The following is a 112,690-nucleotide window of genomic DNA, read 5'->3' on the forward strand; positions in this document are numbered from 1 at the left end:
ACTGCGTCCAGGACGCGAATGCGCAGATCGTGACTGTAGGCACGGGCCATGGCGATCTCCCTGACGAACCTTCAGGGATCAACGCTCACCTCGCCGCAACGACTCAGGGATCGTGGAAAACGCTCTAGTTTACCACAACTAAGATAATCGGTCTAACTTATGGTTGTTGCTTGGGGCCGACGACGGTCAGACTGGCTTTGCTTGTTTGGCTGTATCGACGTGGTTTTGCGGGGATCGCTCAATATTCACTGCGAACCATGCAGTCGATGCGCCGATTGCTTTCTCGGCAAGTGATTATTTTCTCCTACGATCCGGAGCATATCTCATGGCGACCAAGGTCAAGTCTCTGCACGATGCGTTCTATGAGACGCTGAAAGACGTTTACTACGCCGAGAAGCAGTCGGTTCGAGCCCTCAAGAAGTCGGCGAAAGCGGCTCAGCACGAGGAACTTCGCAGCGCCTTCGAGACGCATGCCGAGGAAAGCGCCGAGCAGGTCGAGCGACTTCAACAGGTCTTCGAGATCATCGGCAAGCCGGCGCGCGCCAAGACCTGCGAAGCGATGCAGGGCATCACCTCGGAGATGGAAGAGGATCTCGAAGATTTCGCCGACAGCCCGGCCGCCGACGCTGTGCTGGCTGCCTGTGCCCAAGCTGTCGAGCACTACGAGATCGCTCGCTACGGGACGCTGAAGACCTGGGCGCGGCAGCTCGGTTACGCGGATGCCGCCAAGCTTCTGGAACAGACTCTCGAGGAGGAGAAGAAGACCGACGCGCTCCTCAGCGAGATCGCCGAGCGGATCAACACGGATGGAAGCGAAGAGGCCGAGGCTGCCGAGGAGGCGCCGCGCGCCAAAGCGAAGACCAAGGGCTGAACGGTCCCTCGAGGACGAGGGGAGAAGCGGGGCGCTGAGTTGGTTGGTGCCCCGCCCTCCGCTAGGCAGGTCAGAATGCTGCCGAGGGGGAGAGCTTGGCAAGTTCGACGGCGGCCCGCAACTCGATATCGGCGATCAGACCGTCGAGACGCGGGTCACCGCTGATCCCGGTCCGGTCGGCCAAGCGGCGCGCGATGGACTGGAGGTCGCGCGTCGAGACCCGTCCCATGATGAGCGACGCCTTGAGGCGGTCCAGCCCATCAAGGAGGTCGCTGCCGCGCTGGGTCGAGCGCCGTCGACGCTCCTCTGGGGTGTCCGCGTTGCTCTGGAGGGTCAGGATCGCATCGAGTCCGGCCAGAGAGGCTGCCGGGGTGGCCGCAGCGCTGGTGGACGCCTTGCCGGGGTCTGAAAGGGTAAAGGACCGCATGGTGTCGTTGCGACGAGCGCCCGCGGCCGCCGGACCGGTGTTCAAGGTGACGAAGCGGGGATCGACGCGCATGGGAAAAGACCAATCGGGGCGGCGGTGCGCCCTGCACCGTGAGAATCCGCCGATGATGGTTAAGCCGGCGTAAAGAGCCCGGCAGAAAATGCCGGGTCGGCATGAAGCAATCAGTCCGACGGATCGAACATTCCTGCCCTCGCAGAAGAAAACCATTCAATTCCAACGGATTGGAGAAACGATTGGCTTGGCATGGTCCTGGCAAGGTATCCGGGACATCCCTGCTGCGAAGAGCCCCATGCCTGACAGTAAGAACGGCCCGTCCCGGCTTCATCGCTTCACCATTGGCTTGCTGGCAGCGATGGCCCTGGTTTTCGGCCATGCGGCTCCTGTCCTCGCCCTGTCGCGGGTCAAGGATCTCGCCAGCGTCGAGGGCGTGCGCCAAAACCAGCTCGTTGGTTACGGCATCGTCGTCGGCCTCAATGGCACCGGCGATACCCTGAACAACATCCCGTTCACCAAGCAATCGTTGCAGGCGATGTTGGAACGGCTCGGGGTCAACACCCGCGGGGCGACCATGCGCACTCAGAATCTGGCGGCCGTAATGGTCACGGCGAGCCTGCCGCCTTTCGCGACCCAGGGGAATCGCATCGACATCACAGTCTCCTCCCTCGGCGACGCAAAGTCTCTCCAGGGCGGTACCCTGCTGGTCACGCCTCTGCTCGGCGCCGACGGCGAAGTCTACGCCCTGGCCCAGGGCTCGGTCGCCATCGCGGGCTTCTCCGCCGAAGGGGACGCCGCCAAGATCACGCGCGGCGTGCCGACCAACGGGCGCGTTCCGAACGGGGCCATGATCGAGCGCGAGATGGCGTTCAAGATGAACGACATGCGGTCGCTTCGTCTCTCCCTGCGCAACCCCGACTTCACGACCTCCAAGCGGATCGCGGCCGCGATCAACGACTTCATGGGGGCGGACACGGCCGAGCCGACGGACCCGGCCACGGTCACTCTGCAGATTCCGGCCCGCTACACCGGCAACATGATCCGGCTCGTGACCGAGGTCGAGCAACTCAAGGTCGAGCCGGACCAGACTGCGCGGGTCATCGTCGACGAGCGCTCCGGCATCATCGTCATGGGGCGTGACGTGCGCGTCTCCACCGTGGCGATCGCGCAGGGGAACCTGACCGTGACGATCACCGAACAGCCGCAGGTCAGCCAGCCCGCTCCCCTCTCCAACGGCGCCACGACGGTGGTGCCGCGTACCGGCGTCAAGGTCGATACCGGCGACGGCAACAAGCTCGCCGTCGTGAAGGAGGGCGTGACCCTGCGGGAACTCGTCGACGGCCTCAACGCCCTCGGTATCGGTCCTCGCGATCTCATCTCGATCCTTCAGGCGATCAAGGCGTCCGGCGCCCTGCAGGCCGACATCGAGGTGATGTGATGCCTGTTCTCTCCATCTCCTCAAACCGACCCGAGAGGTAATCCCATGCTGTTCGCGCCCCTCGCCGCCAGCGCCGCCCTTGGGGTCGGCAAGGCCATCGTCGGAGACATCGCCAAGACCGTCCAAAGTGCGGTCGGCTCGGGCACCGCCACGGCCGCCAAAACCGCCGCTGAGGCCAAGGCGAAGAAAGCTTCGACGGATTTCGAATCGATGTTTCTCGAGCAGTCCCTCGACCGCCTGTCGCAATCCGAAGGCACCGATGGCCCGCTCGGCGAGAACGGCACCGGCGGTGGCGTGTACCGTTCGATGCTGACCAAGGAATATGCCGGCCAGATCGTGAAGAGCGGCGGCGTCGGCATCGCCGATCAGGTGTTCCGTGAGATGATGAAGATGCAGGAGGGTGGCGGTGCAAAGGTCAGCTGAGACACAAACGCCTCGCATCGCAGACCGCGCCGGCGCTCAGGCGCTGGTCACCGGCGTGTTGGCGAGCCTCGAAGCGCTGGAAGCCGTGCTGGCCCGGGAAAGCGATCACATCCGGGTCGGTCGAATGCGTGAGGGACTTGCGGATATGGATCGCAAATCCGCCCTGGCGGCGGCCTACTTCCAGGGGCTCGAGGCGATCAAGGCCAATGCCATCGTGCTCGCCCGTTTCGCACCGGAGGACATCGAAACCCTGAAGGCGGCGCATCTTCGCTTTGCTCAGGCGCTGGAGACCAATCAGGCGGTCCTCGCCACGGCGCGGGGCGTCTCCGAAGGCCTGGTAAAGACCCTGGTGGACGAGATCGACCGGGCTCGAACCCCCACGGTCTACGGTCGCCCCTCGCAGGCGCCCTCCCCCTATGGACGCAGCGGCGGCGCCCGCAGCCAGCCCCTGGTCCTATCGCGCAGCCTCTGACGACGGACCAAGGAACGCGATCGACGGCCGGGTGGCGCGTCAGGGCCGCCCGTGGCCCATCCGCACGAAGGCGCGCACCGGCCCGAACTCGGATTCACTGCGGGTGTCGATCGAGAGCTGCCCCGCGGTGACGGGCGCAGTGCCGTGACTGCCGATATCCAGGGCGCCGACCGCCCGGCCGCTCAGGCGAATGCAGGTCGGCGAGCTCGGAACGCGCACGAAGCCGGAACCCTGCTTCGGGCAGGGCTGGCGGGTCTCCCGCTGCCGCAGGTCCGGATGCGGTTTCGGTCGCTCCCCCGGCTGCGCCGACGCGGCAAGGTCTCCGCCGAAAAGCGCGGCGAGGCCGATCGCCGATGCGGCACGCATCGCAGAGGTCATGCCGGGTCTCCCGTCCTTGAACCGAAATCCGGGATAAGCCATCCCACCTTCCCGGCCAAGTTCGGCGGCCGGAAGCTGCTGCTTCGACAGCCGGAAGCTGCTGCTTCGTCAGCCGAAAGCCGCTGCGCGAGCGCGTCAGCTGAGATAGTTCACGAGGTTCAGTTTCGAAAGCATCGAGGTGACCTGATAGCTCGCCTGAAGTTGCGTCTGGAGTTGCAGCAGCTGGGCGGTCACCTCCTGGGCCGAGATGTTTTCCACGCCGTCGAGCGAGCCCTCCAGGGTGGCGCGATTGGTCCGGTTGTCGGCCTTGGTGTTCGAGAGTGTGTTGGCGGCAAGCCCCATATCGCTCGCAATGCCGGGAACACCGCCCCCTTTGCGCGAGTCTGTGACCAGGAGGGCTCTGGCGCTGTCGGCGAGTGCGCTGAAGCGCTGTGCGTCCGGCGTCCCGCTGACGGCGGTCGTTCCCGGATCAGCCGCGATGATCGCAAGACCCGAGAGCACGGCACGGATCGGCGCTTCGTTGGCCTGGGTGCCGATGTTCAGGATTCGATTGGCGCCGATCTGAGCGGTGGCCGTGGCGCGCGGATCGGGAGACGTATCGTCGCCCTTATACCAGATCACCGTCTTGGTGCTCGCCTGCTCGGTGTAACCTGTGGCCTGACCGTTGGCGAACGTGATGCGCCGTGGAGCGAAGCCCGGCGATTGCGATCCGGCAAAAAAATCCTGCGCCGCCCGCGATGCCGAACTGGCCGCGAGACTGGTCGAGGCAGACCCCTTCAGGGCATTGGTCACGGCGTTCGACAGGCTCTTGGCGATGGTCTCCCGGTCGCCCTCGAGGGAGAACTCCGTCGTGGAGGCGGCATCGGCGGTGGCCCTGGCGGTGAGGGTCAAGGTCTGGGTCGTGCCGTCGCGCAGGCCGACGCTGACGGTCACGGTGTCGCCCGCAAGGGGCGTCCCTATCAGGCCCAGGGTCAGAGACGCGGGCGTGCCCCCGCTATAGGTCGAGGTGATTCCGACCCGATCCGGCCCCTGGATTCCAGCGACGGTGGCTTTGCCAAAATTCTTCTCGCGATCCGCTCCGAACCGCTGGTTCAATACGGCCTCGGCAACATCCGGACGCAGCGCTGTCGGATCATCGTCGGTGGCTGCAGCCTTGATTGCATAATCAACGAAGGTCTGGGTGCCGTCGGGTTGATCCAGGGTCACCCGGATGCGGTCCCCCCCTTGCGGAGCCGCCGCGAACTTGAAACTGACGTTGGACGGTGCGCCGCCACCGGTCGCACTCGGCTCGATCGCGGCCGGGTTGGAACTCGTTGCGCCGAGCAGTCGAAACCCGAAATTGGCGCGCATCTCCATGCCGGCCGCGCCGATGCCGTCTTCCGAGAGGCTGACGGTCGCGCCGTTCGCCGCGGTCGTGATCCGGCCGGAACCCGTTCCGAGATCGGCTGCCTTCTGTTCCGCGATCAGAGTCTTCAGTCCGTCAAGGTTCCGGGCGACATCTCCGTTCAGGATGGTATCGGCAGTGGCCACCGGCGGTGCATCGGTCGCGCGCCCGCCGAACAAGTATTGGCCGCCCATGTCGATGTTCAGGGCATCGATCGCGGCGTCCAGGCTGTTGCGGGCGATCTGCGGCGTGTTGTCGATGGTCGAGCCGTTGCTGGCGGCGAGCGAACGCTGAAGATTGGTACCGAGATTGTTGATCTGGGTGATGCTCAGGTTGGCCAGGGTAACGCGCGTGGTCGCGCCCGTGATGGCTGCATCGTACCCATCAAGGGCGCTCAGGGCCGCATGCGCGCTGAGGCTGGTGGTGCGACCCGTCCCAAGGCCACCATACGTCGTGGCTGTCTTGCCGCTGGCGAGCTGGTTGGTCAGCGTATCGAGGCGACCCTTCAGGCCGACAAGATTGGCCGTGTTGCGGTCGCCGAGATAGGTGCTGGCGTTGAACGGAGCGATGCTCATCGGTTCCTCGGGAGAATGCGTGACCTCGGTCGGGCTTTGCGTTGGGAAGGCCTGAACACCGCGGACTCGTCCTAGATCCGCAGCAGGGTGTCGAGAAGGTCGCGGGCGGCCGTGAGCACGCGCGCGTTGGCACTGTAGGCAGTCTGGAGCTGCACGAGCTTCGACATCTCCTCGTCGATGCTCACCCCCGACACCGATGCGACCCGGGCCTGCGCCGTCGCCAGCGCGATTCCCTGGCCCTCGTCGAGGCTCTGCGCGGAAGCGGCGCCGGCGCCCTGCGTGTCGATGATGCGCTGGGCGAAATCCTGGACGCTGGATGTGTAGGGCGCGTCGACGCCCCCGATGCCGCTCGCCGCCGCGAAGGTCCGGCTCGAGCCGATGAGCGCTCCGTAGAGGTATTGCGGGCGCGTCGCGTCTGACGCCAGGGTGTTGGACGCCGTGTTGACGAGTTGGGCGGTGTTGGTGGCCACGGCCTGGTTGACGGTGATCCGCTGGGCAAAGCCGGTCAGTTGCGATCCGCCCTCGAAGGAGCCGGTATAGAGCGTCCCCTTGCCTCTGCTGTCGAGGAAGAGCGGGATCTGTGGCTTGCCGGTCTGGAAGTCCGTTGGATTCGCGGCCTGAGTTACGCTGGCGCTGATGCCGAGAAGCGTCGGAGCACCGGCGGCCGGGTTGCTGGCGATGCGCAAGCTGCCGGCGGCGGCGCCCGGCTGGTTGCTGACATTGAATTCGGAGCCGAGGGCAGCCTGCAGGGCGGCGCGAAGATCCGTTGTCGGATTGGTCAGCCTGATCATGCTGATCTTGGCGTTCGGATCGCTGAGATCCGCGCGATTGACGCTCGGTGGGGTCGCCGAGCTGTAGGGAATCAGCACACGATTATACGAGACGCCCATCGCGTCCTTGAGGCTGACCGTGATCGCATTTCCCGAGCTGAGGCCGGCGAGATCGATGTCCAGCGCATTCGCCGTTCCATCCAAGGGCACGGTGCCGACGGCGGCTCGGTCGGACATGGAGCGGGACAGCCCGGCGGCGAGTTCATCGAGCTGCCGCTGGGCTTGGGGCAGAATCGAGTCGCGCAACTCGATGGCTGCCGCGAGTGAGCCCGAGCGAATGGCCTGCGAGGCGATGAGGTCGACGCGAGAGCCGCCGGGGGTCGTGGCGGTGATGGTGCCAACGCCTCGCGTCGCCGAATCCTGCGTATAGGCCGAATCCGGATCCAGGGCGCCTCGGCCGTCGAAGCTCAAGGTCGCCGCGGCACCGCGATCGACCAGGGTCATTCCGGACGTGGTGATCACCGTCACCGTGCCGTCGCGCTGATCCACCGTCTGCACATCGAGAAAGGCGGACAATCCGTTGATGGCCTGGTCGCGCTGGTCAAGCAGGCTGGCACGGGCGCCCTCGTCGGAGGCGCTGGTAATCTGCGTGTTGAGGGTCGCGATCGAGGACAGATAATCGTTGGCCTTGGCCGTGTCGCTGCCGAGCTGGCTTTCGGTGGCCGAGCGCAGATCCTGTACGCCCTGCGCGATGGTGCCGATGGTGGAGGCGAGGTTCGCGGCCCTGGAAACCACGGTGGCACGGGCCGGTGCGGAGGTCGGATCGTTGGTCAATGATTGCAGGGACAGCGCGAAGTCGTTGACGACGCCATCGAGCGCGGTCGACGATCCGGGCATCCCGTAGAGCTGGTCGAGGGACGTGCGAACCGTCGAGAGGAAGCCCGTATAGGCGGACCCAGAGGTTTCCATCCGCAACTGTTTGAGGGACGCCGCATCGAAGGCGCGGCCGAGCGTTCCGATGGAGACGCCGGAATTGCCGATGCCCTGCGCCACGGACGTGAGGGTACGCTTGGAGTATCCAACGGTGCCGACGTTCGCGATGTTCTGCGAGACCACGCCAATGGCGGCCTGGGTCGCCTTCAGGCCGGCCGAGGCGGTGTTGATCGCATTAAAGCTCACGAGGCTTCTCCCTTGCCTGTCGGTTCACGTCCGGTCGCGGGTGTCCTCAGCGAATGATGTTGATCAGCGCGGATATCATGTCCTGCGCCGTCGAGATGACCTTCGTGTTGGCAGAGTACGCCTGTTGGGTTACGATCATCTTCGAGAATTCACTCGCAATGTCGGTGTTGGATTGCTCGACATTGCCGCCGATGATCGAGGTGGTACCGAGACCGACGAGCGGCGTGCCGGAGTCGAGGGTCTGCTGATAGGTGCCGTTTGACGTCGCCTTCAGGCCATCCGAATTGATGAACTGCACCACCTTGATGTTCGCCAGAGCGACCGTGTTGCCGTTGCTGTAAGAACCGGCGATCTTGCCGTCCTTGGTGATGCTGAGGTTGTTCAGGGTGCCCGATGTAGAGCCGTTCTGGGTCAGCGCATTCGTGGTGACGGTGCCGCCGGAGGAGGTGTAGCCAGTCAGGCCCCCGGTGCCGTAGGAAAGCTGAATGTTCCCTAGATTAACGCCATCCACCGTGAGGGCGGGGATCGTCACCGAACTGGCCGCGGGCGCAGTCAATTGGCCACTGCTGTTGAACTGGAAAGCCGTCCCGGCGTTCGTCCAAGTACTATTAGTGCTCAGGACCGTGCTCTGATTGGCGTAGAACAGGTTCCAGACATCATTCGTCCCCGCCGCCGCATTGCCGTTCTGAACCTTTGCCCAACGGGTCGTGAGGGTGACGGGGGCTCCCCCCGCAGTGTAGGCGGTGAGGACTGGGCCCGAGATGCTGCCGTTGATGAAACTAGTCGCGTCGGCCGCCGACACGGTTGCGGTGCCGGTCCCGGACAGGATGGCGGGGTTGGCCCCCGAGGCCAGGGTGCCGAGAAGCTCGGTGCCGGGTTGGCTCGCATTGGCCTTGGCGGTCGCGGGCGTCTTCGGCAGGTTGGCCGAATAAGTGATGGTCGAGGTCGGCTGTGCCGGTAGAATCGTGTTCGCGACCTGGATCGGACCCTCGGCGGTCGCCTGCCCGGTGACCGGATCGAGGCTGCTGCCCTTCAGGTAGGAGCCGGCCCCGTTGACGAGATAGCCGTCTTTATCCAGGGCAAAATCCCCGCGCCTTGTATAGGTATCGCCGGTCACGAAGCTGGATTGACCGTTGGCGTCGCCGGATTTGGTCGTGACCGCGAAGAAGCCTTCGCCGTTGAGCGCCATGTTGGTTCCGATGTCGGTGGCGTTCAGGCCGCCCTGCACCGTGGTGGTCTGCCGCGAATTTGCGGAGACGGATCCGGCGACCTGCCGACTCGGGGACTGCTGTTCCGCGACGAGATCGACGAAGCTTGTATCAACCCGCTTGAAGCCGGTGGTCTGCGAGTTCGCGATATTCCCGGAAATGTTCTCCAGCGAGAAGGACTGAGCCTTCAGGCCGGAGACGGCCGTCTGCATCGCGGAGAAGACATCCATGACCGAAAACCTTGTGTGACGATCGCTTCGCCGGCGCAGAGCGGCACGGACCGGATCTCGTCCAGCAATCCACGTGCCAAGCGTAAGGCATTGTCACTAATGGTTTTTCTTCAGGGATGACCCGGCAGGAACGGCCGGGAGACGGCCGGATCGGCAGCTTTTGCCGAGGCGCTTTGGTCGAAGGATCTTGTTTACGCGACGTTATCGCCGATTCCGCTAGTGTCCCGGAATTGAAGGCGGTGGATCGCTATCATGAGAGCCAAACGGTCGACCCTCGTCCATCTGATCTACTTCTCGCGATTGAACCTCGCGGCGGATGCGCCCACGCGGACCCGGCAGATCGGCGAGATCACGCGGCAGGCGCAGAAGAAGAACGAATTCTCGGTGATCACCAGTTTCCTGATCATCGAGCAGAATTTCGCGGCCCAGATCATCGAAGGCGAGCGTACGTCGGTGAGCGATACCTTCGCGCGGATCAGCAGCGATTCCCGCCACCGCGATGTTCAGATCGTCGAATGGCGCGAGATCGTGAAACGGGAATTCGTGAACTCCTTCACCACTGGCATACGGGGTCCGACGAATGACGCGCTGTTTCAGAAGGCCGCCCTTCTCCCCATGTTCCAGCGCGGAACCCCGAAGAGCACCGCAATCCACGCCCTGGCGGCGACCCTGCAGGCTGAGTCAATGACGAAGCAGGGCATCGACCATCTGTTCGTCTAATGCCGACGCGGCTCAGTCCGACATCGGGGTCCTGTCCTCAAACCCGTGATATTCCATGAGCGATACGCCCGCGATCCTCATCGTCGACGATCAGGAGAAGTTGCTTAAGCTGATCATCCTCTTGATGAACCGGCTCGGCTTCCCGGATGTCGAGGGTGTGACCGACGCCGTCACGGCTCTGGAGCGAATGCGTGAGCGTCGCTACTCCCTCGTGATTTCCGACCTCGACATGGAGCCGATGGACGGGCTCTCGTTTCTGCGTGAGATCCGGGCCGACGACGCCCTGATGAACACCCCCTTCCTCCTCACCGAAGCGTCCTTCGATTTCGAGGACATCAACCTCGCGCACCAAGCCGGTGCGGACGCCTTCATCCTCAAGCCCTTCGACATGTCGGTGCTGAAGACCAAGCTCAAGCAGGTCATCAACCGCAAGCCGCGCCGGCGTGAAGCGCCGCTCGCTGCGGAATCGGCTCTGAACATCGATTTCCCGATGCTGGGTAAGTTCTGAATTCGCCCCCGACGGGTACGGATTGCGCCGTCCCCTCAGGCGGGCACCACCCGCCGATAAAGGTGCCATGTCGCGTGCCCGAGGATTGGCATGACCACCGCGAGCCCGGCGAAGAGCGGCAGAGATCCGAGCACCAGAAGACCGGCCACGATGAAGCCCCAGGCTGTCAGGATGCGGGGATTCCTGCGGAAAGCGGCCAGCGAGGTTTCGATCGCCGTCGCAAGATCGATGTTCCGATCGACGAGCATCGGCACCGAAACCACGCTGATCGCCAGCACGACGAGAGAGAAGGCGAACCCGATGAGGTTCCCGACGATGATCAGCGCCCAACCGCGCGGCGTCAGGAAGACATCTCGGGCGAAGTCCAGCAGCGAGGCTGGCTCTGCATCGCCGTACAGCGCCCAGTAGAGTCCCTGGGCCGCCACCAGCCAACTCACGAAAATCGCAGTCAGCAACATGCCCATGCCGGTGAGCGCGCCGGCTGCCGGCCGAGTGAGATTGGCAAACGCCAGGGCCCACTCGGTGGACAGCCCCTGCTCACGTCGGCGGCTTAGTTCGTATAGCCCGATGGCCGCGAAGGGTCCGATCAGGGCGAAGCCTGCGGCCAGGGGGAACACCAGCGGCAGGATCTCCAGCCCGAAGGCGACGGTCGCCAGGACGACCCCCACCAAGGGGTAAATCAACCCGATGAACAGCGCATGGGTGGGCATCGCCAGGAAATCATCGACGCCGCGTCGCAAAGCCATGGACAGATCATGGCCATCGATCGTGTTCACGGCTGGCCGCGCCATAGCATGGCCGAAATCGTCGACAGGAAGAGTCGTCATCGCTCAAGCCCTCTCGCAGGGGTGAAGCTCACGACGTCGAGGCCCAAGCCTTTCCGCGTCTGCTCGTGCGTGAAGGCGCCGAGAGCGAAGATCCGGAAGGGTATCCGATTTGTGAAAACCTGTCTCCACTCAGATCATGCAGGAGAAACAATTTCGCGGCACTTGTCACGGGCCGCGAAAGCTTGGCCTCAGGCCGCCCGCTTCTGATAATCCTTGATGTCGCTGAAGCGAATGTCCGGCGCGCGCTCTTCCTCGTAGCGCAGGGAGAAGGCCGTGGTCGCCATGAAGACGGGAGCGCCGTCGAGATCGCTCGCCATGGCGGACCCGTGGCTGCCGATGAACTTGTCGAGCGTTGGCGCCGTCTCGGCCGTGATCCAGCGGCAGATCGAGAAGCGTGTCGGTTCGTAGTCGATCGGCAGGCCGTACTCGGCCTGGAGCCGCTCCTTCAGCACGTCGAGCTGCAGGGCGCCGACGACCCCGACGATGGCCTGGGAGCCGTCATGCGGTCGGAAGACCTGAACGACGCCCTCCTCGCCCATCTGCTGGAGAGCTTCCTTCAGCTTCTTGGCCTTCATGGCATCGGTCAGCTTGATCCGACGCAGGATCTCCGGTGCGAAGCTCGGCACGCCGCGGAACACGATCTCCTCGCCTTCCGTCAGGGTATCGCCGATTCGCAGCGTTCCGTGGTTGGGGATCCCGACGACATCGCCCGCGAAGGCCTCGTCGGCGATGGCCCGGTCCTGGGCGAAGAAGAATTGCGGGGCGGAGAGCGACATCGGCTTGCCGGTGCGCACCAGCTTCGCCTTCATGCCCCGGTTCAGGCGGCCCGAGCACACGCGCATGAAGGCGATCCGGTCGCGATGGTTCGGATCCATGTTCGCCTGGATCTTGAAGACGAAGCCGGTCATCTTCGGTTCGGTCGGCTCCACGAGGCGCTTGTCGGCATCCTGCCCGCGCGGTGGCGGCGCGAAGCGGGCAAGCCCGTCGATGAGATCGCGTACGCCGAAGTTCCGAAGGGCCGAGCCGAAGAACACCGGCGTCAGATGGCCCTCGCGGAACGCCGCCAGATCGAACCGCTTCAGTCCGGTTTCGGCAAGCTCCGCCTCTTCGCGCCAGGTCGCGGCCTCGCCGTTCTCCGTCAACAGCTGGTCGAACAGCGGATCGTCAACGCCCGTCACCGCCACCGTGCCGGCGTCGTCGGCCGCGTCCAGGCGGCGGACCCGACCGTTGCCCAGGTCGTAGGTGCCGGCGAAGCTGCGTCCGCGGCCGATCGGCCAGGTCACCGGTGCCACGTCGAGCGCCAGCACCTTCTCGATCTCGTCGAGAAGCTCGAACGGATCTCGCGCTTCCCGGTCGAGCTTGTTGATGAAGGTGACGATCGGGATATCGCGCAGCCGGCAGACCTCGAACAGTTTGCGCGTGCGCGCCTCGATGCCCTTCGCGGCGTCGATGACCATCACGGCGGAGTCGACCGCCGTCAGGGTGCGATAGGTGTCCTCCGAGAAGTCCTCGTGGCCCGGAGTGTCGAGGAGATTGAAGACGCAGTCGCCGTACTCGAAGGTCATCACCGAGGTGACCACGGAGATGCCGCGCTCCTTCTCGATACCCATCCAGTCCGAGCGGGTCGACACGCGGTTGCGCTTCGCCTTGACCTCGCCGGCGAGCTGGATCGCGCCGCCGAACAGCAGCAGCTTTTCGGTGAGCGTGGTCTTGCCGGCATCCGGGTGCGAGATGATCGCGAAGGTGCGGCGCCGGGCGACCGGATCGGCCTTCGTCTCCGGAGCTTTGGTCTCGGTCTGCATCAGCATGGCGGGCAATAATTTCCGGGTCCGCGCGCGGCGGCGCTGCGTTCGCGACGTCTAAGCGAAGAAGGGCTGTTCTGTAGGCGTTTCGAGCGCGATGCGCAAAACTCAGCCGCGCCCGAGATAGGGCATGTTGGTGGCGACCACGGTAAGGAACGGGACGTTGGCGGAAAGCGGAAGCCCGGCCATGTATACCACTGCGTCGGCCACGTGCCGGGCATCCATGACCGGCTCTGCGCGAATGCTTCCATCCGCCTGACGTGCACCGAGGGCGATGCCGTCCGTCATCTCCGTCTCGGCATTGCCGATATCGATTTGCCCGCAGGCGATGTCGTAGGGGCGCCCGTCCAGGGCGGTCGCCTTGGTCAGGCCGGTGATCGCATGCTTGGTGGCCGCATAGGGCGCCGAATGGGGGCGCGGCACCTGTGCGGCGATCGAGCCGTTGTTGATGATGCGCCCGCCCCGTGGTGCCTGCGCCTTCATCATCCGGAACGCCGCCTGCGTGCACAGGAAGGCTCCGGTGAGGTTCACGTCCACCGACCGCCGCCAATCGTCGAGGGTGACCGCGTCGATGGCCGCCCCCGGGGTGAACACGCCCGCGTTGTTGAACAGCAGGTCGAGGCGACCGAACCGTTCGGACACCCGCGCAAACAGCTGCGCCACGGAAGCCTCATCAGCCACATCGGTCTCAACAGCCTCGGCGGAGACCCCGCACGTCTCAGCCAAGCCGGCAACCTCCTCCAAGGGGGCGCGGCGGCGGCCGGCCAAGACCAAATGAAACCCGGCTTCCGCGAGGCCCAGGGCCACCACCCGTCCGATTCCCGAGCCGGCTCCCGTCACGATCGCGATCCGCCCGCCCATGCTCCGACCCTCCGCTTATCGACGAACGACCATAAAGCGCCTTCCCTCCCTGTTGCCAGCACCCGGCACTGCGTCTAGACACACCTCCGCCAAGCGCGATGGGGCGTCGCCAAGTGGTAAGGCAGCGGTTTTTGGTACCGCCATTCCCAGGTTCGAATCCTGGCGCCCCAGCCAATGTCTAAGGAAGCGGCTCTGGTCCTCCTCTGAAGCTTGGTCTGCTGGCCCGGGCTCCGGTTGACGGGGCGATCGGCGGCACTGTTCGGATCGGCTCGTTCCCGGCCGCGGCTCGCTGATCGGCGAGGAAGACGCGCTTTGGCGCACTTCGGCGCGGGAAGGATCTTGGTTGCGGACGATCTTGGCCGCGACGGAGCGAAACATCGCGTCTTGCGAGCCATGCCCGCCTTGACGCTCGAACATCATCCCGGGCACGCGTTCCGGCACTCCATGCAAACAGGAGGCTGGCCGCTTCGGTACCGCGGTCCACGATGTCACCGGCATCGAGCGGCTGAACTTCAGCGACGGTACGATCAACGAATCCTCAGGCTCTCCTCTCGTGGATGGCCTGTTCTACTTCGCCATGAAACGCGATGTCTGGCAGGTGCAGGTGGGTCCGGGTCAGCATTACGCCGAGTTCGGCTGGCGCGAAGGGCGCGATCCCAACCCGCTGTATTCGACCTCCGGCTATCTCACCGCGAATCCGGACGTGGCCGCCGCCGGTATCGATCCCCTGGCTCACTTCGATCGGTTCGGTTGGAAAGAGAGGCGCAATCCCTCGGCTTTCTTCAACACGAAGGCCTATCTTGCCGCGAACCCGGATGTGGCGGCAGCGGGAGTCGATCCGCTCGCACAGTATCTCCAATTTGGCATCGCCGAGCATCGCGACCTCGCTTGACGAAGACCGCGGCCGGTACTTGTGTGCCAAGGCGTTCCGATCGCATTCTGCGACCGGCTTTAGGAAACACCGGAAGCCTGACAGGCAACCGCCTGCACGGGCTGCCCAGTTGCAATCGCTCCCCAAGAAGCTGTTTGGGACAGGCGCGGGGTAAACTGTCACCGGTGATTGAGCAGGTCGCGACGATTGATGCCCAGGGCTTTGATGCGGGAGGCGAGCGTTGTCGGGCGCAGACCGAGCATCTCGGCGGCGCCTCCCTGTCCGAAGATCTTGCCACCGGTGAGCACCAGGGCCGCCTCGATCTCGGCCCGGTCACGGGCGCGCCGTTCGGTCTCCGTCGGGACGGCAAGCGCGGGCTCGGCCGGAGCCGGCTCACGATGGCGGGGGGGCGCGTCGATCTCCGGCAGGTCCAGATGCAGGCGCCCGCGGACGGCGAGGATCGCGCCGCGCTCGATGACGTTCTCCAACTCGCGCACGTTGCCCGGCCAGGCGTAGCGGCTGAGCCGGCGCGCGTCGCCTTCCGTCAGGCGCGGCTCCGCGATGTTGAGGCGTCGGGCTGCGCCCTTCAGAAAGTGCTGTGCGATCAGGGGAATGTCCTCCGGTCGTTCGCGTAAGGGGCTTGCCGCGATCGGAAAGACGTTGAGGCGAAAATACAGATCTTCACGAAACCGTCCCCGGCGTACCTCGTCCCGCAAGTCTCGATTGGTGGCGGCGATCAGCCGGACATCGACGGCCCGGGTGCGCTCCTCGCCGATCCGCTCGAACGAGCGCTCTTGCAGGACCCGGAGAAGCTTTCCCTGAAGGTCGATGGGGATTTCGCCGACCTCATCAAGGAAGAGCGTGCCGCCATCCGCTAATTCAAAACGGCCAACCCGGTCGCGGACAGCACCCGTGAAGGCACCTCGGGCATGGCCAAAGAATTCGCTCTCGAACAATTCGCGCGGCACAGCGGCGCAATTAACCCGGATCAGGGGGCGGTCGGAGCGACGGCTGGCTTCGTGGATCGCCCGGGCGATCAATTCTTTGCCTGTGCCGGATTCGCCGGTGACCAGGACGGTTGCGTCGGTGCCGGCCACCACATCGATCTGGCGTAGAGTCGCCTCGATGGCCGGAGATCGCCCGATGATGCCCTGGTGATGGCTTTCGAGCCGGATTTCTTCCTTCAGGTAGGCGTTTTCGAGCTCCAGGCGCTCACGCAGGGAATCGACTTCGGCGAGGGCCTGGCGCAGGCGCTCGTCGGCTTCGCGGCGGGGGCCTATGTCGCGGAAGACGATCACCGCGCCGAGAAGGCGGCCCCGATCGCGGATCGGTGTCGATGTGTATTCCACGGGGAACGCGCGTCCGTCACGGCGCCAGAACACCTCCGTGTCGACCTGGTGCACGGCGCCGTCGCGAAACGCCGCGTAGATCGGGCAATCATGGTGGTGATAATGCGCGCCGTTCGGGTGGGTGTGATGCACCGTGGCATGCATGTCCCGCCCGACGAGGTCGGCGGCGGACCAGCCCAGCATCCGCTCGGCGGCCGGATTGACGAAGGTGGTCACCCCGTCCGCGTTGACGCCGTAGATGCCCTCCCCGGCTGCCCGCAGGATGAGCTGGTTCTCGCGCTCGAGATCGCGGAAGATCCGCTCCATCCGCTGCCATTCGGATAGGCCGGCCCGCATGTGGGCATCCGCCTGGGCGTCCACCTGACGCCGGCGGCGGGCATCGAGATCGGCCAGGGTCACCAGCATCAGCGGCGCGTGGCTGAGAAGAAGCGAACCCGCATATTCGAGCCGCAGGGTTTTGCCCTCGCCGTGGCGCGGAGTCAGCGCGTGGGTCCACCACCGGCCTTTGGCCTGGACCGCCTGGGTGAAGACGATCAGCGTCGGCAGCTGGCCGGGATGAAGGACGCTCGCCGGCATCCCCCGCAGCACGGCAGAATCATAGCCCAGCAGGTCGGCGGCCGCCGGGTTGGCCTCGACGACGCGATCCTGATCCGGGTCGAGCACCAGCATCGGCTCACGGCTTTCGCGGAAGGCGAGGCCGAGATCGAGCGGTGCTTGAACGGAAAGCATGAAGCCTTATCTCACGACGAGATTTCGTTGTAAAACCACGAGATCTCGTAAAACACGAAATCTCGTATGAAGATCGCATCGACCTAAGATTATGTGAAAGCTCAGAGAAAGTTCTTTTCTGATCCTGGCACGGGGGTTGCGGAGCAGGCTGTACTTCTCAGCGGCGAGGCAGCCATGGCCCTGTTCGACAATCCTTTCGACGCCTCCCGGCGGCTTGGCCAGGGCGGCTGCTCGTGTGGTGTGCACCGCTCGCAAGGTGAACACGATGCGGCCCAGCCGGTGGGCGACGCGGCCATCCAGCGTGTCGTCGACGGGACGGTGATGCGGGCGCTGTTTCCGCACGACGCCGAGCGGCGGGCGTTCCTGCGCAGCGTCGGGGCGGCGACCGCCCTGGCGGCTGTCAGCCAGTTCCTGCCGACCCGCCTGATCGCCGAGGCCTTCGCCGAGGGCGCCAAGCCCGAGAAGACGGACCTGAAAATCGGCTTCATCCCGATCACCTGCGCGACGCCGATCATCATGGCGAAGCCCATGGGCTTCTACGAGAAGCAGGGTCTCAACGTCGATGTGGTGAAGACCGCCGGCTGGGCGGTGATCCGCGACAAGACCCTGAACCGCGAATACGACGCCGCTCACATGCTGGCGCCGATGCCGATCGCGATCTCGCTGGGCGTCGGTTCGAATCCGCAGCCCTACACCATGCCGGCGGTGGAGAACGTCAATGGACAGGCCATCACGCTTGCCATGAAGCACAAGGACCGGCGCGACCCGAAGGACTGGAAGGGCTTCAAGCTCGCGGTGCCGTTCGACTACTCGATGCACAACTACCTGCTGCGCTACTACCTCGCGGAAGCCGGCATCGACCCCGACACAGACGTGCAGATCCGCGCCGTACCGCCGCCCGACATGGTCGCGAACCTGCGCGCCGACAACATCGACGGCTTCCTGGCTCCGGACCCGGTCAACCAGCGCGCGGTCTATGACGGCGTCGGCTTCATCCACATCCTGTCGAAGGACATCTGGGATCGGCATCCGTGCTGCGCCTTCGCGGCCTCGCAGGATTTCATCACCCAGACGCCGAACACCTACGCGGCCCTGCTGCGGGCCATCATCGAGGCCACGACCTACGCCTCGAAGCCCGAGAACCGGAAGGAGATCGCCGCCCAGATCGCGCCGGCCAACTACCTGAACCAGCCGGTCACGGTGGTGGAACAGGTCCTCACCGGCACCTTCGCGGACGGCCTCGGCGCCGTGCGCAAGGTGCCCGATCGCGTCGATTTCGATGCCTTCCCGTGGCAGTCCTTCGCGGTCTGGATCATGACCCAGATGCAGCGCTGGGGGCAGATCAAAGGCGAGGTCGATTACCAGGCCGTGGCCGCCAAGGTCTATCTGGCGACTGATGCCGCGAGGCTGATGAAGCAGAACGGCCTGACACCGCCGGAGACCACCACCAAGAGCTTCGTGGTCATGGGCAAGACCTTCGATCCGGCCAAGCCGAAGGAATATCTCGAATCCTTCAAGATCCGGCGAGCGGGCTGAGTCATGGCCCCAAGCCTCTCCGTTCGCGCCGGCCTCGTCTCGCTCGCCCTGCTGCTGGCTTTCCTCCTGACCTGGCAGATAGCGGTCAGCGGCACGGGCAAGACCGAGGCGATGGACCCGGAATACGCCGCCCTGATGGGCGCCAGCGCCACGACCGGCAAATCCGCCATGCCGGGGCCGTTCGATGTCGGGGCGACGATGTGGAAGCACTTGCGGGACCCGTTCTACGACCGGGGGCCGAACGACAAGGGGCTCGGCATCCAGCTCGCCTATTCCATCGGCCGTGTGGCGCTCGGATACGGCCTCGCGGTGATCGTGGCGATCCCGATCGGCTTCCTCATCGGCATGTCGCCCCTGATGGGGCGGGCGCTCGATCCCTTCATCCAACTCCTAAAGCCCGTCTCACCCTTGGCGTGGATGCCGCTCGCTCTCTACACGATCAAGGATTCCGGGCTCTCGGCTATCTTCGTGATCTTCATCTGCTCGCTCTGGCCGATGCTGATCAACACCGCCTTCGGGGTGGCCGGCACGCGCAAGGAATGGCTCAACGTCGCCCGCACCCTGGAGGTCGGGCCGTTCCGCCGGGCCGTCACCGTGATCCTGCCGGCGGCGGCGCCCACCATCCTCACGGGCATGCGTATCTCCATCGGCATCGCCTGGCTCGTCATCGTGGCGGCCGAGATGCTCGTGGGCGGCACCGGCATCGGCTACTTCGTCTGGAACGAGTGGAACAACCTCTCGATCACCAACGTGATCACCTCGATCCTGGTCATCGGCCTCGTCGGCATGATCCTCGACCAGGTGCTGGCGCGGGCGCAACGCCTCGTCACCTTCCCGGAGTGAGCGCCATGGCCACGCTCCTTCGCTTCCGCACTGCACCCAGCCCCGGAGACGCCCGCGTGTCCTCGCAGACCTCGCCGTCTCCCTCGTCAGGGTCCGAAAAGTTCATCTCGATCGAGGGCATCGCCCGGCGCTATCCCGCGCCGGGAGGCAAGAGTACCACGGTGTTCGAGAACCTGTGGCTGCCGATGCGGCGGGGCGAGTTCGTCTGCATGATCGGCCATTCCGGCTGCGGCAAGACCACGGTGCTCAACATCCTGGCCGGCCTGGAAGCGCCGAGCGAGGGCGTCGTCATCGCCGACGGGCAGGCCATCGAGGGCACCAGCCTCGATCGGGCGGTGATCTTCCAGGGCCACGCACTCCTGCCCTGGCGCACGGTCCTGGGCAACGTCGCCTACGCGGTGTCGTCGCGCTGGCGCAAGGCCAGCCGCGCCGAGGTGCGAGCCCGTGCGGAAACCGCCATCGCGACGGTGGGTCTCGCCGGGTCCGAGCACAAGCGCCCGTCCGAATTGTCGGGGGGCATGAAGCAGCGCGTCGGGATCGCCCGGGCGCTCGCCATCGCGCCCAAGATCCTGCTCATGGACGAGCCGTTCTCGGCACTGGATGCGCTCACCCGGGGCACGCTCCAGGACGAGGTCCGTCGCATCTGCACCGAGACCGGCCAGACCGTCTTCATGATCACCCACGATGTCGACGAGGCGATCTATCTCGCCGACCGCATCGTGCTGATGACCAACGGACCCCAGGCCAAGGTGGCGGAGATCGTCGAGAACCCGCTGCCGAAGGTGCGCGATCGGGCCAACCTACACCACGCGCCGGGCTATTACGCCCTGCGCAATCACCTGATGGACTTCCTGGTCACCCGCTCGAAGACCCTGCGGGACGCGATGCCGGCCGGCTACGACCCGCGCCATCCGCCGGTGATCCGCCCCGCGCTCACCGACGCCGATACCGCCGCCCTGTCGGCGGATGCGGCCCCGGCCCTGCGGGCCTGACTTCCCTCTTTCCAAACCGCCACGGAGACGATCCATGAAGCGCGAAGACCTGACCGAGAAGCTCCTCGACATCAAGCGCGAGAAGGGCTGGACCTGGAAGCACATCCAGGACGAGATCGGCGGCATCTCGCCGATCCTGATCACCGCCGCCTGCATGGGCCAGATGAAACTGCCCAAGGCCCAGGCCGCCAAGGCCGCCGCCCTGTTCGGCCTGTCCCAGGCCGAGGAGCGCATGTTGAACGAGGCGCCCTATCGCGGCTCGATTGCCCAGATGCCGCCGACCGATCCGCTGATCTACCGCTTCTACGAACTGGTGATGGTCTACGGCACGACCTGGAAAGAACTGATCCAGGAGGAGTTCGGCGACGGCATCATGTCGGCCATCGACTTCAACATGACCATGGAACGCGAGCCCAACAACAAGGGCGACCGAGTCAAGATGAACCTCTCGGGCAAGTTCCTGCCCTACAAATACTATGGCAACGACGAAGGCGTGCCGGATTACGGCTTCAAGGAAGGTTGAGTCCCGCCTGCGCTCGCCCTTCGGGAAACGTCGGGGGAATGGGCGCCTGCACGCTGACGATTGCGATCCCTCCCTCCCATCCCCGCCCGGACTCAGGCAGCACGCCGTCATCCCGGGGCGACGAAGGCGAGCCCCGGACCCGAAGGGGCGCGCCCGCGGCGTGCAATCCAGAACCGCCGACAGTGGATGGCCTTGCACCCCGTCATCCCGGACTCCGCTGCGCGGCTCCGGGATGACGGGGCGCTGCCGGGAACCTGGGAGGAAGGTCTTCGGCCGGAACGGACATCACCGCCGCGATCAGGCCGTCCGGTCTCACTCCATCGTGGGCGCCAGCTTCTGCACGCTCTCCACGTCCTCGCCGAGCCAAGCCGCGTTCTTGGCCGTGCCGTCGAAGGTCGCGCTGGTCTTGAACAGCTCGTACTTGCCTTGGAGCGCATAGGGCTTGCTGCGTGCCAGGAGTTCGGCGACCGTCGCCCGGTCCATCGGTTTGAAGGTTTTGACCGCCTCGAACGCCTGGTCGAGGTCGCGCTGGCTCTCGATCCCGGTGATGACCACGGCGGTGGGCAGGTTGAGGCAGAAGTGCAGGTATTCGAGCGGCTTGATCGGCGCGTCGCTCTTCAGGATGACCCCGTCGCCGAAGGTCTTCATCCCGAGCGCCGCGATGCCGGCTTGCAAGAGGTAGGGCAGCACGAGGTGCCCGAACGACCGGAAATGGGCGTCCATGACGTTGAGGGGCATCTGCACGGAATCGAAGTGGAAGCCGCGCTCCTCGGCGACTTCGAGCATCTGGAGATGGATGCGCGGGTCCTTGTGGCCGGTGAAGCCGATGTAGCGCAGCTTGCCGGCCTTCTTCGCCTCGACGAAGGCTTCCATGGCGCCGCCCTCGGCGAAGACCCGGTCGGGATCGTCGTAGCGCAGGATCTCGTGATGCTGGACGAGATCGATGCGGTCGGTGCGCAGGCGCTTGAGGGATTCGTCGATCTGGCGCATCGCTTCCTGCTTGGTGCGCCCGTCCATTTTGGACATCAGGAACACCTTGTCGCGGTACCCGCCCTGCGCCAGGGCGACGCCCATGCGCAGTTCCGAGCGGCCGCCGTTGTAGTCCCAGCAATTGTCCATGAAGGTGATGCCGCGATCGATGCCGGCATGGATCAGGCGGGTGGCCTCGTCGTCCGAGACCGCGTTCTTGCCGAGGTGGAAGCCACCCATGCCGATCGCCGAGATCTTCTCGGCGTGGCGCCCGAAGGAGCGGTACAGCATCTCGCCGCGGCGCTCGCCCGGATCGGTGATCAGGGGCAGGTCGGCCGGGTCCTTCGGCCGGGTGTTCGGCAGGCCGGGCGCGGTCACGGCCGCACCGGCGCTGCTGGTGGCGGCGAGGCCGGCGCCGGCAGCGGCGCCCTGTAGGAAACTGCGGCGTTCCATGTTTGCTCTCCGGATCGGGGGATGGCGATAGGGCGGGCGTGAGATGTCATGTCAGGCCTCCGCCGCTTCGGTCGATGATGCGTCGGCCAGCGCGCGGGCCGCCTGGAGCAGACGCAGGGCGGCGCAGGCGGCGCCGTAACCGTTGTCGATATTGACCACCGTGATGCCGGGCGCGCAGCTCGCCAGGATCGCATCGAGAGCCGTGCGCCCGCCCTCGGCGACGCCGTAGCCAACGGAGGTCGGAACCGCGATCAGCGCACTGGCGACGAGGCCGCCGACGACGCTCGGCAGGGCGGCATCCATGCCGGCGGCGACGATCAGGATCGGGTGGGCCCGGATCTCGTCCAGCCTGCGCGTCAGGCGCCACAGGCCAGCCACGCCCACATCGGCGAACAGGGTGGTCGCCTCGCCCTGGTACGCCAGGGTGCGCTCGGCCTCGCGCGCCACCGGAATGTCCGAGGTTCCGGCCGCCACGATGCCGATCCGCGCCGGCCCGGAGAGCGCCCGCTTCCGGCCGAAGATGGCCGTGCGCGAAACGGCGCAGTAGTCGATCCGGGTCCGGTGCTCCTCCGCCAGGGCCGCATGCTTGTCGGCGTCGAGCCGGGTCAGCAGCAGCGAAGCGCCGCGCGCGGCGGCCGCCGCCAGGATGGCGTCGATCTGGGCCGGCGACTTGCCGGCGGCGTAGATCGCTTCCTCCAACCCGATCCGCTCCGGCCGGGCGAAGTCGAGGACGAATTCGTCCAGGATACTGTCGGTGGCGCTCATGGCGTGGCTCCCGTCAGGAAGGCGCTGCCGGTGCGATAGGCGGTGAAGCGGACCGGCGCCTGGGGCAGGCTCGTGGGAGCCTCGGCCTGGATGCGCTCGGCCAGCAGAGTCTGGTGCGGCGTGTCGAGGGCCGCGAGGCTGTCGGGATCGAGTTCGACCACGATGCCGGCGGCGCGGACCCGGCAGCGCACGGCGCGCCGGGCGCCCGATCCGGCCCCGAGCGTGCGCGATACCAGATTCTCGACGGCGTGGATGAAGGCGAGGGTCTCGGGTTCGATGCGGATGCCGGTCTCGACCCGGCTCGACAGGCAGGGCGCGGACGGAAGATCCGCCACGGAGCCGAGGCCGAGGTTCCGGGCCAGGGCCCGCACCGCCGCCTTGTCGAGTCCGGCTTCCACATAGGGATGGCGCACGCCGTGCTCGCGAGCGGCGTCGAGGCCGGGGCGGTACTCGCCGAGATCGTCGAGATTGGCGCCCGACACCATGGTCCGGTCGGTGACTTGGCGGATGGTGCCGTACAGGTTGGTCTTGCAGAAGAAGCAGCGGTTGACCGGGTTGGCCCGGTACTGCGGGTCGGCGAATTCGCCGGCCTCGACCACGCGCAGGAACCAGCCCAGGCGCTCCGCCTCCGACCGCACCCGTCGGGTCGCCTCGGACGGGACGGCCGGCGAGGCGGCATGCACCATCAGCGCCCGGTCCCGGCCGAGGCGGCGATGAGCCGAGGCCGCCAGGGTCAGGCTGTCGACGCCGCCGCTGACCGCGACCGCCAGGGGGCCGATCTCCGCCAGGACGCGGTGCAGGCGGTCTTGCTCCATGCTCATGCGTCGCCTCCCGCTTCCGCATCGTCGCGCAGGGCAGTCTCCTCCGCGGCCCGTCGCAGGCCGGCCCGGACCGAATGGCTCTCATGCGCCACGGCATCGTCGGCTTCGGCCTTGGCGGTGCGCCCGCCCGGGCGATCGACGATCTTCACCCGCACCGGCCTCTCGGCGACCGTCACGGTGCGCATCCGGCGCGGCAGGGCGGCGCCCGAGACGACCCGGTGGCGCAGCCCGATCGTGGTCGTCTCCCGGAAGCAGGCCGTGATCGCCCCGTCGAGGGCGCTGGCGCGCGCGAGCGCCCGGATATGGGTCATCATCCGTCCCTTCTTGCCGAAGACCGGCATCTGGACGACGTCGAAGATGTCGGGGTGATCGCGCAGCCGGTCGAGCCCCATGGCGAGGTCTTCCGCCGACTGGTCGTCGACCTCGAACTCGATCACCCCGAGGTCGCGATGCGGGCTGCCGGCGGGTGTCGTGCGTGTCGCGTAGACCAGCACCCGCAGGCAGTTGCTGAGGCCGGGCAGAACCCTGGTGCCGAAGCCGATGCCGGACCCTTGAAGGGTCCGGGGCATGGTCGCCGAGGCCGGCGCGATGGCCCGCAGATAGGCCAGGATGGCCGCGCCTGTCGGCGTGACGCGCTCACCTGGCACACCGTCGTCGAGGGTCTCGAAACCTTCGAGCAGGAGGCTTGTGGCGGGGGCCGGAACGGGCAGCGGTCCGTGCTGGGTCCGGACCCGGCCCGAGCCGAGCGGCAAGGCGGAGACGCTCCAGGCCTCCGCGCCGAGGGCGGCGATCAGATGAGCGGCCGCCACGATGTCGGCGATGGAATCCCAGGCCCCGACCTCGTGGAAGGCCACGTCCTCGACCGCGATGCCGTGAACCCGCGCCTCGGCCTCGGCCAGGCGGGCGAAGATGCCGACCGCATGTTCGCAGACCATCGGCTCCAGCGCGGAGTCCTGGAGCGCGGCGCGGATCTGCGACCAGTGCCGGTGGCCGTGCGTGGCGGGTTCGGTAGCATGCCAAGAATCGTGCTGGTGATCGTGCTGGTGGTCGTGCTGGTGGTCGTGATCATGCGCCGGATGCCGATGGATCGGTCCGGGCGGCGGCACCGGTTCCGCTCCCTGGCGCGCGACGATGAAGCGGCGACCGGCCAGGATGCCGTCATTGTGGCGGACGAGTTCGCAGGTCACTGCCGGCAGAGCCGCCGCGATGCTGGCCATCACGCCGGCTTGATGGTCGGGAAAAGCATCGAGCAGGGCTGCGGCGAACATGTCGCCCGCGACCCCACCGAGGGCGTCGAGATGAATCTGCATACCGCGCGCTGGTGTCCGGCCCGTCATTGCAACAGGCGAACGCGAGATCGTTCGGAAAGGTCCGGCGCGATCTCGTCCGGTGCGGAGACCGAAGGCCGCAGCGGGCGCTGGGTCAGTCCGCCCGGATCGGGTGCGGTTCGGTGATCTTGGCGCCGAAGGTGCAGGTGTGGGGGAGCGCCCGCCCGGACTCGCCCTTGGCGGGAAGCGCCTCGCAGACGAGCAAATGCCGGAGCATCCCCGCCATCTGGTCGACCTGATAGGGTTTCTGCATCACCGGAACGGCGCCGTAGGCCGGATCGATGCCGGCGGCGCCGTAGCCGGTCGCGAAGATGAAGGGGATGCAGCGGGCGAACAGCACGTCGGCCACCGGATAGCTGACGGTCTCGCCGAGATTCACGTCGAGGATGGCGAGATCGAACGCGGTCGCGCGCGCCATCGCGACCGCTTTTTCCAGGCGCATCGCCACCGCGACCTCGCAGCCGAGGTCGAGCAGCATGTCCTCGCCCAGCATGGCGATGAGGCTCTCATCCTCGACGAGCAGGACTCGACGGCCCTCAAGATCCGTCATCCGGGACGCGCTCATCGGGCTGTCCGCCGGGTCACCAGATCCTGTCCATGCCAGCCGAGCGCCGTCAGCGGAATGCGGATGTGGCAGGTCACGCCACCCGGCGGATAGGCGATCACCGCGCTGCCGTCGAATTCCATCGGCAGTTGCCGCTCGATCAGGCGGCTGCCGAACCCCTTGCGGGTCGGTTCGGCGACGGTGGGGCCACCGGTCTCCGTCCAAACGAGGTCGAGGCGCTCGCTGCCCTCGATGCGCTCCAGCGTCCAGTGGACGCCGACACGGCCCTCCGGCACCGAGAGGGCACCGTACTTGGCGGCATTGGTCATCAACTCGTGCAGCGCCATGGCGAGGGTCACGGCCACCTTGGGATGCAGGCGGGTGTCGGGGCCGACGAGATCGAACCGCGCCGTATCGACTTCGGCGAGCGCGTGCGGAGCCAGGGCGCTCTCGACGACGCTGCGCAGGCTCGCGGCTTCCCAGTTCTGGCTGGTCAGAACGTTGTGGGTGTTCGACAACGCCACCATGCGGGCATCGAACATCTGACGGGCCGCATCGTCGGTCTTGCCCCGGAAGGTCTGGGCGGCGATCGACTGCACGGTGGCGAGCGTGTTCTTGACCCGGTGGTTCAGTTCGTTGGTGAGCAGGCGCTGGCGCTCCGCCGCGGCCTTCTCCTCGGTGATGTCCCGGACCTCGATGATCGTCCCGATGATTTTCGCATCGTCGTCGCGGATCGGGCTCGCGGTGAATCCGACGGGGTAGAAGCGTCCGTCCTTGTGCACGAACACCTCCTCGCCCCGCTCCTGGTTGTTCTCGGGAAAGGCGCGATCGATGGCGCATTCCTCGAGCGGGAAAGGACGTCCGTCCGGGTAGGTGTGATGGACGATGTCGTGCAGCGGGCAGTCGCGGGCCAGCACTTCCGTCAGGCTGAAGCCGGTCAGCAATTCGGCCGCGCGGTTCATGTAGACGCAGTGCTGGCGGTCATCCATCAGGAAGATCGCCACCGAAGCGTTGTTGAGCACCGCATTCAGGCGGCGCTCGGTCTCGTGCAACTGAGACCCGCGCCGCAAGGTCGGGAGGGTCGTCGTAGAGGTGTCGAACGTCTGCATCGGTCCGCAGTTTGGCACGAACGATCGTTTCCCAACAGTGACCGGCGACTTCTGGCACCGGTTCTCGCGACGTCGACGGTGTATGAGCTGTGCACGGTCCACCCGTAATGGCCTGCGGCTGCAGGGCGATCCGGGGTTTCAGACGCAATCCACAGTCCCGACTTTCGTTCCGAGGATGGTTTCGTTCCCGGCCGGAAGCCGGCTTACGGACAGGCCCCTGGTAAAGCGCCCATCACGGTGCGGGTTCCGAAATGCTTGGGGTGAGCGAACCGGCGCGGGCGATCACGCGTTCGAAGGCATCGACGCCCTGCCGGACGTCGGATAGGCAAGCTTCGGATGGCGGGCTTTCGGATGGCGGGCTTCGGATAGGCAACTACCGAGCGCGAAGCGCCTGAGAGGCCGGCAGAGGGCGACGCGGATTCCTGCGCGCGCCCAGCATTTCTTCACGAGCGGGATTTTTCGCCGGGGTGCCCCAGCTCGGGGTAGACCGGTTTGGGGCAGGCCGGTTTGGGACAGAACGGACCGATATGGATGACGCGCTCGAACGCCTTCGCCTGAGAGAACGAGAACTCGAGGCCGAGATCGCCCGGCTCCGGGTCCAACGCGACGCGATGACCCGCAGGCCCGATTCCGGGCAGCGGACCTCGGCCGCCAGTCCGGACCTGCTGTTCACGGCTGCGGAGAAGACCCGCATGCCGATGATCATCACGGACCCCAATCAGCCCGACAATCCGATCGTCTTCGCCAATCGGGCCTTCCAGGATCTGTGCGGCTACGATGCCGACGAACTCCTCGGACGCAATTGTCGCTTCCTCCAGGGCGAGGGGACCGACCGGGCCGAGGTCGCCCGCGTTCGGGACGCCATCGCGGCGCGGCGGGACGTGGTGGTGGAGATCGTCAACTACCATCGCGACGGAAGCGCCTTCCGGAACGAACTCTACGTCAGTCCCGTCTTCGACGCGGACGGCCAACTGGTCTACTTCTTCGCCAGTCAGCTCGACGTCACCCGCTTCCGCACCGAGGAGGGCCGTTTCGCCGAGAGCGAGGCCCGCTACCGGACCCTGTTCGATGCGATCGATGCAGGGTTCTGCATCGTCGAAATGCGGTTCGATTCGGACGGTCGTCCGGTCGACTACCGGTTCCTCGAAGTGAATCCGGCGTTCGAACGCCAAGCCGGGCTCGGCGACGTCATCGGCGAATGGGTCAGCGACGTGATTCCCGGCCTGGAGCCGCGCTGGCTCGAAACCTACGGCGACGTCGCGCTCACGGGGCGGCCGGCGCGGTTCGAGAGCGGTGCCGTCTCACTCGGTCGCTGGTTCGACGTTCACGCCCTGCGCGTCGGCGAACCGGTGCAGCATCGCGTCGCGATCCTGTTCAACGACATCACCGAGCGACGGGAGGCAGAAACGGTCCTGCGCGCCACGGCCCGGGACCGCACGACCGAGCGCGACCTGGTCTGGCGCGCCAGCCGCGATCTCCTGGTGATCTGCGGGTTCGACGGCATCTACCGCTCGGTGAATCCGGCCTGGACCGAGATGCTGGGCTGGCCGGCGGATGCGCTGGTCGGCTCCCGCTTCGATGGGTTCCTTCATCCCGACGATGTTGCGGCGGCCAGTGCGGCGTTCGCGCGCCTGACGGAGGGCGGCATCCTTGACAATCTCGACGTCCGCATGCGGACGGCGGATGGGGATGTGCGTTGGGTGTCTTGGAATGCGATCCCGCAAGGTGATCACTTCTACGCCGCCGGGCGCGACGTCACCGAGCGCAAGATTCTCGAGGATCAGCTGCGACAGTCGCAGAAGCTCGAAGCGGTCGGACAGCTCACCGGCGGTGTCGCCCACGACTTCAACAATCTCCTGACGGTCATCAAGTCCTCCACCGATCTCCTGAAACGACCCGATCTGCCGGAGGAGCGGCGTCAGCGCTACATCGGCGCGATTTCCGATACGGTGTCGCGCGCTGCCAAGCTGACGGGCCAGCTTCTGGCCTTCGCCCGGCGGCAGGCCCTGAGTCCGGAGGTGTTCGACGTCGCCCGCAGCGTCGCCTCCGTCGCGGACATGGTCGGGACGCTGACAGGGGCGCGCATCCAGGTCCAGACCAAGGTCGACCCCGGCCATGCCCCCGACGGAGCGCCGCTCACCTGCCTCGTCGATGCCGATCCGAGCCAGTTCGACACGGCCCTCGTCAACATGGTGGTCAATGCCCGCGACGCCATGGACGGCGAGGGTCGCCTCGGGATCCGGGTCAGCCGTGCCCTCGCGATCCCAGCGGTCCGCGCCCATCCCCGGATACGCGGCGATTACGTGGCGGTCTCGGTGTCCGACACCGGCTCCGGCATTCCACCCGACGTGCTGGAGCGGATCTTCGAGCCGTTCTTCACCACGAAGGGCGTCGGCCAAGGCACCGGGCTCGGCCTGTCCCAGGTGTTCGGATTCGCCAAGCAATCCGGTGGCGAGGTGGTGGTGGAGAGCGAACTCGGCCATGGCACCACCTTCACGCTCTATCTCCCGCGGGTGCGCGGCGCGATGGCGACCCAGGCGGCGCTTCCCGAACCCGCTCCTCTGGCCGATGGTCACGGCACGCGGGTTCTGGTGGTCGAGGACAACCTCGAAGTCGGGGCTTTCGCGACCCAGGCACTCCAGGAACTCGGTTACGCGACCCGCTGGGTGACCGATGCGGAGCAGGCGCTTCAGGCGCTCGGGCAAGCGCCCGCGCCCTTCGACGTGGTGTTCTCCGACGTGGTCATGCCGGGGATGAACGGCATCGATCTCGGCCACGCCATCCGCGCCCGGCACTCCGGCCTGCCGGTGGTGCTCGCGTCCGGCTACAGCCACGTCATCGCCGAACAGGGGACCCACGGCTTCGAGTTGCTGCGCAAGCCCTACTCGGTGGAGGATCTCTCGCGCAGTCTGCGACGGGCGGTGGAGCTGCGCGGGGCGTCCGTTCACGAGGGCTGAGCTGGGCCTGGATCTCCTCCTCGAGTGCGCTCGGCCCGCATCCGCTCGCGGCTACCTGCCCCGGCGCCGCAGCGGTGAACCGCGACGGCGCCTCCGGGTTGATCCCTGGAACCCGGCGGGGGTGCCCATGCCGGGACACAGGATGAGGAATCGAGACATGAGCGACGGCGCGACCGCCAGCGACAGCCCCTTCATCAAGGGCCGCAATGCCCGACTCTACGGCAAGCAGCGGGAAAGCTGCCCCTATGCGGAGGGAAGCCCGGATCGCGAGGCCTGGATGCAGGCCTTCGACGAAGCCTCGGACGACCGTCTGGAAACCGAGACCGGCACCATCGATCCCCAATCCGGGCAGAGGGGCTGAGGCTCCGACCCGCGGGCTTGCCCGCCGTGGCTTCCGCGTCGTTCAGGCGGAAGCCGCCTCAGATGTCGTGGCCGATCTGTCCGATCTGGCCGAGGTTCAGATAGGCCGGATTGAACTCCGCCAAGTCCGTAAGGCGGGTCCAATCGAGGATCGTCAGCCGTTTGCCCGAGAGGGCGATGAGCCGCTGTCGCCGCAAGGCCTGGAGCGAGCGGTTGACGTGCACGTTCGACAGCCCGACCGTCACCGCGATTTCCGATTGCGTCAGGGGCAAATCGCAGGTCATCCCGGTCGTGAGTCCGACGCTCGACAGGCGGAGGTGCAGTTCGCAGAACAGATGTGCGATGCGCTCGATGGCCGAGCGGCACCCGATATTGACGATCCATTCGCGCAGCGTGGCCTCGTCGACTCGATCGCTCCGCTGCAGGGCCTTGCGCAGGGTCGGATGCTGGCGGGTCGCGGCCCGCAAGGCGTCCGCGGGAATTCGAGCGATGCGGCAGGCCGACAACGCACTGACCGTGTGATCCATTCGACTGACGAGATCGGCTTCCAGATGGCAATGATCCCCCGGAACCAGATACGCGGTGATCTGGCGCGCGCCGGTCTGGCGAAACTGATTCCGGCAGGCGAAGCCTTTGAGGACGATAAGGATGCCGTCCGCCGGCTCGCCCTCGCGGAGGATGTCGGCCTGTGCCGGATAATCCCGCCCATTCGCGATCAAGCGGAACAGGGCGCTACGGTCCTCCCCCGACAGGTGCGCGAAGCATTCGAGTTTCCGGATGAACGGGTTGACCGATACGTCCGGCGTGAGGGTGAAGGTCCACTCCCCCGCCGGCTGGCTGCCAAAGTGAGGCGCCATCTCAGGAACTCCCGAACGCGATGTCACCGAGCGTGATGACGACATCTCGGGGAACCGCAGGATTGGTGAGCCAGGGCGCGTCGGTAAAGCCCAGAGCCAGGGGATCGTCGCGACCGCACGAGGCGTGCACGACGAACGGGACGCCGCGCCGGCGGAGTTGCCTCATCGTGTCCGTGCAATCGCCATCCCGCAGGAAGGGCTCGATGATCGCGAGATCGATGGCCTGGTTTGCCAGGAGCGCCTCGGTCTCCGCCACCGTCGCCACCGGCCCGACCACGCGATAGCCCGCCTCCACCAGTGCTTCGCACAGGTCGATCCCGACCAGCGCATTGTTCTCCGTCAGCAGTACCAGCAGCGTTCGATCCGTATCCATCGCGGCGGCCCTCGGTCTCAGAGGTCGTTAGACTCTATTCATCCAGCCGCTGAAATAGAGCCCTAATCGATCTCTTGTGCAAGTGAAGTCGGTCCTATCCATTGGTGTAGTTCCGGGTGGCGGCGAAATGTTTGGAACCCGACAAACATTTGTTGCAGTTATGATGGGCTCGATTTCGGCGCGCTTTTGCGCGTTGGCTGCTTGCCATGTTTGCCATGTCCGGCTTGGGTGGCGGAAACACCGGGCCGCGCACTCAGTGACGCTGCGGATCGCGTTGATCGACCCCAGAACGACGTCGCTGCCGCCCTCCGTCCGGACATCGGCATGTCGATTTTCGGCGACGCGGCAGTCATGGGTGCGATTTCGGTCGTCGGTGCTGGAATTCCGGTCCGACGAGCGGACGACAAAGACGGTTATCAGAACCGTTGCTTAACGATCGCGCGAGGGATCGGTGCAGGACTGGATCATTGAACTTGCCCACCGCTGGTTGCCTCGTAGACCATCACCTTGGTGCACGAAACGCGACAGCGCGGGATGGTATCGATGGAAATTGCGCGCCTGATTCACACCTTCGCCATGCCCGTGATGGCGTTACTCGGTGCTCTGCCGTCTTTCCGAAGGGTCCCGTCGCCGCCGCCCCTGCGCGAGGGGCCGACCCGCTCGACCTATGATTTTCCGGCCGTCCAGCCGGCCGCGACGCCCTATTGGCCGGAGCGCGCCTGCATCCTGTCGGGCAAGCCGCAGCAGACCGCGACCTACATCTACAGGAGCCCGGACGACCTGTTCGCGGCCGGGATCTGGACCTGCGAGCCGGGTAAGTTCCGTATCGACTTCGGCCGGGCCGAGTTCATCCAGCTCATCGAGGGCGTGGTGACGGTGACGGATGCTGACGGGACGGCCCGAACCTATCGGGCGGGCGATGCCTTCGTGACGCCAGCGGGCTTCTCCGGCACCTGGGACGTCATCGAGCCGGTGAAGAAGCACTTCACCTGGTACGGGCCGGAGCCGGTCTGGTAGCGCAGAACCCTGCCCTACTCGGCAGCGTCGACCCGGAACCCCTCGATACCCTGGCGCTCGGGGTTGATCGCAGCCAGCGCGCGTTTGGCCGCTTCCAGCGGGTGCTCGGCCTCGATCCGCACGGATGTGAGGTCGGGGCTCTTGTAGACCGTGACGATGGTGTCCATCACCTCGGTCAGGGTCGTGCGCTTGTCCTCGGGCGCGGCGATCAGGAGTTGCAGGCCCCAGGCCTGATAGAGATCGACCAGCGCCTGGCTGTTGCGCACGTCGAGCTTGGAGAAGGCCTCGTCGAGCAGGCACAGGCCGAGGCCGGGATTCTCGTCGCCAGGCCGGTCGCCGGGATAATAGGCGGAGGCGAGCGAGGCCGCGATGGCCACGTAGAACGGCGCCTGGGCCTCGCCGCCCGAGCCGCGCAGCGCCCGATTCGACATGGTGGTGCGGTTGCCCGCCCGGTCGCGCATGCCAATCTCATAGACGAAGTAATTGCGGTAATCGGCCAGCCGCGTCGCGCTTTCGTCCCCGGCGATCAGGGCCGTGATCTCGTCGATGGCGGTGGAGAGCGGGCCTTCCGGGATGGTGCCGTCCTCGTTGGGCAGGATCGCCTGCGCGGCATCCGGCGAGCGCGCCACCTCGGTCGCCAGGGCGTGGACGGCGGCGTAGCGCCGGTCCACCTCCGCCTCGAAGGCGTAGGTCTGGCCCGTGAAGGTCTGGCTCGACAGGCGCTCGTTCAGGGCGTCGAGGCGCGCGCGCACCCGCTCGAACTTGTCGGCGAGGCGGGTCAGCAGATCCTCGATCATCAGGCGGCGCATCTCGCTCTCCGCCCGCCGCGCCTGGTCGCGGTAGCGCCGTAGCTCGTGGCCCGCGACCTCGTCATGCGCGCGCTTGGCCCAGCCATAGCCGAAGGAGGCGGGGGCATCGCCGGTGCCGAGGGGGTTCTCGACCCGCCACTGCACGCAATATTCGGCGAGATCGCGCTCGGCGGCGCGCCCCTGCGTCCGTGCGGTCTCCGCCGCGTCCCGAGAGCGGGCGCGGGCGGCACTGGCAAGGCTCCCGAGGGCCTTCGAATCGAGTTCGGCCCGCTCGGCCCGGAGGGTGGCCAGCGCGGCCGGGTCGAAGCCCTCGGGCCGGACCAGCCGGATGCGCATCGAATCGCCCCCGGTCCAGCGCTGATACGCGGTCCGACGGGCCTGGAGCGCGGCGCGGGCCGCTTCGCGGCTCGTCGCCACCCTGGCCTTCAGGCCGGCCTCCTCGCCGAGGAGCAGATCGCGTTTCGGCTCCAGCACCTGGACCAGTTCGGTGAGATAGGCCGAACGTTCCTTGGCGAGTTCCGCCAATTCCGCCTCCAGCACGCCGGTCTCGGCCCGCTCGACGCTGTCCCGCTCCGTCGTCAGGCTCCGGCGGCGGCCTTCGAGCGCGTCCGCCTCGGCGCGCAGTTCGGCGAGGTCGAGATTCGTTTCGGACAGGCGACGCGTCAGAGCGGCGGCAATCCGCGCGGCTTCGCGCAGGACGTCGGCCTCCGCCCGGGCCCGGCGGGCCTCGGCAACCGCCTGCTCCCAATCCTGGCGGCTTTCGGCGGTCGGCCCGCGATGGCCACGGGTCATCATCAGCTGGACCGGGCGCACCACCGAGTAGGCCATACCGGAGGTCGATCGCCCGCTTGGCGCGACAGCGCGGCTCATATGGGCGAGGGCCGCATCGTTCGGGGCGAGGTCGTAGCCCCCGAGTCGCGCTCCGAGGAAGGCCTGCGCGTGCGGGTCCGCCGTCTCGATCAGCGCCAGCGGTCCCTCGTCGTCGCGCCCGCCCCGGCGGCGGGCGGTATCCGTGGTCTTCACCAGGAGGCAGCGATAGAACTGGCTCTTGCGCGCTTCGAGAAGGCCGAACGCCTCGTTGAGGCGGTCCGGCTGCACCACCAGGGCCTCGCGGGCGCCGCCCAGGAGGCCTTCGAGGGCTTGCCCCCATTTCGGATCGGTGATCTCGGCCAACTCGCAGACCGGCGTCGCCACGATTCCGAGCCGGCCGAGCTCTTCGCGGAAGGCGGCGACGTCCGACGACAGCCGAGGTGCCGCGCCTCGCCCACCCGCGCTCGGCGCCGGCGCGCGGGTCTGGGCCTCGTTCTCCAGGGCGCGGGCGCGAAGCGCCGCGTCCTCCGCGGACCGTTCCAGCGGCGCCGTGATCTCCGGCATCCCGGCGAGGCCGCCGACGAGGGCGGCCAGCGGCCCGTCCGAGCGCAGCGTCTCCTCCGGGTTCGCCTCCCGGCGCAGGCCGGACCGGGCGCAGGCCTCCACCAGGCGAGCGGCCTCCGGCGAGACCTTCCGGATCTCGCCGATGATCACCGTGAGCTTGCCGGCGTCGAGGACGATCCCGACCAGCTCGCCGACACGGGCAGCGAGGTCGCGCCGGTCGCGCGCCAGCATGGCGAGCCCGGCATTCGAAGCGGCCAGCCGTCCCTCGGCGGCGGTCCCGGCCAGCAGCGCCTTCTTGCCCGCGATCTCGCCATCGATCTCGCGCACGAAGCCCTGGCTGGTGGCGACGCTTTCGCGGGCGATGCGCAGGCGTTCGGCGACATCCTTCAGGGCCGAACGCGCCGTGTCGTGATCGAGGATGCGGCGGCGCAGATCGGCATCGGCGGCCCGCAACTCGCCGAGGGACGCCGCAAGGCTCGCCTCGGCCCAGGTCTCGTAGCGCCCGAGGATGCGGGCGAGGTGCGACAGCCGGCGTTCCAGTTCCTCGATCGTCTCGAGGAGGCGGCGCCAGGTCTCGACCGATTGCCGGATGCGCGCGACGTCCAGGGGCTCGGGTTCGAGCACGAAGGAGCGCACGAAGGCCGAGGAATCGAAGATCGGCTTGAACGCGACGGCGTTGGAGAAGGTGCGCAGGAAATGGCGCGGCTCGGGCACCGCCGCGCCCTCGCGCAGCATCCCGAGCAGTTCGGCGGTGAAGCGCTCGCCGGAGGCCCGGTACTCGTCGAAGGTCTCGCCGCGCGTGCGCAGATCCTTGGCGATCTCGGCCCAGGGCGCCACGAAGCTGCCGCCGGGCGCCTCGCGCACGTAATCCGCGATCTCGAAGCGGTGGCCCACATGGACGAAGCGCGACAGCGTGGTTTCGCGGCTGTCCTCGGCTCGTGCCGCCAGGGCGAGACCGGCCGAGACGACCCGGCCCGTGGTCTCGTTCTCGAACACCAGGACGATCAGCGTCTCGCAGGCTTCCCGCGTCGGGCGGCCGCCCTCGGCCGGATCGCTGATCCAGCCCAGGCAATAGTCCCGCACCGTCCGCGCACTGCGCCCCGAGGCCGAGGCATTGAGGGCGAGGCGGCTGGCGTTGTTGCCGGCCAGCACCGTGCCGACCGCATCGAAGATCGTCGACTTGCCGGCGCCCGTCGGACCCACCAGCGCAGCCGCGCCCCGGATCCGGATCTGCTCGCGGCGGATCAGGTACCAGTTCGAGAGGACGATGTCGGTGAGGCGATACACGGCCGGTGCAGGTTGTCCCAGGGCTGAAATGAGTGTCCCGGCATGGACGCATGCCGCCCCGGATGCAAGCCGGTGCCGGCCCCGGCCTGGGGATGCGCGGTCGTCTGCGGGCCTCGCCGCCGCGTCGTCCCTCCGGCCGCGTGACGCCGCGGCTCCGGGTCGAAGCGCATCCGGAGCTGTTCCGCAAGTCCTGTTCGGTCAGTCCTGTTCGGTCAGTCTTGCGCCGGTCCGCCCTCGTCGTCGCCCCGCGCGGCACCCCAGGCGCGAACCTGGTCCATCCAGGCGTCGGGTGACAGAACGGCAATGCCGGGCAGGACCATCAGGGGGGTGATCTTCTCGATCTTGTCGCGCTCGCCCAGCCGCAGCGCACCCTTGCGCGCGAAGAGGCGCAGGATCTCGGTCAGGCGAGCCTCCTCGGGCGGGTCGCTGCGCGTGGCGGTGCGGATCGATTCGACGATGTCGTCGGTGGTGCACTCGACCACCCCGTCGGTCGTGACCCGGTGCGCGCGAAGGCCCTCCTCGTAAGCGAGGCGCAGGGCGAGCAGCACGAGGGTCTCGTCCTTGCGCAGGCGCTCGGCCTGCGCATCGTGGCGGATGCCCTCGGGCGGCACCCGCAGGCAAACCATCTGGTCGCGATGCATCACCTCGAAGCCGTAGCCGAGGCAGGCGAAATAGGCTTGGAAGAAGGGCGCGTAGTGGCGGGCCAGTTCGTAGGAGCGGCCGATGCCGGGCGTGCCGGCATAGACGCACTGGCTCTTCAGCAGCACCTGCAGCGCGCGCGTCAGCTCCTCATCGGAGGGCGCACGGGCGCCGGGCGGCGGAGGGTCCTCGCCATCCAGGATGGCGCGAAAGGGTTCGAGCATGGCGGGTCTCGGGCGCGCGGGTCGGACCGGCGCGGCCGCGGAAAGGCGCCCCACGCCGGACGCAGTCTCTACCGTCTCCCCGGCCCGTCCGCCATGGGTACGCGGGTCGGGGCTGGCGAGCCCGTCAGGCGGCGACGGCCGGCGTCGCCCGGAAGAGCGAGAGGCAGGCCGTGTCGCGATGCATGCTGAGGATGGACGCGCGGTCGAGGGACGGGTTGGCCGCCAGCACCCGCTGCACCTCGGCCACGATAGCCTCGTAACGGGCCGGATCGTAGTTCGGCTCCAGCGGGCTGACCGCGATGTAGGTCTCGACCACGAGAACCCGTTCGCAACGCTCGCGCCCGACTTCGGCGGCGATCCAGGCGGATTTGATCAGGCATTTGGCGGTGGTCATGGGCGATCGCTCCCGCAATCTTTCATCTTCTGCGCTTCGCGTCTTGGTTTCGCGTCTTGGGCACGAAATCGACGGGAGCATGAACCCGACCCAGAATTTTGCCAAGGGCCGGGATTAAACATCCAGTGCTAACGAGCCGGAATGTAACGCGATGAACAATCGACACGTTTTCGAAGACCGCGAAGATTGATCGAATTCAGCAGAGGTCCGACCCGGGGCCGGACCTGATCTGATCACCGTCGCAACGCCGGCGCGCGTTCGAGCAGGAAATCCGGGCAGTCGAGCCAGCCATTCGAGACGCGGCCCTCGACGCGGGACAACCGGTAGCGGCCCCGCAGCGTGCCGTCGAACAGGACGTCGATCTCGCGCAGGCGCTGGAACACCACGAAATCGTCCACGTCCGCGATCCGGATCTGCGAGCCCCGAATGGCGCGTTCGGGGCCGAGCCGTCCCTCGATGAACGCCACCACCCGTTCCGGGGTGACTGCGACGCGCTCGCGAAAGGCGTCTTTGGCGGCGATGAAGGCTTCGACGACGGGGTCGATCTCGATCTCCGGCAGGGGCTCGGATTCGATGGGTGCCCGGCGCAGGCGTGGGGCGTAGCAATGCGGCTCCCCGATCGGCGGACGAAAGAGCGAGACCTGCGGGTCAGGCAGTCCGGTGAGGACGTCGTCGCTCCCGGCGACCGCCCGCAGGGCGGCGGCGGTCCGCTCGATGCGGTCGGAATCGCGATGATCGAGGTAGCGGAGGGTCGCGGCGATGCGGCGTTCGAGCCGGGCCACGATATCGCCGACGGCATCGAGATGCCGGTCGAGCCCTTCGAAGATCGCCAGGATTTCGGCGAGGTCGCTGCGGACCGCCCGCTCGGCGCTGTCCCGGTCGGGTGCCCGCCCCTCGCGCAGGCCCGCATCCGTCAGCGCCCGCAGGGTCAGTGGATCGCGCAGGGCGCGGCCCGCCTCGCGCACGATTCCGGACCGGAAGCGGAACGGATTGAAACGGGTGTACAGCGTCCGGTAATCGCTGACGAGGTGGCGTGCCACGAACTCCTCGAAGTAGAGCCGCAGGGCGGTGCCCTGGTCCGCCTCGCGCAGGATGCGTTCCTCGCTCTTGCGCATCGACCCGGCGAGGTTGCGCAGGTGGCTGAGGAACGTGCGAGCCGATTTCGCCGCGTTGACCAGGGCCTCGGAACGCTCGGCCGGGTTGGCAATGGCGCTTTCCAAGCTCCCCAGAACGTCGAGCACGGCGCCGCCGTAGGAGCGCCGCTCGCCCCGGTCGAGGCGCGCGAGTTCGTCGATCACCATCCGGGCCTCGGGGTCGAATTCGACCACCGGAACGTAGCGCTCGCGCCGCTCGACCAGCCATCCGGCATCGAGGAGCCGCCGGTAGACCACGGAGCGGCGTTCATTCGGCTCGACCGGCGTCACGGCCTCGTCGTCGATCTCCCGGTCGACGAAATCCGCCGCGAAGTCGCCGATCGCGCCCAGGAGTTCGCTCTTGCGCAGGGGCTCGGCGGTGTCGCCGAAGACGCGGGCGTGCAGGTGCAGCAGCAGGGCCGCGTTGAAGGCCCGGCTCGGCGAGGCAAGCGGCTTGAACAGGTCGTCGGAAAGGTGCGTGAACAGCATGGGAGGCCGGGACAGATCAGCCCTGACCGGCGCGGAGAGTCAATTCCCGGACGCGGTGCGGCTCGCGGTCCCTGAACTCCCGTCCGCGCCGCCGCGTTGTCAATCGGTCGTCCGCGTTCCTGCGAGGCCACCTGCTTTCGTGGAGTCTGCGATGCCTACCCAACGCCGGAGCGCCCTGCTCCTCGCCCTGTCCCTGCTGGCGATCCCGGCACTGTCCGGGAGCGGCGCGCATGCACAGCCGGCCGCGGAGGGCGCGGGGGCCGCGCAGCCTCGGCCGGGCGGCCTGCGCGGCTCCAAGATCATCGGGCTTCCGGTGGTCGGGATGGATCACGTCCGCGTCGGCTCGATCGACGACGTCCTCATCGGCGACGGGGGTCGGGTCGAAGCAGTCATCATCGGGGTCGGGGGCTTCCTCGGCATCGGCGAGAAGCTCGTGGCGGTGCCTTTCGATAAGGTTGGCTGGAACATGAAGGATGTGCCGCTCACCTCCGGGCCGACCTCGGTGACGACCCCCGAGACGGCCCCGAGCGCCGCGGCTGCGGCCAAGGTCCAGCCCGAGACCATGCCGGGGGCCGACACCACTCGCGAAGTGCTCGGATCGGTCCAGAACAAGCACACCGATCAGGTCAACCCCGCCACCGGGACCATCGACGAGACCAAGAAGCCGACCGCGGGTCGGGCCACCGTCCTGGCCGGCGGCGTCCCGATCGAGGCGGAGGTCCGCATGACCAAGGCCGAACTCACCGCTGCGCCGGCGTACCAGTACGGCGCCGGCCGCACGGCCGAGAAGTAGCAGGACGCGAGGAGACCGCGATGACCCAGATCCGCACCCTGACGACGACCGTGGCCCTGTGGACGGCCACTCTCGGTGGCGCACTCGCCCAGCAGACCAACCCGGCGCCGCCGATCCCGGAAAACGGGCCCGCCGGCTCGAACTCCACGGCCGCCAATGCGGCGGCCACGGATTTCAACTGGATCTGGCTGAGCCTGGTGATCGCGGTCATCGCCCTCGGCATCTGGTACGTCGCCCGGCGCCGCCAATCCGGCAACATCCGCTGACCGGGTCCGTCGCGCGCGGCGTCACCGCCGCGTGCTACGGCCCGGCATTCGGGAAGAACAGCGGCTTGCCGTCGATCTTGTAGCTGGCGATGGCCGCCTGTCCGTCCTGCGAGACGAGCCAGTCGATGAAGGCCTGACCCTCCTTCGCCTTGACGCCCGGGTGCTTGGCCGAATTGACCAGCATGACGCCGTAGGGGTTGAACAGGTGCTTGTCGCCCTCGACCAGGATGGTGAGGTCGCCCCGGTTCTTGAACGAGAGCCAGGTTCCGCGATCGGCCAGAAGGTAGGCATTGAGGGCCGAGGCGGTGTTCAGGGCCGGACCCATGCCCTGGCCGATGTCGCGGTACCAGTCGCCCTTGACCGCCGGGAGATCGATTCCCGCATCCTTCCAGGTCCGCAGCTCGGCGCTGTGGGTGCCGGAACGGTCGCCCCGCGAGACGAAGGGCGCCTTCGCGGTCGCGAGCTTGCCGAAGGCCGCCACGACATCGCCGCCGCGCACGCCCGCCGGATCGGACTTCGGCCCGATCAGGACGAAATCGTTGTACATCACGTCCCAGCGCCGGGTGGCGAACCCCTCCGCCAGAAACTTTTCCTCGGCAGGCCGGTCGTGGACCAGCACCACATCGGCATCGCCGCGCCGGGCCGCGTCGAGGGCCTGGCCGGTGCCGAGGGCGACCACCTTCACGGCGATGCCGGACTTGGCCTCGAACAGCGGCAGCAGGTGCTTGAACAGGCCGGACTGCTCGGTGGAGGTGGTGGAGGCGACGACGATCGAGGCCGGCTCGGCCCGAACGCCGGAGGCGGCGCCGAGGGCGAACAGGAGGCCGAAGGTTACGAGGCCGCGGCGAAGGATGTCCAAGGGAGTTCTCCGGTGATGTAGGCCCGCGTTTCGGGGGCCTGGGGTGATGTGAGGAGTGCGCGGGTCGGGCCTTGCTCGACGGCACGGCCGCGCGCGAGCACCACGACGTCGGCGGCGAGCCGCATGACCTGCCCGAGGTTGTGGGACACGAGCACCACTTTGGCGCCCTGCCGCGCCATGTCGGCGATCAGCCCTTCCACCAGCTCCGTGGCCCCGGGGTCGAGATTGGCGGTGGGCTCGTCGGCGAGCAGCAGGTCGGGCGTGACCGCCCAGGCACGGGCGAGGGCCAGCCGCTGCTGCTCGCCGCCGGACAGGCGCGTCGCCGGCGCGTCGGCCCGGTGGCCGAGCCCGACCCGGACCAGGGCGGCGTGGGCGCGGGCCGCACGCTCGGTCCGGGACAGGCCGAGGGGGACCAACGCCAGAGCGACGTTGGCCCGCGCGCTCGCCCGCAGCAGGGCCGGCCGCTGGAACAGGTGCGCGCGGCGGACCGGCCCCTGGCTTACGATCAACACCGACCCGGCATCGGGACGCAGCAGGCCGTCGATGACCCGCAGGGTAGCGCTCTTGCCGGCGCCGTTCGGGCCGATCAGCGCGGTGATGCCGGCAGCCGGAATGCGGGCATCGAGGCCGTCCAGGATGCGGGTGCCGTTGCGGGTCAGCACGAGGCCGTCGAGGTCAAGGGCGGGCATCGGCTCAACCATAGGCCCGGAGCGCGTAGCCGCGCAGGATCGCCGCCACGGCGTTGACCAGGACGACGAGGGCGATCAGCACCAGCCCGAGGGCGAGCGCGAGGCTGAGATCGCCCTTCTGGGTCTCCAGCGAAATCGCCGTGGTCATCGTCCGGGTGTGCCCGTCGATGTTGCCGCCCACCACCAGAACCGCGCCGATCTCCGAGATCGCCCGCCCGAAGGCGGCCAGCGCCGTCGTCACGAGGGAGAAGCGGGTGTCGTGGATGAGCGCGAGGGCGCGGCGCGGTGCCGACAGCCCGAGGGAGCGGAGCTGGTCGCCGAGATGCGCTTCGGCATCGGCCACGACCTGCCGGGTGAGCGCCGCGACCAGGGGCGTCGCCAGAACGGCCTGCGCCGCCACCATGGCGCCCGGGGTGAACAGCAGCCCGAAACTTCCCAGAGGCCCCGAACGCGACAGGACGAGGTAGAGCACCAGGCCGACGATCACCGGCGGCAAACCCATGAAGGCGTTCAGGAGCCCGACTAGGATCGACCGACCTGGAAAGCTGGACACTGCCAGGACCGCCCCGAGGGGAATGCCGACGCAGAGCCCAATGGCCACCGCCGTGAGACTGACGCGCAGGGACAGCCAGGCGATCGCGAAGACGTCGCGATCGAGGGTCGTCAGACGCGAGATCGTCTCCTGAAGAGTCTGAAACATCGGGACCGGGCTGCAGGGAAGGTTCGGGGATGATACGGAGAGGACCGAAAGATCAATAGGAAAGACCTTGCCGATGCGGATCGATCTGGAGGCCGATGGGACGTGGCGTAACCTTGCGCTCCGATCGACCTTCGCGCTCCTGGACGCTCTGGCGGGATCGGCGTCGCTGCTGAGCGCGGCGCGAACGCTCGGGATTTCCTACCGCTCGGCCTGGAGCCGGGTGGCCGCCATCGAGGCGGCTCTGGGCAAACCTATCGCGGTCAAGACCAAAGGGCACGGCACTACGCTGACACCCTATGGCCGCGCCCTGCACGCCGCCCTGTCGGCAACCTATGCGCGGCTCGAGCCTGTGCTTGACGCCGAGTCACAGCGGCTGGAGCAGGCACTTCAAGCGATCGAGACGCCAAAGCCCGTCACGCTCCGGCTGGCCGCGAGCCACGATCCGCTGCTGCTCGGGATCATCGCGGAACGGTCCGACGTCACGCTCGCGGTCGCCGGAAGCCTCGACGCCCTGGCGCATCTGCGGTCCGGAACGGCGGATGCGGTCGGCTTCCATTACGGCTCCGAGGGGCCGGCACCGGCGCCGTTCGACGCGCTGTTCCGGGATTCAGAATTGACTGTCTGGCCGCTGTTCCGGCGCGAGCAGGGCCTGATGCTTCCGCCCGGCAATCCGCACGCGGTCGCGTCCGTGAGCGACATCGCCCGACTGCGCCTGCGCTTCGTCAACCGCCAGCGCGGCGCGGGGACCCGGATCTGGTTCGAGCGGCTCTGCGCCGAGTCCGGGTTGGAACCCGGCGCGATCCTCGGTGCGGAGACGGAAGAGTTCACCCATCAGGCGGTGGCTGCGCTGATCGCCACGGGCGCGGCCGATGGCGGCATGGGCACGCCGGCGATCGCCGCGCGCTTCGGCCTCGCGTTCCGGTCGGTTGGCTGGGAGACCTACTACCTCGCGGCCCGCATCACCGGCGACGCCGCGGCGCTGTCCAGCCTGCACGCGGAAGCGGCACGGGCGGCTGGGACCACCCTCGGCTACCAGAGCGTGGCGTGTGGATAGAAGGTCAGAATGTCGCCCGGCGCGACGGCGGTGACCGCGTCGGCCAGTTCGACCAGCCCGTCGCTTTCGGTCAGGGAGGAGAGGACGCCCGCCCCATCGCGTGGGTACTTGGCCGCCTCCAGCACGGCGTCGGGCGCCAGCGCCACGCTGACGCGCACGAATTCCCGCCGACCGGCCTTCTTCTTATAGCTGAAGGCCGCCCGGACGGGCTGGCCGATCGGCGGCGGATCGACGGCGCCCCCCAGCCGGGCGAGGAGCGGGCGCACCACGAAGAGCAGGGTCACGTAGACCGCGCCGGGATTGCCCGGCAGCCCGACGAACGGGGTACCGTCCACGACGCCCATCGCCACCGGCCGGCCGGGCTTGATGGCGAGGCGCCAGAACATCAGCGAACCGACGGCCTCGACCGCTGCCTTGACATGGTCCTCCTCCCCCGTGGAGACGCCGCCGGAGGTCAGGATCAGGTGATGATCCCGCGCTGCCTGGCGGAGCCGGGAGGCCAGCACCGCGGGTTCGTCGCGCAGGATGCCGAGATCCGCCACCTCCGCGCCGAGGCGGGTGAGCAGGGTCGCGAGCATCACCCGATTGGAATCGTGGATCGCTCCGGGCGGCAGCGGCCGTCCCGGCTCGGTGAGTTCGTCGCCGGTTGAAAACAGGGCCACGCGCAGGCGCGTCCGCACGGCGATCCTGTCGTGACCGGAGGCTGCCGCCAGGGCCAGGTCCTGCGGACGCAGGCGCCGTCCGGCCGGAACCGCGCAGGTCCCCTGGGCGATATCCTCGCCCGCCGCGCGGGCATTGGCTCCGCGCTTCAGGCCGGCGGGCAGGATCACGGCATCGCCCTCGCGCTGGACGTCCTCCTGCATGAACACCGTGTCGGCCCCGGGCGGCATCGGCGCGCCGGTGAAGATCCGGATCGCGCCGCCTTCGGGCGCGACGGCCTCGGGCGAGGCCCCGGCCGGAAGCCGCCCCCGCACCGGAAGCCGCGTCGCGCCTTCGGGGCTCAGGTCGGCATGCCGCACCGCATAGCCGTCCACGGCCGAGTTCGGAAAGGGCGGCACATCGTGCAGGGCGGTGACGTCCTCGGCCGCGACTCGCCCATCCGCCTGCCCCAGGGGCAGCCATTCGGTACCGGCCAGCACCGGGAGGCGCTCGCCGATCAGCGCCACGGCGTCCTCGATGCGCATCAGCGCGCCACCGAAGGCGAAGCAGTCGTCGGTCAGCTGGGCCATGACTCCTCCAGGCGCGCCAGCGCCGCCGGCATCGGTTCGGCCAAGGCCAGGACCAGATCGGCGATCCGATCGATCGCGTCGAGGTCGACCACCGGGATGGACGCCTCGGGAAATGCCCGATCGCTCGCCACGGCGAGGATGCGGGGATCGTGCGGGTGCATCGGCGGCTGGCCGTTGGCCACGCGGTGGACCTCGAGCTTGGCGTGGGCCTCGCGCTTGAAACCTTCAACGATGACGAAATTGCAGGGTGAGAGCCGGCGCAGCAAGTCGGAGAGCCGCGCTTCTGCCGCTTCCCCGATCTCATGCATCTGGACCCAGCGCCGCGCCGAGGACACGATGACCTCCGAGGCTCCGGCCTCGCGGTGAACGTAGGAATCCTTGCCAGGCCGGTCCACGTCGAAGGCGTGATGCGCGTGCTTGATGGTGGCGACCTTGATCCCACGCGCGACCACAACCGGGATCAGGCGGGACAGCAGCGTGGTCTTGCCCGCGCCGCTCCACCCGGCGAGACCGATGACCCGGGCGGGCGTCACGCGGGTTCCGCGGGCGAGAACCCGGCCTCGCTGAGGAGGGCCCGCGTCTCAGGCTCGCGGAGACAGGCCAGGAAGGCGGCCAAGGCCGGCCGGGCGGCGTGCTCGGCCCGGTAGGCAAAATCATAGCGCTCGTCGGCCAGCGGCAGGAAACCGAGGCCGTAGGCCCGGGCGACCGTCGTGATGGCGACGCCCCAATCGGCTCGTCCCTGCGCCACCGCCGCCGCGACGGCGTTGTGTGAGCGCGGCTGGTTCCAGAAGCCCGGTGGCCGGGCGCCCGCCAGAAGTCCCTCGACCAGGGCCCGCGTCCCGGACCCCGTGTTGCGGTTGACCATGACCATCTCGGGCTCGGCCAGCGCCGCCGCCACGGCCTCGGCGGCCGAGCGGTCCGCGAACAGGGGATGACCGGGCCGGAAGACCACGCCCTGCAGGCGCCCCCAGCCCTCGGCCAGGATCATGCCCGGCCCCAGGAAGGGCCGGTTGTAGGTGCCGGACTCGGGGTCGAGGAGGTGCATCGCCGCGAGGTCGCATTCGCCCCGGCCGAGGGCGGCGAGACCACCGGCGGAGCCGACCCACAGGGTACGAGCCCGATAGCCGCCCGCGGCGAGCCGGCCGACGACCCGGTCGAGGCCGACGCAATGGCTGCCGATGATGGTGAGGTCGGGCGGGCGGATGCCGGCGCCGAGACGCGTGATTGTGACGGCCTCGCCGGCTTCCAGGCCGGAGCGGGCGGCGGGAATGGCGAAGAATCCGTCCGCCTGGGAGAAGGCTGTCACCGAGCCGGACCCCTTCGGCAGCGGCAGGGCGCGCAGGCCGGCCTCGGTTTCGGACAACGCGGTCATGACGAATTCGGTGCGTCCGCGCTCGGAGGCGACGCGCTGGGGCAGGATTGCCGCCACGCTGGCCTCTTCGCGCGGGGGCAGCCCCGCCATGGCACGCACCAGCGGCACCACGAAGTCGTGGAAGGTGAACATCGCCGAAGTCGGGAAGCCCGGAAGCACCACGATCGGGGTGCCCTCCGCCACCGCGAGGCAGAGCGGCTTGCCGGGCTTCAGCGCCACCCCATGGACGAGGATGCCGGGTTCGCCGAGACGCTGGAGGATGCGGTGCGAGACGTCGCCGGCGCCCTTGGAGGTGCCACCCGACAGGACCACGACGTCGCAGTCCGCCATGGCGGTGCGCAGCGCCGCTTCCAGAGCGACCTCGTCGTCGCGGACGATTCCGAGCGGGCGCACCACTCCGCCGTTCTCGATGATTGTCGCGACGACGATCGGCCCGTTGGAATCGTAGATCGCGCCCGGCGGCAGGGGCTGGCCGGGGGGAACCAATTCGTCGCCGGTGGAGAGCACCGCCACGCGCGGCCGCCGAACCACGTCGATCGATGCCAGGCCGCAGGCGGCCAGCATCCCGATCTCGCGTGCCGTCACCGTCAGACCTCGGCGCAGGACGGTCTCGCCCGAGGCCATGTCGGCCCCGGCATAGCCGATGAACTGGCCGGGCCGCGCCGCAAAGGCGAGGTCGATCGCGAGGCTGTCGGGCTGGAACTCGGTCTGCTCCACCATGACGACGGCGTCGGCGCCGCGGGGAACAACGCCGCCGGTGGCGATCGGCGTGGCCGTGCCGGGCGCCACCGCCAGGGCCGGCGCCACGCCGCAAGCCAGGATCTCGCGATTGAGGGACAGGCGGCGCGGATGGGCTTCGCCGGCCCCTTCGGTGTCGGAGGCCCGCACGGCGAAGCCGTCGACCAAGGCGCGATCGAAGGGGGGCACGTCGATGGGCGAGGCGATGTCGGCGGCCAGGACGCGCCCGACGGCCTCCCCCAGCGCGACGGTCTCGGACCCGAGCGGGGCATGCGGTACGGCAGCCCGGAATCGCTCCAAGGCCTCTTCGCGGCTGACCACGGTGAGGAATTGTTCCTGACGTGCGGCCCTGGCCAGCCTGTCGAGAAACGCCTCGTTGGACGCCGCCCGCATCATAGGGCGAGCCCCGTGAGGGATTGGCCGGCCGGAACGCCTTCGGATTCGGGTCCGACAAGAATTGCCGCATCGGCCTGGATCAGGCTGTGGAGCGGCAGGTCGCTGCTGCCCAGCGGCAGGAAGCCGTCGGGCCTGCGTCGGGCATAGACGACCTCGCTGAGACCGATGGTCGAAGCGATCTTGCGGAGGGTCGGAAGGACAGCCGGCGTGTCCGGCGATGCCCCGGACAGAGCTTCGATCAGCGGCCGGGCAAGCGCCAGGAAGGCGGCGAGTGCCGCGTCGGGCCGCCCGGGCAGAAGCAGGACCGGCCGGTCGCCGACCGTGCCGAATCCGGCCGTCTCCCCAGGCTTCAGGGCGATGCCGTGGGCCTGGACCTTCCCCGCGCGGGACAGGCCGGCCGCGCTGTGATCCTGGCGGCCGAAGCCGGTGCCGCCGAGAACCAGGATGGCATCGCCGGTCTGCTGACGCAGCGCATCGGCGATGGCCTCCGGCGTGTCGGCTGCGATTACGGCGTCGATGCTGGCACCCGCCCGGTCGGCCAGGGTTGCGAGCAGCGGCGACAGGGAGTCGGCTTCGGCAGACCGGACAACGATCAGGCTCAGGCGGGGCCGGCGCAGGGCTACGCTCGCGAATCCGGCCGCCTGCAGCGCGAGCCGGTTCAGGGCCGTGATCCGGTCTCCGACGGAAAGGAGACGCGCACCCGATGCGATCTCCTCACCCGCCCGGCGGACACCTGCACCGGCCGGGGCATCCGCCACCACGACGTCGCCCTCAATCGCTTCGGGCGACAGGATCGTGTCGAGGCCCTCTGGCATCCCGGCGCCGGCCTCGACCCAGATCAGGGGGTGGGGAGCGAGAATCGGCGCGTACGGAGAGGCGCCGACGATCGCCTCGGCGCGCACAGCCCATCCGTCGCGGAGCGCGGTCGGTTGGGCGGGATAAGCTCGCGGCGCTTCGAGGTCGGCCGCGCTGATGCCGCCAAGGGACTCGCCGAGCGGGACCGCCTCGGGCGGGATCGGGACTAGGTTCGCCGTCAGCTGCTGCACGGCCTCGTCAAGCGGCATCAGGGCCGCGGAGGCGGCCCGGTGCGGGGGCGACCCGTGATCCGATGCGGCCGGATCGACCTCCGTCTCGATGGCGCTGCGGGCGTGAGCGATCATGTCCCGAGCGATGCGCTATCGCCGGGCGATGATCAAGCACCTCGCAGGCCTGCCGCGTCACCGGGTCCCGCCCGGGCGCCGCGACATCCTGCGGGCGGATCGTCTAGGCTTGCTGCCTGCACCGCACATCCGGTCTGTGACGAGAGGAATGCCTTGCGGCGTATCGGCCAAGTTTTGGAGCCTGTCGGCAAAGCCACGGCGGGAACCGCTTCGACTTTTCGGACACTCGCCTTCTGCTTGGCGACAACCCTGGCGGTCGGCTTCCCCGCCGAGGCGCAGATGCGCGGGCATGGCGGCCCCGTCCGCGCGCTCGCGGTGGCGCCGGGTGGCGGCCTCGCGATCTCCGGCGGCTTCGATCAGGCCGCCATCCTGTGGGCGATCGACACCGGCACGGCCCTCACCGTGCTACGCTTCCACGATGGGGCGGTGAACGCGGTCGCCGCCCTCCCCGATGGTAGCTTCGTCACGGCGTCGGAGGATGGCCGCATCGCTGTGTGGCGCGCCGGGCAGCCCGAGCCGGAGCGTGTCTTTTCCGAGCATGCCGGACCGGTCGCGGCGCTCGCGCTCTCACCCGACGGCAGCCAACTGGCCTCGGCCTCGTGGGACGGCACGGTCCGCATCCGCCCCCTGACCGGCGGCCCGGCGCGCGTGCTCGCAGGCCATCAGGGCAACGTCAACGCGGTCGGTTTCCTGGCCGATGGACGAACGGTGTCGGCCGGCTACGACACCACGCTGCGGATCTGGCCCCGGGCCGACGACCCGCGGGGCGTGCCGATCGTGCTCACTCTGCCGAGCATCCTGAACGCCCTCGCGGTGACGCCGGACGGGGAGATCGCGGTTGCGGGCGGGGACGCCGTCGTGCGCCTGCTGCGGCCGGATGGGCGCACGCGCGCGGCCGTCGATGTCGGCCCGAACCCGGTGATCGCCCTGGCGCCCTCCCCCGACGGGAGCCGAATCGCCGCCGCCACGGCCGGCGGTGCCGTCGCGGTGATCGACCGGAGCCGGGGCACGATCCTGCATCGCCTCGTTGGACCGGGACTTCCGGTCTGGTCCCTCGCCTGGCGGCCGGACGGACGGGAACTCCTCACCGGCGGCGGCGATCGCCTGATCCGGCGCTGGAACGCCGAGACCGGCGCGCCGATCGGGCCCCTGGCGATGCCGCGTCCGGCCGACGCGCTCGCGGCCTATCACGACGACCGCGGGGCGGAGGTGTTTCGCGCCTGTGTCGCTTGCCACACCCTGACGCCCGAGGACGGCCCGCGCGCCGGGCCGACCCTCGCCGGTATCATGGGGCGCCGGATCGCGACGGCGCCGGGCTACCGCTACTCGGAGGCGCTGAAGGGTATGGATATCGTCTGGGATGCCCGGACCATCGGCCGGCTCTTCGAGGTCGGCCCCGCAAGCTACACGCCGGGCACGCGCATGCCGGAGCAGACGATCACCCGGGCCGAAGACCGGGAGGCCCTGGTGAAATTCCTGGAGAGCGCCACCGCCATCCGGTGAGCCGGCGTCACAGGTCCTTGACCATGTAGCGGGCCTCCGCGCCGTAATCCGCGAGCTTGGCGGCGGAGGCGTCCCCAGGCGCCCGGACCGCGAAGCCGAGGGCCTCCCAGAACCGCACCGACCGGTTCACCGCCACCAGGGCGAGGCGGGCGTATCCCCGTGCGCGAGCCCGCTCGCCCACCATCGCCGCGCCCGTCCGGGCGTGACCGTGCCCCGCCGCGGCGGGCGCGATGCCGAGATCATGCAGGTAGACGCTGTTCGGTTTGTCCAGGGTCGGGAGCGGCCGGTTGAGAGCCGGAATCGACCCGAGCGGCCAGGGATAGGCAATCGCGTAGCCGGCGATTCCCGTTTCGGGATCGCACAAGGACAGGCACAAATCGGTGCCCCGGGCGAGCCGTTCGCCGAAATGCACGGCGTCCTCGGGATGGTCGGGAAACAACCGGTCGGCCAGGGCCACCACCGGCGCGAGGTCGCCCGTGTCCATGCTCCGCCAGCGCCGTTCCTGCATCCGAAGACGGGCCTAGATCGCCTCACCCCGGGCGGCGCGCTCGCGCAGGTAGTCCTCGGTGGTGCGCGGACGGTCGCGTTCCGGTCCGGCATGCGGATCGAAGCCCTGGTTGACCGCGACCTCGACGCGACAATCCTCGCACATCATCAGCGCCTGGACGCGTGCCTCGCCGGCTTCGCCCCGGAACATCCAGTGGCGGTCGCGCAGCTTCTCCACCACCCGCTCGATGGTGCTGCGGGTCCCGAACGGCTTGGCGCAAGTGATGCAGGCGAAGGGCTCCTCCTCCTTGACCAACCGGCGCGGAGCCTTCCAAGCCTCGAAATCGACGCCCGGCCGGAGATCGATCACGTTTTCCGGGCAGGTGTTGGCGCATAAGCCGCACTGGACGCACAGGCTCTCCTCGAATCCGAGGAACGGGCGGTCGGCGCTGTCGGACAGGGCGTGGGTGGGACAGGCGCCGACGCAGGCGAGGCAGAGGGTGCAATCGTCGGTGCGGAAATGCAGGCCGCCGAACGGCGCGCCCGCGGCCAGATCGATCCGCGCCACCGGCGCGGGAGCCGCTGCATGCATTTCGTTGAAAGCGAAGCGCAGCACCTCGCGCTTTCCGCCCAAAGGCATGAAGCGTGAGGGCGCCTGCGCCGACACGCCTGCAATCTGAACCGCCAGGGCCTCACCCAGGGCGTCGGGGTCGTCAGTCTCGATCAGCGAGACGACGGGGTCTCCGCCCTCGCCGCCATAGCCGAGGCCGCGAGCCAGGGTGTCGCCGAGGGCGACCGCGCGGCGCAAGCTGTCGAGATCGTGCTTGGGGCGGGCACGGGCGAGGATGCGCACCCCGGCGGCGCCATAGGCGAAGAGGGCGGCGAACGCCTCGGGACCGAGCTGGGTGATTTCGTTGACCCGGACCGGGAGGATCGCGGCCGGCAGTCCATTGCCGTGGCGCGCGAGCGCATCGATCAGCGGTTCACCGTGCTCGCCGTCGTGGAACAGGACCACCGCGTCGCGACCGCCCGCGGCCCTGTAGGCCCCCATCAGGGTGCGCAGACGGCGCATGAGCGCGTCGGCCGGCGGCAGCGCATAGGCGGCCGCTCCCGTCGGACACACGGAGGCGCAGTTGCCGCAGCCGGCGCAGATGTAGGGGTCAATCGCGACCGTATCACCCGCCGGCGAGATCGCGCCGGTCGGACACACCTCGAGGCAGCGGGTGCAGCCGGTGATGCGCGAGCGCGAATGGGCGCAGAGCTCGGCATGGAAATCCACGAACCGCGTCTTGTCGAAGGTGCCGACGAGATGCGACGCCTCGGCGATCACCCGCTCGACCGCCGCCGGATCGCGCGGGTCGGCCCGCAGGTAGCCGAGGCGGACCTCATGGGCCGGAAACAGAGCCGTGCCGCCGCCGACATCGACGACGACGTCGCAGGTGGAGTTCGCTCCATGACGGCCGGGTCCGAACACGAGGTGCGAACGTGAGGACGGAGCCGGCTGCGCATAGTCGTCGATGCGCAGATCGAAGGCACCGAGACGTCCCTTCGCGCCCACGATGGTACCCTTCACCACCGGGAAGTCGTTGCGCTGTGGCGGTTCGACGTCCTCCGGCCGGGTCAACAGAACCGTGACGTCGAGATGCTCGGCGAGCCGCCGCCCGACCTCGATCGCGGTGGCATCACGCCCATAGATCAGGGCGACGCCCTGGCTCTCGATCGGCACCGTGGCGGCATCCGGCACGGGCTCGGCGCAGGCGGCGAGGAGGGCCGCCATTTTCGGGCCGGCCTGATCGGCCTCGGTGGACCAGCCCGCATTCTCGCGGATCTTGGCGTAGGAGACCCGATCGTCGGCACCCAGTTCGGAGGCGACCTCGTCGAACAGCGGCGATTGCAGGGTGCACGAGACCGTCACCGGTCGCCCGGATTGCAGGGCGGAGCGGAACCGGTCGAGTTCACGGCCGCAGAGCTGGTCGGCGGTCTTCACCTCGCCTGAACAGCCCCGCCCGATCGTGCCGGCATCGAGCGGCATCGTCTTTTCGCAGGAGCAGGCGAACACGATACGATCGGACAAGAACAGACCCTGAATTCAAGTGCTCGGGAACGGGCGGGAGCGGATCGGACCGATACCGGGCGGCATCGCTGCCCCTTCGCGTCCGGCTCCATATCTTATATACTCAAACGGTTCAAAACTACGATCCGACACACGGGCGCAGGGACCTTGCGTCCCGCGCTGATCTTCCGGGCCGCGCTCGCGCCATTCTCTCCGTCTTGTTGCCCGGCCGCCGACAGCACATGTGGTGACCGAAGTTCGACATCCATTCCGGCCCGAACGCGGGATCGGCTCCACCTCCTGGATCGACCCGTCAGGTCTCACGTTCATGATCGCTTCTCCGACGGCCTCACCCCTCAAGTTCCGGCCGGCGACGGATCTCGTTCTGCCTCCGTCCCTAACGGCGCGCGTGGTGCCGGCCTCCCGCCATGCTTTTGCCGAAGCGTGCGCGATTGCGCGCCGGGAGGGCGCGGAGGCGGCCGGGATTCTGGTTCTCGCCGAGCGGTCGGATGTTCTCGACGTCGCCGTGGTGCTGGTGCCCGAAGAGCCGCTGGCCTCGGCGCGGCGCGCCTTCCTCGCGGGCATGATGGCCCTGGCCGACGCGGTCGGCGCGCACGGCCCACCGGAAATGCCGCTGACCTTCGGCTGGCCCGATGTGCTGATCTTCGACGGGGCCCGTCTCGGCGGCGGTCGCCTCGGTTGGCCGGAGGCCTGCTCGGAGGAGGTCGTGCCCGACTGGCTGGTCTTCTCCGCCATGCTGATCCTGAGCAAGGCAGGCGCCGGCGATCCGGGCTTGACGCCGGGATCGACCGCCCTCGACGAGGAGGGGTTCCCACCCGATAGCCGCAACGCGCTGGTGGAGAGCTTCGCCCGGAACCTGATCCGGACCTTCTCGCTCTGGGAGGAGGATGGGTTCTCCGGGATTGCGGCGCGTTATCTCAGCCACCTGCCGACCCCTGCCGGGATGCCCGTGCGGATCGACCGGACCGGCGATGTCATCCTGGGCGGCGAAACGGGAGGAGCCGGGGCGGGAAAGGCTGGGACGGCTGAGACTGAATGCTGGCCGCTCGCCTCTCTCCTGCGCGCGCCGGGCTGGCAGGATCCGGCGACCGGGACAATCCGTCTGTGAGTTCGCTCCGGCTTCCGCGTACCCTGCGGCTCGATGTGTCCGACACTTTCGTGTTCACCCACGCCGCCGAACCGGGCGAGTGGGCCGTGACGGGCTCGTTCCTGTTCTGGGATCAGGACCTTCCGAACCTGGAGGGGAAGGCGCGCGCCGCGTTCCGCTCCGGTTTCGTCGGCGTCTCCTCGCTGGGGTTCTCCACCCTCGTGGTGGTCAGCGAGGCCACCGAAGCCGAGCGCGACGCGGCGGTCGAGGATCTGGCCCGGCACATCCACGAGCGCCTTGGCGCTCCGGATCGGGCCATGGCCCGCGCGGCTGCGCTCGAGGAGATCGATTTCGCCGCCACCCTGTGCGGGGTCCCGGTGGGGAGCGTGGTGGCGATGCACCGGACGCAGGTCGACGGAGCGATCTCGGAAGCCTTCCGCACGCTCCATCAGCGCGATGCGGGGACCCCCGGGGCCGATCGCCTGCATGCCCATGCCCGGGCCTTTCGCTTCGTCGAGACCGATGACGAGGAGCCCGAGGAGCGGGCCGATCTGATCGGTCTCGCCCGAGATCGGCCGGGGACGGGATCCTGATCGATGGCCTGCTCGCAACCACCTTGTTCGTCGCCCTTTCCGCCGTCAGGAGCCGCCCCCCAATGACCGAATTCTGGGTGTCCAGCGGCCACCACCTGACGCAGCGCACCGAGGGGGGCGGCCTGGCCGTCACCGACGAACTGATCCTCGCCTACCTCGCGCGGCCCGAGCTCGCGCCGCCCGAGGAGGCCTGCCGGGCGGAGCGGAGCCTCTACGCCGATCTGCTGGCGGACCCGCGGCGGACCGTGCCGCCTGAAATGGTCGCCGCGATCGCCGATGCGGATGCGCGGGAGAACTGGACGGTGCTGCTGGCCTTCCGCGACCGCCTGCTCGCATCGCGCTCGATCGAGGCCGCCTATCTCGGGCTGGTGCGGCAGGGATTGCAGGGCACGCCCGCCTTGTTCCTGAATCAGCTCGTGCACCTGATCCTGCGCAATGCGCTCGACGGCTGCGATGACCCGTTCGTCCTGCGGGCCGCCGAACTCATGTTCCGGCCGCAGCGGGTCAGTCGCCTCGACGGAGCCGTCCTGCTTGCCGATGCCGAGGTGATCGAGGCGCGCGAGGGCAGCGCGCCGCTGTCGCCTCTGGTGGCCATGCTGGGCAAGGAGGCGGCGAATGAGCTCGACATCCTGAACGCGGAGAATGCCTGGACCTACTGGAGCCGGTCCGACGCCTTCTCGATGGCCCTGAACCTCGGATCGAGCGCCCGGAGCCGCGACGGACTGGCTCGCGTGATCGAGGCCTTCCTCCGGCATCTCCTTCATGTGGACGTGCGCGTCACGCCGCTCGACCGCCTCGACGATTCCGATTGGCGCTGGTTCGTCGGGCTCGATGCCGAGGCGACCCGGATCGGCAACGCCCTGTGGCGGGGGGAGGCCGCCTCGGCGGCCGACCAGGAGCGGGTGGTCGCCCTCTTCAGCCTGACCTTCGAGGATCGGATGCGGGTCGATTCCTCTGTCGGCGACAGGCCCGTCTACCTGCTGCTGGCCGCGACGCCTGCCAATCTCGTGACGATGAAGCCGCAGAACCTGATCGTGGGCCTGCCCCTGAACGACGCCATCGGAGCCAGCTGATGCCGAACGACGGCGACCGTGTTGACCCTCCGGGTGAAGGACCGATCCCGGTCGCGCCCGCGCAGGCAATCGTGTCCGAGCAGGAACGGGTCAGGCCCGACAACCATTTCGAGGTCGGCATCCTGGTGGCGCGACGGCGCCTGCGAGGCCCCTGGGCGACCCATGCCTGGCTGCCCGTCGCCGCTCTTCCGGCGGCTCCCCCGGTGGCGGCCTGGACCCGGCTCTCGGAGACCGAGGAGGAGGCGGTATTTTATGCCGGTGCCTACGACGTGCTGCTCCATCCGGCCGAGACCTCGCATTACCGCGACAACCTCGTCTCCGGTCGCCCGGCCCTCTGGGTCGCCCTGCGCAAGCTCGGCGAGGATGCCTATGAGATCGCCGCCGTGACAGCCGATCCCTACGAGGGCGAAGCGATGGCCGAGGGGATCGGCGAGATCGTGGAGGCGGTGCCGATGCCGACGGAATCGCAAGGGATCCTGCTGGCGTTCTTCGAGGCGTTCCACGTCGAGCGCAAATTCGAGAAGCGCAAGCGCGATCGGGCCGATCCGGAGGCGCTGGCGCGGGGCGGCCGGGGGCGCGGCGAATGAGCGACGGTATTCTCTCGCGCTGGGCGAGGCGCAAGCAGGCCGTCCGACAGCAGGAGCGCGCGCGAGCCGTTCCGAAAGCGGACGAGGCGAGTGGCGCCGTCGAGGCCGATAGCGAGGCCAGGGCACTTTCGGATATCGAGGCGAATCCCCAGGCGGATGAGGAACTGGCCGAAGCCATCGCACGCCTGCCGAAGCTCGAAGATCTGACAGCCGAGACCGACCTCGCGCCCTTCCTCCGGGCGGGCATCCCCTCCGCCCTGCGAAACGCCGCTCTGCGCCGGATGTGGTCGGTCGATCCCGGCATCCGCGACTTCGTCAGCGAAGCGCGGGAATACGCTTATGACTGGAACACGCCGGGCGGAGTCCCGGGCCTCGGGCCGATGCTGCCGACGGACGACATCAAGGCCATGGTCGAGCGGATCATGACGGGCGCCGGTCCGAAACCCGCGCCGACACCGCTCGAACCCGGGGACACGCGCGAGCCGGACGCGGACCCGGACACCCAACGGACCGCCGAGGACCAGGATGTGGTCGAACTCGCCGAGACGCTGCCCGCGCCCGCTGTTTCCGACGCCCATCGCCCGCACGTTGCAGCGCCGGAGCCGCTTCCGATCACGGTTGCGGGGGAAGAGTTTCAATCGCCCACAATCGTTTCGCGCATGCGACGCCATGGCGGCGCGATGCCCAGCTAATTCGTACAAACGCGATTGCGGTGGCGGCAAACGCTTTTTATTATCAATACAAACTGGGCTGCACGACGAAGTCGAGTGACCGGGTACCTGTTGGATTGAGGCGGCGCGTGCGTTCCGGCGCGACGCTTTCGGAGCTGTCAGCGGAGATGGGTGTCGGTATCGGGGATTCGATCATCACGGCCGACGCGCGCGAACTCGTCATCGACGAGGTCGATCAACTTCGCGCCCAGCAATACGATCTTCTGGCCGTCCTGCTTGGCCGCCCGCCGAACGGCGCTCTGCTCGATGCCCTGAAGGGCCTCAAGGGGGGCGACAGCGTGCTCGGCCGGGAGGTCGGCATTCTGGGCGAGGCCGCCGCTGCAACGTCCGAGGCGGCGGCGAAGCGGGAATATTTCGCGCTGTTCGTCGGCGTCGGGCGCGGGGAGCTTCTGCCCTATGCGTCCTACTATCTGACCGGGTTCCTCAATGAGCGACCCCTGGCCCGGGTCCGTGAGGATCTCACGGCTTTGGGGATCGAGCGGGATCCGTCGATGACCGAACCGGAGGATCACATCGCGATTCTCTTCGATGTGATGGGGGGGCTGACGTCCGGCCGGTTCACGGCAGGGCCGGATGCCGCGCGCGACCTCTTCCTCCGGCACATCGCGCCGTGGGGGATGCGGTTCTTCACCGATCTGGAGCGCGCCAGGGCAGCGCGCTTCTATCGTTCGGTCGGGGCATTGGGACGGGCCTTCCTCGAGATCGAGGCGGCCGCTTTCGCGATGGATGCCTGAGGCATCCATTCCAGTGGGATTGGGGCGTCGGACCTGAACAGGTCGGAGCCCGTCAGGGAGTTTGGGCGATGGGACAGGATCAGAAGGACCAGCTCGGCCGTCGCCAGTTCTTTCGCGCCCTCGGTGGCGGCACGGTGGCGGCCGCGGTCGGCGTTTCCACCGCGCCGCTGACCGCGACGGAAGCCCAGGCCTACGACCCGGGCACGGACGAGACCCGGTCGCGCTATCGCCTCAGCGACGAGGTGAAGGCGTTCTACCGGACCAACGGCTACGAGACTCTCCAGAACAGCACGAACGCCGGAAAGAAGTGAGCCTGCGATGCTGACCAAGCGCAAGAGCGGCGAGGCGAGCCGCACCAAGCACCAGGCCGTTGCGGCCGGCCTCGCGGCCGGCGTGCTGGATCGCCGTGGATTCCTGAAGAAGTCCGGCCTGACTGCAGGCGCTCTGGCTGCGGCCGGAACGATCCAGCTCGGGTCCGTGCGTCAGGCGCGGGCTGCGGGCGCATCGGCCGTCGGCCCGGACGTTCAGATCAGGAAGAACGTCTGCACCCACTGCTCGGTGGGCTGCACGGTGACGGCTGAGGTGGTCAACGGCGTCTGGGTCGGCCAGGAGCCGTCCTATGCCAGCCCGATCAATCGCGGCACGCACTGCGCCAAGGGCGCGGCGATCCGTGAGCTCGTCTCGTCCGACCGACGCCTGAAGTACCCGATGAAGCTCGTCGGCGGGCAATGGCAGCGCGTGTCCTGGGAGCAGGCGATCGAGGAGATCGGCGACAAGCTGGGTGCCATCCGCGAGAAGAACGGCGCGGATTCGGTGTATTGGCTCGGCTCGGCCAAATTCACGAACGAGGCCGCCTACCTGATGCGCAAGTTCGGGGCCTTCTGGGGCACCAATTCCGTCGACCATCAGGCGCGTATCTGCCACTCGACCACGGTGGCGGGCGTCGCCAACACCTGGGGCTACGGCGCCCAGACCAATTCCTACAACGACATCCGCAACGCCAAGACGATGATCATCCTCGGCGGCAATCCCGCCGAGGCGCACCCGATCTCCATGCAGCACGTGCTGTCGGGCAAGGAAATCAACCGCGCAAACATGATCGTCATCGATCCGCGTTTCACCCGGACGGCGGCCCACGCCACCGAGTATGTCCGCATCCGCTCCGGCACCGACATTCCGGTGGTGTGGGGCATCCTCTGGCACGTGTTCCAGAATGGCTGGGAGGACAAGGAGTTCATCGCCCAGCGCGTCTACGCCATGGACGATGTCCGCAAGGAAGTCGCCAAGTGGACGCCGGAAGAGGTCGAGCGCGTCTCGGGCGTGCCCGGCGAGCAGCTGCGCCGCGTCGCGGAGAAATTCGCCAAGGAGAAGCCCGCCACCCTGATCTGGTGCATGGGCGCGACCCAGCACACGGTGGGTACCGCCAACGTGCGCGCGCTCTGCATCCTGTGTCTCGCCACGGGCAATGTCGGCAAGCCCGGCACCGGCGCCAACATCTTCCGCGGCCACACCAACGTGCAGGGCGCCACGGATCTGGGCCTCGATGTGACCTCGCTGCCGCTCTATTACGGTCTGGTCGAGGGCGGCTGGCGCCACTGGGCTCGCGTCTGGGACGTGCCCTACGAGTGGCTGCAATCCCGCTTCGACGAGGTTCCGGCCGCGGCCGGGCGGAAGGCCCGCTCGCGCAAGGAGAACATGGAGGCGCCCGGCATCACCTCGACGCGCTGGTTCGATGCCGTGAACCTGCCGCCCGAGCAGATCGACCAGCGCAGTCCGATCAAGGCTTTCATGGTCTTCGGCCATGGCGGTAACACCGTGACCCGCCTGCCCGAGGCGATCGAGGGCATGAACAAGCTCGAACTGCTCGTCGTCGCCGATCCGCATCCGACGACCTTCGCGGCCCTCGATGCCCGGCAGGACAACACGTACCTGCTGCCGATCTGCACGTCGCTGGAGATGGACGGCTCGCGCACGGCCTCGAACCGCTCGCTGCAATGGGGCGAGCAGATCGTGAAGCCGGCCTTCGAGTCGAAGAACGACTACGAGGTGCTCTACCTCCTAGCCAAGAAGCTCGGCTTCGCCGAGACGCTGTTCAAGAACATCAAGGTCGAGAACAACGTCCCGTCGGCCGAAGATCTGCTGCGGGAGATCAACCGCGGTGGCTGGTCGACTGGCTATTGCGGCCAGAGCCCGGAACGGCTGAAGGCGCACATGCGCAATCAGCACAAGTTCGACCTGATCACCCTGCGGGCGCCGAAGGACGATCCGGAAGTCGGCGGCGACTATTATGGCCTGCCCTGGCCGTGCTGGGGCAAGCCCGAGCTGCGCCACCCGGGTTCCGCCATCCTGTACAACACCTCTCTGCACGTGAAGGACGGCGGCAGTACGTTCCGGGCCCGTTTCGGCACCGAGCGCAACGGCCAGACGTTGCTGGCCGAGGACAGCTTCACCAAGGATTCCGATCTCACCGACGGCTATCCGGAATTCACCTTCGGGGTGTTCAAGAAGCTCGGTTGGGACAAGGACCTGACTGCGGACGAACTCGCCACCATCCTCAAGATCGGCGGCGACAAGCCCGACACCGTGAGCTGGGCCACCGACCTGTCGGGTGGCATCCAGCGCGTCTGCCTCGATCACGGCGTGATTCCGTTCGGCAACGGCAAGGCGCGGGCCAATGCCTGGAATCTGCCCGACCCGGTGCCGGTGCACCGCGAGCCGGTCTATTCGCCCCGTCCCGATCTGGTGGCGAAGTACCCGACCCGGCCCGACGAGCGGCAGTTCCGCATGCCTAATATCGGCTTCTCGGTGCAGAAGGCGGCGGTCGAGCGCAACGTGGCGCGCGACTTCCCCATCATCCTGACCTCGGGTCGTCTCGTCGAGTACGAGGGCGGCGGCGAGGAGACCCGGTCGAACCCGTGGCTCGCCGAGCTTCAGCAGGACATGTTCGTCGAGATCAACACCGGCGATGCCGCCGAGCGCGGCATCAAGGACGGCGGCTGGGTCTGGGTCACGGGCGCCGAGAACAGCTCCAAGGCCAAGATGAAGGCGCTCGTCACGGACCGTGTCGGCAAGGGCGTGGCCTTCATGCCCTTCCACTTCTCGGGTTGGTACGAGGGCAAGGACATGCGCGACTACTACCCGAAGGGCACCGACCCGGTGGTGCTCGGCGAGAGCGTCAACTCGGTGACCACCTACGGCTTCGACCCTGTGACGGGCATGCAGGAGACGAAGTGTACCCTATGCCAGATCAAGGCCGCGTGAGAGGAGCGCATCCACCATGGCCCGTATGAAGTTCCTCTGTGACGCAGACCGTTGCATCGAGTGCAACGCCTGCGTGACCGCGTGCAAGAACGAGCACGAGGTGCCCTGGGGCATCAACCGTCGTCGCGTCGTCACTCTCAACGACGGAAAGCCCGGCGAGCGCTCGGTCTCGATGGCGTGCATGCACTGCACCGACGCGCCCTGCGCCGCCGTGTGCCCGGTCAATTGCTTCTACACCACCGCCGACGCGGTGGTGCTGCACTCCAAGGATATCTGCATCGGTTGCGGCTACTGCTTCTACGCCTGCCCGTTCGGAGCGCCGCAATATCCGCGCGTCGGCAATTTCGGCTCGCGCGGCAAGATGGACAAGTGCACCTACTGCTCGGGTGGTCCGGAACCGGACCTCTCGGTCGCGGAGTACGAGAAGTACGGCTCGAACCGGCTCGCCGAGGGCAAGCTGCCGCTCTGCGCCGAGATGTGCTCGACCAAGGCCCTGCTCGCCGGCGACGGCGAGATGATCGCCGAGATCTACAAGCAGCGCGTGATCAAGCGTGGCTACGGCTCCGGCGCCTGGGGCTGGAAGACCGCCTACCGCGAGACCGTGGCGATCTGATCGCCGCGGAAACGACCTCGGGACCTCGGTTTAGGCGGAGGTCCCGCATCACGCCATCGAAAGGAACGCCGATGCGGCGGGCAGTCACGCTCCTTAGCACCCTCGTCGTCGCAACGACGCTCCTGGCCGCGCCGGCGGCGTTCGAACCGGCTCGGGCACAGAACCCGATCACCCGGGACGGGCAGAACCCGATGGGCGCCAGGCCCACGGCGGATTCCGTCAACGAGGAATTCTACTTCAAGAACGCCGACAAGATCACGGGGCGCATCAGCATTCCGGATCAGAAGGCGGCGAACCTCATCCAGCCGCAGGGTCGCGAGTACCAGTCGTTCCGCGAGCGCTACCTGCCCTGGATCGGCGCGGCCTTCATCCTCGGCATGATCGCGGCCCTCGGCGTGTTCTTCCTTTGGCGCGGACGCATCCTGACCGAACACAGCCAGGAATCCGGCAAGAAGATCCTTCGGTTCAACACGTTCGAGCGTTTCACTCACTGGATGACGGCCGTGTGCTTCATCATCCTGTCGCTCTCCGGCCTGAACTACATCTTCGGCAAGCGCCTGCTCATGCCGCTGATCGGCCCCGAGGCCTTCGGCGCCCTGGCTCAATGGGCCAAGTACAGCCACGTCTACCTCGCCTGGCCGTTCATGTTCGGCGTGGTGATGATGTTCGTCGTCTGGATCAAGGACAACATCCCGAACCGCCTCGACTGGGCTTGGATCAAGGCCGGCGGCGGCTTCATCGGCAAGAAGCACCCGCATGCCGCCCGCTTCAATGCGGGCCAGAAGGGCGTGTTCTGGATGGTCGCCGGCTTCGGCGTCGCCATGAGCGTGACGGGCCTGATGATGCTGTTCCCGTTCGCGCTGCTCGACATCAACGGCATGCAGGTCATGCAGGTGATCCACTCGCTGATCGGCATCGCCTTCATCGCCGGCATCCTCGCCCACATCTACATCGGTACGCTCGGCATGAAGGGCGCCTACGACGCGATGGGCAGCGGCAAGGTCGATCTCGCCTGGGCGCGTGCCCACCACGATCTCTGGGTCGAGCAGGAGCAGGCCAAGACCGCAAGCGGTCCGCAACTCTCCGGACGCCACCCCGCCCCGGCCGAATAATCGAAGCCCCAGCCTGACGATGCCCAAGCGGCGAGGACCGAGACCATGAAAGCCTTCATTCTTGCCGTGATCGCGGCCATCGGGCTCGGCGTCCTCGCCATGTACGCGCTGACGAGCAATCAGAAATTCGCCTACCAGGCCTTCGCGACGTCGGGGGCGCGCGTCTCGGAGCCGGGAACCAATCTCGTCGGCGAGAAGTGGAACGGCGACCCGAACACCAACGACACCGGTGAGTCGGCCCACGGCAAGGCCACCGGCGAGCCCTCGCATCCCAAGCGGTCCTGAACCGGCAGCCCATCGCCGAACGTTTCCAGCGCCCAAGATTCCAGCGGCCGAGATTCCAGCGGCCGAGATTTCAGGGACCCGAGCATGACCCGACGCCTGCCTTTCGCCGCGCTTCTTCTGTCAGGCTGCCTCGTGGCACCGGCCGCCTTCGCCCAGGATGCGGCGTCCGCGCCGTCGAAGGGGCCGGCCAACCTGTGCCAGGAGCTGGTCGCCTTCGTGAAGCAGCCGGAAGAGAAGAAGCAGGAGGCTGCGACGCCGGCAAAGCAGGCCACTGCCGTCTCCAACGCGTCGGGCAAGAGCGATAGCCAGCCCTCCCCGTCCGGCGGAGAGCCGCAGCAAAAATCGGGGCTCAGCGGACCGGCAAATCCCGAGACCAAGGCACCGACCAGCGATACGCGCGCGCCGGTCAGCGACGGCAAGACGGTGCTGTCCCAGGCCAATGCGAGCGCGAAATCTCCGCCGGCGCCCGGCGCCCCTGCCCCGAGCCCGAAGCCCGATCCAGCCTTGGTTGCCAAGATCGAGGCAGCTGCCGGATCGAACGATCAGCCGGCCTGTCGTGCGGCCGCTCGGTCCATGCGCGTCGCGGGCGTGATCATGCCGCCGCCGCTTCTGGCCCTGGCGGCCCTCGATCCGAAATTCTTCTCGACGCCACAGCCTTAAGTCGCCCACCCGGCCCCGCATCAGCGCGGGGCTTGGCCTGACGCTCGTCGTCCCTTCGAACGATCGTTCAGGCGACGATCGAGGATTGCTGCACGCCTGAGGGCGTGTGCAGGCCGATGCGCCCATCGTTGCCGCGCGCACGGGCGTCACGGGTGAAGAAAGCCTCCAACACCTGTTCCAACTGACGGTTCGGCTTCTTCATGCCGGTGATGAAGCGCGATATCCGGGGCTGATTGACCCCGAGTTCCCAGGCCAACCGCGCCTGGCTCCATCCCGAGCGATCCAGAAATTGACAGACGTCTGACGGTCGGACCGGCATCGCTCCACCTTTCGCGATCGGCTGTGCGATCCCACCCCAGGTTAGGGAACGCAAATGACGCGTTCCAGGGTCGGCCACGGCTTAATCCCGACGGTGGTTATCAAATATACGTGATGAGGCGGATCGTTCGGATACCTTTGCGAGAGCGGGGGTTAGGTATGGCTGGTCAGGAAATCGATCCGAGAGGAAACCCCCCAAATGCGGTCTATGATGATCGGTGCCGTATTCGCCGCTTTGCTGCCGGTGGCGGCCCATGCGGAAGGTGATGCGGCCGCGGGCGAGAAGGCCTTCGCACCGTGCAAAGCCTGCCATGCCTTCGGCAAGAACGGGGTCGGGCCGAACCTGACCGGCGTCGTCGGCCGCAAGGCCGCATCCGAGGAAGGCTACAACTATTCCGCCGCGCTCAAGGGCTCCGGGATCACCTGGGATGAGGCCAACCTGCACGAGTGGCTGAAGAACCCGAAGACCAAGGTTCCGGGCACCAAGATGGTGTTCGCCGGCTACCCGGACGACAAGAAGATCGACGACGTCATCGCCTACCTCGCCTCGAAGAAGTAGGCTCGAACGGGGTGTCGCCGCGTCCCCTTTGGTAGGCGGCGGCCCGTTCACGAGACCAGTTAGAAGAAAGAGCCGCCGGCATCGCGCCGGCGGCTTTCTTCGTTTGAACCCCGTGCCCGGATTATTGCGGAGCCGGAGCCGTCTCAGGCGGGACGGCCGGGGCCGTAGGCATGGGAGTCGCCGGGTTGGCCGCGACCGTGTCCGTCGCCCGGGCGAGTTCCGGGTAGGCCTCGATCACGTGGGCGCCGTTGAGTGGCTTGCTGACCCCGTTGTGGCAGGTGGTGCAGTTCACCTTCGGCACGTCGCCGAGCACGCCCAGCCGGTTCTTTGGAAAGGTCGAGAGCAGCGGCTCGAGATAGTTGCCGTTGATGTCTCGCACCATCCGGATGCCGTGCCAGGCGGTGACCCGCTGGGGTGTGCTCTGCGACCAGTCCGAGATCGCACGCGTGTTGTGGCAGAAGGTGCAGTTCACCCCGAGGCCCTCCGACATGTGGATCATCAGGGCGTAGGTCTTCTCCGCATCCTGGATAGGCTTGCCCTTGGTGGTCGGCAGCGCCGTCGTGGCGTTCACCCGGATCGCGTTGTTGTCGATGGTCTTGTCGGCGAGATACTCGGTGAGGGTGTCGTAGGGTAGCGAAGCCAGCCCGACCGAGGGAGCGGCGAGGTTCTGCCCGTTGTTGCGGGCGATGAAGCCGCCGGGCCGGTTCGGGCCCGGATCGGTGAACCAGACGTTGCTCGGCACCGGCTGGCCGCGGTGGCAGGTATAGCAGGTGACGCCGGCCCCACCCGTATGGCTGTCCTTCCAGTCGGTGTTGAGAGCTTGCGTCATCTGCAGCATCCGACGCGCGACCTTCTTCTGGTAGAGGCTGTCGTCGGCCATGTTCTCGGTGTTGTGGCAGTAGGTGCAGCCCTGCTCCGGGCTGACCCATTCGGTCATCGAGGCCATCAGGCGATTGAACTCGTTGACGCTGACGTTCTTGAGGACCTGCACGTTCTCGTAGGTCGTGCCCGCCAATTCTTCGCCGGGCTCGGCGGGATCGGCGGGAGCCGGGGCGAGGTTGGCCGCCTTGGTCTCCGCGGCGCCGGCTCGGGTGTGGATCTGCGCCATCGCGGTCCCGCGAAAGCCGCTCTGCTGAACCGCCAGCGGCGGTCGGTCCCAATCGGTCAATCCGAACATCGCCACCGTGAGAAAGAACGCGATGGAGGCCCCGAGGACGATGAAGAAGGTCTTCATGGGGCTCCCCCCGTGAGGCTGCTGGGCGAGACGGCGAGCGGATCGACGACGGGCGGATAGACCTGCGGGTAGGAGGGGGCGACCCCGTGCTTGACCGCCCACAGGTACCAGTTGTCGACCACCGTGCCGGTGAGCAGGATGCCGATGCCCCCCGTCAGGGTGGTGAGGACCGCGAACCACCAGGCCCAGCGGTGGACCGATTCCATGGTGGCGTTGAAGCCCATGGTCCAGCGCCAGAACAGGGCGGCGCGCTCGGTGGCGGTGCCGCGATCGACGATCTGGTCGATCTCACGCTCACCGCCGAAGCGGCTCACCGCCAGGATGGTCCCGCCATGCATCGCGAACAGCAGCGTCGACCCATACAGGAAGACGATCGAGAGCATGTGGAACGGGTTGTAGAAGAGGTTGCCGTAGCGCAGCGAGAAGGCGGCGGTCCAGTCGAGGTGCGGGAAGATGCCGAACGGCACCGCCTCGCTCCAAGACCCCATCAGGACCGGGCGGATGAAACCCAGCACCAGGAACAGCCAGATCGCGGAAGCGAAGGCCCAGGGCACGTGATAGCCGAGGCCCAGCGCCTTCGCCCTGCGGAACAGGCGCAGCCACCAGAGCAGCACCGAAGCGGTCAGGAAGAAGCCGGCGATGAGCCACCATCCGCCCTCGGCGAGCGGCGGCAGCACCTTCAGGCCGTATTGCGGGCGTGGCGGTTCGAGCGCGAGCCAGGGCAGTTGCCGGACGAACTGGACCGGGTCCCAGTTCACGGAGGCCCACATGTTGAGGCCGATGATCTCGAACGCGATCAGCCCGCAGACGAAGGAGAGACCCCCGAGATAGCCGATATAGATCGGCCCGACCTGGGCGTTGCCGATCAGGCCGAACAGGTAGGAGTTGAACGGCGTGCCCCAGCGCTTGTCGACATCCACGGGGATGCCGTGTTCGGGCTGAATCGGACGGACCTGCACTTCGGAAAAGATGTTCTGGTAATAGGCCATGGCGTCACGCGCCCCCCTGTCCCGAGATCAGTTTCGTGCCAGCTCAGCGCCAGACGGGCAGGTTGAGCCACCAGCCCCACCATTCGGGCCAGCCGCGGGTCCAGATCGGTCCGCTGATCACGATGCAGACGGCACTCCAGAACCCCGCAGACAGGGCCAGGAACAGGCCGAGGCGGTGGATGCCGAGCGTCCCGATCGAGTAGCCGATGGTATCGCGGAAGAAGGTGTCCTCGTGCTCGGGCGTCTTCACCACCTCGCCCTTCCCGGGATTGGTGGAGGACAGGATCAGCGAGCCGTGGAGCGAGAGCGCCAGCGTCGTGGTGAAGAAGAACGTCACCGCCAGCATGTGCGCCGGATTGTAGTGGAAGTGCAGGTATTGGTAGCCGGTGTTCGACACCCAATCGAGGTGCGAGAGGATGCCGTAGGGGAAACCGTGCCCCCAGGCGCCCATCAGGAGCGGGCGGACCACCACCAGGGTGACGTAGGCCAGGATCGCCACCGAGAAGGCGAAGGGCACGTGGTAGCCGATGCCGAGTTTGCGGCAGATCTCGACCTCGCGCAGGGCCCAGGACGAGAAGGCCCCGACCGCGCAGAAGGTGATGATCTGCCAGAGGCCGCCCTCCTGCAGGGGCGCCAGGGCGAGGCCGTATTTGAGGTCGGGGGGCGCGATGTTGATCTGCCAGACGTTCCACGTCGGCCCGAGCGCCGCGCCGTAGATGATCAGGGCCGTGCCCAGCACCGAGAAGAACAGCGTCGTGACGCCGAAGAACCCGACGTAGAACGGCCCGACCCAGAAATCGAACAGGTCGCCGCCCATCAGGGTGCCGCCGCGAATGCGGTATTTTCGTTCGAAACTCAGCATCGCCATCGCGACCTCCCCCGCTCCACCACATCTCTCCGGCGATGGTCGACGGGGGGCTTGCAGGCCGCCCGCCGATCATCCGTGCTCGAGGTGCGCGCCGGTCAGGCGGGCATCGTGGGCAGAACCAGCGTCTGCGCATTGGCGGCGCGCGGCGCCTTGGGGCCTTCCAGCCAGTTGAACCGGTCGGTGCTGAGCAAGATGAAGTGGATCAGCAGCGCCAGAATGAACAGGAAGGTGAAGAGCGCCACGAGCGTGCGGCGCGGATCGAAGAGAAGCCAGACCTTGTGCATGATGAGGGTCCTTCTCAGGAGAGCAGGGAGACGACGCCGTGGGCGGCCGTCTCGAGGGCGGCGTAGCCCTTCGGTCCGGGCAGCCACGGGCGCCACAGCCACACGAGGATGTGGGCGACCACGGCGATCGCCGTGAAGATGATGAAGCTGGTCAAGAAGATCGCGTGGAACTCCTTGGCTTCCGGTTCCGTCAGCCCGGACAGGCTGCTCGGTTTTTCGACAATGCCATTGGCCATCGGTTCAAACCTCCGCTGTGACTGGTCGCGCCCGCAGGTTCGGGCACGGGGGGTGACGCCGGACCGCGCGGAGCGGCCTCGACGGTCCTTCCCGCCTGTTGGGACGGGAGGTCGATCGGGGGCGGGCGAAGCGCCTCGACCCGAAGGCGAACTCAGCCCATGAACACGAACGGGATGGCCGAGACCGCCATGGTGCGTGCCTCGGCGAAGACCGAACGGCGCTGTTGCGGAAGCGCGGTCTCGGCTTGCGGGATCACGCGCTGCACCAGGGCTGCGGCCAGAAAGAACGGGTAGGTGGTGGCCAGGAGGATCCGGGCCTGGACCTCGTCCTGATGCAGGCGCGACACCGAATTCAGCGAACGTTGCATGGGATGATCTCCTCGTGGCGCTCCGCGGCGGGACGCGTCCGGTTCGGGACGCGCGGGGTCGGTATCGACCGGCCGGACGGCGCCGCGCCGCTCCAGCCGGAAAGGGAATGGGGGGTGAGACCGGGACGCGCGCTCATGCGGTGGCCCCGAGGCTCGCCTCGGGGCGGGCGCGCTCGACATGGTCCGGGTCGACGCGGACCGCGCCGGATTGCCGGGCCACCCGCTCCGCGGCATCGCGCAGGCGTTTGGCCGCCGAGATTCGCACCAGCACCGGATGGGCCTCCACCAGCGCGTCGAGACGCGCCCGGGCCGCCTCGTCCCAGGGCAATTCGCGGTGCAGGCGCGCGGGCGTCGGCTCGACCTTGTCCATGTCCCGGGCCAGCGGCAGGATGTGGAAGAGCATGTCGAAGAGCGCGTTGCAGACCTCCTGAACCAGGTAGGTCGCGCCCGAAAACCCCATGAAGGGCGTGCCGGTGTGCCGCCGGATGATCGCGCCCGGGAACGAGGCCGGCACGAAGACCGCGCGGGCGCCGGCTTCCGCCATGTACATCCGCTCGTTGAACGAGCCGAACAGCACCAGCGGCGGGTTTGTCGCGATCAGGTCGCGGATCTCGGCGTTATCGGTCTTCTGTCCGGCCTTGCGGGACACGGCGAAATGGCAGGGCAGGCCCATCTCGTCTTCGAGGAAGTGACGGACGCCGCGAGCGTAGGTGTCGGACGCGACGATCCCGAAACTGGCGGTCCCGAAGAAATCCTGGGTCACCGAGCGCCACAGGTCCCAGACCGGCTTGATCGTGGTGTGCTTCTCGCGCTCGATGAACGGCTCCGGGTCGAGGCCGAGTGCTTCGCCGAGCGCGCGCAGGAACCGCGTCGTCGAGTGGATGCCGATGGGCGCCTGGAAGTACGGACGCTCCAGGGCCTCGCACAGCAGGCGGCCGAACTCACGGTAGAGGCAGATGTTGGCATCCGCGTTCACCAGGGCGGGGACGTCGGCGAGATGCGAGCCGAGCGGGAACACCAGGTTCACCTCGGCGCCGATGCCTTCGACGAGGCGACGGATCTCGGCCAGATCCGAGGGCATGTTGAAGGTGCCGTAGGCCGGGCCGATGAGATTGACCCGCGGCTTGACGCCCTCTTGGCGGGCGGGCCGGACCGGGATGCCCTTCTTGGCAAAGCGCTTGGCGCCGTACTCGTTCCAGAGCCAAGCCATGGCCCGGTCGGCCGCCTGCCACTGGTCCTCGTCGATGGTACGGGGCAGGAAGCGCTGGAGGTTGGTGCCTTCCGGCGTCACCCCCCCGCCGATCATCTCGGCGATCGAGCCGGTGACGACGACGCTCGGCTGGGCCGGATCGAGGGTGGCGTGAGCCCGCTTCATCGCGGCCTCGGTGCCGTGGCGGCCGAGTTCTTCCTCTGCCAGCCCCGTGACCACGATCGGTAGTTCGTGCGGCGGCAGGGCATCGGTGTAGTGCAGCACCGAGGTGACGGGCAGGTTCTCGCAGCCGACCGGTCCGTCGATGACGACCTGCAGGCCCTTGATGGCGGTGAAGACGTAGACGGCGCCCCAGTAGCCGCCGGCCCGATCGTGATCGAGGACAAGCATCAGGCCATCTCCCCGATCGGCGAATGGTCGAACTTTCCTGGAGCGGGCTTGGCGCGCACGGCCGAGGCGACGTTCTGGCGGAGCTTGGGCACATCCTCCCAGATGCCGGCGGCGTGACCTTCGCCGACCCCATCGAAGAAGGCCCGCATCGTATCGAAGCGACCGCGATTGCCGAGCGCCGCGTTGATCACCTTGGCCAGCGATCCGGCGCCCGCCACGCCCATCAGCGGGCGGGCCGAGATCAGGTTGGTGAAGTAGAGGGCGGGTATCCCCAATGCCTTGGCCTTCTGCACCACGGGCGTGGTGCCGATGGCGAGATCGGGCCGCGCATCCATCATGGCGCCAAGATCGTCCTCCAGGGAGGCGCGGTAGCGCACGGTGACGCCGCGCGCCTCGAGCCAGGCCTGGTCGGCCTCCGAATAGGGCGTGCGCGGACAGGCGGTGCCGACATAGGCCAGATCCGCACCGCTTTCGACGAGGAGACGCCCGACCAGGAGTTCGGAGCCTTCGTAGCCCGACAGGGTGATCCGGCCCCGGATCGGGCTGGCGGCGAGCGCGCCCTTGATCATCGGCAGCAGCCGGTTCTTGGCGGCCTCGACGGTGGCGCGGGGGACCGCACAGGCCTCGCCGATCCGGTCGAGCCAGTCGGCGGTGCCGTCATGGCCGACCGGAGCCGAGCCCACGATGGGGCGCCCGGCGGCGGCGAATTCCCGGATTGAGGCTGTGTAGAACGGGTGGATCGCGGCGACCGCCGTGCAGTCGAGGGCGGCGTAGAGTTCGCGCCATTCCCGCGTCGGCACCACAGGTCCGGCCGCGAGGCCGAGCGGCTCCAGCAGGCCGCCGATGACGACCGGGTCGGCCGGGAACATCTCGCCGAGCAGCGCCACGGTCGGGCGCTCGGACCGACCGGCGCGGGGCGCCTGGACGGGGCCTTGCTCGGCCTCCGTCCGGGCGAATTTCAGCATCGCCCCAGCAAGGACGTCCTTGGCCTCGGCATGGGTCGGCACCCCGAAGCCCGGCACGTCGATGCCGATGATGCGGACCCCGTCGATCTCCTTCGGGAGAAGCCGCAGGGGCACGCCCGAGGCGGTCGGCACGCAGAGATTGATGATGACGACGGCGTCGTAATCGGCGGGCTTGGCAACCTGGAACACCGCCTCGCGGATGTCCTCGAACAGCTTGCCGGTTACCAGCGTCTCGGAGTTGAAGGGCACGTAGCCGACGCTGCGCTTGGCCCCGTAGAAGTGCGACGTGAAGGTCAGCCCGTAGACGCAGCAGGCCGAGCCCGAGAGGATCGTCGCGGTGCGCCGCATGCGCAGGCCGACCCGGAGCGAGCCGAAGGCGGGGCACATGCTCTGGGGCTGGTCGTGGGGACCCGCCGGGTAGTTCTTGCGGAGCTGCTCCAGGGTGTCGGACAGGCCGGCCGCCTCGGCCGCTGCCCGCATCGTCGCCTTGCCGGAGTGACACCCGAGACCATCGGCCTTCGTGGCGGCGATGTTTACCACCTCGGCCGGGGCCACGATGGGCACCAGGGTCGAGGCCGGGCGCTCCTTGCGAGCGCGAAGATCGGCGATGTCGAGGGTGACGGCCATGCGCGTCAGACCTCGTCGTACACGACTTCGAGGGACGGCTTCACGACCTGGGTCGTGCCGCACATGTCCTCGAAGGTGGCGGGCACCAGGGTGACGCCCCGGCCGACCGCTTCGCCCTTGAACAGGCCGAGCAGGCCGTCCTGGCTCAGGGGCGTCGGGTGGTTGGCCGCAGCGTCGTGAACGTTCTGGGCGAGATCGGCGAAGAGCGAGCCCCAGGGGCTCTCGGGCCGGCCGATGATCTCGTAGTTCGCACTCTTCTTCCGGATGTCGTCATGCGCCGGGATCGAGGCCAGAACCGGGATGCCGACCGCCTCGGCGAAGGCCTGCGCCTCACCGGTGCCGTCGTCCTTGTTGATGACGAGGCCGCCGACGCCGACATTGCCGCCGAGCTTGCGGAAGTATTCCACCGCCGAGCAGACGTTGTTGGCCACATAGAGCGACTGCAGGTCGTTCGAGCCGACGACGATGACTTTCTGGCACATGTCCCGGGCGATCGGCAGGCCGAAACCACCGCAGACCACATCGCCGAGGAAGTCGAGCAGGACGTAGTCGAAGCCCCACTCGTGGAAGCCGAGTTTCTCCAGCAATTCGAAGCCGTGGATGATGCCGCGCCCACCGCAGCCGCGCCCGACCTCGGGGCCGCCGAGTTCCATGGCGTAGACGCCGTCGCGCTTGAAGCAGACATCGCCGATGGCGACCTGCTCGCCGGCGAGCTTCTTCCTCGTCGAAGTTTCGATGATCGTCGGGCAGGCGCGGCCACCGAACAGAAGCGAGGTCGTGTCGCTCTTGGGGTCGCAGCCGATGAGCAGGACCTTCTTGCCCTGCTGGGCCATCATGTAGCTGAGGTTTGCCAGGGTGAACGACTTGCCGATCCCGCCCTTGCCGTAGATCGCGATGATCTGTGTTTCCTTGGTCGCCGTCACCGGAACGGGGTCCGGCTCGATGCCGGCCTCGGCCCGCAGCGCTTCGGAGACCCCGTTCAGCTGCAGATTCGTCAGCTGGATGTTCATGCGGCTCTCCAATCCAGGATCATCTTCAGGCATTCGGGCTCGCCGAAAGCCGTGCGGTAAGCGTCCGGAGCGTCCGAGGCCGGGCGCCGATGGGTGATGAGGCCGTCGAGGGAGAGACGGTCGCGTTCGACCAGGGACAAGGTCGCGGCGAGGTCTTCGGGCCGCCACTGCGCGGCGACGCGGATGCGGGCTTCGCGCAGGAAGGCGGGCGCGAAATCGAAGCCGAGGCGGCGCTCGTAGAACCCGGCGAGCACGATCTCGCCGCCGGGGGCGAGACGCGCGATCCCGCTATCGAGGATCCTCGCGTCGCCGCTGACATCGAGGATCGTGGCGTAGTCGTGTCTGGCATCCGCCTCGGGGGTGCTCACAGCGTAGGCGTCGGCGCCCGCGTGGCGGGTCGGATCGATCTCCCAGACCTGCGGCGCGCCGCCGAGGGTCCTGGCGAGGCGGGCGACCAGTCGCCCGAGCACGCCGTGCCCCACGACCAGGAGCGGCCGGGTCAGGTCGATGCCCGCGAGGGCGTGGTGGGCGGTCGCCGCGAGTGCGATCAGGGTTCCGCGCTCGCCCCAGGCCCGATCGATGGGGACGAGGCGGTCGCCGGCACTGACCAGATGGGAGGCTGCGCCACCGAAGAGGCCGCGAACGGGTCCGAAGCAGCGGGCTCCGGGCACGAACACTGTCTGTCCGACCCGGATACCGGAATCCGCGCCGGCCTCGACCACTTCGCCGACCGACTCGTAGCCGGGCACCAGCGGATACCCCATGCCGGGAAAGGCCGGCATCGTCCCGGACCAGAGCAGGCGCTCGGTACCGGTGCTGATTCCGCTCCACCGGATCGCCACCACCGCGTCAGCGGCCGTCGGCGTATCGAGGTCGAGAGTTTCGAGGTCGAGCCGGCGGGGGGCATGAAGAAGCACGGCGTTCGTCTGCATCGAGCCTGCCCTCCCCTCATCCGACGATTCGGTCCGTTTGGCTTCGAACTCGATGTGTCATCCTAGATAGACACTTTCGAACGTCAAGCAGAACTTACGTTATTCGGTGTCTTAACGGGTGGACACCAGCATGCGGGTCAGGAGCGGGCGCCGGGTCGCGACCTCGCGGATACGCTGGAACCCCGCTTCGGCCAGCAGCGCGGTCAGTTCCGCAACGGTGCGGCAGTGACCGCTCCCCATCGCCAGCAGGTAGAAGCCGAAATACGCATCGGTGATCGGCTCGGCCCCGGCGGTGCCGCTCATCGGCTCGGCCAGCACCAGGCGCCCGCCGGGCGGCAGCGCCGTCCAGGCCGCTCGCAACAGCCCACGCACCGTCGCGTCGTCGTGGTCGTGCACGACGCGGATCAGGCTGAGTGCGTCGGCACCCTTGGGCAGTGGATCGATCAGAAAACTGCCGCCGACGGCTTGAGCCCGGTCGGCGAGGCCCGAGCGGGCGAAGTGCGCCGCGGCGCGCCGTGCCACTTCGGGCAGATCGAACAGCCTGAGCGCGAGGTCGGGCGCTGCGGCGGCGGCGGCCGACAGGAAGGCGCCTTCGCCGCCGCCGACATCCAGCAGGCAACGATGCCGCCGAAACGGATAGGCCTCGACGATGTCCTCGGCGATCAGCGCCTGCGAGGCCGACATCAGCGCGCTGTAGGGGGTCACGGCCTCCGTCGACAGCTCGGCTCCATCGCCTCGTGCGTACGGCCAGTAGCCCGCGAGCCGGGTCGGCCCGCTCTCGCCGCGCAGCAGTGCGACCGGATCGGACAGATCCGCGTAGAGCAGGGCGTGATGCTCGATCATGCGGCCGATCGAGGGGTTCCCGATCAGCGCCGCCCCGAGATCGGCCAGGACGAAACATCCATCCGGCAGACGCCGGATGAGATCGAGCGAAACGGCCGCCTTGAGGAGGCGTGCCGACGCCTCAAGGGACAGATCCATCCGGGCTGCCAGGAGATCGGCGGGAACCGGGCCCTCGGCGAGCAGCGCGAAGAGATCGAGCTTCAGACAGGCAAACAGCGTCTGCGAGTAGGTGAAGCCCGCGCACAGATCGAACAGCGCCCGGGTGTTCGACCGCGCGATGCGTCGGGTCAGCGGAAAGCCGGCGGCCCAGCGCTGGAATCGCGGATCGGCGATGATGCGGGCTCTGAGCGTGTACCAGCGGGACCGCCCGCCGCGGGGGCGGAGCGTGGGCGGCGCCCCGGCCGTCGCACTGCCGGCCACGTCAGGCGAGTTCCCGCGCCAGGCTTGCCGGCAGGAACAACCGCGTCTGCGCCACGATCTCCGCCCGCAGGATGTCGGCACCGGGGCAATCCGGTATGACGTCGACGGCCTCGCGGACGAGGCGCTTCAACCGGGCCAGCGCGCCGCTCATGCCGAGCAGCGCTGCTGCATTCGGCCGACCGAGGGTCGAATCACGCCCCACCGGCTTGCCGACCTCCTCCTGGCGGCAGGCGACGTCGCGCAGGTCGTCGGCAACCTGATAGGCCTCGCCGAGGCATTCTCCGAGGAGCCGCCACGGCAGGGATGCCGCACCGGCGGCGGCGGCGCCCGTCACGGTCGCGGCCGCGAACAGGGCTCCGGTCTTGGCCTGCTGATATTCCGTGAGCGCCACGTTCGGTTCCGATTCCCAGGCCTGTCCGGCGGCGATGCCGGCGGGGGAGCCGGCGGCGCGGGCGACGAGCCCGACCAGGGCCGCCAGGCGCTTCGGACTGCGCGCCGCGCCGCGAGCCAGCGTCTCGAAGGCGGAGACGATGAGGGCGTCGCCGGTCAGTACCGCCAGGGGCTCGCCGAAGGCTGCGTGCACCGAGGCCTGCCCGCGCCGCAGGGGCGCGTCGTCGAAGCAGGGCAGATCGTCATGCACCAGGGATGCGCAGTGCAAGAGTTCGATCGCCGCCGCCGCCGCGTCCGAAGCCGCCGGATCGTCGTCGCCACAGGCACGGGCCACCGAGAGGCACAGGCGCGGACGAATGCGGTGCCCGCCCGGGAAGACCGCATAACGGATCGATTCGGCCAGGCGCGGCGGGGCGCCGGGCGCTTCCAGATGGGCGACGGCGGCGTCGAGGGCCTGCTCGATGCGACGGTTGGCGTCCATGACCCGTCTCTCCCTGTCACTTGTTCTTGCTAAAACAAAGTGTCAGGATTTATTGACACTCGTCAAGGTCGATTGGTGTGACGGGAGAGGCGCACGTGAAGGTCGTGATCATCGGAGCCGGCATCGGAGGTTTGGTGGCGGCCCTGCGGCTGGCCCATGCCGGGCTCGACGTGACGGTGATCGAGCAGGCCGTTCATCCCGGCGGCAAGATGCGGCGGGTCCCGGTCGGGGGAACGGCCGTCGATGCCGGCCCTACGGTCTTCACCATGCGGTGGGTGTTCGAGGAGATCTTCGCCGAATGCGGTGCGGATCTCGCCGCTTATGTGCGTCTGGAACCGGCCGGGATCCTGGCGCGACACGCCTGGGGGCCGGACGAGCAGCTCGACCTCCATGCCGATTCCGAGGCCTCCGAGGCGGCGATCGCCACCTTCGCCGGGGCGCGGGAGCGGGACGGGTATCGCCGCTTCCGCACCCGGGCCGCCGAGGTCTACGCCACCTTGGAGCGACCGTTCATCCGGGGCGAGCGCCCGAGCCCGATCGACCTGACGCGACAGGCCGGGCTCTCGGGCCTCGGCGACCTCTGGCGCATCCAACCCTTCACCACCCTGTGGAGCGCGCTCGGCGACTACTTCGCCGATCCGCGCCTGCGGCAGCTGTTCGGGCGCTACGCGACCTATTGCGGCTCGTCGCCCTTCGCGGCGCCCGCCACCCTGATGCTGGTGGCGCATGTGGAAAGCCAGGGGGTCTGGCACGTCGGCGGCGGCCTCAGCCGGCTGGCCGCCGTGGTCGCGGATCTCGCCGCCGACCGGGGCACGCGCTTCCGCTACGAAACCTCGGTGCGCTCAATCGCCGTCCAGGGCGGTCGCGTGGTCGGGGTCGACCTCGATGACGGCGAGCGGCTGGCGGCGGATGCGGTGGTCTGCAACGCCGACGTCGCGGCCCTGGCCGACGGGCTTCTCGGGCGCGAGGCCGCCCGCGCCGCCGACGCGGTACCGGCCGGCGATCGTTCGCTCTCGGCGGTCACCCTGTGCCTCCAGGCGCGGACCAGCGGTTTCCCGCTCGCCCGGCACACGGTGTTCTTCTCCGGCGATTACGCGGCCGAGTTCGCCCGCATCCGCGCCGGGCACCTGCCGGACGACCCCACCGTCTATGTCTGCGCGCAGGATCGATCCGACCGCGCCGCTCCGTCCGACCGGCCCGAGCGCCTCCTCTGCCTCGTCAATGCCCCTGCCCGGCCCATCGGCCCCTCGGAGATCGAGACATGCGTGACCACGATGCGGCGGCGCCTCGGCGCGAGCGGCCTGACCCTCGCGGAAACGGCGGAGCCGGTGACGACGGGACCGGCGGATTTCGCGTGGCTGTTTCCGGGGACGGCGGGGGCTCTCTACGGCCGAGCCTCCCACGGCTGGATGGCGTCGTTCAAGCGGCCTGGAGCACGCACCCGGATCCCGGGCCTGTACCTCGCCGGGGGGAGCATCCACCCGGGGCCGGGGGTGCCGATGGCGGCGCAATCCGGGCGGATCGCGGCGGACAGCCTGCTGCGGGACCGGACTGGCGCCCGCGCTTCGATACGCGGGTGGATCGCGACGGCTACATCTGGTGGTACGTCGACGCCCTGAGCGCGGACGGGCGACAAGGTTTGACCATCATCGCCTTCATCGGCAGCGTGTTCTCGCCCTACTACGCCTGGGACCCGACGCGCGATCCCTTCGACCACTGCGCCGTCAACGTGGTGCTCTACGGCGAACGAGCCAACCGCTTCTGCATGACCGAGCGGGGGCGCGCCAGCCTCACGCGCGATGCCGACCACATCGCGATCGGCCCGAGCGGGCTGTCGTGGGATGGCACGACGCTGACCATCCGGATGGACGAGGTGACGGCGCCGATCCCCAAGCGGGTGCGCGGCACCGTGCGGCTGCGACCCGGCGGCATCACGCCCGGGCCGCATCACCTCGACGCCGCGGGCCAGCACCGCTGGTGGCCGATGGCGCCGTCCTCCCCGGTCGAGGTCGCCCTCACCGAGCCTGATCTGAACTGGCGCGGCACGGCCTATTTCGACACGAACCACGGCGATACGTCCCTGGAAGCGGCGTTTCGCGATTGGACCTGGTGCCGGGCGGACCTGAAGGACGGGGCGGCGATCCTGTACGACGTGCATCGCCGTGACGGCTCGCGCCAGGACCTGACCCTGTGCTTTGCCGCCGATGGGACACCCCGGGACATCGATCCGCCCCCGCGCGCCGCGCTTCCGGCGACGCGGGTCTGGCGCATGCCGCGGCAGACCCGCAGCGACGACGGCCGCGCCGACATCGTGCGGACCTTCGAGGACACGCCGTTCTATGCCCGCTCGCAGCTCAGCACGACTCTACGCGGCGAGGCGGTCCGGCCGATGCACGAGAGCCTGTCCCTCAGGCGATACGCGAATCCGCTGGTTCGCCTGATGCTGCCGTTCCGGATGCCGCGCCGGGTGGGGTGATCGTCGGTCAGCCCGAACCCTCTCCAGACCGCTCGGACGCCTCCGCCTTCTCCAGGGCGGCGGCACGGTCGCGCCGAATGCTGCGCTTCAGGACCACGAGCTGCCAGATCGCCAGCCCGAGGGCGAGGGCGAAGACCAGCCCGATATCGAAGACGGCAAAGAGCGGATCGCTCACGGGCCGACCGGCACCGCGCCCTCGCGCTCCCGCAGGGTCTCGATCAGATCGAGGACTCGGGCGACCTGACCGGGCACGTTCCACCAGGCCGGCGGCACCGGCACGGGCTGGGCCGCGACGGCCTCCACCAGGAAGGCGGTTTCGGCGAGTGGCGGAGCCGTGGGATCGGGGATGGACGCCAGCGGCAGCAGGGCGCGGGCCATCAGGACGGCCTTGCGCCGGCCGGGCACCCGGGCGCGGATGGCGACGGGGTCGAGGTCGCCCCTTTCCAGGTCTCGGCCGATCTCGGCGTAGATCAGGCGGGCGGCGCGAATGGCGGGCCGGCAACCGGCGGGCAATCCGGGGATGCCGGCCTCGGCCCGGGCGTAGAGCGCATCCGCGACGGCGAGCAGGCGGGCGACCAGGGCCTGGAGTGCGGGGCTCGCGACCGGGTCGGCGAGGAACGCGTCCGAGTCGAGGCCGACCTCCCGCATCCAGGAGAGCGGCAGGTAGAGCCGTCCCGCCCGGGCATCCTCGCCGATGTCCCGGGCAATGTTGGTGAACTGCATGGCGACGCCGAGGTCGCAGGCCCGCGCGAGCACGGCGGCGTCGCGCACGCCCATCAGCACGGTCATCATCGCGCCGACGCTGCCGGCGACCCGCGCCGCGTAGGCGGTCAGGTCCGACAGGGTCTCGTATCGACGCCCCTGCGCATCCCACGCCAATCCTTCGATCAGCGCGCCGGGCAAGGCCTGCGGCAGATGATGGGCCGCGACCAGATCGGCCATCGCCCGGTCGGCCGGAGCGTCGCTGGGGGCTTCGTCGTAGATGCGGGCGAGGCGCGCGGCGAGGCGGGCCAGGGCCGCCGGCCGGTCGCGAGCCTGTGCGTCGTCGACGGCATCGTCGGAGAGGCGGCAGAAGGCGTAGAGCCCGTAGGCCGGGCGGCGCACCCGGGCCGGCAGCAGGGCGGAGGCGGCGAAGAAGCTGCGAGAGCCTGTTCGGATCGCGGCCCGGCAGGCGGCATGATCGGCCGCATCCGCGTGCGGAATCGCCCAGAGCGGCGCCCGCACCGGGGCGTACCGAACGGCTTCAAGCGTAGAGACGCGCATCCGGCACCACCGTGTCGAGGACTTTGGCCGAGGACAGGACGCCGGGCAGCCCGGCGCCCGGATGAGTGCCCGCCCCGACGAGATAGAGGTTCTTGAAGGCCGACGAGGCGTTGTGTGGCCGAAACCATGCAGATTGCGTCAGCACCGGTTCGAGGCCGAAGCCGGACCCACGGAAGCTCAGAAAATCGCTGGCGAAATCCGCTGGTGTCGTGACCCGGGAGGTGACGATCGATCCGGACAGCCCCGGCATCACGGTGGCGTCGAGGCTGTCCGCGATGGCCTGCCGGTAGGGCTCGGCACGCTGCGACCAGTCCTGCCCGCCGGCGAGGTTCGGCACCGGCGACAGCACGTAGAAGGCGTCGCAGCCGGGCGGTGCCAGGAGCGGATCGGTGGCGGTGGGGCGATGCAGGTAGAGGCTGAAATCCGGCGCCAGGACCTTGCGGACGAAGATGTCGGCGATGAGCTCGCGATAGCGCGGCCCCATCAGGATGGTGTGATGCGCGAGGTCGGGGAATTTGCGGTTCGTCCCGAAGTACCAGACGAACAGCCCCATCGAGGAGGACGAGGCCTTGAGCTTCGCCCGGTGCCAGGATCGCCCTGCCCCGCCGAGCAGGGTCAGGTAGGTCGCGGCCGAGTCGGCGTTCGAGACCACGATGTCGGCGGGAATGGCGGTCCCGTCGGTCAGCGTCACCCCCGTGGCGCAGCCCGCCGCCACGTCAATGCGGGCCACCTCGGCCCGGTAGCGGATCGTCCCGCCCTGCCCCTCGATCAAGCCCACGAGGCCGTCGACCAGCCGTCCGGTCCCCCCCATGGCGAAGTGCACGCCCCAGCGGCGCTCGAGGTGGGCGATGAGGCAATAGATGGCGCTGGCCCGAAAGGGAGAACCCCCGATCAGGAGCGGATGGAAGCTGAAGATGGTGCGCAGGCGCTCGTCCCGGATATAGCGCGCCACCAGATCATAGACCGAGCGATGGCCGCCGAGGCGCAGCAGGGACGGGGTGATCCGCAGCATGTCGCGGACGGAGGAGAAGGCCACGTGCCCGAGATCTTCGAAGCCGACCCGGCAGATCGCGGCGCTGCGCTCCATGAACCGTTCGTAGCCGTCGACGTCCTCGGGCGAGAACCGCGCGACCTCGGCCCGCATCGCTTCCGGATCGCCGCTGTAATCGAAGGTGGCGCCGTCCGGGAAGCGGATGCGGTAGAACGGCAGCATCGGCGCCAGGGTGACATCGTCGGCCATGCGCCGCCCGCACAGGGTCCACAATTCCTCGAACAGGAACGGCGCGGTCACGATGGTCGGCCCGGCATCGAAGGTGAAGCCGTCCTGTCGATGGACGCGAGCCCGGCCACCGGCCTGCTCCAGCCGCTCCAGCACCGTCACCCGGTAGCCCCGCGCACCGAGGCGCACCGCCGCCGCCAACCCGCCAAAGCCGCTCCCGATCACCACCGCGTGCGAGCGCGGAGACCGGGTCGTCGCGAGGCTCGGTGAGTCTGCAAGTGTCAACATAGAGTGACACTATTCGCGGGAACGCGTCCGTTGCAAGCGCTGATTTGGCCAAACCGTCCTGTCGGTTCGGATGCCGGTTCGCCCATCATACCGATCCGGGCGGATCGGACGCTACGGTTGGAGAACACCAGGTTCGTCGCGAAATCCCTCGGAGGAATGCAGGCCGCCAGGGCCAGGCCAAAGGTCCACTCGGATCGCGCGCAGCGTTTCACGCGCAAGGTTCGAACCGTTGCCTGATGGAAGTGGATCACCCCTTTGTTTGAGAGGATCGGTGAGGGATCAGCGGTCGTCGCGGTGCGAGCGCCCGTTCGCGGCACGGTTCCTCACGTGAGTCCTGCCCCTGTCGAGACCGGATCCGGGTGGTGCGTGATCGACGCGATGCACCCGGATTCTCTACCACTTCGTCGAGATAATTGTACGTTACAGTACAGAAGACATACGGACCGATATTGCAGAATTGTATCACGTTAGCGTAAGACTGCGTAAAAATCCTAGGTATATAAATCTATCGTAAGTTTTTCCCATGAGTTCACAGCCCAAATCGGTTGAAGCTCAACTTTCAGCTGTCTGCGTGAGCGCGCGGAAGGGGCGCCGATCCGAAATTATAGCCGCAACGCAGCAGAGCTTAACCATGAATTTTCGAAGCTGAATAAAGAATTTTGTGCAAGGCAACATTGGGTTTTCGAGGAAATTCAGAAAAAATTGGGTTTTCGGTAGGTCAGGAATAATTTCTGTACAGGCAAGACGGGTAGTCATCAAAACGAATCCTGCCTTGTTGCTATTCATCAAACGGTGTTCCAAGAACAATCCAGCGCATACGCTTCGCCTCCGGTCAGGCATCTGATCGCAAATCGGTTGATGTGTCTTGGGTTTTCTCAGTTTCGTAGCGATTTTGGGCGGAGGATTAACGGTCGCAGTGACATGGCCGGTCATAGGGCTGTGGTCTTTGCTTGCCGCGCCGTTCGGTGCCAGCTTCTTCACCCTGGGTGCGGTTCTGGTGATCGAGCGTCCTGCGGATGCCGCGTCACGGCAGAAAGCCCAAGCGGGTGAGACGGAAGCTGGTCTCGGCAAGCCTTCGGACGCGCGTGGATCGCGAGAGATCATGTCTGCCGACACGAAGGGATCGTCGCGGTAACGGGGACAGCTGGGACTTCGGTCTGGCCCTGATCGCCTCCGCGCGATCCGGACCACCCTTGCGGGAATTGCAGGTCGTTTCCCTCAGCGTCGGGCTTCGCTGGCCATCCGCACCGCGAGGGCGGCCAGCACCGTTCCCATCACCCAGCGCTGGACCATCGCGAAGGACGGCCGGCGCGTCAGGAACGTTGCCATCGCACCGGCGGAGACGGCGATCGCGGCATTGACCGAGAGGCTGAGGACGATCTGTACCGTGCCGAGCACCAGCGCCTGGACGAGGACGCTGCCTTTCGTCGGATCGATGAATTGCGGCAGCAGCGACAGGTACATCACGGCGATCTTCGGATTGAGCAGGTTGGTCAGCAATCCCATGACGAACAGCCGGCGCGGGCTGTCCTCGGGCAGTGTCCGGATCTCGAACGGCGAACGCCCGCCCGGTCGCACCGCCTGCCATGCGAGCCATAACAGGTAGACCGCCCCGGCCATCCGGATGGTGTCGTAGGCGAAGGGAACGGCCAGCAGCAGAGCCGTGATGCCGAACGCCGCGCACAGCATGTAGACGACGAACCCGAGGGCCACGCCGCCGAGCGAGATCAGGCCGGCGGTCCTGCCTTGGCAGATCGACCGCGAGATCAGGTAGACCATGTTCGGCCCCGGTGTGAGGGCCATCCCCAGGGCGATGGCGGCGAAGGCCAACAGGCTGCTCAAATCAGGCATCGGAAGCTCTTTCGCTGCATCGGTTTCAGGCTGGTGATCAGGGTCTGTCCCGGGCCGAGCCGATATTCCGCTCGGGCCGCACGGTACCATCACGTGCCGCAGGGAATCCGGTATCGTCGATCGGCGGCCTTGCAAATTCCGCACCTTCGCCAAGCCGGCGGCCAGGGCGGCAGCCTGGGGCGGTTGGCGCGGCCCTTGCGTCGGCCCACGGGCAGCGCAGAGCCTTTGGCTCTCATGGGTTGGCGTGCCCATCCGAGGAAGCCCGTCCCGGACGGTGCTGCCCGCTCCGACTGCATCATGCCTTCTCCCGATGCAGTCCTGCGTCCGGCAGACCCGAGGGTTCGCGGCCTCTTCGCATTCTGCGAATGTCGGAGAGCATCATGTGCGAACGTGACGGCCTGTTCTTCCAACGCTTTTCCCGGCGCGGCCTCCTTCGCGGGATGGGAACCGCCGGCGCCGCCATCGCGCTGCCTGCCCACTTGGCGGCCCTGATGGCGCCGGCCGCTGCCGCGGGCGCCATGACCACCGTCAAGGCCACCCACGGCTCCGGCTTCTGCAACCTCGGCATGTTCCTCGCCCACGAGCGCAAGCTGACGGAGGCCGATGGAGTTGCGCTGGACTTCGTGGTGACGCCCTCCAATGCCGAGATCACCACGATGTTCGGGGCCGGGCTCGTCGACATGTCGATGATCCCCTACTCGAATTTCATGACCCTCTTCGACGCCGGTGCGCCGGTGAAGATCGTCGCCGGCGGCGGCGTCCAGGGCTGCATGATCGTGGCGCGGGAGGGCATCCGTTCCGCTGCCGACCTGAAGGGCAAGACCCTCGGAACCTTCCAGGCCGACACGCTTGAGGTGCTGCCGTTCGATTACCTGAAGAAGGCCGGCCTGACCTTCCAGGACCTCGACGTGCGCTATCTCGATACCTCGCCGGAGCTGGCCCAGGCCTTCATCGCCGGTGCGGTCGATGCGATCTGCCACATCGAGCCCTATGCGACCCAGTGCCTCCAGTCGCGCAAGGGCGCCACGCTCCTGTCGGATGGAACCGACGTCTACGGCGCCGGCTATTCCGACTGTGTTCTGGCAGCCCGGACGCCGTTCATCGAAGCAAATCCGGCTGCCGTACGGGCCGTGATCAAGGCGCTGTTCACCGCGCAGGCCCAGATCGAGTCCGATCGCGATGCGGCCCTGAAGGACACCGTCGGCAGCTACTACAAGACCACCATGGCGGCTGCAGTCGATGCTTCCGCCAAGCAGCCGGTCTGCACCGACCAGCGCAATCAGACCGACTTCATCATCGCGCGCGGCCAGTCGATGAAGGAGATGGGCTACGTCAAGACGGCGCCGGGCCGCGAGGCCTTCGACTGGCGCCTCATGGAGCAGGTCATCGCCGAGAACCGGCCCCTCTACGATGGGCTCAAGCTGAAATCGGCCTGACGCACCTTGCGGTCACCCGACCGGATGCCGGACCCGATTCCCGATCTCCCGAAAGGCAGCCTCATGGCAGCAACGGATGCCTCCCTCGGCGCGGTGGCGCCGGTTCCCGTGCGCGTGGCCCAAACGGCCCCCACATCGGTGCCCTCCCCGGCGCCAGCGCGATACCCCCAACTCCGCTCCGCTCTGGCGACGCTCGGCTGGAGCATCGCCTCCCTCGGCCTGTTCGCCGGCCTGTGGGAGACGCTGTGGGCGCTCGGCTTCCTCAATCCGCTGCTCCTGCCGCCGCCACACCTGTTCCTGTCCGACCTGCCCGGGACCCTGACCTATTTCGACCGGGCCAATCGCATCGGCAGTCGGGGCGGCGGCGGGGGCGTGATGCCGCTGCTGGCCACCATCGGGTGGACGACGATGCGGGTGACGGTGGGCCTCGTGCTCGGCTTCGTCGGCGGCGTGCTGGTGGGGGCGCTCCTCCACTACATCCGGCTGTTCCGCAATCTCGTCTTGCCCACGGTCCTGCTGCTGGCGCCGATCTCGCCCGTGGCCTGGCTGCCGGTGGCGATCTTCGTCTTCGGGATCGGCGACGTGCCGGCGATCTTCCTCGTCTTCATCACGCTGTTCTTCGCCATCGCGCTCACGACGAGCGCGCAGATCGCGGCCGTGCCGGTCACCTACCTCAACGTCGCCCGCATCATGGGGGCGGATTCCCGGCAGACCTTCTTCCGCGTGGTCCTGCCGGCGATCCTGCCTGGCCTGTTCATGACCCTGCGTCTCAACCTGTTCGCGGCCTGGATGGTGGTGCTGATCGCCGAGGCGGTGGGCGTCGGAAGCGGCCTCGGGCAAATCGTGTCGCTGGCGCGCTCGACCTTCAACGCGCGGCTGAGCTTCTTCACCATGGCGATCATCGGCCTTCTCGGCTTCAGCTTCGACTGGGCCCTGCGACAGATCCAGGCCCGCATGTTGTGGTGGATCGCCCCCCAGGGAGGTGGCCGATGAACACTCCGGTTCCACGTGCCGCGCCGCGCCGCCCGGCCGTGCGCCTGTCCGGCGTCGGCAAGACCTGGACGCCCGCCGGTCGATCTCCGGTCCAGGCCCTGCGCGACATCGAGCTCGACATCCTCCCGGGCGAATTCGTGGTCTTCCTCGGGCCGTCCGGCTGCGGGAAGTCGACCCTGCTCTACATGATCGCCGGGTTGGAACCGGCGAGCGCCGGCACCATGGCGGCGGATGGCCTGCCGATCACGGGACCGTCGGCCGAGCGCGGCCTGATCTTCCAGGACGCCTCGCTGTTCCCCTGGCTGACCATTCTCGACAACGTCGCCTTCGGCTTGGCCATCGGGGCCGTGCAGAAGCTCAAGCGCCGGGAGATCGCCGCCGAGATGCTGCGGCGGGTCGGCCTCGCCGACATGATGGACAAGAAGCCGGACGAACTCTCCGGTGGCATGCGCCAGCGCGCGGCCTGCGCCCGGGCGCTCGCCATGCGGCCGAAGGTTCTCATGATGGATGAGCCCTTCGCCGCCCTCGACGTCCAGACCCGGGCGAAGATGCAGGATTTCCTGCTGCAGATCTGGCGCGACAGCGGCGCGTCGATCGTCCTCGTCACGCATTCCATCGACGAGGCGATCGCGCTGGCCGACCGCGTGGTGGTGTTCACCGCCCGTCCCGGTCGCGTGAAGACCATCGTGCCGGTGGACCTGCCCCGGCCGCGCAATCCCCGCGATCCGCGCTTCCACGACCTGCGCGACCGCTTCGGCGAACTCCTCGCCGACGAGGTCGACCGCGCCTTCGCGGAGCAGGAGGCGCGCTGAGCGCCGTCCACGTCCGCGACCTCCACCCTCATTCGTCCGAAGGATCAGCATGACCGAGATCATCGTCGAGGCCCGCACCGTCATCACCGGCGTTCAGGACCGCCATACCCCCATCCAGCACGACAACGCCGCCGTGCTGGTGCGGGATGGCGTCATCGTCGAGGTCGGCCCTCCGGAGTCGCTGCGCGCCAAGGCGCCGGACGCGGTCACGCATCGTTATCCGCGCCACGTGATGCTGCCGGGCTTCGTCAACAGCCACCACCATGTCGGGCTGACCCCCCTGCAGCTCGGCTCGCCCGACCACGCCCTGGAGTTGTGGTTCGCCACCCGGATCGCCGCCAAGCGCGTCGATCACGGGCTCGACACGCTCTATTCGGCCTTCGAGATGCTCGCCTCCGGCGTCACCACCGTGCAGCACATTCACGGCTGGATGGCGGGTGGTTACGAGCAGGTCCACGGTGCGGCGTCCCAGGTGCTCGGCGCCTATCGCCAGATCGGGATGCGCGCCTCCTACTGCTACGCCGTGCGCGAGCAGAACCGCCTCGTCTACGAGGCCGACGAGGCCTTCTGCGAGCGCCTGCCCCAGCCCATCGCCGGGCAATTGATGGCGCATCTCAAGGCGCAGTCGATGCCCTTCGGCGATTTCATGACCCTGTTCGAGACGTTGAAGGCCGAGAACGAGGGCGAGCGCCTGACCCGGATTCAGCTGGCCCCCGCCAACCTGCACTGGTGCAGCGACGAGGCCCTGCAGACCCTCGATGCGGCGGCCCGCAAGCACGGGGTGCCGATGCATATGCACCTGCTCGAGACCGCCTATCAGAAGGAATACGCCCGGCGCCGGACGGGCAAGACGGCCGTGCGCCACCTCCACGACCTCGGCGTGCTCGGGCCGCACCTGACCCTCGGGCACGGTGTCTGGCTGACGGCGGAGGATGCCGACATCGCCGCCGATTCCGGCACCTGCATCTGCCACAATTGCTCGTCGAATTTCCGCCTGCGCTCCGGCGTGGCGCCCCTCAACCTCTACGAGGCCAAGGGCATGACCGTCGGGATGGGCCTCGACGAGGCCGGGATCAACGAAGATCGCGACATGCTCCAGGAACTGCGCCTCGTCCTGCGGGCCCACCGCACCCCCGGCATGGACGACGACGTGCCGACCTGCCCGCAGGTCCTGCGGATGGCGACCGAGCACGGCGCCAAGACCACCGCCTTCGGCCAAAGCATTGGCCGGCTCGATCCGGGCCGCTTCTTCGACGCAGTGCTGATCGATTACGACCGGGCGACCTATCCCTACCAGGACACCGACATTCCCCTCCTCGACGCGCTGATGCAGCGGGCCAAGACCGGCGCCGTCGATGCGGTCTTCGTCGACGGGAAGATCGTCTACGCCGATGGCCGGTTCACCCAGGTCGATCGCGACGCGGTCCTGGCCGAGATCGCCGAGACGTTGGGCAGGCCGCGCACGCCCGAGGAGGTGGCCCGGCGCGAACTCGGGCGCGCGGTCACGCCCTACGTCAAGGCTTTCTACGACGGCTACCTGCCGGATGCTCCGCGCCAGCCCTTCTACGCCCCGTCCTCGCGCAACTGACGAGGGGCCGATGATCCGCCGCAACACCACGGGGTGCAAAACGATGACGCGTCGAAACCGGGCGGCGCTGGCCGCCATGGCGCTCGGGTCGTTCGGGGCGTTCGCCTCTCCTGCCCAGGCCGAGAGCCTGTTGCGCATCGCCATGACGGCGACCGACATCCCGACCACGACCGGCATGCCGAACAACGGCTTCGAGGGCCTGCGCTTCCTCGGCTACCCGATCTTCGAGGGGCTGGTCTCCTGGGATCTGACCCGGGCCGACCGCCCGGCCACCCTCCGGCCGGGGCTGGCGGACCATTGGGAGCAGGCCGCCGACGACAAGCGGACTTGGCTCTTCCACCTGCGCGACGGGGTCGCGTTCCACGACGGAACGCCGTTCGACGCCGATGCGGTGGTGTGGAACCTCGATCGCTACTTCAAGGCCGATGCACCCCAGTACGAGGTGGCGGCAGCCGGCATCACCCGGACGCGGGTGCCGATCATCGATCGCTACCGCAAGGTCGATGACCGCACCGTCGCGATCACCACCACGATCCCGGCATCGTACTTTCCCTACATGATGGTCTACCCGCTGATGACCGCGCCCTCCTCGTTCGAGAAGGGCGGCCGTACCTGGGCCGGCACCGCGATGCTGCCGGCTGCCGGCACGGGGCCATTCCGGATCACCCGGGTCAGCCCCCGCGAGGCGGTCGATCTCGCGCGCTTCGACGGTTACTGGGATGCGGGTCGCCGCGCGAAGCTCGATCGCATCCGGCTGATGCCGATCCCCGAGGCGAATGCCCGGATCGCGGCCCTGCGGTCGGGACAAGTCGACTGGATCGAGGTTCCGGCCGCCGATGCGATCCCGTCACTGAAATCCGCGGGCTTCACCGTTACCACCGGGTCGTATCCGCATGTCTGGCCGTGGTTCTACAACATCGGCGCCAAGGACAGCCCGTTTCGCGATGTCCGGGTTCGGCAGGCGCTGAACTACTGCGTCGACCGCGATTCCATCGTGAGCTTCCTCAACGGCACCGCCGAGCCCGCAATCGGCTGGCTGAAGCCGGACGATCCGGGCTTCGGCGCGCCCGCAAACCGCTACGGCTTCGATCCGGAGAAGGGCCGATCGCTCCTGGCCGCGGCGGGCTACGGACCGAAGAAGCCGCTCGCCTTCCCGGTCATGATCTCCACCTCGGGGTCGGGCCAGATGCTGCCCCTGCCGATGAATGAGTTCCTCCAGGAAAATCTCAAGCAATCCTGCGGCGTCGAGGTCAGCTTCAACGTGGTCGAGTGGCAGGTGCTCCTCAACGCCACCCGCGCCCTGCCGGATGCTCCAAGTCTGTCCGGGGCGATGGCGCTGAACGTCAGCTCGCCCACCTCGGATGCCGGGGTGATGGCTCGCTACTTCTCCTCCGACCGCTTTCCGCCGAGCGGCTTCAATTTTCCCAACTGGCGGGACGAGACCTTCGACGCCGCGCTCCAGCGCCTGTCCGAATCGACTGATCCCGCCGTCATCGCGGAGGCCACCCGCACCGCGCACGCGCGCCTCGTGGACGATCCACCCTGGCTCTACGTGGTGCACGACCGCAACCCGCGCGCGATGTCGCCCCGCGTGAAGGGCTTCGTCTCCGCCCAGTCCTGGTTCCTCGATCTGTCCCTCGTCAGCGTTCCATAGGCGTCTCATGTCAGACCCCACCGATCTCACCGCCCTGGCGCTTGCCGAGGCCATCGCGGCCCGTCGCCTTTCGCCCGTCGAGGCGGTCGAGGCCCATCTCGCCCGGATCGCCGCGCACGAGCCCAAGCTCCAGGCCTTCACGGACGTCTATGCCGCCGACGCGCGCCTCGCGGCCGAGGGGGCCGACCGGGCGATCCGCTCCGGCCATGCCGTCGGCCCCCTGCACGGGGTGCCGGTGGTCCTGAAAGATCTGATCGATCTCGCCGGGCGGATCACCATGGGCGGCTCGGCCGCTCACCGGGGCCGACGCGCGCAAACCACCGCCACCATCGCCCAGCGGCTGATCGCCCAGGGCATGATCGTGCTGGGCAAGACCCACACGGTCGAGTTCGCCTATGGCGGTTGGGGCACCAACCAGCACCTCGGCACGCCCTGGAATCCCTGGGACCTCGCGGTGGCCCACACACCCGGCGGATCGAGCAGCGGGACCGGCGTGGCCGTGGCCGCCCGCCTGGCGCCCTGGGGGATCGGCACCGACACGGGCGGATCGGTGCGCCTGCCTGCCGCGTTCTGCGGGTTGACCGGCCTCAAGGTCACGGTCGGTCGCGTCAGCACGTATGGAATCGTGCCGCTCAGCACCACTCTGGATACCCCCGGCCCCCTCGGGCGCTCGGTCGCCGACGTGGCGGTGCTGTACCGGGCGATCGCGGGCGCCGACCCGCTCGATCCGTCGACCCGCGGCGTGGCGCCTGCCGACCCGATGCCGGATCTCGGCCGGGGCGTACGCGGCCTGCGCCTCGCGCGGATGCCCGAGGCCGAGCGCACGGGCGTCGCGCCTGCCATGCTCGCCGCCTATGACGACGCCCTCGCGACCTTCGAACGCCTCGGCGCCGAGGTGGTGGAGATCGCCCTGCCCTTCCGCTTGTCCGACCTCGTGACCGCGCAGGCCAGCGCCATCACCAATGCGGAGGCCTACTTCGTCAACGGGGCGCTCGCCGAAGACCCGGACGCACCGCTCGGAGACGCCGTCCGGGCTCGCATCCTGGCGGGCGCCAGCGTTACGGCGCAGGACTACCTCGGCGCCCAGCATCGGCGACGCGATCTCCAGCGGCAGTTTTTGACGGCGATGGATGGGTTCGACGCCCTTCTGACTCCCACCACCGAGACCCCGGCGATCCCTCTCGCCAGCGTCGACGAAGGGCATCTGCCCTCGCGCTTCACCCGATTCGGCAACCTCCTCGACCTATGCGCCCTGGCGCTCCCGAACGGGTTCACCGCGGACGGGCTACCGCTGTCGCTGCAGATCGCCTGCCGGGGCTACGACGAGGCGATGGCCCTGCGCATCGGGCAGGCCTACCAGTCGGCGACCACGTGGCACCGGCGCGCTCCCGTCGGTCTGGCTTAGGTCAGCCCGTCCGGGTCTCGCCCGCGAAGGCCGTCAGGATCGCCTCGGCGATGCGGTCCGGCGCCTCCTCATGGGCAAGGTGGCCGAGGTTGCGGATCAACTGGACGCGGGCGTTCGGCAGCCGGTCCTTGAGGGCGAAGGCCGTCTCCGGGGCGATCGCCTTGTCGTCTCCGCCGACCAGCAGCAGGGTCGGCACGCTCAAGCGGGTGATCTCCCGGTCGAGGCTCGCGAGGTCCCAGTTCGCCATCATGCCCAGCGCTCCGGCCACGTGGCCGGGCCGGCGGAACAGGCGCCGGTAGAGGTCGAGGCTACGCGCGTCGAGCCGTGAGCCGGTGCCTCGGATCAGGCGTTCCACCGCCGGGCGGTCGGCGGTCCAGGCAAAGACCCGCGGGGTGATGGGGTTGAGAAAGAGCATCCGGGCAAGACCGGGAAACAGCACCGAGGCCAGACCGGGAAACGGCGTCAGCGCGCCGTTCAGGGCCACCAGCAGGCGCGGGGCCAAGCCGTCGAGGCAGAGCCGCACCAGGATCGCCGCTCCGGCGGAATGCCCGACCACCAGGTCCGGCGTGACGTCGAGGGTCGTCAGCAGGTCGCGGATCGCCTTCGCCATGCCGGGCAGAGACAAACGTCCGGCCGGCAGCGGATCGGTGAAGCCGTGGCCCGGCAGGTCCGGGGCGACGATCCGGAAGTGATCGGCAAGTCGCGGCGCGAGGCCGGCCCAGGAATGGGTGGCCGCCCCGGTGCCGTGCAGGAGCAGGAGAACCGGCGCATCGGATCGACCGAATTCCTGCACGTGCCAGGTGAGGTCCGAAGCGCGGACGAACCGGCTCGCGTCCCGATTCGGCCAATCCGCGCCGTCGCGCTCCCAATCGGGCCGGTCGCTCGGCGCGGGCATCGCATGTCCTTCAACGGGCCGAGCGGATCGCATGGCTCATGGCCGTGGCATCGGCGTAGGGCAGCGGGAGATAGCGCGCGCCCATGGCGTCCGCCAGATGGCGGGCGGTGTCCTGCGGTCGCGCCGCCGTGTCGATCAGGATCGTGCGGATGTCGGCCGCCCGCAGCAGGGCCGCCGCGTTGAGGGCATCGGCATTCGCGGCAGCCCGGCCGGGCACCCCGGAGCGGGCGACGTTGGCCCGCCCGTCGGTGAGCACCACCACCACCGGCGTGCCGCCGCTTCGCCGGACGGAACGGGCGAGTTCGGCGGCGGCATCGAGGCCGGCCGCCAGAGGCGTGCCGCCGCCGCCCGGTAGCGCCCCGAGGCCGCGCCGCGCCCGGGCCAGGGCGCGGGTGGGGGGCAGCACGACCTCTGCGCCCGTCCCCCGGAAGGCCACGAGGGCGACCTTGTCGCGGCGGACATAGGCTTCCGCCAGGAGCAGTTCGACCGCGCCTTTGGCCTCGGCCAGCCGCTCCAGGGCCGACGAGCCGGAAGCGTCGACCGCGAAGATCGTGGTGGTTTCGCTGCGCTGGCGGAACCGGGTGATGCGGAAATCCGCGCTGCGGACCTGGATCGGCATCAGGGCGTCGCTTGGTGCATTCCTTGGCACGGCCTTTCGCGCGGCGCGCAGGCGCTGCCAGGGCGCGGCCGCCCGCAGGGTCGGCAGCAGGGCGAGGCGGCCGACGCGGAGGGAGCCGGGCCGCGTACCGGCTGGCCGCCCGGTGCGCGGCGCCTGCATCGCCGCGCCGACTCGGCCCGCCTTCGGTGCCGGGGGCGCATGAGCGGCCTGCGTCAGGCGGGCGAGGAGGTCGGGGGGGATCGCCGCGCGGGTGGCCTCGACGAGGCTGTCGGCACCCGCCTCGAGGGTCGCGTCAGGGTCGGGTGATCCGTCCGGCGGCGAAGCATCCGGCCGCTCGGCGGATGCGGCCTGCGGTTCCTCGGCGTCGGGCGGCAGGCGCGTCGCGCGCGGGGCGAGGACGAGGCAGGCGGCTGCGCGCACGTCCGCGTTGGTTACATCCGCGCCGCCCGCCAGCAGGCGAGCGACCCGCATCGCCATCAGCGGTGCGCGCAGTGAGGCGATGCCGAGATGGGCGGCCGCCCGGCACAGGTCCGCAATGGCCGTATCGACGCCGTCGGGATCGCCGAGGTGCGGGCGCACCTCGTCCGGCGCCGCCCCGGAGGTGTCGCCCCAGGCGATGCCGGTCAGGTCGAGGCGGAAGGCGAGGCGGTCCGCCAGGGTCTCGGGAACCCGCGCGTCGTCGCCCTCGCCCTCGTCGAGGAGGATGAGGCCGATCCGGGCCGGTGCCCGGGCCGCCATTCCGTCGCGCTCGGCCCGGACCGCGCCGGCATCCAGCGTCGCGGCGAGGCGGGCGGCGGTTCCGGAAGACAGGCGCTCGGCCATCGGCACGACGACGATGCCGCCATCGGCCTCGGCCAGGAGGCCCGATTGGGCGATCGGCCGCCCGGCCGCGAGGGTGGCGGCAAGGTCGAGCCCCCCCAGCAGCCGGTCGTCGGCGATCCCCACCGGTAGGCGGCGCGTCGGACGGGACCCGAGATCCGAGGCCAGGTGATCGAGCCAGAGATCGCGGACCGGCCCGGCACCGGCCCGGACCAGGACGCCGCCGCAGCCATGCGGATCGAGGGCGGCGAGCCGCGCCACCCGCAGGGCATTGGCCCAGGCCGGACTCATCGGCTCAGGATCTCCGCGACGGCCCGGGTGACCCGCGCGGTGGAACCGGACTCGTCGAGGGGGTTGCGGCGCAGGCGGTGGCGCAGGGCCGAAGGGGCGATGCGGGCGAGATGGTCGAGACTCACGGTGTCGGCCCCCTCGTAGGCGGCCAGCGCCCTTGCGGTACGCATCAGGGTCAGCTCGCCGCGCAGGCCGTCGGTGCCGAGCGCGAGGCAGAGCCGCGCTGCGGCTTCCAGGGTGGCATCGGGCACATGCAGCCCGGGAAGCCGCGCGCGGGCGGCGGTGAGCGACTTGCGGATGGCGCGATCGGTCTTGGCGTAGTGGGCGCAGAAGGCGGCCGGATCGCGCTCATAGGCGTCGCGGCGGCGCACCACGTCGATGCGGACGGCCAGATCGGTCGGCGTCGTCACCTCGACGGCAAGTCCGAAACGGTCGAGGAGCTGGGGCCGCAACTCGCCCTCCTCCGGGTTGCCGCTGCCGACGAGCACGAACCGGGCAGGATGGCGGATGCTCAGCCCCTCGCGTTCCACCGTGTTGACGCCGGACGCCGCCACGTCGAGCAATAAGTCGACGAGGTGATCCTCCAGGAGGTTGACCTCGTCGATGTAGAGGAAGCCGCGATTGGCCCGTGCCAGCAGGCCCGGTTCGAACGCCTTCTCGCCCCGGGTGAGCGCCCGTTCCAGGTCGAGGGCGCCGACCACCCGGTCCTCCGTGGCGCCGAGCGGCAGGTCCACCACCGGGACCGGGACGGACTCGGCCCGCAGCACCGCCTGCTCGCGGCAGCGATGGCATAGCTCGGCCGGCCGGCCGGGATCGCAGGCATAGGGACACCCCGCCACCGCCGCCATCGGTGGCAGCAGGGCGGCGAGCCCCCGGATCGCCGTCGACTTGCCGGTGCCGCGATCGCCGAAGACCAGGACCCCGCCGACGGACGGGTCGACGGCCGCGATGAGGAGCGCCCGGCGCATCTCGTCCTGGCCGACGATGGCGGAGAACGGGAAGGTGGGGGCCGCAGTGTCGGGCCTCGCCTCGGGGGGCGTCGACTCGCGGGGCGTCGTCCTGGGACGACGTCCTGTCTCGGCTTGCAGGGGCTTCACGATCGCGGAGGTGGCGGGCACCTTTTCACCCGCCCTCGCGTGGGTCGATCCGTTGACGATCATGGGCTTCAACTTCCCTGTCTCGATCTTTTCAGGCCCGATCGTCTCTGGCCCGGTGACACCGACCGGCCCCTTCGCCGCGCAGGTTCCACCCTCCCGGCAGGGAGGGGCCGGGGATGCTCCTGCCCCTCACTCCGCGGCCGCGCGCCGGACGCCCATCCGTGCCCAGATCGCGCTGAGCGCGCCGACCAGATGGTCGATGTCGGCATCCGAATGCAGGGGCGAGGGGGTGATCCGCAGACGCTCGGTCCCACGCGGGACCGTCGGATAGTTGATCGGCTGGACGTAGATGCCGAACTCATCGAGCAGGGTGTCGCTGATCGCCTTGCACAGCACCGGGTCGCAAACCATCACCGGCACGATGTGACTGTCGTTGGGCAGGGTCGGGATGCCGGCGGCATCGAGGCGGGCCCGCACCGTGGCGGCCCGCTCCTGGTGCCGGGCGCGCTCGCCTGCGCTGACCTTCAGGTGGCGGATGCTGGCGGCAGCGCCCGCCGCTACGGCCGGCGGCAGCGACGTGGTGAAGATGAAGCCCGAGGCGAAGCTGCGCACGAAGTCGCAGAGCTTGGCCGAACCCGTGATGTAGCCGCCATGGACCCCGAAGGCCTTGCCGAGCGTCCCCTCGATGACGTCGAGGCGGTGGGCGATGCCGTCGCGCTCCGAGATGCCGCCGCCATGGTCCCCGTAGAGCCCGACGGCGTGGACCTCGTCGAGATAGGTGAGCGCGCCGTGCGCCTCGGCGACGTCGCAGATCTCCGCGATCGGTGCGATGTCGCCGTCCATCGAGTAGATCGACTCGAAGGCCACGATCTTTGGCCGGGCCGGGTCGACGAGGCGCAGCTTGCGGTCGAGATCCTCGGGGTCGTTGTGGCGGAAGATGTGGCGTTCGGCGCGGGACGCCTTGATCCCCTCGATCATCGAGGCGTGGTTGCCGGCATCGGAGAAGATCGCACAGCCCGGCATCTGCGACCCGAGGGTGCCCAGAGCCGCCCAGTTCGAGACGTAGCCGGAGGTGAACAGCAGCGCCGCCTCCTTGGCGTGGAGGTCGGCGAGTTCGCGCTCCAGCAGCACGTGGTAGTGGTTGGTGCCCGAGATGTTGCGGGTGCCGCCGGCCCCGGCGCCGCAGCGGTCCAGGGCCTCGTGCATGGCGTCGAGAACGGCCGGGTTCTGGCCCATGCCGAGATAGTCGTTGGAGCACCACACCGTCACGGGCCGCGTGCCGGCCGGCGTGTGGTGGGTGGCATGCGGGAAGCGGCCCGCCTGCCGTTCGAGGTCGGTGAAGACGCGGTAGCGTCCCTCACGGTGCAGGCCGGCCAAAGCAGAGCCGAAGATCGCTTCGTAGTCGATCCCTTCGTGTGTCATGCCTGTCCCCTTCCCTCGGTGTGCGGCGGGTTCTTCCAGCCCGCTCAAGTGTCCTGCCGCATTGGCGGCGTCGACGAATCCGACCCCAGGAGGCGGGGCGGACAATCAGTGTCCCTCGATGTCGCTGCGGGTCGCCGGGATCGGCGAGGCCAGCGGGCGCGGGGGCGACAGCTTCGGCAGGCTCCACTGCCAGAGTGCGGCCGAGGGCAGCGGCAGCATCAGGAATCCGTGCTCCAGGGTGGCCAGGGCCATCAGGGTCGCCAGAATGCTGAGACCCGCGACGTCGTGGGCGGTCAGGCCTTCGCCCAAAGCCGCCAGCACCAGGGCGCCGGTGGCGAGCCCCGCCGCCATCACCGAGACCGGGAAAAGCGGGTTCATGGCGCGCACCCGCAGGTAGCTGCCGAGATAGGCGAGGTGCTCGGGCAGGAACTCGGCGTTGAGGTTGCGCACCCCGAGGAAGAGGTTGAGGCGGGCCGAGAGGTTCATCCCCCACAAGACGAGGTAGGTCCACAGGGCGAACAGGTTCGGCTGGCGCCAGGTCAGGGCCAGGATGGCGAGGCCGCCGGCGACGATGGCCGCCTCGTGCCACAGGCTGGTGGCGGCTGCCGCGCGGAAGCGCGCGAAGCCCCGGGCGCCCGGCGGACAGCCGAGGGTGCGCGGGCCGGAGACGAAGCCCATGTAGTAGCTCATCTCCTGCCAGCCCCAGACCAGGAGCGCCGCCGTGAAGGCGGTGTAGGCGCCGCCCGCGCTGGCATCCCCGGCCGAGGCGCCAATGGCCCAGAGCGCCAGGGCGAGGACGGCCGTGCCCGCCACCATGCTGGCCGCGTGCGTGGCGCGCGGGCGATGGTCGAGGAGCAGGATCAGCCCGGTGGAGAACCACCAGACCAGCACCGCGTAGAGGGCGGGGAGCGCATAGGCCGCCATGCTACCAGACCGGCTCGAGGCGGATCTCCGCCGGCATCGGATTGTCGAGAGTCGGGAGGGCGTAGAGCCGGGCGAAGTTCACCGCCGAGGCGGCGATCCAGGCGCCGTGCCGGAGCTTGCCCAGAAGTCCGCCCTGGGCCTTGGCGTCGGCGATCTTCTCCGAACAGACCAGCAGCCGGTCCAGCGCCTGCTTGAAGCGCGGATTGTCGAGGTCGAGGGTGAGCGGGAAGGTCTGCTTCGAGATCTCGGAGGTGATCCGAAACACCTGGAAGTCGTAGTCGGTCGGGTCGACCCCCAGGGCCTCGTGGAAGGCCGGGCGGCAATGGTCGCGGACATACATGGTCGCGAAGACCGCCAGGAGGAAGAACTTGATCCAGTAGCGGTTCACGCCCGAGGTCAGCTTCGGGTTTGCGCGCATCAGCAGGGCGAAGGCCTCGCCGTGGCGGAACTCGTCGTTGCACCACTTCTCGAACCACTTGAAGATCGGGTGGAAGCGACGCTCCGGATTGCGCTCCAGTTCGCGGAAGATGGTGATGTAGCGGGCGTAGCCGATCTTCTCGGAGAGGTAGGTGGCGTAGAAGATGAATTTCGGCCGGAAGAAGGTGTACTTCTTCGACTTCGTCAGGAAGCCGAGATCCACGCCGATGCCGAAATCCTTCAGCACGTCGTTGATGAACCCGGCATGGCGCGCCTCGTCGCGGCTCATGAAGCCGAACAGTTCGCGGATGTCGGGATTCTTGGCGCGCTTGCGCATCTCCGCATAGAGCACGCAGCCCGAGAACTCGGCGGTGATCGAGGAGACCAGGAAGTCCATGAATTCCTTGCACAGGGCCGGGTCGAGCCCGGACATGTCGCAATCGAATTCGTCGTTGCGGGTAAAGTGGCGCTTGTTCGGGTCGGCGCGCAGCTCGGCGATGAGCTTGTTCCACTCCGCCCGCACGGGCTCGACGTCGGTGCGGTCGAGCTCCTCGAAATTGGTGGTGTAGAAGCGCGGGCTCAGGAACGTGGTCTCCTGCGCCGCCTTGGTCCCCTCGTTCATGGGGAGCTTCGGCGAGAACTTCGGCGAAGCGGTCGGGGTGGGCTGCTGGATCGCTGCGGTCACAGGCGCCTCCTCTCGGAAAAGCTGACTTCGTAGAGTTCGGTGAGTTCGAGGTGGCCCGCGAGCTTGGTCCAGAGCCGCTCGATGCGGCCGGCGCGGGTCACGGTGGCGGTCCGCTGCACCACGAGGCGCTCGCCGTAGGGCACCGAGGTGGGGGCGTCGTGCACCTGCACGGCGTCGCCCGGCTCGATCTCGAAGGCGGCGTCCAGCACCACGTGGGCGTGCAGGCTCTCGGCCGTCTGCTCGATCTCGACGGTGCAGGGGACGTCGACGGTTCGGCGTCCGTTCAGCCAGGCCATCATCGTACGGCTCCATGGTCGGGCATCAGGCGGGCGAAGGCGGCGTAGTTCGAGGGGCCGAACGCGCCGAAATCGACGCTGCGCCCGGTGAGCGCGTCGTCGAGGCGCAGCGCTCCGTCGTCGAAGCGGGTCAGGCGGAACGGCACTTCGCGGGAGAGACCGGCCCGGAGGCGCCCCTGCGCGAAGCCCCGCAAGGTGGCGCGGATGAAGTTGTCCGCGCCGGGCCGGACCGTGGCGATGAGAGTGCCGCGCTCGGCATCCCGCAGGGTGATCGAGCCGTCCGCCACATCGTCGACCCGGAGGGCGAGGCTCTGAACGGGGCGCGCCGGCTCCATACGGGTCAGGCCGACGCTCTCGACCCGGCCGATGGTGACGGCCGCGATGACGAAGCCGAGGAGGAGGCCGGCCCCGACGACAAGCGTGCGGGAGGTGCGGCCGGCGCTGCGCGCGAGGGGGTGCGGGCGGGTCATCGCGTCAGCTCGCGGCGGCGAGGCGGGGCCGCGGCGCCGTGCGGGGCCGCAGCATCACCGGTCCGGCCGCCTCCTCTGGCGCCGCCCGGTGCGCCGCCAGCGCACGGCCCAGGATCTGCGCCACGTCTTGGCCCTGCGCCACCGTGCGCAGCATCGGCTCGGGCCGGTTGACGCGCCAGGGGCGGGCATGGGGCCAGAGGTGGAGGTAGGCGACGCGGTTGCCCGGGCGCAGGCGCAAGGGCAGATCGGCGCTGCCGTCCCGGTAGAGCCGGCACTCGGCCGCGTCCACCAGGGCGAAGGGCAGGTTCAGGGTCATCGGCAGGGCGATACCGATCCGCATCACCACCCGGCGGTTGGTGATGGTGTAGGTGGTGGTGCGGGCCGAAAGCCAGCCGAGCAGCGCGAGCAGCAGGACTGCCCCGGTCCCGACCGCCAGGGTCGGCAGTGCCAGGGTCGCGGCCTCGCGCCAGACCCCCGACAGGAGTGGTGGCAGGGCGGCCCAGAAGGCGAGCGCTCCGAACCACAGGCCGACAAGGCCGAGATGCAGGGCCCGGAAGGCGATGCCGAAGCCGCAGGGCCGGCCCTGCCACAGGATGTGCTCGCCGGCCGGCAGCGGGGCCGGCAGGCCGCGCGGCGCGTCGAAGGCGTTGGCGGGAAGGGAATGGGTCGCGCTCACAGGATCGCCTCCTGGCGAGTCGGCGTCGCGTAGAGCGTGCCGCCGCCGTAGAACGCCATGATCCGCTCCTCCTCGTTGAGGGTGACCGAATCCGGGTCCTTGGTGGTGGGAACATCGGCGAACTGGTGCGCCAGCAGGGCCTCGCAGGTCACCGTCTGGGAAAAGCGCCCGGTCCGGCAGAAGGTCGCGGGCATCAGCACCCGGCGACCGCCGGCTCCCAACTCGACCTCGTAGTAGCGCACCATCGATTCACCCCGGTCGACCCAGAGGTCGCTCACCGTCCCGGCCACCTGGCGGTCGGCGCCGAAGACCGACATGCCGATGGGGTTGGGGCCGAGCTCGTGGACCACGAAGTGGTCGGCGACCCGCAGGGGGACGATGCGCTTCTCGCGGTCCCAGGTCTCGTCGTGGCTGTCCTCGCGGTTGGCGTAGGAGCCCGGGCCGATGGCGTCGTGCAGGCCGTCGGTGTCGGGTTCGAGCGGCGCGCCCGGCCAGACCTCGAACTTGTGGCCGCGGTAGTTCCAGGGGGTGCGCTCGCCCGTCTGGGGCGCGTATTTCACGTGCCCGTTCGACAGCAGGAACTGTTTCGGCGATGGGATCAGGAACGGGTCCGGCGGCATCGCCCGGCCGCGGGCGGCCTCGGATTCCAGCGGGTAGCCCTCACGGCGGTCCTCGCGGCGGAGATAGAAGACGAGGCCGGCGAAGAAGATCCAGAAGGCGTAGAGGACCACCTGCGCGACGTCGACGTAGCCCGTGATTTCACCTCTCGGCATGGCCGGTCTCCTTCAGGCTGAGCGGGGCAGGGATTGAGGCAGGGCGCGCGACCGGGGCGTGCGGTTCTCGGCCCGGACGAGGGGGCCGATGGCCAGCAGCGTCGCGAACAGCAGCGCGATCTCAAGGTGGTAGACGATGAGGTATCCGGTCGAGGGCAGGTTCATCGCCTCGCCGAGCGCACCGGATTCGGCGAGATGGGCGCCGAGATCCCGCAGAATGCCGCTGGCCGCGATGGCGAGGCCGGCCGCGCTGGCCTGGACCGCGCCCCAGGCGCCAAGCGCCAGCCCGGTCTCCTCCGGCCCGGCCTTGGCCATCGAGGCCGTCAGGGTGCCGTGGGCGAACAGGCCGCCGCCGAGACCGATCAGGCTGACGCCGACCGCGAACAGCCGAGCCGAATCGAGCGGTGCGGCGAAGATCACCGCCGAGAAGGCCGCGATGCCCACCCCGGCGCCGGAGGCGGCGACCCGGAAGGCGTCGCCGCCCCGGTCGAGCCAGCGCGCGGCGATCAGCAACCCGATGCCGCCGCCGGCCGCGAGCAGAGCGGTCAGCGCCGTGGTGGCGGCCACCGGCAGGTGCAGGATCTGGCCGCCATAGGGTTCCAGTAGGATGTCCTGCATCGAGAAGGCGGCCGTGCCGAGCCCCGTGGCGACGAGACGGCGGCGCGCCCGGCCCTTGCCGGCATAGAGCGCCCAGGATTCCGAGAAGGCGGGGCGTGGCAGGTCCCGGGCCGTGCGGCTCGGGGCGCGGGGTTCCTGCTTCCACAGGGCGATGCCGTTGAGCACCACCGTGAGCAGCGCTGCGCCCTGGATGACCTTGATCAGGCGAAGCGCCGAAAAGTCTGCGAGGAGCAGCCCGAACGCGACGGCGCTCACCACCATGCCGGCGAGCAGCATGACGCAGAGGAGCGCGACGACCCGGGGTCTGGCATGGGCCGGAGCGAGGTCGGTGGCGAGTGCCAGGCCCACGGTCTGTGTGGTGTGGAGCCCCGCGCCGACCATGACGAAGGCCAGGGCCGCCGCCACGTGGCCGGGCCAGACCGGGCCGGTGGTGTCGCCCGACAGGATCAGCAGGGCGAACGGCATGATGGCAAGCCCACCGAACTGCAGCAGCGTGCCGAACCAGATGTAGGGCACCCGGCGCCAGCCGAGCACGGAGCGGTGCGTGTCCGAGCGGAAGCCGACCAGCGCCCGGAACGGTGCGAAGATCAGCGGCAGCGACAGCATCACGGCGACGATCCAGGCCGGCACCGCCAGCTCGACGATCATCACCCGGTTGAGGGTGCCGATCAGCAGCACGGCCGCCATCCCGACCGTGACCTGGAACAGGGCGAGACGCAGCAGGCGCCCCATGGGCAGCTCCACCGTCGCCGCGTCGGCGAAGGGGAGGAAGCCCGGGCCGACGCGCTGCAGGGCGCGGGCCATGGAGGCGCCGAGGCGCGTCATGCTGACCGCCGGAGTTCGAAGGCCTGGGACAGGTAGAACCCGCTGTTCACCCGATGCGCGCGGCCGATGCGGACGCCCGACAGAGCCGGCTCGGCCGCCACCCGGCGGCGCAGGTCCGCCTCGCCGACGGGCACGATGGCCGGGGCGCGGTCGCCGCGGGGAAAAACCCGCCCGGCCATGTGCATCAGGGTCAGGAGCGGCGTGCGCGGCGCCACCGTGAACAGGATGGCGGCATCGGTGCGCGCCGCCAGCGTCGCCAGGGCCTGGACGATATCGGGCGTGGCGTAGTGGATCAGCGAATCCATCGCGACCACGTAGTCGAAGCGGCCGAGGCCGGGATCGAGCATGTCGCCGACCCGGAAGTCGATGCGACCCGAGGCCGAGAAAGCCGTGCGCTCCCGCCCTAGGGCGATCAGGGTCGGCGAGACGTCGATGGCGACCACGTCCGCGCCCCGGCGGGCCGCTTCCAGACTGAGTGCCCCGGTGCCGCAGCCGGCGTCGAGCAGGCGCGTGCCGCTCAGGTCGGCCGGCAGCCAGGACAACAGGGTGCCCCGCATGGCATCGCGCCCGGCCCGTACCGTGGCGCGGATCTTCGAGACCGGTGCGTCCGACGTCAGCCGCGCCCAGGCGTCGACGGCGGTGCGGTCGAAATAGGTGGTGAGTTGCGAGCGGCGGGCGGCGTAGCTGTGCGAGGTCATGATGCGGCTCCGGCTCAATCGAAGCCGAGGAATTCGAACAGGTCGCGGTCCTTCATGGGAATCGCGTTCAGCGGCTTGCCGCCGGCCCAGAGATGGGCCGCCAGCCGCATGTATTCGGTGGTGACGGCGACCAGCTCCGGCGTCGGTTCCATCTCGAACAGGGTCGACTTCTTGAGGCGCGAGCGCCGGACCACGTCGAGGTCGGGAAAATGGGCGATGCGCTCCAGGCCGACGGCGGCGTTGAAACGGTCGATCTCGTCGGTCTTGGCCGAACGGTTGGCGATGACGCCGCCGAGGCGCACCGGATAGTTCTTCGCCTTGGCGTGGATCGCCGCCACGATGCGGTTCATGGCGAAGATCGAGTCGAAGTCGTTGGCGGTGACGATGAGGGCCTGGTCGGCGTGCTGGAGCGGCGAGGCGAAACCGCCGCAGACCACGTCGCCGAGGACATCGAAGATCACCACGTCGGTGTCTTCGAGCAGATGATGCTCCTTCAGGAGCTTCACCGTCTGTCCGACGACGTAGCCGCCGCAGCCGGTGCCGGCCGGCGGGCCGCCGGCCTCGACGCACATGACGCCATTATAGCCTTCCGCCACGAAATCCTCGATGCGCAGCTCCTCGGAGTGGAACTGCACGGCCTCCAGGGCATCGATCACCGTGGGGGCCAAGCGCTTGGTCAGCGTGAAGGTCGAATCGTGCTTTGGGTCGCACCCGATCTGCAGCACGCGCTTGCCGAGCTTGGAGAACGCCACCGACAGGTTCGACGAAGTGGTCGACTTGCCGATGCCGCCCTTGCCGTAGACGGCGAACACCTTGGCGGTGCCGATCTTCAGGTTCGGGTCGAGTTCGACCTGAACGCTTCCCTCGGGCTGCCGGGCGGCGACCGGATTGCGGATGGCGATGTTCATGCGGCGACCCCTGCGGTGATGCCTTCGACGCGGTCCTCCAGTTCCTCCTCGGCGCGGTCGAGCGCGTCGCGCGTCGCCGCGTCGGGGGTCCAGAAGCCGCGCTGGTGCGCCTCGATCAGCCGGTGTGCGACCTTGGCCGAAGCGGTCGGGTTGAGGGCCGCCATGCGTTCGCGCATGGCGGGGTCGAGGACGTAGGTTTCGGTGATGCGCTGGTAGACCCAGGGGGCGACGCCGTTGGTGGTGGCCGACCAGCCCAGGGTGTTGGTGAGGTGCGCCTCGATCTGGCGCACGCCCTCGTAGCCGTGGCCGAGCATGCCCTCGGTCCATTTCGGATTGAGCATCCGGGTCCGGGTCTCGAGGGACACCTGTTCGGTCAGCGAGCGCACCACGCCCTCGCCCCGGGTCTGGTCGCTGATGAAGATCGGCACGGCCTCGCCGCGGGCCTTGGCGACCGCCCGGCCCATACCGCCGAGGCCGTCGAAATAATGGTCCACCGAGGTGACGCCGACTTCGACGGAATCGAGGTTCTGGTAGGCGAGATCGACCGTGGCGAGCACGGCTCCCATCAGGGCGCGCTGGGCCGTCGGCACGCCGGTGCGGCCGTAGGCGAAGGATTTGCGCCGCGCGAAGGTCTCGGAGATCTCGTCGGCATCCTCCCAGCGGCCGGATTCGACCAGCTGGTTGACGTTGGCGCCGTAGGTGCCTTCGGCGTTGGAGAACACCCGGAGCGCCGCCGTCTCGAGATCGATGCCGTGTTCGACCTGAAGCGCCAGGGCGTGCTTGCGCACGAAGTTCTGTTCGGACGGCTCGTCGGCGGTTGCGGCCAGATACGAGGCCTCCGCCAGGAGCTTCGTCTGCAGCGGCAGCAGATCGCGGAAGATGCCCGAGAGCGTGACCACCACGTCGATGCGCGGGCGACCCAGGGTTTCGAGCGGGATCAGGGTCGCGCTACTGAGCCGTCCATAGCCGTCGAATCGCGGAGCCGCGCCGATCAGCGCCAGGGCCTGGGCGATGGGTCCACCCTCGCTCTTCAGGTTGTCGGTGCCCCACAGGACGAGAGCGATGCTCTCGGGCAGCGCAGCCCCTTCGTCGCGGTAGCGGGCGAGAAGCCGCGCCGCCTGCCGGGCGCCATCGGCCAGCGCGAAGGCGGAGGGCAGACGGTAGGGGTCGAAGCCGTGCAGGTTGCGGCCGGTGGGCAGAATGTCCGGGTTGCGCAGGAGGTCGCCGCCGGCGACGGGCGCGATGAACCGGCCGTCCAACGCCCGAAGCAGGCCCTGGATCTCGTGATCCTGTGACAACAGGCCATCGGTCTCGCGCAGGGCCGCGAAGGCGGCGCGGTTCGGTTCGGTGAGGGCGAGGCCACCCTGTCCCAGCGCGATGTCGATGGTCTCCCCCGCCACCAGGGCCTCGAGGCCGGCCCGTGCGGACACGAGACCGTGGCTGGCCTCGGCGAGCGCGAGCAGGATGTCGGCCCGCTCCTCCGGCGGAGTCCCCTGCCCCACAACGTGGAGCCCGTGCGGGATCAGGGTGTGCTCCAGCTCGTGCAGCGCTGCGCCGAGGCGGTGGACGTGGCCCGCGAGGTCATCCGTCCAGGCCGGTTCGGCGGCGGTGAGGTCGAGGGCGGACCCTTGCGCCTGGATCAGCTCGGCGAGATCGCGGCGCTCGCCAACGGCTTCCGGCTCCAGGGCGCGCCAGCGCTCGATCGAGGCTTTCAGATCGATGAGCCCGCGATAGAGTCCGGCCTGGGCGAGGCTCGGCGTCAGGTAGCTTACCAGGGTCGCGGCGGAGCGGCGCTTGGCCAGCAGGCCCTCGGACGGATTGTTGGCGGCATAGAGATAGACGTGGGGAAGCGCGCCGATCAGCCGCTCGGGCCAGCAGGCGCCGGAGAGGCCGGTCTGCTTGCCGGGCATGAATTCCAGAGCCCCGTGAGTGCCGAAATGCAGCACGGCGTCGGCGCGGAAATCCTCGCGCAGGTAGCGGTAGAAGGCCGAGAAGGCGTGGGTCGGAGCGAAGCCGCGCTCGAACAGCAGCCGCATCGGGTCGCCCTCGTAGCCGAAGCCCGGTTGAACGCCGACGAAGACGTTGCCGAACTGGGCACCGAGTACGAAGATCTGCGAACCGTTGCTGTTCTGGCGCCCCGGGGCGGGCCCCCACTGCGTCTCGATCTCGGCCAGGTGTCGCTCGCGCCGGACGTGATCGTCGGCCGGGATGCGGTGGTGGACGTTGGCGGGGGTGCCGAACCGGCTCGCATTGCCGTCGATCAGAGCCGCGCGCAGAGCGTCGACGCTCGACGGCAACGCGACCGCGTAGCCCTCGTCCTTCATCGCCGCGAGGGTGTTGTGGAGGGAATGATAGACCGACAGGAAGGCGGCGGTGCCGATGCTGCCGGCGTTGGGCGGAAAGCCGAACAGCACCACGGCGACCCGTCGCTCGGCCCGCGCCTTGCGCCGCAGGACGACGAGGCGCTCGATGCGGGCGGCGAGCATGTCGGCGCGCTCGGGGTGCACGACCATGTCGCGGGCGCTGGCGCCGAGCGAGCGGCTGGAGCGGCCGCCGAACACCATCGGGGCGGTGGCGCCGTCGAGTTCGGGGATCGCCACCATCATGGTGGCCTCCACCGGCGACAGGCCCCGATCGGAGGCCTCCCATTGTTCCAGAGTCTGGAACTCGAGGGCGTGGGCCGCCAGATAGGGCACGTCGAGGTCGGCGAGCAGCGCCTGCGCCCCGGCGGCGTCGTTGTAGGCCGGGCCACCGACGAGGGAGAAGCCGGTGAGCGAGACCAGCGCGTCGATGGTCGAGCGCCCGCCGTGCCGGAAGAAGGCGTCGACGGCCGGGCGGTTGTCGAGGCCGCTGGCGAAGGCCGGTACGACGGCGAGGCCGCGCGCCTCCAAGGCGGCGATGACGCCGTCATAATGGGCGGTGTTCCCGGCCAGCACGTAGGAGCGCATGACGAGGAGGCCGACGCGACCCTTCAGGGGGCCTGCGGGCGTGGGCACCCTCGCCCCATCCTCGCCGATCCGGCCGGCCATGCGCGGATGATAAAGGCCGGTCTCGGGGTAGCTGAGCGGCGCCGGTGCGGCCGCGATCCGGCGCCAGCCCTCCCGCGGGCCGGCGGCGTAGCGACCGACCAGGAAGCGCACCAGGTTGGCGATGTTCTCGTCGGACCCCGAGAGCCAGTATTGCAGGGTGAGGAAGTAAGCCCGCACGTCCTGGGCCGAGCCCGGGATGAAGCGCAGGATCTTGGGCAGTTTCCGGATCATCGCCATCTGGCGGGCGCCGTTGCCCTGGGCGCCGGGCTTGCCGCGCAGCTTTTTCAGAAAATCGAGGGCGCCGCGCTTGGTGCCGTCCATGTCGAAGCGGTTGAGGCGGGTCGTCTTTACCACTTCGCTGGCCGACAGGCAGCCGATCATCGCGTCGCAATGCGGCCGCCGCGCCAGCAGCGACGGCAGGATCGCCCGGACGTGTTCGTCCATGAACAGCATGGTCGAGAGGATGATGTCGGCGCGGGCGATGTCGGCCTTGCAGGCCTCCAGGGCGGTGGGGTCGGTGTCCCAGGCGGCGGCCGCGTGGAAATCGAGCGTTAGGCCCGGCAGGTCGCGGGCGAGTCGCTGACGGGCGCGCTCCAGCGCGCTCGCCACGTGATTGTCCATCGTCACGAGGACGACCCGGAGCGCCGGGCGCTCAGCGTCCGAAATGCGCTTTGGCATCGTATAAGGTCTCGACGGTGATGAGCGGCAGGGCACGGTCCCGTGCGAAGCGCTCGGTGTTCGCGCGGGCCTTGCCCCGCACGAAGAATGGGATCTTCTTCAGTTCCTTCTCGGCATCGCTCGCCCAGGTCAGGAGGATCGGATCGGTCGGTGCCATGGTCGCCGAGGGCGCCTCGGCTTCGGGTGGCGCCACATCGACGCCGTGCCTCGGCAGGTGCGAGGGCGCGGCGGCGCCGTGGAATTCGGAATCCTCGCGGAACATGCCGAGTAGGTGTTCTTCCAGGCCCATCATCAGCGGGTGGACCCAGGTGTCGAACAGGACGTTGGCGCCTTCGAACCCCATCTGGGGCGAGTGGCGTGCGGGAAAATCTTGGACGTGGATCGGCGCCGAGATCACCGCGCAGGGCAGCCCCAGGCGCTTGGCGATGTGGCGCTCCATCTGGGTGCCGAGCACGAGTTCCGGCCCGGCGGCCTGGATCGCGGCCTCGACGTCGAGGTAGTCGTCGGTGATCGTGGCTTCGATTCCGTGAAGCGCCGCCTCGGCGCGGACCTCGCGGGCGAATTCGCGGGTGTAGGTGCCGAGACCCACCACCTTGAAGCCGAGTTCGGTGGCGGCGATGCGGGCGGCGGCGAGTGCGTGGGTGGCATCGCCGAAGATGAAGACCCGCTTGTCGGTGAGGTAGGTCGAGTCGACCGAACGCGAGTACCAGGGCAGTCGCGAGGGCGCGCCGCCGAGCACCGGCGCCGGATCGACATGTGCCGCGGCCGCGACTTCCTCGACGAAGCGGATCGTGGCCTGGACACCGATCGGCACGGTCTCGATCATCGGCTGGCCGAAGATCTTCTGCAGGTGTGCTCCGGCGGCGCGGGCGATCTCGGGATAGAGCACGATATTGAAGTCGGCCGCCCCGAGGCGCCCGAGATCGGCGGGCGTCGCGCCGAGCGGCGCCACCAGGTTCACGTCGATGCCGAGGGCGGCGACGATCTTCGTGATTTCCACGAGGTCGTCGCGATGGCGGAAGCCGAGCGCCGTGGGGCCGAGGATGTTGCAGAGCGGGCGGCGCCCGTCGCGCGGGCTCGGCGTACCACCGGCCAGGGCCCGGACGAGGCGATAGAGGGTTTCCGAAGCGCCCCAGTTCTCCTTCTTCTGGTAGGCCGGGAGTTCGAGGGGAATGACCGGGATCGGCAGGTCGAGGGCGCGGGCAAGGCCACCCGGATCGTCCTGGATCAGCTCGGCGGTGCACGAGGCGCCGACGATCATCGCCTCCGGCTGGAAGCGCGCATAGGCTTCCGCCACGGCATCCTGGAAGATCGCGGCCGTGTCGGCGCCGAGATCGCGGGCCTGGAAAGTGGTGTAGGTCACCGGCGGGCGCGCGTCGCGCCGCTCGATCATGGTGAAGAGCAGGTCGGCGTAGGTGTCGCCCTGGGGGGCGTGCAGCACGTAGTGCAGGCCCCGCATCGCGGTGGCGACGCGCATGGCGCCGATATGGGGCGGTCCCTCGTAGGTCCAGAGCGTGAGCTGCATCGCCTCAGACCTCCAGCCGCGCGCGGCGCTTGAGTGGCCGCGCGAACAATTCGGCGAGGTCGCCGGCTTGGTCGTAGCCCTGGATCGGCGTGAACAGCAGTTCGATCGACCACTTGGTCGCCAGGCCCTCCGCCTCCAGCGGATTGGCGAGACCGAGGCCGCAGATTGTCAGGTCGGGCTTTGCGGCCCGGCAGCGATCCATCTGCGCATCGAGGTTCTGGCCCTCCACCACCTGCGTGCCGGCCGGCAGCAGGGCCAGTTCGGGCGCGTGGTGCTGGCGGTGCAGGTAGGGCGTGCCGACCTCGATCAGCTCGGCGCCCATCTCGCGCGACAGGAAGCGGGCGAGCGGCAGTTCGAGCTGCGAGTCGGGGAAGAAGAACACCCGCTTGGCCGAAAGCCGTTCGCGGTAGAGGTCGAGGGCGATGGCGGCCCGCGCTCGTCCGGGTGCGGTGACGCGCGCGACGGTCTCGCGATCGATGCCGAAGGCCCCGGCGGCGGCGGCGAGCCAGCTGGTGGTGCCCTCCGACCCCAGGGGGAACGGGGCGGCGATCCGCAGGGCGCCACGCGCTTCCAGGGCCCGGGCGGTCTCGGCCAGGAAGGGCTGGGCGAGGAGGTAGCGGGTGTTCGCGCCGAGCACCGGCAGATCGCCGGCCCGGCGCGCCGGCAGGAAGGCCACGTCGGCGATGCCGAGATCGGCGAAGAGGCGGGCGAACTGGTCCTCGACCACGTCGGCCAGGGCGCCGACCACGAGGAGCGAGGGCGCGGCGGTCTCGTCTGCCCGCGGCATCTCGGGCACCAGGGCGGCGAGACAGGCATCTTCGCCCTGCGTAAAGGTCGTCTCGATGCCGCTGCCCGAGTAGCTCAGCACGCGGACGCCGGGATGGAAGCTGCGGGTGAGGCGCTGGGCCGCCCGCGAGAGATCGAGCTTGATCACCTCCGAAGGGCACGAGCCCACGAGGAACAGCAGCCGGATGTCGGGGCGGCGCTCGATCAGGCGCCCGACGACCCGGTCGAGTTCCTCGTTGGCATCGACGAGGCCGGCAAGGTCGCGCTCGTCGAGGATCGCGGTGGCGAAGCGCGGCTCGGCGAAGATCATCACGCCGGCGGCCGACTGGATCAGGTGGGCGCAGGTGCGCGAGCCGACCACCAGGAAGAAGGCATCCTGGATCTTGCGGTGCAGCCAGACGATGCCGGTCAAGCCGCAGAACACGGCGCGCTGGCCCCGCTCCTGGCGGATGTCGCAGCCGGTCTGCGGGGCCGGCCCGATGGGACGTGTCTGGAGCGGCGCGTGGGCGTTCATCGGGCGGCCCCCGCGACGAGGCGGCTGGGCGTGGCCTGGAGCCGGGCGGCTCGGAGCTTGAGCACGAACTGCGCGGCGTTGACGGCGTAGGAGGCGTAGGCGGCGAGCGCCAGAACCATCAGGCCCGCGGTGTCGAGGGCGCCGGTGGCGAGGGCCGCCAGGTAGGCGGTGTGCAGGGCCAGCACCAGCATGCTGACCATGTCCTCCCAGTAGAAGGCGGGGGCGAACAGGTAGCGCCCGAAGACCGCCTTCTCCCAGATCGAGCCGGTGATCATGATGGCGTAGAGGACGAGGGTCTTCACCACGACGGAGAGGTTGGCGGCGAAGGCGCCCTCCCCGGTCGACAGGGTCCTGAGAACGAGCCCGAGGCTGATCGCGAACACCAGGAATTGGAGGGGAGCGAGAATGCCTTGGACCAAGGTCCAGGGCGTGGCATCGCGCCGGGCGCGCTCATCGGCGTCGTAGAGGGGTCGCCTGGGCCTGTCCGCTTTCCGGATCATGCTGATCGCCCCCTTTCTGAGCACCTTGCGACCGGGTCGCCGGGGCTCGTTGAAGGGAGGTTAGGAAGGGTATCCCCGAGTGTCAAGCCAGCTTTACGTCAAAATGCGATGACAGATTGAATGCAGAATAGTTATAAAACGGATATTGAAAAAGCAGTTCGAGCAGGTATCGTGTCGCTCGATCGCAAGTGCTGGGACACCAGCCCTCCCGACGCCGGAGTATCGAGGCGGATCTTTCGAAATTCCGGAATTCGACGCGCAAGATCGAACCGAATTTTACCCCGTCAGCGACATTGGGAGGGACCAATGGATGATGTGAGGCAGTTCGGCGATTGTTTGCGCTACGAACCGACCGGTCGTGATGTCAGCGACCTGTACGATGCCGGAATCGGCGCGCAGCTAGCGGTCTTCGGTCAGGCGATGCGCCTGCAGCGGGACTTGGCGCGCGTGGTCGAGACGGAGATCATTCCGCGCCTGATGCTGGCGCATCAGATCGAGCCACCGCTGCAAACCAGCAATATTTTGCCGGATGCCGTGCAGATTGCGGCGTTCACGGCGCTGATGCTGGCCCCGGCCGGCGACGACCTCGAGTCCCGCCTGACCGAGCTGCTGGCGACCGGTCTCGGTCCCGAAAGCCTGCTCCTCGACCTTCTGGCGCCGACGGCGCGCCACCTCGGCACGCTGTGGGAAGACGATCTCTGCGACTTCGTGGAGGTGACGCGCGCCATGGGTCGCCTGCAGCGAATCATGCGCGAGATGATCAGCCGCTTCGGCGGCGAGCCGACGGTCGTCCGGAGTCATCGCAGGATCCTCCTGCTGCCCTGCCCCGGAGATTCCCACAGGTTCGGCCTCACGGTCGTCGAACGATTTTTCCGGGAGGCCGGGTGGTCCGTCACCTGCACCGCCGCCGAGCCGGACGACGTCAGCCTGCGGCGGATTCGCGAGGGCTGGTTCGACATCGTCGGTCTCTCGCTCGCCTGCGAGACGCTGTTCCCCCGGATGACCGAGACCGTCGCAGCCCTGCGCCGTCACTCCCGCAACGCGGCCGTCCGGGTGATGGTCGGCGGCCCCGCCTTCGCGACCGATCCCGAGAGCTTCCGGTGCGTCGGCGCCGACGCGAGCGCCGGCGACGCGCGACACGCCGTGTCCGTGGCGGAATGCTTGCTTGATCTGTCGCCCATACCCTGCTGAAAGACGTATCCGATCGATCGCATCGATCACAAGATCTCGATCCGACCCATCCGACCACATCCCGACGTGGTGATCCGTGACCAGCCTGGCGCTTCCTGCCGCGAGCCATGCGCTCGCGGCGCTTCAAAAATCCCTCGGTCCTCTCGACGCTCAGGCGGCCGGGCTGCTGGTGGCTGCCGCGACGGATCTCTCCCTGGTGATCGACGCTGAGGGGGTCATCCGGGAAGCGACCTTCGGCAGCGCCGATCTCGCGGATGAGGGGTGCGAGGCCTGGCTCGGCCGGCCCTGGGTCGAGACGGTCACGGTCGAGAGTCGCCCGAAGATCGCCGCCCTTTTGAAGGATGCGGCTCCCGGTGCGGTCACGCGCTGGCGCCAGGTCAACCACATTTCGCCGACCGGCACAGACCTGCCCGTGCGTTACGCCGCCATGCGACTCGCCAAGGACGGGCAGATCCTTGTCCTCGGGCGCAACCTGCGGGCCATGGCTTCGCTGCAACGGACCCTGGCCGAGACGCAGCAGGCCCTGGAGCGCGACTACCTGCGCATGCGCGGGGCCGAGACCCGCTACCGCCTGCTGTTCCAACTCGGGTCGGAGCCGGTGCTGGTGGTGGATGCGGCGACCCGGCGCGTCACCGACGTCAATCCTGCCGCCTCGCGGCTGATCGGCCGGGCGGAGAAGCGCATCGTCGGGCAGGATGCGGTCGACCTGTTCGACGGCGCCAGCCTGCGGGACCTCGAATCGCTGTTCGCCGGGCTGCGGGTGACCGGTCAGGCCGCCGACCTCGATGCAGCGCTCAGCCAGGGTCGCGGCTCGGTCCGTGTCGCCGCCTCGCTGTTCCGGCAGGAGAACGCCACCAGCGTGCTGCTCCGGCTCGCCGCGCCCGACACGGTGGCGCTGGAGGCGGGCGCGGCGCGCGCGGGCATCGGCGCGCTGGATGTCCTGCGCAACCTGCCCGAGGGGTTCGTCGTGACCGATCCGGCCCGGCGCGTGCTCTCCGCCAATCCGGCCTTCCTCGATCTGGTGCAACTCGCCACCGAGGAGCAAGTGCGGGGCCAGCCCCTGGAGACCTGGCTGGGCCGCGAAGAATCGGAGGCCTCCGCCCTGTTCGCGACGCTGGCCCAGCACGGCTTGGTCCGGCACTTCCCGACCCATATCCGCGGCGCCTATGGCGGCGTCGAGGATGTCGAGGTCGCGGCCGTTTCCGTCATCGGCGGAAGCCATCCCTGCCTCGGCTTCACCCTGCGGGCTACGCCGCGCCGGGCCGCGCCGGTCTCCGGCGGGCGTGAACTGCCGCGCTCCGTCGAGCAGATGACGGAGCTGGTCGGCCGCGTCTCCATGAAGAACCTGGTGCGCGAATCGACCGATCTGATCGAGCGCCTGTGCATCGAGGCTGCCTTGCGCATCACCCGCGACAATCGCGCTTCGGCCGCCGAGATGCTCGGGCTGAGCCGGCAGGGCCTCTACGCCAAGATGCATCGCTACGGCATCGGCGATCTCGATGGCCGGGACGTCGCCGACGACGCCTGATGGGCGGGGGCGACTGCGCGCCTCTGGGGCCAACCCGTCGCGCCGCGTCTGATCGCCGTCGCTCCCTCCGCGACCGGCGTGGTCGACGTCGCGACATTGTTGTAAATCAAACTTGACACTCGTGGGTGTAAATATCTAGCGTCGTCTCCATGGCAACGCCAGCACCCAGCGCCCTCATCGAGCTTCTGAAGCCGATCACTTGGTTCGCGCCGATGTGGGCCTTCACCTGCGGCGTGGTTTCCTCGGGCGCCTCGCCCTCCGGGCAATGGCCGGTGATCGCCGCCGGCGTGATCCTGGCCGGACCCCTGGTCTGCGCCACCTCACAGGCGGTCAACGACTGGTACGACCGGCACGTCGACGCCATCAACGAACCCAACCGGCCGATTCCCTCCGGGCGGATGCCCGGGCGCTGGGGCCTCTACGTTGCGGCCGGATGGACCGTCCTGTCGCTCCTGGTCGCGGCGGCGCTCGGTCCCTGGATTCTCGGTGCCGCCCTGGTCGGCCTCGTC

At 68.5% G+C, this 112,690-nt stretch carries 107 protein-coding genes and 1 tRNA gene (1 of these 108 cut by a window edge); 44 read left to right on the plus strand and 64 right to left on the minus strand.

The window, feature by feature from the left end:
- Positions 1-325: 325 nt before the first annotated feature.
- Complete coding sequence (locus tag J7U37_RS08065) at positions 326-871, plus strand: ferritin-like domain-containing protein (RefSeq protein WP_056479641.1); 546 nt, start codon at positions 326-328, stop codon at positions 869-871.
- A 70-nt stretch (positions 872-941) separates the two neighbouring features.
- Here the strand turns inward: J7U37_RS08065 and J7U37_RS08070 are convergent, their stop codons facing one another.
- On the minus strand, positions 942-1,370 hold the full coding sequence (locus J7U37_RS08070) for a flagellar assembly protein FliX (protein ID WP_056186256.1): 429 nt from the start codon (positions 1,368-1,370) through the stop codon (positions 942-944).
- A gap of 301 nt (positions 1,371-1,671) precedes the next feature.
- Here J7U37_RS08070 and J7U37_RS08075 point away from each other — a divergent pair, with 301 nt between their 5' ends.
- From J7U37_RS08075 to J7U37_RS08085, 3 genes are read left to right on the plus strand one after another with little or no spacing between them, the layout of a single operon-like run.
- Positions 1,672-2,751 carry a flagellar basal body P-ring protein FlgI gene (locus J7U37_RS08075; protein WP_056186607.1) on the plus strand — a complete coding sequence of 360 codons (1,080 nt, stop codon included), beginning with the start codon at positions 1,672-1,674 and terminating at the stop codon, positions 2,749-2,751.
- A gap of 45 nt (positions 2,752-2,796) precedes the next feature.
- Entirely contained in the window at positions 2,797-3,174 is a 378-nt protein-coding gene (locus J7U37_RS08080; RefSeq protein ID WP_056186259.1) for a rod-binding protein, read from the plus strand.
- Positions 3,158-3,646: a hypothetical protein gene (locus J7U37_RS08085; RefSeq protein WP_056186609.1), complete on the plus strand. Its 489-nt coding sequence runs from the start codon at positions 3,158-3,160 to the stop codon at positions 3,644-3,646. Before J7U37_RS08080 ends, J7U37_RS08085 begins: the two co-directional genes overlap by 17 nt.
- Before the next feature lie 39 nt (positions 3,647-3,685).
- Here the strand turns inward: J7U37_RS08085 and J7U37_RS08090 are convergent, their stop codons facing one another.
- The 4 genes from J7U37_RS08090 to J7U37_RS08105 all read right to left on the minus strand — a co-directional run bounded on the left by J7U37_RS08090 (position 3,686) and on the right by J7U37_RS08105 (position 9,370).
- Complete coding sequence (locus tag J7U37_RS08090) at positions 3,686-4,024, minus strand: porin (RefSeq protein ID WP_247635380.1); 339 nt, start codon at positions 4,022-4,024, stop codon at positions 3,686-3,688.
- A 135-nt stretch (positions 4,025-4,159) separates the two neighbouring features.
- A complete protein-coding gene (locus J7U37_RS08095; RefSeq protein WP_247635381.1) occupies positions 4,160-5,983 on the minus strand; it encodes a hypothetical protein in 1,824 nt (607 codons plus the stop codon).
- 71 nt (positions 5,984-6,054) lie between these two features.
- The gene (gene flgK, locus J7U37_RS08100; RefSeq protein WP_247635382.1) at positions 6,055-7,932 is read right to left on the minus strand and encodes a flagellar hook-associated protein FlgK; all 1,878 of its coding nucleotides are present in this window, start codon (positions 7,930-7,932) and stop codon (positions 6,055-6,057) included.
- A 46-nt stretch (positions 7,933-7,978) separates the two neighbouring features.
- Positions 7,979-9,370 carry a flagellar hook-basal body complex protein gene (locus J7U37_RS08105; protein ID WP_247635383.1) on the minus strand — a complete coding sequence of 464 codons (1,392 nt, stop codon included), beginning with the start codon at positions 9,368-9,370 and terminating at the stop codon, positions 7,979-7,981.
- A gap of 252 nt (positions 9,371-9,622) precedes the next feature.
- Here J7U37_RS08105 and J7U37_RS08110 point away from each other — a divergent pair, with 252 nt between their 5' ends.
- Together J7U37_RS08110 and J7U37_RS08115 are read left to right on the plus strand one after the other, a co-directional pair.
- The gene (locus J7U37_RS08110) at positions 9,623-10,090 is read left to right on the plus strand and encodes a BLUF domain-containing protein (RefSeq protein ID WP_056186274.1); all 468 of its coding nucleotides are present in this window, start codon (positions 9,623-9,625) and stop codon (positions 10,088-10,090) included.
- A gap of 55 nt (positions 10,091-10,145) precedes the next feature.
- Positions 10,146-10,598 carry a response regulator gene (locus tag J7U37_RS08115; RefSeq protein ID WP_056186277.1) on the plus strand — a complete coding sequence of 151 codons (453 nt, stop codon included), beginning with the start codon at positions 10,146-10,148 and terminating at the stop codon, positions 10,596-10,598.
- A 35-nt stretch (positions 10,599-10,633) separates the two neighbouring features.
- Here the strand turns inward: J7U37_RS08115 and J7U37_RS08120 are convergent, their stop codons facing one another.
- The 3 genes from J7U37_RS08120 to J7U37_RS08130 all read right to left on the minus strand — a co-directional run bounded on the left by J7U37_RS08120 (position 10,634) and on the right by J7U37_RS08130 (position 14,088).
- Positions 10,634-11,374, minus strand: a complete 741-nt coding sequence (locus tag J7U37_RS08120; protein WP_247635384.1) for a DUF2189 domain-containing protein — start codon at positions 11,372-11,374, stop codon at positions 10,634-10,636.
- 239 nt (positions 11,375-11,613) lie between these two features.
- On the minus strand, positions 11,614-13,233 hold the full coding sequence (locus J7U37_RS08125; RefSeq protein ID WP_247635385.1) for a peptide chain release factor 3: 1,620 nt from the start codon (positions 13,231-13,233) through the stop codon (positions 11,614-11,616).
- 102 nt (positions 13,234-13,335) lie between these two features.
- Positions 13,336-14,088, minus strand: coding sequence for an SDR family oxidoreductase (locus tag J7U37_RS08130; protein ID WP_247635386.1), 753 nt, complete (start codon positions 14,086-14,088; stop codon positions 13,336-13,338).
- A gap of 99 nt (positions 14,089-14,187) precedes the next feature.
- On the opposite strand from J7U37_RS08130, the gene J7U37_RS08135 reads away from it, so the two are divergent.
- A tRNA-Gln gene (locus J7U37_RS08135) sits at positions 14,188-14,262 on the plus strand.
- 379 nt (positions 14,263-14,641) lie between these two features.
- On the plus strand, positions 14,642-14,980 hold the full coding sequence (locus J7U37_RS08140; protein WP_056186288.1) for a hypothetical protein: 339 nt from the start codon (positions 14,642-14,644) through the stop codon (positions 14,978-14,980).
- A 158-nt stretch (positions 14,981-15,138) separates the two neighbouring features.
- Here J7U37_RS08140 and J7U37_RS08145 read toward each other — a convergent pair whose 3' ends face one another.
- A complete protein-coding gene (locus J7U37_RS08145; protein WP_247635387.1) occupies positions 15,139-17,037 on the minus strand; it encodes a sigma 54-interacting transcriptional regulator in 1,899 nt (632 codons plus the stop codon).
- 174 nt (positions 17,038-17,211) lie between these two features.
- Between J7U37_RS08145 and J7U37_RS08150 the strand changes: the two genes are divergently transcribed.
- From J7U37_RS08150 to cynS, 4 genes are read left to right on the plus strand one after another with little or no spacing between them, the layout of a single operon-like run.
- Positions 17,212-18,573: a CmpA/NrtA family ABC transporter substrate-binding protein gene (locus J7U37_RS08150; RefSeq protein WP_247635388.1), complete on the plus strand. Its 1,362-nt coding sequence runs from the start codon at positions 17,212-17,214 to the stop codon at positions 18,571-18,573.
- A gap of 3 nt (positions 18,574-18,576) precedes the next feature.
- Positions 18,577-19,416, plus strand: coding sequence for a nitrate ABC transporter permease (gene ntrB, locus J7U37_RS08155; RefSeq protein ID WP_247635389.1), 840 nt, complete (start codon positions 18,577-18,579; stop codon positions 19,414-19,416).
- 5 nt (positions 19,417-19,421) lie between these two features.
- Positions 19,422-20,408, plus strand: coding sequence for an ABC transporter ATP-binding protein (locus J7U37_RS08160; RefSeq protein ID WP_247635390.1), 987 nt, complete (start codon positions 19,422-19,424; stop codon positions 20,406-20,408).
- A gap of 34 nt (positions 20,409-20,442) precedes the next feature.
- Positions 20,443-20,931: a cyanase gene (cynS, locus tag J7U37_RS08165; RefSeq protein WP_056186303.1), complete on the plus strand. Its 489-nt coding sequence runs from the start codon at positions 20,443-20,445 to the stop codon at positions 20,929-20,931.
- 312 nt (positions 20,932-21,243) lie between these two features.
- On the opposite strand, the gene J7U37_RS08170 is transcribed toward cynS, so the two are convergent.
- The 6 genes from J7U37_RS08170 to J7U37_RS08195 all read right to left on the minus strand — a co-directional run bounded on the left by J7U37_RS08170 (position 21,244) and on the right by J7U37_RS08195 (position 26,920).
- A complete protein-coding gene (locus tag J7U37_RS08170) occupies positions 21,244-22,353 on the minus strand; it encodes an aldo/keto reductase (RefSeq protein ID WP_247635391.1) in 1,110 nt (369 codons plus the stop codon).
- Between the two features lie 51 nt (positions 22,354-22,404).
- The gene (gene larB / locus J7U37_RS08175; protein ID WP_200940978.1) at positions 22,405-23,118 is read right to left on the minus strand and encodes a nickel pincer cofactor biosynthesis protein LarB; all 714 of its coding nucleotides are present in this window, start codon (positions 23,116-23,118) and stop codon (positions 22,405-22,407) included.
- Positions 23,115-23,933 carry an adenine nucleotide alpha hydrolase gene (locus tag J7U37_RS08180; RefSeq protein WP_247635469.1) on the minus strand — a complete coding sequence of 273 codons (819 nt, stop codon included), beginning with the start codon at positions 23,931-23,933 and terminating at the stop codon, positions 23,115-23,117. Before J7U37_RS08180 ends, larB begins: the two co-directional genes overlap by 4 nt.
- A gap of 2 nt (positions 23,934-23,935) precedes the next feature.
- Positions 23,936-25,249 carry a LarC family nickel insertion protein gene (locus J7U37_RS08185; protein ID WP_247635392.1) on the minus strand — a complete coding sequence of 438 codons (1,314 nt, stop codon included), beginning with the start codon at positions 25,247-25,249 and terminating at the stop codon, positions 23,936-23,938.
- Between the two features lie 112 nt (positions 25,250-25,361).
- Positions 25,362-25,832, minus strand: coding sequence for a response regulator (locus J7U37_RS08190; protein ID WP_247635393.1), 471 nt, complete (start codon positions 25,830-25,832; stop codon positions 25,362-25,364).
- A complete protein-coding gene (locus tag J7U37_RS08195; RefSeq protein WP_247635394.1) occupies positions 25,829-26,920 on the minus strand; it encodes an HWE histidine kinase domain-containing protein in 1,092 nt (363 codons plus the stop codon). The genes J7U37_RS08190 and J7U37_RS08195 overlap by 4 nt, the downstream gene beginning before the upstream one ends.
- Positions 26,921-27,447: 527 nt before the next feature.
- Between J7U37_RS08195 and J7U37_RS08200 the strand changes: the two genes are divergently transcribed.
- Both J7U37_RS08200 and J7U37_RS08205 read left to right on the plus strand, forming a co-directional pair.
- Positions 27,448-29,877, plus strand: a complete 2,430-nt coding sequence (locus tag J7U37_RS08200; RefSeq protein ID WP_247635395.1) for a PAS domain S-box protein — start codon at positions 27,448-27,450, stop codon at positions 29,875-29,877.
- Between the two features lie 157 nt (positions 29,878-30,034).
- Positions 30,035-30,238 carry an Rmf/CrpP family protein gene (locus J7U37_RS08205; protein ID WP_056186324.1) on the plus strand — a complete coding sequence of 68 codons (204 nt, stop codon included), beginning with the start codon at positions 30,035-30,037 and terminating at the stop codon, positions 30,236-30,238.
- Positions 30,239-30,296: 58 nt separating this feature from the next.
- Here J7U37_RS08205 and J7U37_RS08210 read toward each other — a convergent pair whose 3' ends face one another.
- Positions 30,297-31,094 carry a Crp/Fnr family transcriptional regulator gene (locus J7U37_RS08210; protein WP_247635396.1) on the minus strand — a complete coding sequence of 266 codons (798 nt, stop codon included), beginning with the start codon at positions 31,092-31,094 and terminating at the stop codon, positions 30,297-30,299.
- Position 31,095: 1 nt separating this feature from the next.
- Positions 31,096-31,467 (minus strand): response regulator, encoded by a 372-nt coding sequence (locus tag J7U37_RS08215; protein WP_056186327.1) that lies wholly within the window; start codon positions 31,465-31,467, stop codon positions 31,096-31,098.
- A gap of 324 nt (positions 31,468-31,791) precedes the next feature.
- Between J7U37_RS08215 and J7U37_RS08220 the strand changes: the two genes are divergently transcribed.
- Together J7U37_RS08220 and J7U37_RS08225 are read left to right on the plus strand one after the other, a co-directional pair.
- Positions 31,792-31,938 (plus strand): hypothetical protein, encoded by a 147-nt coding sequence (locus J7U37_RS08220; RefSeq protein ID WP_247635397.1) that lies wholly within the window; start codon positions 31,792-31,794, stop codon positions 31,936-31,938.
- A 72-nt stretch (positions 31,939-32,010) separates the two neighbouring features.
- Positions 32,011-32,484 (plus strand): cupin domain-containing protein, encoded by a 474-nt coding sequence (locus J7U37_RS08225; protein WP_247635398.1) that lies wholly within the window; start codon positions 32,011-32,013, stop codon positions 32,482-32,484.
- A 14-nt stretch (positions 32,485-32,498) separates the two neighbouring features.
- Here the strand turns inward: J7U37_RS08225 and J7U37_RS08230 are convergent, their stop codons facing one another.
- The 4 genes from J7U37_RS08230 to J7U37_RS08245 form a co-directional block, all read right to left on the minus strand.
- Entirely contained in the window at positions 32,499-35,954 is a 3,456-nt protein-coding gene (locus J7U37_RS08230) for an SbcC/MukB-like Walker B domain-containing protein (RefSeq protein WP_247635399.1), read from the minus strand.
- A gap of 212 nt (positions 35,955-36,166) precedes the next feature.
- Positions 36,167-36,817, minus strand: coding sequence for a DUF4194 domain-containing protein (locus J7U37_RS08235; protein ID WP_056479582.1), 651 nt, complete (start codon positions 36,815-36,817; stop codon positions 36,167-36,169).
- A 124-nt stretch (positions 36,818-36,941) separates the two neighbouring features.
- Positions 36,942-37,211 carry a hypothetical protein gene (locus J7U37_RS08240; RefSeq protein WP_056186340.1) on the minus strand — a complete coding sequence of 90 codons (270 nt, stop codon included), beginning with the start codon at positions 37,209-37,211 and terminating at the stop codon, positions 36,942-36,944.
- Between the two features lie 233 nt (positions 37,212-37,444).
- Entirely contained in the window at positions 37,445-38,833 is a 1,389-nt protein-coding gene (locus J7U37_RS08245) for a Wadjet anti-phage system protein JetA family protein (RefSeq protein ID WP_247635400.1), read from the minus strand.
- 151 nt (positions 38,834-38,984) lie between these two features.
- On the opposite strand from J7U37_RS08245, the gene J7U37_RS08250 reads away from it, so the two are divergent.
- Positions 38,985-39,626, plus strand: coding sequence for a PRC-barrel domain-containing protein (locus tag J7U37_RS08250; protein ID WP_247635401.1), 642 nt, complete (start codon positions 38,985-38,987; stop codon positions 39,624-39,626).
- A 20-nt stretch (positions 39,627-39,646) separates the two neighbouring features.
- Entirely contained in the window at positions 39,647-39,892 is a 246-nt protein-coding gene (locus J7U37_RS08255; protein ID WP_056479573.1) for a hypothetical protein, read from the plus strand.
- Between the two features lie 34 nt (positions 39,893-39,926).
- Here J7U37_RS08255 and J7U37_RS08260 read toward each other — a convergent pair whose 3' ends face one another.
- The 3 genes from J7U37_RS08260 to J7U37_RS08270 are packed head-to-tail and all read right to left on the minus strand — an operon-like array spanning position 39,927 to position 42,140.
- On the minus strand, positions 39,927-40,751 hold the full coding sequence (locus tag J7U37_RS08260; protein WP_247635402.1) for a substrate-binding domain-containing protein: 825 nt from the start codon (positions 40,749-40,751) through the stop codon (positions 39,927-39,929).
- On the minus strand, positions 40,724-41,440 hold the full coding sequence (locus J7U37_RS08265) for an ATP-binding cassette domain-containing protein (RefSeq protein ID WP_247635403.1): 717 nt from the start codon (positions 41,438-41,440) through the stop codon (positions 40,724-40,726). Before J7U37_RS08265 ends, J7U37_RS08260 begins: the two co-directional genes overlap by 28 nt.
- Before the next feature lie 4 nt (positions 41,441-41,444).
- A complete protein-coding gene (locus J7U37_RS08270) occupies positions 41,445-42,140 on the minus strand; it encodes an ABC transporter permease (RefSeq protein ID WP_247635404.1) in 696 nt (231 codons plus the stop codon).
- 73 nt (positions 42,141-42,213) lie between these two features.
- Between J7U37_RS08270 and J7U37_RS08275 the strand changes: the two genes are divergently transcribed.
- A complete protein-coding gene (locus J7U37_RS08275; RefSeq protein ID WP_247635405.1) occupies positions 42,214-43,194 on the plus strand; it encodes a substrate-binding domain-containing protein in 981 nt (326 codons plus the stop codon).
- Here J7U37_RS08275 and glp read toward each other — a convergent pair.
- From glp to J7U37_RS08295, 4 genes are read right to left on the minus strand one after another with little or no spacing between them, the layout of a single operon-like run.
- Positions 43,170-44,423 (minus strand): gephyrin-like molybdotransferase Glp, encoded by a 1,254-nt coding sequence (gene glp / locus J7U37_RS08280; RefSeq protein WP_056479557.1) that lies wholly within the window; start codon positions 44,421-44,423, stop codon positions 43,170-43,172. The genes J7U37_RS08275 and glp overlap by 25 nt on opposite strands.
- Positions 44,411-44,956, minus strand: a complete 546-nt coding sequence (gene mobB / locus J7U37_RS08285) for a molybdopterin-guanine dinucleotide biosynthesis protein B (protein WP_056479552.1) — start codon at positions 44,954-44,956, stop codon at positions 44,411-44,413. Before mobB ends, glp begins: the two co-directional genes overlap by 13 nt.
- Positions 44,953-46,926, minus strand: a complete 1,974-nt coding sequence (locus J7U37_RS08290; protein ID WP_056480196.1) for a molybdopterin biosynthesis protein — start codon at positions 46,924-46,926, stop codon at positions 44,953-44,955. The genes mobB and J7U37_RS08290 overlap by 4 nt, the downstream gene beginning before the upstream one ends.
- On the minus strand, positions 46,926-48,089 hold the full coding sequence (locus tag J7U37_RS08295) for a molybdopterin-binding protein (protein WP_244476777.1): 1,164 nt from the start codon (positions 48,087-48,089) through the stop codon (positions 46,926-46,928). Before J7U37_RS08295 ends, J7U37_RS08290 begins: the two co-directional genes overlap by 1 nt.
- 279 nt (positions 48,090-48,368) lie before the next feature.
- Here J7U37_RS08295 and J7U37_RS08300 point away from each other — a divergent pair, with 279 nt between their 5' ends.
- Positions 48,369-49,592 carry a c-type cytochrome gene (locus J7U37_RS08300; protein WP_082503664.1) on the plus strand — a complete coding sequence of 408 codons (1,224 nt, stop codon included), beginning with the start codon at positions 48,369-48,371 and terminating at the stop codon, positions 49,590-49,592.
- Between the two features lie 7 nt (positions 49,593-49,599).
- Here J7U37_RS08300 and J7U37_RS08305 read toward each other — a convergent pair whose 3' ends face one another.
- On the minus strand, positions 49,600-50,076 hold the full coding sequence (locus J7U37_RS08305; RefSeq protein ID WP_247635406.1) for a GNAT family N-acetyltransferase: 477 nt from the start codon (positions 50,074-50,076) through the stop codon (positions 49,600-49,602).
- Positions 50,077-50,112: 36 nt separating this feature from the next.
- The gene (locus tag J7U37_RS08310; protein WP_247635470.1) at positions 50,113-52,110 is read right to left on the minus strand and encodes a 4Fe-4S binding protein; all 1,998 of its coding nucleotides are present in this window, start codon (positions 52,108-52,110) and stop codon (positions 50,113-50,115) included.
- A 349-nt stretch (positions 52,111-52,459) separates the two neighbouring features.
- Between J7U37_RS08310 and J7U37_RS08315 the strand changes: the two genes are divergently transcribed.
- From J7U37_RS08315 to J7U37_RS08370, 12 genes are all read left to right on the plus strand, one after another.
- Positions 52,460-53,260 carry a biotin/lipoate--protein ligase family protein gene (locus tag J7U37_RS08315; RefSeq protein WP_247635407.1) on the plus strand — a complete coding sequence of 267 codons (801 nt, stop codon included), beginning with the start codon at positions 52,460-52,462 and terminating at the stop codon, positions 53,258-53,260.
- The gene (locus J7U37_RS08320) at positions 53,257-53,832 is read left to right on the plus strand and encodes a DUF6505 family protein (protein ID WP_247635408.1); all 576 of its coding nucleotides are present in this window, start codon (positions 53,257-53,259) and stop codon (positions 53,830-53,832) included. Before J7U37_RS08315 ends, J7U37_RS08320 begins: the two co-directional genes overlap by 4 nt.
- Positions 53,833-53,894: 62 nt before the next feature.
- A complete protein-coding gene (locus J7U37_RS08325; protein WP_247635409.1) occupies positions 53,895-54,905 on the plus strand; it encodes a DUF6352 family protein in 1,011 nt (336 codons plus the stop codon).
- Entirely contained in the window at positions 54,905-55,492 is a 588-nt protein-coding gene (locus tag J7U37_RS08330; RefSeq protein ID WP_247635410.1) for a DUF3305 domain-containing protein, read from the plus strand. Before J7U37_RS08325 ends, J7U37_RS08330 begins: the two co-directional genes overlap by 1 nt.
- Positions 55,489-56,184 (plus strand): DUF3306 domain-containing protein, encoded by a 696-nt coding sequence (locus tag J7U37_RS08335; protein WP_247635411.1) that lies wholly within the window; start codon positions 55,489-55,491, stop codon positions 56,182-56,184. The genes J7U37_RS08330 and J7U37_RS08335 overlap by 4 nt, the downstream gene beginning before the upstream one ends.
- A gap of 146 nt (positions 56,185-56,330) precedes the next feature.
- Entirely contained in the window at positions 56,331-56,957 is a 627-nt protein-coding gene (locus J7U37_RS08340) for a molecular chaperone TorD family protein (RefSeq protein ID WP_247635471.1), read from the plus strand.
- Positions 56,958-57,025: 68 nt separating this feature from the next.
- The gene (locus J7U37_RS08345) at positions 57,026-57,268 is read left to right on the plus strand and encodes a hypothetical protein (protein WP_056186401.1); all 243 of its coding nucleotides are present in this window, start codon (positions 57,026-57,028) and stop codon (positions 57,266-57,268) included.
- A gap of 7 nt (positions 57,269-57,275) precedes the next feature.
- The gene (locus J7U37_RS08350; RefSeq protein ID WP_056186406.1) at positions 57,276-60,218 is read left to right on the plus strand and encodes a formate dehydrogenase subunit alpha; all 2,943 of its coding nucleotides are present in this window, start codon (positions 57,276-57,278) and stop codon (positions 60,216-60,218) included.
- A gap of 16 nt (positions 60,219-60,234) precedes the next feature.
- A complete protein-coding gene (fdh3B, locus tag J7U37_RS08355) occupies positions 60,235-60,831 on the plus strand; it encodes a formate dehydrogenase FDH3 subunit beta (RefSeq protein ID WP_055955987.1) in 597 nt (198 codons plus the stop codon).
- Positions 60,832-60,902: 71 nt separating this feature from the next.
- Entirely contained in the window at positions 60,903-61,943 is a 1,041-nt protein-coding gene (locus tag J7U37_RS08360) for a formate dehydrogenase subunit gamma (protein WP_247635412.1), read from the plus strand.
- A 45-nt stretch (positions 61,944-61,988) separates the two neighbouring features.
- Positions 61,989-62,228, plus strand: coding sequence for a hypothetical protein (locus J7U37_RS08365; RefSeq protein ID WP_056186410.1), 240 nt, complete (start codon positions 61,989-61,991; stop codon positions 62,226-62,228).
- 84 nt (positions 62,229-62,312) lie between these two features.
- Positions 62,313-62,888: a hypothetical protein gene (locus J7U37_RS08370; protein WP_247635413.1), complete on the plus strand. Its 576-nt coding sequence runs from the start codon at positions 62,313-62,315 to the stop codon at positions 62,886-62,888.
- A gap of 67 nt (positions 62,889-62,955) precedes the next feature.
- Here J7U37_RS08370 and J7U37_RS08375 read toward each other — a convergent pair whose 3' ends face one another.
- Complete coding sequence (locus J7U37_RS08375; protein ID WP_247635414.1) at positions 62,956-63,144, minus strand: hypothetical protein; 189 nt, start codon at positions 63,142-63,144, stop codon at positions 62,956-62,958.
- A gap of 261 nt (positions 63,145-63,405) precedes the next feature.
- Between J7U37_RS08375 and J7U37_RS08380 the strand changes: the two genes are divergently transcribed.
- The gene (locus J7U37_RS08380; RefSeq protein WP_056186421.1) at positions 63,406-63,765 is read left to right on the plus strand and encodes a cytochrome c family protein; all 360 of its coding nucleotides are present in this window, start codon (positions 63,406-63,408) and stop codon (positions 63,763-63,765) included.
- Positions 63,766-63,886: 121 nt separating this feature from the next.
- Here the strand turns inward: J7U37_RS08380 and pufC are convergent, their stop codons facing one another.
- From pufC to J7U37_RS08440, 12 genes are all read right to left on the minus strand, one after another.
- A complete protein-coding gene (pufC, locus tag J7U37_RS08385) occupies positions 63,887-64,999 on the minus strand; it encodes a photosynthetic reaction center cytochrome PufC (protein ID WP_247635415.1) in 1,113 nt (370 codons plus the stop codon).
- Positions 64,996-65,988 carry a photosynthetic reaction center subunit M gene (gene pufM, locus J7U37_RS08390; RefSeq protein WP_056186426.1) on the minus strand — a complete coding sequence of 331 codons (993 nt, stop codon included), beginning with the start codon at positions 65,986-65,988 and terminating at the stop codon, positions 64,996-64,998. Before pufM ends, pufC begins: the two co-directional genes overlap by 4 nt.
- 43 nt (positions 65,989-66,031) lie before the next feature.
- Positions 66,032-66,856 carry a photosynthetic reaction center subunit L gene (pufL, locus tag J7U37_RS08395; protein ID WP_056186428.1) on the minus strand — a complete coding sequence of 275 codons (825 nt, stop codon included), beginning with the start codon at positions 66,854-66,856 and terminating at the stop codon, positions 66,032-66,034.
- Positions 66,857-66,951: 95 nt separating this feature from the next.
- Positions 66,952-67,140, minus strand: a complete 189-nt coding sequence (pufA, locus tag J7U37_RS08400; protein ID WP_018043293.1) for a light-harvesting antenna LH1, alpha subunit — start codon at positions 67,138-67,140, stop codon at positions 66,952-66,954.
- Positions 67,141-67,154: 14 nt separating this feature from the next.
- On the minus strand, positions 67,155-67,376 hold the full coding sequence (gene pufB / locus J7U37_RS08405; RefSeq protein WP_056186431.1) for a light-harvesting antenna LH1, beta subunit: 222 nt from the start codon (positions 67,374-67,376) through the stop codon (positions 67,155-67,157).
- Between the two features lie 152 nt (positions 67,377-67,528).
- Positions 67,529-67,744, minus strand: coding sequence for a hypothetical protein (locus J7U37_RS08410; protein ID WP_056186434.1), 216 nt, complete (start codon positions 67,742-67,744; stop codon positions 67,529-67,531).
- A 133-nt stretch (positions 67,745-67,877) separates the two neighbouring features.
- Positions 67,878-69,344 carry a chlorophyllide a reductase subunit Z gene (bchZ, locus tag J7U37_RS08415; RefSeq protein WP_247635416.1) on the minus strand — a complete coding sequence of 489 codons (1,467 nt, stop codon included), beginning with the start codon at positions 69,342-69,344 and terminating at the stop codon, positions 67,878-67,880.
- Positions 69,344-70,936, minus strand: a complete 1,593-nt coding sequence (gene bchY, locus J7U37_RS08420) for a chlorophyllide a reductase subunit Y (protein WP_247635417.1) — start codon at positions 70,934-70,936, stop codon at positions 69,344-69,346. The genes bchZ and bchY overlap by 1 nt, the downstream gene beginning before the upstream one ends.
- A gap of 5 nt (positions 70,937-70,941) precedes the next feature.
- A complete protein-coding gene (locus tag J7U37_RS08425) occupies positions 70,942-71,946 on the minus strand; it encodes a chlorophyllide a reductase iron protein subunit X (RefSeq protein WP_056186442.1) in 1,005 nt (334 codons plus the stop codon).
- Positions 71,943-72,878, minus strand: coding sequence for a chlorophyll synthesis pathway protein BchC (gene bchC / locus J7U37_RS08430; RefSeq protein ID WP_247635418.1), 936 nt, complete (start codon positions 72,876-72,878; stop codon positions 71,943-71,945). Before bchC ends, J7U37_RS08425 begins: the two co-directional genes overlap by 4 nt.
- Before the next feature lie 111 nt (positions 72,879-72,989).
- Entirely contained in the window at positions 72,990-74,141 is a 1,152-nt protein-coding gene (locus J7U37_RS08435) for an acetylserotonin O-methyltransferase (protein WP_247635419.1), read from the minus strand.
- A 1-nt stretch (position 74,142) separates the two neighbouring features.
- The gene (locus J7U37_RS08440; RefSeq protein ID WP_056479485.1) at positions 74,143-75,012 is read right to left on the minus strand and encodes a polyprenyl synthetase family protein; all 870 of its coding nucleotides are present in this window, start codon (positions 75,010-75,012) and stop codon (positions 74,143-74,145) included.
- A gap of 95 nt (positions 75,013-75,107) precedes the next feature.
- Here J7U37_RS08440 and crtD point away from each other — a divergent pair, with 95 nt between their 5' ends.
- Positions 75,108-76,631 (plus strand): 1-hydroxycarotenoid 3,4-desaturase CrtD, encoded by a 1,524-nt coding sequence (gene crtD / locus J7U37_RS08445; RefSeq protein ID WP_247635420.1) that lies wholly within the window; start codon positions 75,108-75,110, stop codon positions 76,629-76,631.
- Positions 76,589-77,488: a carotenoid 1,2-hydratase gene (locus J7U37_RS08450; protein ID WP_247635421.1), complete on the plus strand. Its 900-nt coding sequence runs from the start codon at positions 76,589-76,591 to the stop codon at positions 77,486-77,488. Before crtD ends, J7U37_RS08450 begins: the two co-directional genes overlap by 43 nt.
- A gap of 7 nt (positions 77,489-77,495) precedes the next feature.
- Here J7U37_RS08450 and J7U37_RS08455 read toward each other — a convergent pair whose 3' ends face one another.
- From J7U37_RS08455 to J7U37_RS08470, 4 genes are all read right to left on the minus strand, one after another.
- Positions 77,496-77,663: a hypothetical protein gene (locus J7U37_RS08455; protein ID WP_247635422.1), complete on the minus strand. Its 168-nt coding sequence runs from the start codon at positions 77,661-77,663 to the stop codon at positions 77,496-77,498.
- Positions 77,660-78,751 carry a phytoene/squalene synthase family protein gene (locus J7U37_RS08460; protein WP_247635423.1) on the minus strand — a complete coding sequence of 364 codons (1,092 nt, stop codon included), beginning with the start codon at positions 78,749-78,751 and terminating at the stop codon, positions 77,660-77,662. The genes J7U37_RS08455 and J7U37_RS08460 overlap by 4 nt, the downstream gene beginning before the upstream one ends.
- Positions 78,732-80,258 (minus strand): phytoene desaturase, encoded by a 1,527-nt coding sequence (locus J7U37_RS08465; protein ID WP_247635424.1) that lies wholly within the window; start codon positions 80,256-80,258, stop codon positions 78,732-78,734. The genes J7U37_RS08460 and J7U37_RS08465 overlap by 20 nt, the downstream gene beginning before the upstream one ends.
- A gap of 1,218 nt (positions 80,259-81,476) precedes the next feature.
- On the minus strand, positions 81,477-82,109 hold the full coding sequence (locus J7U37_RS08470; protein ID WP_247635425.1) for a LysE family translocator: 633 nt from the start codon (positions 82,107-82,109) through the stop codon (positions 81,477-81,479).
- A gap of 380 nt (positions 82,110-82,489) precedes the next feature.
- On the opposite strand from J7U37_RS08470, the gene J7U37_RS08475 reads away from it, so the two are divergent.
- The 6 genes from J7U37_RS08475 to J7U37_RS08500 all read left to right on the plus strand — a co-directional run bounded on the left by J7U37_RS08475 (position 82,490) and on the right by J7U37_RS08500 (position 89,997).
- Positions 82,490-83,545, plus strand: a complete 1,056-nt coding sequence (locus J7U37_RS08475; RefSeq protein WP_247635426.1) for an ABC transporter substrate-binding protein — start codon at positions 82,490-82,492, stop codon at positions 83,543-83,545.
- 63 nt (positions 83,546-83,608) lie between these two features.
- The gene (locus J7U37_RS08480) at positions 83,609-84,538 is read left to right on the plus strand and encodes an ABC transporter permease subunit (protein ID WP_056186633.1); all 930 of its coding nucleotides are present in this window, start codon (positions 83,609-83,611) and stop codon (positions 84,536-84,538) included.
- Entirely contained in the window at positions 84,535-85,350 is an 816-nt protein-coding gene (locus J7U37_RS08485) for an ABC transporter ATP-binding protein (RefSeq protein WP_247635427.1), read from the plus strand. The genes J7U37_RS08480 and J7U37_RS08485 overlap by 4 nt, the downstream gene beginning before the upstream one ends.
- Before the next feature lie 49 nt (positions 85,351-85,399).
- Entirely contained in the window at positions 85,400-86,938 is a 1,539-nt protein-coding gene (locus J7U37_RS08490) for an amidohydrolase family protein (RefSeq protein ID WP_056479464.1), read from the plus strand.
- 43 nt (positions 86,939-86,981) lie between these two features.
- Positions 86,982-88,592 (plus strand): ABC transporter substrate-binding protein, encoded by a 1,611-nt coding sequence (locus J7U37_RS08495; RefSeq protein ID WP_247635428.1) that lies wholly within the window; start codon positions 86,982-86,984, stop codon positions 88,590-88,592.
- A gap of 7 nt (positions 88,593-88,599) precedes the next feature.
- Positions 88,600-89,997, plus strand: coding sequence for an amidase (locus J7U37_RS08500; protein WP_247635429.1), 1,398 nt, complete (start codon positions 88,600-88,602; stop codon positions 89,995-89,997).
- Position 89,998: 1 nt separating this feature from the next.
- On the opposite strand, the gene bchO is transcribed toward J7U37_RS08500, so the two are convergent.
- From bchO to bchF, 17 genes are all read right to left on the minus strand, one after another.
- Positions 89,999-90,892 carry an alpha/beta fold hydrolase BchO gene (bchO, locus tag J7U37_RS08505; protein ID WP_247635430.1) on the minus strand — a complete coding sequence of 298 codons (894 nt, stop codon included), beginning with the start codon at positions 90,890-90,892 and terminating at the stop codon, positions 89,999-90,001.
- A gap of 10 nt (positions 90,893-90,902) precedes the next feature.
- Positions 90,903-92,621, minus strand: coding sequence for a magnesium chelatase subunit D (locus tag J7U37_RS08510; protein ID WP_247635431.1), 1,719 nt, complete (start codon positions 92,619-92,621; stop codon positions 90,903-90,905).
- A complete protein-coding gene (gene bchI, locus J7U37_RS08515; RefSeq protein ID WP_282103720.1) occupies positions 92,618-93,781 on the minus strand; it encodes a magnesium chelatase ATPase subunit I in 1,164 nt (387 codons plus the stop codon). The genes J7U37_RS08510 and bchI overlap by 4 nt, the downstream gene beginning before the upstream one ends.
- 126 nt (positions 93,782-93,907) lie before the next feature.
- The gene (gene hemA / locus J7U37_RS08520) at positions 93,908-95,125 is read right to left on the minus strand and encodes a 5-aminolevulinate synthase (RefSeq protein WP_247635473.1); all 1,218 of its coding nucleotides are present in this window, start codon (positions 95,123-95,125) and stop codon (positions 93,908-93,910) included.
- Between the two features lie 120 nt (positions 95,126-95,245).
- Positions 95,246-96,064 carry a putative photosynthetic complex assembly protein PuhE gene (gene puhE, locus J7U37_RS08525; protein ID WP_247635432.1) on the minus strand — a complete coding sequence of 273 codons (819 nt, stop codon included), beginning with the start codon at positions 96,062-96,064 and terminating at the stop codon, positions 95,246-95,248.
- A 1-nt stretch (position 96,065) separates the two neighbouring features.
- Positions 96,066-97,103, minus strand: coding sequence for a magnesium-protoporphyrin IX monomethyl ester (oxidative) cyclase (acsF, locus tag J7U37_RS08530; RefSeq protein WP_247635474.1), 1,038 nt, complete (start codon positions 97,101-97,103; stop codon positions 96,066-96,068).
- A 59-nt stretch (positions 97,104-97,162) separates the two neighbouring features.
- On the minus strand, positions 97,163-97,462 hold the full coding sequence (locus J7U37_RS08535; RefSeq protein ID WP_247635475.1) for a hypothetical protein: 300 nt from the start codon (positions 97,460-97,462) through the stop codon (positions 97,163-97,165).
- The gene (gene puhC / locus J7U37_RS08540; protein WP_247635433.1) at positions 97,462-97,932 is read right to left on the minus strand and encodes a photosynthetic complex assembly protein PuhC; all 471 of its coding nucleotides are present in this window, start codon (positions 97,930-97,932) and stop codon (positions 97,462-97,464) included. Before puhC ends, J7U37_RS08535 begins: the two co-directional genes overlap by 1 nt.
- A 4-nt stretch (positions 97,933-97,936) precedes the next feature.
- Positions 97,937-98,608 (minus strand): photosynthetic complex putative assembly protein PuhB, encoded by a 672-nt coding sequence (gene puhB / locus J7U37_RS08545; RefSeq protein ID WP_056186484.1) that lies wholly within the window; start codon positions 98,606-98,608, stop codon positions 97,937-97,939.
- Positions 98,605-99,381, minus strand: coding sequence for a photosynthetic reaction center subunit H (puhA, locus tag J7U37_RS08550; RefSeq protein ID WP_056186487.1), 777 nt, complete (start codon positions 99,379-99,381; stop codon positions 98,605-98,607). The genes puhB and puhA overlap by 4 nt, the downstream gene beginning before the upstream one ends.
- 12 nt (positions 99,382-99,393) lie before the next feature.
- Complete coding sequence (locus J7U37_RS08555) at positions 99,394-100,824, minus strand: MFS transporter (protein ID WP_247635434.1); 1,431 nt, start codon at positions 100,822-100,824, stop codon at positions 99,394-99,396.
- Positions 100,821-101,522: a magnesium protoporphyrin IX methyltransferase gene (gene bchM / locus J7U37_RS08560; protein ID WP_247635435.1), complete on the minus strand. Its 702-nt coding sequence runs from the start codon at positions 101,520-101,522 to the stop codon at positions 100,821-100,823. The genes J7U37_RS08555 and bchM overlap by 4 nt, the downstream gene beginning before the upstream one ends.
- A 14-nt stretch (positions 101,523-101,536) precedes the next feature.
- Complete coding sequence (gene bchL, locus J7U37_RS08565; protein WP_056479443.1) at positions 101,537-102,430, minus strand: ferredoxin:protochlorophyllide reductase (ATP-dependent) iron-sulfur ATP-binding protein; 894 nt, start codon at positions 102,428-102,430, stop codon at positions 101,537-101,539.
- Complete coding sequence (locus J7U37_RS08570) at positions 102,427-106,137, minus strand: magnesium chelatase subunit H (protein WP_247635436.1); 3,711 nt, start codon at positions 106,135-106,137, stop codon at positions 102,427-102,429. Before J7U37_RS08570 ends, bchL begins: the two co-directional genes overlap by 4 nt.
- The gene (bchB, locus tag J7U37_RS08575; RefSeq protein WP_247635437.1) at positions 106,112-107,662 is read right to left on the minus strand and encodes a ferredoxin:protochlorophyllide reductase (ATP-dependent) subunit B; all 1,551 of its coding nucleotides are present in this window, start codon (positions 107,660-107,662) and stop codon (positions 106,112-106,114) included. The genes J7U37_RS08570 and bchB overlap by 26 nt, the downstream gene beginning before the upstream one ends.
- Before the next feature lie 4 nt (positions 107,663-107,666).
- Positions 107,667-108,962: a ferredoxin:protochlorophyllide reductase (ATP-dependent) subunit N gene (locus tag J7U37_RS08580; protein WP_247635438.1), complete on the minus strand. Its 1,296-nt coding sequence runs from the start codon at positions 108,960-108,962 to the stop codon at positions 107,667-107,669.
- Positions 108,959-109,462 carry a 2-vinyl bacteriochlorophyllide hydratase gene (gene bchF / locus J7U37_RS08585; RefSeq protein ID WP_056479431.1) on the minus strand — a complete coding sequence of 168 codons (504 nt, stop codon included), beginning with the start codon at positions 109,460-109,462 and terminating at the stop codon, positions 108,959-108,961. The genes J7U37_RS08580 and bchF overlap by 4 nt, the downstream gene beginning before the upstream one ends.
- A 120-nt stretch (positions 109,463-109,582) precedes the next feature.
- On the opposite strand from bchF, the gene J7U37_RS08590 reads away from it, so the two are divergent.
- From J7U37_RS08590 to chlG, 3 genes are all read left to right on the plus strand, one after another.
- Positions 109,583-110,653, plus strand: a complete 1,071-nt coding sequence (locus tag J7U37_RS08590; RefSeq protein WP_247635439.1) for a cobalamin B12-binding domain-containing protein — start codon at positions 109,583-109,585, stop codon at positions 110,651-110,653.
- A 76-nt stretch (positions 110,654-110,729) separates the two neighbouring features.
- Positions 110,730-112,181, plus strand: coding sequence for a transcriptional regulator PpsR (gene ppsR, locus J7U37_RS08595; protein ID WP_247635440.1), 1,452 nt, complete (start codon positions 110,730-110,732; stop codon positions 112,179-112,181).
- 149 nt (positions 112,182-112,330) lie between these two features.
- A protein-coding gene (gene chlG / locus J7U37_RS08600) for a chlorophyll synthase ChlG (protein ID WP_056186512.1) crosses the window boundary here: on the plus strand, positions 112,331-112,690 show its start. 525 nt of this gene lie beyond the right edge of the window; only the first 360 of its 885 coding nucleotides appear in the window; its start codon is at positions 112,331-112,333; its stop codon lies beyond the right edge, outside the window.

It is taken from the genome of Methylobacterium sp. 37f (assembly GCF_023093475.1).
Taxonomy (GTDB): domain Bacteria; phylum Pseudomonadota; class Alphaproteobacteria; order Rhizobiales; family Beijerinckiaceae; genus Methylobacterium.

Bases quoted from the DNA above. Each gene is read 5' to 3' on its own strand.
- J7U37_RS08065 (WP_056479641.1), top strand. From the start codon at position 326: ATGGCGACCAAGGTCAAGTCTCTGCACGATGCGTTCTATGAGACGCTG.
- J7U37_RS08070 (WP_056186256.1), bottom strand. From the start codon at position 1,370: ATGCGCGTCGATCCCCGCTTCGTCACCTTGAACACCGGTCCGGCGGCC.
- J7U37_RS08075 (WP_056186607.1), top strand. From the start codon at position 1,672: ATGGCCCTGGTTTTCGGCCATGCGGCTCCTGTCCTCGCCCTGTCGCGG.
- J7U37_RS08080 (WP_056186259.1), top strand. From the start codon at position 2,797: ATGCTGTTCGCGCCCCTCGCCGCCAGCGCCGCCCTTGGGGTCGGCAAG.
- J7U37_RS08090 (WP_247635380.1), bottom strand. From the start codon at position 4,024: ATGACCTCTGCGATGCGTGCCGCATCGGCGATCGGCCTCGCCGCGCTT.
- J7U37_RS08095 (WP_247635381.1), bottom strand. From the start codon at position 5,983: ATGAGCATCGCTCCGTTCAACGCCAGCACCTATCTCGGCGACCGCAAC.
- J7U37_RS08105 (WP_247635383.1), bottom strand. From the start codon at position 9,370: ATGGATGTCTTCTCCGCGATGCAGACGGCCGTCTCCGGCCTGAAGGCT.
- J7U37_RS08110 (WP_056186274.1), top strand. From the start codon at position 9,623: ATGAGAGCCAAACGGTCGACCCTCGTCCATCTGATCTACTTCTCGCGA.
- J7U37_RS08115 (WP_056186277.1), top strand. From the start codon at position 10,146: ATGAGCGATACGCCCGCGATCCTCATCGTCGACGATCAGGAGAAGTTG.
- J7U37_RS08125 (WP_247635385.1), bottom strand. From the start codon at position 13,233: ATGCTGATGCAGACCGAGACCAAAGCTCCGGAGACGAAGGCCGATCCG.
- J7U37_RS08130 (WP_247635386.1), bottom strand. From the start codon at position 14,088: ATGGGCGGGCGGATCGCGATCGTGACGGGAGCCGGCTCGGGAATCGGA.
- J7U37_RS08145 (WP_247635387.1), bottom strand. From the start codon at position 17,037: ATGCTTTCCGTTCAAGCACCGCTCGATCTCGGCCTCGCCTTCCGCGAA.
- J7U37_RS08150 (WP_247635388.1), top strand. From the start codon at position 17,212: ATGGCCCTGTTCGACAATCCTTTCGACGCCTCCCGGCGGCTTGGCCAG.
- ntrB (WP_247635389.1), top strand. From the start codon at position 18,577: ATGGCCCCAAGCCTCTCCGTTCGCGCCGGCCTCGTCTCGCTCGCCCTG.
- J7U37_RS08160 (WP_247635390.1), top strand. From the start codon at position 19,422: ATGGCCACGCTCCTTCGCTTCCGCACTGCACCCAGCCCCGGAGACGCC.
- cynS (WP_056186303.1), top strand. From the start codon at position 20,443: ATGAAGCGCGAAGACCTGACCGAGAAGCTCCTCGACATCAAGCGCGAG.
- J7U37_RS08170 (WP_247635391.1), bottom strand. From the start codon at position 22,353: ATGGAACGCCGCAGTTTCCTACAGGGCGCCGCTGCCGGCGCCGGCCTC.
- larB (WP_200940978.1), bottom strand. From the start codon at position 23,118: ATGAGCGCCACCGACAGTATCCTGGACGAATTCGTCCTCGACTTCGCC.
- J7U37_RS08180 (WP_247635469.1), bottom strand. From the start codon at position 23,933: ATGGAGCAAGACCGCCTGCACCGCGTCCTGGCGGAGATCGGCCCCCTG.
- J7U37_RS08185 (WP_247635392.1), bottom strand. From the start codon at position 25,249: ATGCAGATTCATCTCGACGCCCTCGGTGGGGTCGCGGGCGACATGTTC.
- J7U37_RS08190 (WP_247635393.1), bottom strand. From the start codon at position 25,832: ATGAGCGCGTCCCGGATGACGGATCTTGAGGGCCGTCGAGTCCTGCTC.
- J7U37_RS08195 (WP_247635394.1), bottom strand. From the start codon at position 26,920: ATGCAGACGTTCGACACCTCTACGACGACCCTCCCGACCTTGCGGCGC.
- J7U37_RS08200 (WP_247635395.1), top strand. From the start codon at position 27,448: ATGGATGACGCGCTCGAACGCCTTCGCCTGAGAGAACGAGAACTCGAG.
- J7U37_RS08205 (WP_056186324.1), top strand. From the start codon at position 30,035: ATGAGCGACGGCGCGACCGCCAGCGACAGCCCCTTCATCAAGGGCCGC.
- J7U37_RS08210 (WP_247635396.1), bottom strand. From the start codon at position 31,094: ATGGCGCCTCACTTTGGCAGCCAGCCGGCGGGGGAGTGGACCTTCACC.
- J7U37_RS08215 (WP_056186327.1), bottom strand. From the start codon at position 31,467: ATGGATACGGATCGAACGCTGCTGGTACTGCTGACGGAGAACAATGCG.
- J7U37_RS08220 (WP_247635397.1), top strand. From the start codon at position 31,792: ATGTCGATTTTCGGCGACGCGGCAGTCATGGGTGCGATTTCGGTCGTC.
- J7U37_RS08225 (WP_247635398.1), top strand. From the start codon at position 32,011: ATGGAAATTGCGCGCCTGATTCACACCTTCGCCATGCCCGTGATGGCG.
- J7U37_RS08235 (WP_056479582.1), bottom strand. From the start codon at position 36,817: ATGCTCGAACCCTTTCGCGCCATCCTGGATGGCGAGGACCCTCCGCCG.
- J7U37_RS08240 (WP_056186340.1), bottom strand. From the start codon at position 37,211: ATGACCACCGCCAAATGCCTGATCAAATCCGCCTGGATCGCCGCCGAA.
- J7U37_RS08245 (WP_247635400.1), bottom strand. From the start codon at position 38,833: ATGCTGTTCACGCACCTTTCCGACGACCTGTTCAAGCCGCTTGCCTCG.
- J7U37_RS08250 (WP_247635401.1), top strand. From the start codon at position 38,985: ATGCCTACCCAACGCCGGAGCGCCCTGCTCCTCGCCCTGTCCCTGCTG.
- J7U37_RS08255 (WP_056479573.1), top strand. From the start codon at position 39,647: ATGACCCAGATCCGCACCCTGACGACGACCGTGGCCCTGTGGACGGCC.
- J7U37_RS08265 (WP_247635403.1), bottom strand. From the start codon at position 41,440: ATGCCCGCCCTTGACCTCGACGGCCTCGTGCTGACCCGCAACGGCACC.
- J7U37_RS08270 (WP_247635404.1), bottom strand. From the start codon at position 42,140: ATGTTTCAGACTCTTCAGGAGACGATCTCGCGTCTGACGACCCTCGAT.
- J7U37_RS08275 (WP_247635405.1), top strand. From the start codon at position 42,214: ATGCGGATCGATCTGGAGGCCGATGGGACGTGGCGTAACCTTGCGCTC.
- glp (WP_056479557.1), bottom strand. From the start codon at position 44,423: ATGGCCCAGCTGACCGACGACTGCTTCGCCTTCGGTGGCGCGCTGATG.
- J7U37_RS08290 (WP_056480196.1), bottom strand. From the start codon at position 46,926: ATGCGGGCGGCGTCCAACGAGGCGTTTCTCGACAGGCTGGCCAGGGCC.
- J7U37_RS08295 (WP_244476777.1), bottom strand. From the start codon at position 48,089: ATGATCGCTCACGCCCGCAGCGCCATCGAGACGGAGGTCGATCCGGCC.
- J7U37_RS08300 (WP_082503664.1), top strand. From the start codon at position 48,369: ATGCGCGGGCATGGCGGCCCCGTCCGCGCGCTCGCGGTGGCGCCGGGT.
- J7U37_RS08305 (WP_247635406.1), bottom strand. From the start codon at position 50,076: ATGGACACGGGCGACCTCGCGCCGGTGGTGGCCCTGGCCGACCGGTTG.
- J7U37_RS08310 (WP_247635470.1), bottom strand. From the start codon at position 52,110: ATGCCGCTCGATGCCGGCACGATCGGGCGGGGCTGTTCAGGCGAGGTG.
- J7U37_RS08315 (WP_247635407.1), top strand. From the start codon at position 52,460: ATGATCGCTTCTCCGACGGCCTCACCCCTCAAGTTCCGGCCGGCGACG.
- J7U37_RS08325 (WP_247635409.1), top strand. From the start codon at position 53,895: ATGACCGAATTCTGGGTGTCCAGCGGCCACCACCTGACGCAGCGCACC.
- J7U37_RS08330 (WP_247635410.1), top strand. From the start codon at position 54,905: ATGCCGAACGACGGCGACCGTGTTGACCCTCCGGGTGAAGGACCGATC.
- J7U37_RS08335 (WP_247635411.1), top strand. From the start codon at position 55,489: ATGAGCGACGGTATTCTCTCGCGCTGGGCGAGGCGCAAGCAGGCCGTC.
- J7U37_RS08340 (WP_247635471.1), top strand. From the start codon at position 56,331: ATGGGTGTCGGTATCGGGGATTCGATCATCACGGCCGACGCGCGCGAA.
- J7U37_RS08345 (WP_056186401.1), top strand. From the start codon at position 57,026: ATGGGACAGGATCAGAAGGACCAGCTCGGCCGTCGCCAGTTCTTTCGC.
- J7U37_RS08350 (WP_056186406.1), top strand. From the start codon at position 57,276: ATGCTGACCAAGCGCAAGAGCGGCGAGGCGAGCCGCACCAAGCACCAG.
- fdh3B (WP_055955987.1), top strand. From the start codon at position 60,235: ATGGCCCGTATGAAGTTCCTCTGTGACGCAGACCGTTGCATCGAGTGC.
- J7U37_RS08360 (WP_247635412.1), top strand. From the start codon at position 60,903: ATGCGGCGGGCAGTCACGCTCCTTAGCACCCTCGTCGTCGCAACGACG.
- J7U37_RS08365 (WP_056186410.1), top strand. From the start codon at position 61,989: ATGAAAGCCTTCATTCTTGCCGTGATCGCGGCCATCGGGCTCGGCGTC.
- J7U37_RS08370 (WP_247635413.1), top strand. From the start codon at position 62,313: ATGACCCGACGCCTGCCTTTCGCCGCGCTTCTTCTGTCAGGCTGCCTC.
- J7U37_RS08380 (WP_056186421.1), top strand. From the start codon at position 63,406: ATGCGGTCTATGATGATCGGTGCCGTATTCGCCGCTTTGCTGCCGGTG.
- pufC (WP_247635415.1), bottom strand. From the start codon at position 64,999: ATGAAGACCTTCTTCATCGTCCTCGGGGCCTCCATCGCGTTCTTTCTC.
- pufM (WP_056186426.1), bottom strand. From the start codon at position 65,988: ATGGCCTATTACCAGAACATCTTTTCCGAAGTGCAGGTCCGTCCGATT.
- pufL (WP_056186428.1), bottom strand. From the start codon at position 66,856: ATGGCGATGCTGAGTTTCGAACGAAAATACCGCATTCGCGGCGGCACC.
- pufA (WP_018043293.1), bottom strand. From the start codon at position 67,140: ATGCACAAGGTCTGGCTTCTCTTCGATCCGCGCCGCACGCTCGTGGCG.
- pufB (WP_056186431.1), bottom strand. From the start codon at position 67,376: ATGGCCAATGGCATTGTCGAAAAACCGAGCAGCCTGTCCGGGCTGACG.
- J7U37_RS08410 (WP_056186434.1), bottom strand. From the start codon at position 67,744: ATGCAACGTTCGCTGAATTCGGTGTCGCGCCTGCATCAGGACGAGGTC.
- bchZ (WP_247635416.1), bottom strand. From the start codon at position 69,344: ATGCTTGTCCTCGATCACGATCGGGCCGGCGGCTACTGGGGCGCCGTC.
- bchY (WP_247635417.1), bottom strand. From the start codon at position 70,936: ATGGCCGTCACCCTCGACATCGCCGATCTTCGCGCTCGCAAGGAGCGC.
- J7U37_RS08425 (WP_056186442.1), bottom strand. From the start codon at position 71,946: ATGAACATCCAGCTGACGAATCTGCAGCTGAACGGGGTCTCCGAAGCG.
- bchC (WP_247635418.1), bottom strand. From the start codon at position 72,878: ATGCAGACGAACGCCGTGCTTCTTCATGCCCCCCGCCGGCTCGACCTC.
- J7U37_RS08440 (WP_056479485.1), bottom strand. From the start codon at position 75,012: ATGGACGCCAACCGTCGCATCGAGCAGGCCCTCGACGCCGCCGTCGCC.
- J7U37_RS08460 (WP_247635423.1), bottom strand. From the start codon at position 78,751: ATGCGCGTCTCTACGCTTGAAGCCGTTCGGTACGCCCCGGTGCGGGCG.
- J7U37_RS08465 (WP_247635424.1), bottom strand. From the start codon at position 80,258: ATGTTGACACTTGCAGACTCACCGAGCCTCGCGACGACCCGGTCTCCG.
- J7U37_RS08470 (WP_247635425.1), bottom strand. From the start codon at position 82,109: ATGCCTGATTTGAGCAGCCTGTTGGCCTTCGCCGCCATCGCCCTGGGG.
- J7U37_RS08475 (WP_247635426.1), top strand. From the start codon at position 82,490: ATGTGCGAACGTGACGGCCTGTTCTTCCAACGCTTTTCCCGGCGCGGC.
- J7U37_RS08480 (WP_056186633.1), top strand. From the start codon at position 83,609: ATGGCAGCAACGGATGCCTCCCTCGGCGCGGTGGCGCCGGTTCCCGTG.
- J7U37_RS08485 (WP_247635427.1), top strand. From the start codon at position 84,535: ATGAACACTCCGGTTCCACGTGCCGCGCCGCGCCGCCCGGCCGTGCGC.
- J7U37_RS08490 (WP_056479464.1), top strand. From the start codon at position 85,400: ATGACCGAGATCATCGTCGAGGCCCGCACCGTCATCACCGGCGTTCAG.
- J7U37_RS08495 (WP_247635428.1), top strand. From the start codon at position 86,982: ATGACGCGTCGAAACCGGGCGGCGCTGGCCGCCATGGCGCTCGGGTCG.
- J7U37_RS08500 (WP_247635429.1), top strand. From the start codon at position 88,600: ATGTCAGACCCCACCGATCTCACCGCCCTGGCGCTTGCCGAGGCCATC.
- bchO (WP_247635430.1), bottom strand. From the start codon at position 90,892: ATGCCCGCGCCGAGCGACCGGCCCGATTGGGAGCGCGACGGCGCGGAT.
- J7U37_RS08510 (WP_247635431.1), bottom strand. From the start codon at position 92,621: ATGAGTCCGGCCTGGGCCAATGCCCTGCGGGTGGCGCGGCTCGCCGCC.
- bchI (WP_282103720.1), bottom strand. From the start codon at position 93,781: ATGATCGTCAACGGATCGACCCACGCGAGGGCGGGTGAAAAGGTGCCC.
- puhE (WP_247635432.1), bottom strand. From the start codon at position 96,064: ATGGCGGCCTATGCGCTCCCCGCCCTCTACGCGGTGCTGGTCTGGTGG.
- acsF (WP_247635474.1), bottom strand. From the start codon at position 97,103: ATGAACGAGGGGACCAAGGCGGCGCAGGAGACCACGTTCCTGAGCCCG.
- J7U37_RS08535 (WP_247635475.1), bottom strand. From the start codon at position 97,462: ATGGCCTGGCTGAACGGACGCCGAACCGTCGACGTCCCCTGCACCGTC.
- puhC (WP_247635433.1), bottom strand. From the start codon at position 97,932: ATGACCCGCCCGCACCCCCTCGCGCGCAGCGCCGGCCGCACCTCCCGC.
- puhA (WP_056186487.1), bottom strand. From the start codon at position 99,381: ATGCCGAGAGGTGAAATCACGGGCTACGTCGACGTCGCGCAGGTGGTC.
- J7U37_RS08555 (WP_247635434.1), bottom strand. From the start codon at position 100,824: ATGACGCGCCTCGGCGCCTCCATGGCCCGCGCCCTGCAGCGCGTCGGC.
- bchM (WP_247635435.1), bottom strand. From the start codon at position 101,522: ATGACCTCGCACAGCTACGCCGCCCGCCGCTCGCAACTCACCACCTAT.
- bchL (WP_056479443.1), bottom strand. From the start codon at position 102,430: ATGAACATCGCCATCCGCAATCCGGTCGCCGCCCGGCAGCCCGAGGGA.
- J7U37_RS08570 (WP_247635436.1), bottom strand. From the start codon at position 106,137: ATGCCAAAGCGCATTTCGGACGCTGAGCGCCCGGCGCTCCGGGTCGTC.
- bchB (WP_247635437.1), bottom strand. From the start codon at position 107,662: ATGCAGCTCACGCTCTGGACCTACGAGGGACCGCCCCATATCGGCGCC.
- J7U37_RS08580 (WP_247635438.1), bottom strand. From the start codon at position 108,962: ATGAACGCCCACGCGCCGCTCCAGACACGTCCCATCGGGCCGGCCCCG.
- bchF (WP_056479431.1), bottom strand. From the start codon at position 109,462: ATGATCCGGAAAGCGGACAGGCCCAGGCGACCCCTCTACGACGCCGAT.
- J7U37_RS08590 (WP_247635439.1), top strand. From the start codon at position 109,583: ATGCAGAATAGTTATAAAACGGATATTGAAAAAGCAGTTCGAGCAGGT.